This is a genomic window from Methylomonas sp. MED-D, assembly GCF_050276835.1.
Classification (GTDB): domain Bacteria; phylum Pseudomonadota; class Gammaproteobacteria; order Methylococcales; family Methylomonadaceae; genus Methylomonas; species Methylomonas koyamae_A.
In genome coordinates, this window is record NZ_CP189965.1 from 517,916 (window position 1) to 629,905 (window position 111,990).

The following is a 111,990-nucleotide window of genomic DNA, read 5'->3' on the forward strand; positions in this document are numbered from 1 at the left end:
ATTAGTCGGTATTAAAAAGCACGATTTTTGGGTGGAGCTGGAAATGAACAGCGAGTTGCTGTTTGCCAGCGGCAAGGCCGAATTGTCGGCGAAGGCGATCCCGGTGCTGCAAAAGGTCGCCGAGGCCATACGCGATGTGCCCAATGTCATCAATGTCGAGGGTTATACCGATAACGTGCCGATTTCGACCGGTTACTTTCCGTCCAACTGGGACCTGTCGTCGGCCAGGGCCACCAGCGTCGTCAAGGAATTGGTCAAGAACAACATACCGTCGACCCGTTTATCGGCGGTCGGCTATGGAGAATTTCATCCGATTGCCGATAACAATCACGAGGAAGGCCGCTTCAAGAATCGCCGCGTCGTATTGGTGTTGATGTCCCAGGCATTTGCCCGCTACGGTATGAGTGACGACGAACGCGCCAAGGCCTTGAATTTGGCGCCGCAGCCACCGGCGCCTCCCGAAGCGCCGGTCGCTCAACCGGCTCCATAAGCGGCGAATGTATGAAAATCTGGTCAGTATCCAATCAAAAAGGCGGGGTCGGTAAAACCACCACGGTCGTCACCTTGGGTGGATTGCTCAGCACTTGGGGCTTTCGCACGCTGTTGGTCGATCTCGATCCGCACGGCTCGTTGACCAGTTATTTCGGCATGAATCCGGAGGAAGTCGAACACGGCGTTTACAACTTGTTTCGGGATGCCAGCGAGAAAAAGAAGAATATCGATCCGGAGCTGTATGTCGCCCGCACCGATTTCGACGGAATCTCGGTGATGCCGGCTTCCACCGCGATTGCCACGCTGGATCGGCAGGTCGCGGCGATCGGCGGCATGGGCTTGGTGATTTCCACCGCGTTGCACAAACTTTCCGACCGTTACGATTACGTGATTATCGACAGCCCGCCAATGCTGGGTGTGTTGATGATCAACGCAATGGCGGCCTGCGAGCAACTGATCGTGCCGGTGTTGGCCGAGTTTTTGGCCCTGAAGGGGCTGGACCGTATGGTGCATACCATTCAAATGGTGTTTCATTCGCGCAAGACGCCGCCGCGTTTTACCATCGTGCCGACGATGTTCGACAAACGCACCAAGGCCGCCCGCGACGCGTTGGCGGCGCTGTATCGGCAATATCCCGACAACGTCTGGCCATCGGTGATTCCTGTCGATACTAAAGTCCGCGAAGCCAGCCGAGTCGGCGCTCCGCTGCCTTTGTTCGACAAAACCGCGCGGGCGGCCGAAGCCTATACCGAATTATTGGAATTGTTATTGCTTGAAAAAAGCGGCGACAACTCTTCGACACCGCATTCATGAAACAAGCAAAACCGCCTCCGCGCATCGTCCAGCAGCAACTTGCGCTGGACGCCTATCTGCAAACCTTATTGGAAGTCGTTCCGGAGGCGGACGAGGCCGATCTGGCTACCGTCGCGCCAGCAGAACAGCGGTCGGCGCAGACACTGGCGCCCGCTGTGGCGGTCCAAGCCGAGAAAGCGCTCATTCACCTGCCGGAGCCCGCGCTTGTCGCGCTAGAAAATCCGGCTAAACTTCAGGCATTGACGGTAATGCCCGATTGGGCGCTGACTGAATTCCAGGCTTTGTTTTTCAAGGTCGATCAATTGATATTGGCGGCGCCGCTGGTCGATTTGGCCAGAACCATCCGCCTTGAACGCAAACCCGGTAAAATTCCGGGCCAGCCCTCCTGGTTTCTGGGATTGCTCGACGATCAGGATAGCCGGATCGGCGTGCTCGACACCGGGCAATTGGTGTTCGGCAAGACGCGTGGTCAGCAACGCAATTTGGAGGAACGGCCGTTCAAGTGCGTGTTGGTGACTCAAGATAAAAAATGGGGTCTGGCTTGCGACGAAATTTTGTCGATAGGCAAACTGAAACCGGAAAAAGTTCGGTGGCGAACGGTCAGGCGCAAGCGCCCTTGGCTGATAGGCACCGTGATCGAAGAATTGACCGCGATCGTCGACGTCAAACAATTGGTGCCGCACCGCAAACCTCAGTAATCAATCCGGATGGAACAACATGAGCGAAGATAGAAAACAAAGCGATCCGATCATGCAATGGGTGACTTTTTGCCTGGGCGACGAAAAATACGGCATCAACGTGATGCAGGTTCAGGAAGTGCTGCGGGTAACCGAAATTGCTCCGGTGCCCGGCGCGCCGTCCTACGTGTTGGGTATCATCAATTTGCGCGGCAATGTCGTCACGGTTATCGACACCCGAAACCGGTTCGGTCTGCCGTCCAAGGAAACCGACGACGCCTCGCGGGTCGTCATCATCGAAACCGACCGACACATCATCGGTATCTTGGTGGATAGCGTTGCCGAAGTCGTCGAGATGCGGGCCTCCGAAATCGAGACCGCGCCGAATGTCGGTAACGAAGAGAGTTCCAAATACATCCAGGGCGTCACCAGCCGCGACAACCAGTTGTTGATCTTGGTCGATTTGAACAAATTCCTCAGCGACGACGAAAAAGCCGAATTGGACATGTTCTAGTTCGCCTAGTCGGTAAGGACCGGCGGCGATCGTTACCGAATAGCATTGCAGCCTCGGGAGGCTGGCCATGACTGAAATCACTCCGATTAGTCCCAACCCGCCGGTCATTGTCGTTCCTCGGGTCGAGCGCGACGAGCGCCAGCGTCGCGAGCAACGGCAACAACCGCCGACCAAGCCCAAATTGCCGCCAAACCGACAACCGGCCGAACACATAGACGAAAGAGTGTGATGAGCGAATATCTGCTTTGGGCTTTGACCGTAGCGGTCGTCGCGATGTTGTTGCTGATGCTCCGGTTGTTGCACGACCACCGCAAGCTCAGGCAAGCCTATGGTTTGCTGGAGGCGCAGATTCAGCGTAACCACGACGATTTGGCCGGATTGTGTTCGGCGGCGGTTGCGGTAGACCGGCGCTTGGCGAATGCCGACGCCAGACTGAATAGTATCGCCGAACGGGTTGCCGAGCGGCCGCGAGCCGCCCTGGACACGCCGGCGGTGGCCGAAGCCGTTGAGCGTCCCGCCCAAGGTTACGAAGATGTGATAGCGAAAATTCGCCGGGGTGTCGGCGTCGAGGATTTAGTGCGCGATTGCGGCTTGACGCGCGACGAAGCGGTGCTATTGACCCGCTTGCACGGCGGCCGGAGTCGTTTGTAATTCAAAGGTGTCGCCTACGCCGCGTTCGGCTCGAATCACAGCGGGGTCGGCGACTCGCGCCAACAGTCGTTGGTAGTTTTGGTCGTGGCGGCTCCGGTCGTTTTGGCGATGCCATAAATGCAGCACCGGTGCCGCGAAGCGGCCTTCCTTGCGGCGAATGCCGCAGTGCAGCAAACGGATCACCAAGTCCGAATCCTCGTACCCCCAGCCTTCGTAGATTTCATCGAAGCCGTTCACCCTGAAAAAGTCATCTTTCCAGACCGCCAGATTGCAAGTCATCGCGTTTTGCCAATGTTCGGCGCGCGCGTAGCGCCAAGCGGTCAATGGCAAATACAGCAAGGGCAGCCAGCGGTTGATCCGGCCGCACAGGCGTTGCACCAAGAAATACGCCTTGCTTCGACTGTGTAACGGCAAGCCTTGCCTTAACACCTGCTCGGTATAAGCCTGACTCAGCAGGCAGCGGTTCCCCGGCACGAAATAGCCGGTTTCGGCGAGTTGGCGGTGGCGGGCGACAAAGTCCGGCAAAGTCACACAGTCGCCGTCGACGAACAGCAGATAATCGCCCCGGCTGACCGCAACCGCCCGGTTACGTATCGTTCCGGCCCGGAAGCCGCGATCTTCGTGCCACACATGGCGGATCGGCCGGCTCGCAACGGCTTGCCATGCGGCAATCCGAGCGGCGGTTTCCGGTTGCGAGCCATCGTCGGCGACCAAGATTTCGAATTGACTGTCCGATTGCGCCAGTAAACCGGCCAAACAGGCATCCAGTGCCTCGGGCCAGTTGTAGGTGGCGACGATGACCGAAATCAGACCGTTCATCGATGTAAGCGGTGCAGTTCCCGCAATTTCAGATATTTGTAATACGCGCCCTCGGCATTGGAAATCGCCAGCATCAAGCCTTGCGGGCCGTCGAGAAAGCCGGCCTTGAGCACGTAGCCGCGGAAAAAAGTCCACAGCCCCTTGGCGATGGCCTTGCCAAGGCTGGCGCGCGCGCCGGCTTTGAACAGTTTCTCGGCACCCAGCGTCGAATAACTGTTGATTTTGTGCAGTACCTCTTCCGGATCGACGAAAGCCTCGTGTAACAACGGTTGGTTCAAACGGCCGATCGGGCCTTGCACTTCGACCCGTTCGTGAACTACCTCGTTGCTGAATCGGCCCGCGTCGCGCCGGAACAATCGCAAGACATAATCCGGCCACCAGCCGCTATGTTTAATCGGCCGGCCGCAGTAGCTGGACAGCCGGGGAATTTCGAAGCCTCGGATAGCATTTTGCCGGATGGCCTGTTGAATTTCCTCGGCCAAGGCCGGGCCGACTTCTTCGTCGGCGTCTAGCGATAACACCCAGTCGTGAGAGGCTTTATCCAAGGCCCGTTGCTTTTGCGGGCCGAAGCCGGGCCAGTCGGTCACGAACACTTGGTCGGTAAACTGCCGGGCTATCGCGACAGTGTCGTCGCTACTGCCCGAGTCGAGAACGACGATTTCGTCGGCCCAGGCCACCGAGGCCAGGCAGCGGCCGATATGGCCGGCTTCGTTTTTGGTGATGACGATGACGCTAAGCATCGTCAAGCTCGGCCGGTCGGCTCAGCAACGCGCCCAGAAAGAACGCCAACAGATAGCCCTCGGCGAACGTTTTGAAATGGGAATTGAACAGGCTGGAAGCACTGATCGCCACCAAAAAACTCGCGGCGATCGCGCCGTAAGGCCGATTCGCCAAGCCTTCCCGCAAGCCGACGCCGATGTAGGCTAAAAACAGCAGTACGCCGAAAATCCCGTTTTCGACCCAGATAAACAGATATTGGTTGTGCGGGTCGCCGGTACTCATCGCGTGCCAACCCTGACCGTTGAGTTTCGCCACTTGCTCGTAAGCCGGTTTGAAACCCGAGGTGCCATAGCCCAGCCAGGGATGCTCGCGGATCAATTGCCAGGTATTTCGGTAAAACACCACTCGCAGACCGATCGAGGTCTCGCTGGCGCTGGTTTGATAATGGGCTTGTTCGTCCAGCGTGACCTGTATCCGCTGTTGCACGGTGTCGGAGGTCGCGACGAACAGTGCAACCGCGACCGCCGCCGCACCGATGAAATACGGCAATTTCCGAAAACCGTACAGCGAGCCGAAAGCAAACACCGCCGCGACCGGCAGCGCCAGATAGCCGCTACGGGCGGTGCTGACGAAGAAAATATTGAACACGAACAGCGCGGCGGCGCTCCAGACCGCGATTTTCCAGCGCGGCGACAGTGGTTCGTGCAACACAAATATCGTACCCAGCAGCGCGGCCGTGAACGCCATGCTTTGCGTCGAATGATTGGTCATGAAGATGCCGGCGCCGCGGCCGCTACGCACCACCCAATCGGTCGCCCATAGTGGAATAGCGACGATAGCGGCGACGGCCATAACGCCGACGAAATAATAGACGAAGCTTTGTTGCCAGCGCCGCGATTGAAACAGGCCCAGCAGCATAAAGGCGTAAGCTAGTTTCTTCCAACTCGACAGGGTTTGCAGTTTGGCCGGCCAGTCCGTGTCGGCATAAAAGGTGCCGACGACCAGCCAGGCGTAAAACGCGACAATCATTTTGCCCAGCGGATGCCGCCACGATTGCCGCAGCGTGGCGAAGGCCTTTCCGGAAGCCAGCCAAGCCGCCAGCATGGCCACGCAAGCGATGCTGGTCGCGGCGGTGGACATCGGTACCGCGACGACCGCGAAAATCGCCAGTCCGCGGCTGACGTTCAGCGCGGTGTCGGAATAAGCGTGAGTCATGGAGTTAACGCCACAGTTGATAAATATATTTGCGTTTGAGTTTTTCCCAGCGGAATAGCCAACCTTTCAGCAACGGCGGCGGATCGCTTTCCAACGCGCTTCGAAACAAGCCGTTCTTGCTGCCTTGCTCGACGACCGGCTCTTCCAGCCATAGGATTTGAATGCCTAATTGCTTGTCGATGGTCTCGAACTGATTGTCGATCGGTTGCGCGATACGATTTTCGGTAATCCAATTCAGGCGTTTTTGCGCGGTGGCGGAGTCGATGATGTACGAATCGGCAAAGCGGCCGCGATGGCCGGGGTACAAATACTGGCCGGGGCGGCGCTGGCTTTTTGGCGTGAAAAAATTGCCGCCGGAACCGATGTAAATGACCTTGTGGCCTGGAAACCGCTCGCTTTGTTGCAGAGCCCGCGTTATGCCCAGCCGGAAGTCGGGACTGAACACCGCGTCGTCTTCCAATACCAGTGCGTGGCGGTCACCGGCGGCGGCGATGCGGCGTAGGGCTTCGACGTGCTTTAACGCGCACGATTGTTGGCCCGGCGTCAGGCCATCGGTGCTGAAGGTTTGACTTAGCATCTCGGTGGTCAATTCCTCGATATCCCAGTCCGTGACGAATTCGGCGCTCAAGCCGAATTCGGCCAATTGGCGTTCCATGAATTGGCGGCGCCCGGTGAAGGCTTTGACATTCAGTACCAGGATGCGGTCGAGCGTCGGCGATTCGGTCATGCAAAAGTCGAAAGTCATGGCTAAGGGACGATTATCGACGGTTTTACGTCAAAACACATCCGATTGTTCTCGTGATGCCGGACGATGGTCGCGGCTTCGCTGCTCCAGTCGGCGTCGATTGCGGCAATGACGCGCTCGGCCGGCAATTGTTCCAGGCAGTCGCTGCGGCTATCCCGGCGGCGCTCGCAACCTTCCAGTTGGCAGGGCAGGCAAGCGCGGGGCGCGGCGTCTTGAATCAGATGCACGTTGCCGACTTGGCCGGAGCCACACTTGGCAAACGGCGGCCTGTTTTCGGCGTAACCGGTCGGCCAGGGCGCCCATTTGCCGGGGTCGGTCGGCCCGAATAGCGCGAATACCGGCACGCCGGTCGCGGCGGCCAAATGGGTGATGCCGGTATCCGGGCCGACGAACAACGCAGCGTTGCCGATCAGCCGGCTCAGTTCGGCCAGGCTTGGACCGCCGCTCAAATCCAAGACATCGCAAGCCAGGCCGGATTTGAATTCCGCCAAGACCTGGCGCTCGGCCGGCTGGCCGCTGCCGGTTAATACGATGCGATAGCCGCGATCGGCTAAAAATTCAGCCAGTTGCCGCCACTGCGCCAGCGGCCAGGCCTTGTAGCGCCATTGCGGTTGAATGTGCAGTACCGCATAGGCTTGGTTCGCTAGATCCGTGGGTAAGTCGAACGATGACTCGGAATAGGGCGGCGTCAGCCGGAATACCGGCGGAATGCCGAGGGGCGCGCAAAATCTCAGGTTTTCCAGCACCGCATGGCCGTAATCGTCGCCGAACACCAGCCAGCGGGTCAGCAAGCATTGCTTCCACCAAGCCTTGCCGGTTTGCTCCGGTACGAAGCCCAAACGGACTTTGCCGGCCGCCCAGGCATACAGCGTCGGCCGGTCGCCGGTCTGAGTCGAGATCGCCAAGTCGTAGCGGCGACATAATCGAGCCAGAATCGCCAATAATTCGAAAACCTTGGGTTTGGCCGGCACCGGAATCAGTGCGCTCACGTCCGGGTTGCCTTCCAGCATGCCGACGTTGCCGCGCGACAGCAGCACGTCGATGGCCGCGTCCGGATATGCCTGCTTTAGCGCGCTGAGCAAGGGCGTGGTCAACAGCGTGTCGCCCAGATAGCGCAGCGTTATCACCAAAATGCGTTTAGGTTGTATATTGAGCGGTTCGGGCGCCGGCATGCATTGTTGTGTCGATAATAAAGCCGTTATTTTAAAGGTAAACCGCATTGAGCAAGTCACAGAAATCACGCCAGACCATGACCGACAGTCAAGTCTACCAGCGCTTGATGCGCTTTGTGTTGCCGTACTGGCGGATGTTTCTGGTCAGCGCGTTCGGCTTTGCGATTTACGCCGCGACCGAGCCGGCCCTGGCGATGATCGTGCAGCGCATCATCGACAGTTTCAATCGCGAAGACCGCACCGGTATCGAATACCTGCCGCTACTGTTCGTCGGCTTGTTTCTAGTGCGCGGCGTCGGCTCCTTCCTCGGCAACTATTATCTGGCGCGGATTTCCGGCAACTTGATACACCGGTTGCGCTGCGACATCTTCGATCATTACACCGGTTTGTCGGTGCAGTATTTCGACAGCCATAACAGCGGTTACATGATTTCGCGGATCACCAACAACATCGGCGAAGTCACCCGTGCTACCTCGGATTCGATCCGTTCCTTCGTGCGGGAAGGCTTTACCGCGATAGGCTTGTTGGCCTATCTGGCGCACACCAATCTGCAGTTGTCGTTGGTGTTCCTGGCGATAGCGCCGGTGGTCGCGACGATGGTGCGCTACGTCGGCAAACGCTTGAAGCGCCTGAGCCGCAACATGCAGGACACCGTCGGCGATATTACTCACATTACCTCGGAAGTGGTGTCCGGCAATCGCATCGTCAAGAGTTTCGGCGGCGAAGATTACGAGCGCCGCCGCTTTCGCGACGCCAGCCTGGAAAATCGCCGCCAATACCGTAAGTTGATCATGACGGTGTCGCTGAACAACCCGTTGATGCAGTTGTTGATTTCGATCGCGCTGGCCGGCATGGTTTATCTGGCCTTGATCGTAATGCGCGACTCGACGCCGGGCGAATTCGCCGGCTTTTTCATGGCGGCGATTTTGTTGCCCAAGCCGATCCGCCAACTCAGCGACGCCAATTCCGAGATTCTGCGCGGCATCGCCGCCGCCGAATCCTTGTTCGAAGTGTTGGACGAACCGTTGGAACGGGATGGCGGGGATTACCAAACCGAGCGAGTTCAAGGCCGCATCGAGTTCAAAAACTTGCGCTTCAGTTACCCCGGCGCCGAGGTGCCTGCGCTGGGCGGCATCGACCTGACCATAGAACCCGGCCAGACCGTAGCCTTGGTTGGCGCGTCCGGCGGCGGCAAGAGTACCTTGATTAATCTGCTGCCGCGCTTTTACGACTATAGCGAGGGCGAGATCCTGATCGACGGCGTGGAGTTGAAACGCTATCAACTGGGCTGTCTGCGCCGGCAAATTGCGCTGGTGACCCAGCATGTCACGCTGTTCAACGCCAGCGTCGCCAACAATATCGCCTACGGCGCGTTGCAGGGCGCCGACCGCGCGGCGATCGAGCGGGCCGCCCGCGATGCTTACGCCACCGATTTCATCGAGCGGATGCCGGAAGGTCTGGATACCGAGATCGGCGAAAACGGCGTCAAATTGTCCGGCGGCCAACGCCAGCGCCTGGCCTTGGCGCGGGCGCTGCTAAAGGATGCGCCGATTTTGATTTTGGACGAAGCCACCTCGGCGTTGGATACCGAGTCCGAACGTTACATTCAAGCCGCGTTGAGCCGGGTGATACAGGGTCGAACCACGCTGGTGGTCGCGCATCGGCTATCGACGATCGAGGCCGCCGACGTGATTTTGGTGATGGACAAGGGCCGGATTGTCGAACGCGGCAGTCACGCCGAGTTGCTGGCCCGCGACGGTGCCTACGCCAAACTGCACCGGATGCAGTTCCAGCACGCCGACGCCGAAGGCGCCGGATAAATCCCCAACCGGCCGAACCCACCGGGTTCGGCCGTTCGCCCTCAATCCGCGCTTGTGAAAATCCACCTCGCCGGCCGGGTATTAGTTAACAGCCGCGCCACTCTCCGCTCTCTATAGTCGTACCGGGTAGAATCGAGGCAGGGGTGCTCTCCGATACCGGACTTTCAGTTCGCCACAAAACGCCAATTCGTTGGCGCGCCGGCCGCCGTCGTTGTTGGTGGCCATCGGCCATTTTCTCCGCCTCGTTCACGCCGCGTTCCGGCCGGTTCGCCCAACGAACCCGGCCGCCGACCATGTTTACGACGAGGGTACGACAATGGCTAAGTCCAATGAAAAAATGCAATTGCAGGTCAATTTCGAAAAGGCGCCGTGCCAGGAAATCCCGCTGGTCGGCTTCCTGTTCTCGCGGGGCGGACGCTTGCTGGAAAAGGCACCGGTCCAAAAAGGCCAGCTCGAACTCAAAACGCCCGACAAGAATCCTCGGGAATTGCGGCTGTTGATCGCCCCGGCGGCGGACGGTCGCATCGACGCGGTGACCACGCTGGCGGCCTTGGAAAAATTCAAGCCCTACGAGGCGAGTCTGGTTGCCAATCCGCGCGGCGGTTGGCTGGCGCTGACGATTCCCGACTTCGTCGCGTCGTTCTGGCGCTTGCGCATGTGCCGGATACGCGGTCGGGTCATCAAACAGTTCAGCATCGGCGACCTGACTCAGGATCGCGGTATCTGCAACGCGCGGGTACACGTTTGCGAAGTGGACAGAGTTCGCTGGTGGATAGACCGGATTCCGGACTGGGTGATTTTGAAAATTCCGGAAATCATCGTCGAACCGCAGTGGCCTATCCCGGTGCCGGAACCCGGTCCGGACTGGAGCGCGGTCGCCTTGAATCCGCAGCCCTTGCCGCCGGTGGAAAAGCCCGCATTCGGCGCGGTATCGGAACTGCGCCGCGACTGGTCCAGCCGCATCACCTTGGCGCAATCGGAGCGTTTGGCGGCCGTCTTGGACAGTAATGTCAGCCAGCGGCTGTTGTCGGGCAATGCACAGGCAATCCGCGGCGTGCTGGTCGAGCAGTTTCCGGTCTTCCACCCTTATTTTTGCGGCATCCCCTGGTTGTGGCCGTATTTTTACCGTTGCGACGAAATTGCGCTGACCTACACCGACCTTAACGGCGGCTTCGAAACCCAATACTGGTATTGGGACGACGGCGATCAACCGGATATCTATTTGTGGGTGGAATATCTGATCGACGGCGTTTGGACTACGGTCTATAAACCGGCAATTCCGTGCCATACCTACTGGAATTACGCCTGCGGCAGCTCGCTGACGGTGCGGATCACCGACCCGCGCGTGCGTTGGGAATGCAATGACGTGGTCGACGGCGACATCGTCTGGATCAAAACCATTGGCAGCAGCGCCAGCGTCGTGCATATTCAGCAAACCGATCTGAATGTGCCGGTACAGGGCAAAAACTTCAATCGGATCGGCTTGAGCGACGTGTCGGTGTGGGCCAGTCCGAATCCGGTCGGCGAGTTCCGGCGGCCGTTCGGCGGCGGATTGAGTTTTGTCGTGCAGTTCGGTAGCGGCTTGCCGAGCAACGGCATGTATTACTACCGCTGGAACTATCGCAAATTGCGCAACGCCGATCTGTCGCCGGCCGCGCCGATGTTGCCGGCATCGCTGCACGGCGGTCAGGCGCTTTACAAATCCTATACCTACGAATTCTTCGATGCCGCGCTGCATAAACACATCGGTGTCAATAGCTTCAAATTGGGGCCGGTGACGAAAAACGGCCATGACGATTTGTTCGTGATTCCGCCGGCCTATCCCAGCGCGGCGCCGGTCAGCGCGCCGGAATTGAATCCGCTGTGGGATCAGAACACCGTCACGGTCAGCTTCGATTCGGCCAAATTTGCCGACGGTTTGTACGAATTCACGTTGGAATTGTTCGACGTTAACGGCAACAAACTGACCGCGATCCCGCGCCAGTTATTCCAAGTGCCGGACTATGCGAGTTTCGCGCCGTCGCTGGATGCGCCCGACGCTTATGTCCAACTCAGCGCGCCGGGCAGCGCGTCCGCTTATCGGATGAACGCGCGGATCGACAATCAACGTTGCGAGGCGCAAATTTACCAAATCAAGGTTAACGGCAGCGAAGTGGCCAGCAATTGTTGCGGATTCGTGCCGTATCCGCCGAATGCCAACATCGAAGTGGCATTCCGGGCCTACCATCCGCACAACTTCGCGACCTTCGATTTCGTCGTGCAGAAAGGGACTTGCGACGATCCGGTGCAATCGGCGTTAACCCACGCCGCCGGCCTGGTGATCGGCGATGTCGGCGTTTACGGCCGAGATGCCAGCAGCATTTACCGCCACGGTTTTACCCCGGCGCAATTGTTGGGAATCTGTAGCGCGGAAGGCAAGGCCGCGTTTGCCGAGCAACTCGGCGTTTCGGTGTTGACCACCGACGGCAGTTATCGGTTGTACACGCTGGATGCCTCGGCGCTGGCGGCGTTCGCACTGGAGCCGGTGTAAGCGCTTAACCGGGCGAGTTCGTCGAATCACGCTCGGACAACGCGATGCCGGACGACGCTTAGCCGATGTTTTACCGTTCGCACGGCGCGCCGCGCACGAACAGCAGCGCGCCGGACTCGGATTCGGCGTTGCCGTGCCGGCTGCCGGCCGGCGCCATCTGATAGTCGCCCGGCAGCAGCAAAATGTCGCCCAAATACAGGTCGCCGGATAGCAGGATGCACTCTTCATCGATCGGATGAGCATGACCGCTAATGCGGCTGCCGGGGGCGAAGCGGTAGTAACTGGATTCCAGTTCGCCGTCGCGATACAGCACCCATTGTTCTATGCCGGGCGCCAGTTCGCGCCAGTCCGCCGCCGAATTCAGGTAACAGCTTTGCGAGCGGTCCGCGCCCGGCAGCAGGCCGCCCAAGACTTCCCGGATCACGCCGGGCGTATCGCCGAGCGAGGTGCCGCGCAGAAAGGCCAGCGCTCCGGTTTCGGAATGGATGGCGCCGTGCCGGCTGCCGGCCGGCGACACATGGTAGTCGAATTGGCCCAATCGCAGGTCGTCCATCGTCAATTCGCCGTGCAGTACGATTCCTTCCTCCAGCCAGTTATGGCGGTGCGGCATCAGCGAGGCTCCCGCCGCGAAGTCAATCAACACCGATCCGCCTCGAGGCCCGTCCCACAGGGTTTTGTAACGCACGCCGGATTTCAAATCCCGCCAGACGCCGTGGCGGGTGCGTACCGTCAACAAACCGGCGTGACTCGCCAGACTGTCGGCGACTTTGGTCAGCAAACCTTGACGCATCGCTTCGCGTTGCGGCGCGGCGACCGGCAGCGGCGTCAGCGCGTCCAGCAGTTGCGCGGCAATCGGCTCGGCGGCGTCGGTGGGCTTGCGGGGTGGGTTGTCGGTCATTCGCGATAATCCTCGCCTAGGTTGATCGATAAAGACTGTTGCATGCCGAGCAAGGCTCGACGGATGTGCGACTTGACCGTGCCCAACGGCAAACCGCTGCACTGCGCGATTTCCTCGTGGCTCAGCCCGCGCAGAAATGCCAGCGACACCAATTGCCGGGGTATCGGGTCCAGGGCGGCGAGCGCGGCATGCACGCGATGGCCTTGTTGGGTGGCGGCCAACACGTCGATCGGTGCTTGCCCGCCTGGCCCTTCGATCGCCGCCCATGCTTCCGGTTCCAAGTCGGTCAGGTCCGAGTCGAATTGGCGCAGCAAGTCCAAGGCCCGACTGCGCGCGATGGTCAGGACCCAGGCCTTGACCGTGCCGCGTTCCGGATCGAAGCGCGGCGCTTGCCGCCAGACCTGCCAGAAGGTGTCCTGCACCACTTCTTCCGCGCTGGCCGGTTGTTTCAGAATACGCAAGGCCACACCGTAAACCTGCTCGACCATCGCGTCGTACAAGATTCCCAGCGCCGCCTGATCTTGATCGACGATGCCGGCCAACGCTTGCCGCAACGCGGTATCGGCGGCCATGTTGGCATCGAGGTCGGGAATCGGGTGGGTTTCGGTCATGTCGCCGTCGTGGTGGTTATAAGTGCTATACGCCATTCGTCCGAGTTTGGATGCAGCGGGGCCAAGTTGGCTTCGGCAGTCGCGATGAACTCATCGCATCGGCGTATCGCGCGGAGGGCGGCAAATGCCGGGAAATTTCGGCGTTTTTGTCTCCCGTACGGCCATAAGCCGGCGCTATCCAAAAATTTATCACCGCTGTTGCATCCAAATCAGCGGAGTCCCCGTAGTAGTCATTGCAGGCCAGGCACCGATGCGCGTTAGCGCGGTTGGTCGCCGAAGAGGCTTGCATTTTGACCCATGACGAGGACATTCCTATGAAAACACAACTCTACGCGGCGATCCTGAGCGGCTGCCTGATCGGCGGGCCGGCCGGGGCCGCCGATTTCGATTTTGCCGGCAATTTCAGCCGGGACAACTCGGTGGTCCGCTTCGATTTCAGTATCGCCAATCCCGGCAACGTCACGTTGTTTACGGCGTCGTGGCTGACGGGCGGTTTCGATCCGATTTTGACGCTTTGGGACGCCAGCGGTCAACTGCTGGCCGAACAGGACGACGGCAACGGCGGCGGAATCGCATTCTCGAACGGCGTGCCGCTGAGCTACGGCGAATTCGACAGCTATCTGACGACCAATTTGGTGGCCGGCGATTACATCGCCACGTTGACGCAATACGACAACTTGGCGGTTTCCAGCGCGCTGGCCGACGGATTTTTACGCGATGCCGATCCCTGGTTCACCCAGGTGTTCGGATGCGGTAACGCTCAGTTCTGCGAGGGTTCGCTAGTCGATGGCAACGGCGATTTGGTCGATGCCAATCGCACGTCGGCCTGGGACTTTCATATCGTCGGCGTCGATGCCGCGCAAGCCGCGACGGTTCCGGAGCCGCCGACCGCGATGCTTTTGCTGGCGTCGGCGATGTTTTTTGGCTTGGGCCGCTGGGCGCAACCGCGTAACCGGGGCGGCATGACCTCGGCCATTGTTTAAACGTTTGGGAGCATGACCATGAAATCGATAAATCGCTATAGCCTAAGTCTGATCGCCACGTTGCTCGCCTGCGGCGCATCGTCCACGCAAGCCGCCAACCACCGCGAAGCGCCGTTGACCGCGCTGGATGCCAAGGCCGACATCACCGATTGGTTTGCGTTCGTCAGTTACGACGATCCCAGCAAAGTCACGATGATTTTGAATGTCGATCCCTTGCTGGACCCGAGCAACGGCCCGAATTATTTTCCGTTCGATCCGGAAATCCTCTACGAAATGAAAGTGGACAACGATTTCGACGCCGACGAAGACCTAACCTTGCAATTCCGTTTTAAAACCGAATCCCGCTTGCCGGGCGTGTTTACCGGCTTCGTCGGCATCGGCGACGGTCTGAACACACCGTTCAATTCGCCGGTGCCGCTGCCGGCCGGCACGCCGCTGGTACCGGCGGCGATTTCCGCGTTGGATGGGCCGGGCTCGGAAGGCTTGGGCTTGCGGCAGAGCTACACGGTGACGCTGATCAAGGGTAAGGGTAAAAACCGTCAGGTGCTCGAGTTGAACGGCGGGCAAAAACTCTATGCGGTGCCGTCCAACGTCGGGCCGCGCACGATGCCGGATTATCCGGCGCTGGCCAAACAAGGTATTTACGACTTGGCTGGCGGTATTAAAGTGTTTGCCGGCACCGTCGACGATCCGTTTTACATCGATTTGGGTGCGGCCTTCGATACCTTGAATTTTCGGAGCGGCGCTTCCGGAGTCGGCGTGGCCGGCGTGTTGAGCGACGCGCAAAGCGCCGACGACGCGCGTAACTTCGCGCCCGACGACGTGGCCGGTTTCAACGTCAATGCTATCGCCATCGAACTGCCGATCGCAATGTTGACCCAGGACGGCAAATTGCACGGCGCCAACGAGGCTTTCGCGGTCGTCGGTACTTATGCCACCACATCGCGGCCGCGTACCAAATCCTATGCCGAAAAACCCGGCGGCCGGCCCAAATTGGCCAACGCTTATACGCAAATTCAGCGGATGGGCAATCCTTTGGTCAACGAATTGCTGATCGGTACCGGCGACAAGGACAAGTTCAGCATGAGCGAACCCAAGCAAGACGGCGATTACGCCGCCTACGTCGTTGATCCGTTGATCGCGCGGGTCCTTAATGCCGCGACGGCCGGCGTGCTGCCGGTGCCGGCGCCGCCGCGCGTCAATCCGGACCAACCGGCGTTCGATTTGGGCCCTTTGGTGTTTTACGCGGCGCCGATTTGTCCGGCCTGCACCAGCGAACAGCGCGGGCCGATCGCCGATTTGCTGCGCTTGAACACCGGAATCGGACCGACGACAACCGCCGCGCGTAAACGAATGGGTTTTTTGGCGGGCGATAGCGCGGGCTTTCCGAACGGTCGCCGGGTATCCGACGATGTCCTAGACATCACCGCGCAAGCCGCGGTCGGCGTGCTGCGCGCCGGTTTCGGCGCTTTCCCCAACAATCGGGTCGGTGATGGGGTTAACGCCAACGACCGAAATTATCAGGAGAGTTTTCCCTACGTGGCCTTCGCCAATAGCGGCCGGCAAAGCCGGCACGTCGATCCCGGCGAAGCCGGTTGCGCCGACAGTTTGAGCTCGGCGGCGGCCAATTGCCCGGAGCAATAGCCGTTGGTCGGTGGGGCGCCGAAGCTTGGCGCCCCATGATGCTAACCAATGATCATGAATCGTTTTTGGAAGCGGAATCTGAAAATCGCTTGCGTGGGTGGAGCTTTAGCCGCGATTGACAGCGTTCCGATCCTGAAATTTGTTCAGTGAATTCGGTAACTATTCAGAGGGCGTTTTGGGGGAAGGTGGTTACCAATGGCGTTAAGTTAAACGTTTGCAGTCAATGTAAGCTGCTGGCCGAGCAGAGCCGAATTAAGGTGTTGGCTGAGTGAAGCCGAAATAACGCGGTGGCTGAGCGGAGTCGAAATAAGGCGTTGGCCGAGCAGAGCCGAAATAAGGCGTCGGCTGAGCGGAGTCGAATTAAGGCGTTGCCTGAGTGAAGCCGAAATAAGGCGGTGGCTGAGCGGAGTCGAAATAAGGCGTCGGCTGAGCGGAGCCGAAGCCAGCGATTTCGCTTTGACTCCGCTCAGCGAACGGCATAGCTGGCATTGAGGTATTCATCCCCCGCTCCGTCGGGAGAGGCCGTTTTTACTTCGCGCTGAATAGCTACCGAATTTGAAACCTAACAGGAGCTATCGATGAGATATGTACTATTGACGGCGCTGCTGGTGTTCGGACCGGCAGCGCTAGGCCAAGCCTTCGTCCCGGCGGACGACGATCAGGTTTTGGAAGTACTGCCTGAGCGCGGCGGCGATGCGCAACTTCGCGCGTTGCGCGAACAACTGCGGGCGACGCCGGACGACCGGGCGCTGGCTTTGCAGTTAGTGGAGCGTTACATCGCGTTGGGACGGGCGGAGGCCGATCCGCGTTATTTCGGCCGTGCCGAGGCGGTGTTGGCACCGTTGGCTCGCGCTAACCCGTCTCCCGAGATCCTGACCTTGCGCGCCGTGCTGGCCCAGAATCGCCACGATTTTTCGGCGGCTCTGGCCGATTTGCGGCGAGCGCTGGCTTTAAGACCCAGGCTGATTGGGGCCTGGCTGACGCAGGCGGCAATTCATCAGGTGCAGGGACGTTATCCCGAGGCGCTGCAAAGCTGTTTGACCGTCAGCCGCCTGGCGGCCGGTTGGTCCGGGCGGGTGTGCGTCGAGTCCGTGTTGGCCGACAGCGGCCAGCTCGAACCGGCTTACCGGCGGTTGGCGGCGTTGTTGTCGGTTGCCGGCCCGGAGTCGGCCGACGAAAGGCAATGGGCCTGGACCGTGCTCGCTGAAATGGCGGAGCGGCTGGGCGATACCGGTGCGGCCGAACGCCACTACCGGCGGGCCTTGGCTATTGGCCGGCTGAGTGCGTACCCATTGGCCGGTTTTGCCGATTTTTTGCTGGATAGACAGCGCTATGCCGAAGTGCTTGAGTTGTTGACCGGCGAGCAGCGCGCCGACGGCTTGTTGTTGAGGTTGGCCTTGGCGGAGCGGCAGTTGGGGCATTCCGAAGCCGAAGGGCACCGGCGGACGCTGGCGGCGCGTTTTGCCGACAGTCGTCGCAGGGGCGATACCAGTCACCAGGGCGATGAAGCCCGGTTTGAATTGCAATTGAATAGCGAACCCGAACAGGCTTTGGCGCTGGCCGCCGCCAATTGGCAAGTGCAGCGCGAACCGCGCGATGCTCGTATCTTGCTGGAAGCGGCGATCGCGGCCGGCAAGTTCGACGCCGCTCGCGACGTATTGGCGTTTTTGGCGCGAACCGGCTTGGAAGATGTGCGTTTGCGGGACTTGGCGGCACGCGTCGCCGGGAGGCTGGCATGAGACGATGGCTCGTGTTTCTAATATTGATCGGTGCCAGTTGCGCCGCCTCGGCGCACAAGGCCAGCGATGCGTATCTGAGCTTGACCTGGGATGGGCAGCGCTGGGTCGGCCGCTGGGACATGGCGCTACGCGATTTGCAGGAAGCGGTCGGTCTGGATCAGGACGATGACGGCCGCATTACCTGGCGGGAGTTGCGCGAGCGCGGCGATGTCGTCGCGGCACATGCGCTAAGCCGTTTGGACATCAGCGGCGACGGCCGGGCCTGTCGCTTGGATGGCGAGGGTTTGCGGGTCGACGAGCACAGCGACGGCGGTTACGCGGTACTGGATTTTCGGGTGGATTGTCCGGCGACCGTGCGGCAATGGGTGGTCGATTACCGCTGGTTTTTCGAATTCGACGCGCGCCATCGCGGATTGTTTAGTTTGGTTGGGCCTAGCGGCGCGCGTAGTGCGGTGTTTAGTCCCGAGCAACCGACGCAGACCTTCGAGCTTGCCGGCAAAGGTGGCGTCTGGCCTGAGCTGGCGGCGTTTGTCCAAGAGGGGATGACGCACATCTGGGCCGGCTACGATCATCTGCTGTTTTTGTTGAGTTTGCTGTTGCCGGCGGCGTTGGCGCGCGACGGTTTGACCTGGCGGCGCAAGGCGAATCTCGCCGAAATTGGTACCGATGTGTTGGCGGTGGTGACGGCGTTTACGCTGGCCCACTCGCTGACGCTGGCGTTGACGGTTTGGCAATATTTGGTGCTGCCTAGTCGTTGGGTCGAAGCGGCGATTGCCGCTTCGGTGGCGGTCGCCGCGCTGAACAACATCTATGCCTGGTTTACCGAACGCCGGGTGTGGTTGGCCTTCGGTTTCGGTTTGGTTCACGGCATGGGCATTGCTGGCGTGCTGCTGGATCTGGCGTTGCCGAAATCCGGGCAAGCGTTGGCCTTGCTGGGGTTTAATCTCGGCGTCGAGTTGGGGCAATTGGCGATTATCGCGGTCTCGTTGCCGTTGATCTATTGGGGTAGCCGGCAAGGCTATTATCCGGTCTGGGTCTTGAAATACGGCTCGACCGGTATTGCAGGGCTAGCGCTGATTTGGTTGGTCGAGCGCGGTTTGGATGTGGCGATATTGCCGAGTTGACCAAGGCGCGATTGTCGTCGGCGGAACTGGGTATGTCGTTGGGAACCGGTTGAGGTCGGAAATCGATTCGTAATCTTGGCGTAAAGCAGCCGCGCAGGTTCGATTAGGTTTTAACTTCGATGACCAGATTTTTTTGCGGCGACTGCGGTGGGATGGGGTGGGTGGCATTGGGATACCACGCCAGGATTTGCTTCACATAGTTCTGAGTTTCGGCATAAGGCGGAATGCCCTTATAGCGCTCGACGGCTTTCTCGCCGGCATTGTACGCCGCCAGAACCAGATCGACCTTGCCTTCGAAATGGCGCAACAGCCAATGCAGATAAGCCGTGCCGCCCTTGATGTTTTGCACCGGATTCCATGCATCCTTGATGCCGAAGCGCTCCGCAGTTTCGGGTATCAATTGCATCAGACCCTGGGCGTTTTTGCCGGACAGCGCGGTCGGATTGAACGCCGATTCGGCTTTGATGACCGCCATCACCAATTGCGGGTCGATGCCGTAGACTGGCGCGATTTGATTGACCCAGGCCTCGACGATTTGCCGGTTGGGGTTGTTGTCGGTTACCGTCACCGTCACGACCGGTTCCGGGTGGCAGGCTGGGTCTTCGGTGGCCGGAGCGTCGCCGAAGCGGCTCAACATGGTTTGAGCGTGATGGTCGCCGCGGTCGGCGGCTTGTTTGAACCAGTGACTGGCCAGCGGCAGATCCCGTTTGACGCCGCGACCGTTGAAATACATAAAGCCCAGACCGTAAGCCGATTCGCTGTCGCCGGCCAACGCGGCCTTGCAATACATTTCGAAAGCTAATCCGTAATCTTGTTTGATGCCGCGGCCGTGCTCGAAATCGGCGGCGGTTTGGCGCAACTGCGCCAAGTTTAGCGGGGAGGTAACGTCGGCGGCGGATGGCGTAGCGGTGGCAAGCAGCAGGCCGATCAGCGGAAAATATTTCAGGTTCATCATGTTCTCGTTCTGTATTGCTGAGACTGGGCTTTCACAAACCCGGCCGGAAAAGAACGGTACCCGTTCTCCAAGCTTCCAGCTACCGTATACATGGCAAGTGCGTAATCGCCCGGACGGCTGCATCGCCTGCAATGGCCGATCTTACAAAATCGTAAGGTCGCGCTTGAAATGGCTATTGATCCGTCTAGTATTAATCTCAGCGTGAGAACCAGTTCAAGTTTTTCGTACTATATCGAGCGGCTATCTCGCTTGACATTGCCCAGATGGGCAGTTTTACGGTCGAAACTATACCACACGGCGATTCTCGACGGAATTGCGCGGCGATGACCCGGACCGGTGTAAACTAGCCTCGATTAGGCTAGTCGCGGCAGGCTGCACAAGGCTTAGGCAAGTGTTCGACTGAACGTTAGGGTTAGTTCGGCAGTCGTCGATATTGTCGATCGGCCAACAGTTTTTCAGGTTTTCCAGGATGCGTCCGTGATCGGAGCGTGGGCCTTAGGAGTGTCGCCGCCGCCAACCCACGTTCCCTTGCCGCTCGGCATGGAGCCTTGCGGCAAGGGATGTGATTTCTATAAGTTTTTCAACAGTCGCCGCACCAGGTTGCGAATCGGCATATTTTGTTGGCGGTAATCCTGGAATAAGCGTTCGATGTCGACCGGATTGAGGTACACGTAAGCTCCGTAACCGGTTTGAGCGATAAACTCGCCGCTCAAGTTGTCCATAAAGGTAGTCAGTGCAATGCTGTTGGGGTGGTTGATGGTGTTCATGGCGGTTCTCCCGATAGATGTTTTGTTTTTATATAAGCGGTTCACGTGCCATAAATAAATAGTTTTTATAAAACAAAGAGTTGTTTTTATTTTGCGGGTTGCGTCATTTTGTTGTCGGAGTGTTTTGTTAGAATTCGCGACGACATGACGTACATTTACGCTATATCGTGGCGACAACGAAGGGTGACATGGCAAATCCGAAAATTAAGAATCCGCGAGGCCAAGGCGGGGTTGGAGATCAGGGGCGGCCGGGACCGGTGTCGTTTTGCGCTTGGGACGGGGATGTCTTGGTGTTGAACGTACTTGGCACGCCGAGCGCCAAGCGCGATGTCATCGGCAAACCCAAGGGGGCTCAACTGAAAATCAGCGTTACCGCGACACCGGAGGACGGCAAGGCTACCGATCACATGGTTCGGTTTTTGGCCAGGGAGTTTGGCGTGACGATCAAGGATATCCAAGTCGTGTTCGGTCAGTATCACATCAACAAGCAACTGCGAATCCGGATGCCGAAGCGTTTGCCGCCGGTCGTCGAAGCGGAGTTGGCGGCTTCGGCAAGCCGCTAGTCATTCCGCTGCGAGCCGGGCTTGGAGAGCCGGCGTCATTTCGGGTCATTGCCGCCGAAAGGTCGGAAGCGCTGAGCCGGACAAAACCGCTTCGGTAAATGCCCGCTATCGACGGTTTTAATCCTTTAATTTGGCAACCAACATTTTATTCACTTCTGCGGGGTTGGCCTTGCCTTGGGTTTCTTTCATGATTTGGCCGACCAGCGCCATCAGCGCCTTGTCTTTGCCGGCCCGGTATTGTTCGACCGGTACCGGGTTGGCGGCGATGACCTTGTCGACGATGGCTTCGATGGCGCCGGTATCGGTGATTTGCTTCAAGCCTTCCTGTTCGATGATTTGATCCGCCGTTGCGCTGCCGTTCCAGAGTTTGTCGAACACCTGCTTGGCGGTCTTGCCGGAGATGGTGTTGTCGGCAATGCGTTTCAGCAAGCCCGCCAAACGTTCGGCGCTGACCGGGCAGGCGTCGATTTCCAAGCCGGCTTTGTTCAATGCGCCGAGCACGTCGCCGGTTAACCAATTCGCAGCCAACTTGGCTTCCCCGGATTCGGCCGCGACTTGTTCGAAGAAGTCGGCCAATTCGCGCGATGAGGTCAGCGTGGCGGCGCTTTCCGCATCCAACGCGTATTGCTCGATGAAACGGTACTTTTTGGCGCCTGGCAATTCCGGCAACGTGGCGCGAATTTCAGCCTTCAGGGCTTCCTCGACGATCACCGGCAACAAGTCCGGGTCTGGGAAGTAACGGTAATCGTTGGCTTCTTCCTTGCTACGCATCGAGCGGGTTTCGTCTTTGTTGGCGTCGTACAAGCGGGTTTCTTGGACCACTTTGCCGCCGGCTTCGATGATGTCGATTTGTCGCTCGATTTCGTGATTGATGGCTTTTTCGACAAACTTGAACGAATTGATGTTCTTGATTTCGGCACGGGTCCCGAATTCGGCTTGGCCTTTGGGGCGAACCGAAACGTTGGCGTCGCAGCGAAACGAGCCTTCCTGCATATTACCGTCGCAGATTTCCAGATAACGTACTAGCTCGTGTAGTTTGCGCATATAGGCCACCGCTTCCTTGGCGGAACGCATGTCCGGCTCGGAGACGATTTCCAGTAGCGGCGTGCCGGCGCGGTTCAGGTCGATGCCGGTCAGGCCGTGAAAATCTTCGTGCAGCGATTTGCCGGCGTCTTCTTCCAAGTGGGCCCGGGTGATGCCGATGCGTTTGGTTTCGCCGTCGACTTCGATATCCAGATGGCCGTTGCCGACAATCGGTCGTTCGAATTGGCTGATTTGATAGCCTTTCGGCAGGTCGGGGTAGAAATAGTTTTTGCGAGCGAAGATCGAGTGCGGTGCGATTTCGGCATCAATAGCCAGGCCGAAGGTTACCGCCTTGCGTACCGCGTCTTCGTTCAATACCGGCAATACGCCGGGTAGTCCCAAATCCACCGCGCAAGCCTGGGTGTTGGGTTCGGCGCCGTAGGCAGTCGCCGCGCCGGAAAAGATTTTCGATTTCGTAGAGAGTTGGGTGTGGATTTCCAAGCCGATGACGGCTTCCCATTGTGAGCTCATGTTGCTTTCCTTTAAAACTATTCGGCAAAAACGTCGTTCAGGTCGATTTGCAGGTCGGGGAATAAATAGGGGATGGCAATCTCGTCGCCGGCGTGCATGGCGTGCAGTTGGTATTTTTCGTTCTGATCGAGCACGAATTGATGGACTGCTTGCTCGTAAGGATAAACCGTCCAATATTCCGTCACGCCGTTTTCCTGATACAGCTGGTATTTCAGACGCAATTCCTTTTGGCTGTTGCCGGGCGATAAAATCTCGATGATCCAATCCGGCGCCCCATCGCAGCCTTGCTCGGTCAGTTTGTCTTTGTCGCAGATCACGCACAGGTCGGGCTGGATGACGCTGAAAACTTCGCGGTCTTGAAGCAAGGATTTACGGCGGTCGTAGAGCTTGACGTCGAACGGCGCAGGGTAGAGTTTGCAATCCTTGTGCTTAAAGTAGTTGCCAAGGCTGACGGCAAAATTTAGCGATACGCTTTGGTGCTTTCTGCTCGGCGCCGGCGACATGGCCATGATCTTGCCCTTGATCAGTTCGACCGACTCCTCGAGCTGCCAAGTCAGGTAATCGGCGTAACTATAGGTGCCGTTAGGATCCAATTGTGATAATTGCGTGATCGGCGCCATATTGCCCCCTGTTATTCGAAACCCTTCGGCACTTGATTGTGCCAGTCGGTGACCTGCTGGTAGCGGTGGCCGACGTTCAACAACTTGGCTTCGCCGAAATAGTTACCGATGATATGCAAGCCAACGGGCAGGCCGGCTATGAACCCGGCCGGAATCGACATCGCCGGCAGGCCGGCCAGGTTGATCGCTATCGTGTAAATGTCTTCCAGATACATCTGAATCGGGTCGTCGGTTTTTGAACCGATTTTGAATGCCGTGCTCGGCGTGACCGGTCCCATCAATACGTCGACTTCGCTAAGAGCGCGTTTGAAATCGTCGCTGATCAATCGGCGCACCTGTTGGGCTTTCAGATAATAGGCGTCGTAATAGCCTGCCGACAGTGCATAAGTGCCCATCAGAATCCGGCGTTTGACTTCCGCGCCGAAGGCTTCGCCGCGCGAGCGGATGTAGAGGTCGGTCAAATCGGCTGGGTTTTGGCAGCGGTAGCCGAAGCGCACGCCGTCGTAACGCGACAGGTTGGACGAGCATTCGGCCGAGGCGATCACGTAATAAGCCGGTATCGCCAGTTCCAGATTCGGCATGTCCACTTCTTGTACCGTCGCGCCGAGTTTCTGGTATTCGGCGATCGCGGACTGAATCGTCGCCGCGATTTGGCTGTCCAGTTCGGGGCTGAAAAATTGTTTCGGCAGGCCGATTTTCAAACCTTGCAGGCTGTCGTTCAGACCGGCGCTGTAATCCGGTACCGGCTGGTCGACGCTGGTGGAGTCCTTGCCGTCGAAACCGGCCATGACCTGCATCAACAAGGCCGCATCTTCGGCGCTACGCGCCATCGGTCCGCCCTGGTCAAGGCTCGAGGCGTAGGCAATCATGCCGTAGCGCGAAACCCGACCGTAGGTCGGTTTCAAGCCGGTGATGCCGCATAAGGCTGCAGGTTGCCTAATCGAGCCGCCGGTGTCGGTACCGGTCGCCGCCGGCGTCAGCCTCGCCGCAACGGCGACCGCCGAACCGCCGGACGAGCCGCCCGGCACCCGTTCGGTATCCCATGGATTGCGAGCCGGGCCGTAGAAACTGGTTTCGTTGGACGAACCCATCGCGAATTCGTCCATGTTCAACTTACCCAGCATCACCGCGCCAGCCTGATTGAAGCGTTCGACCGCCGTGGCGTCGTAAGGGGCGATGAAGTTGTCCAGCATTTTCGAGCCGCAACTGGTTTTAACGCCTTGCGTGCAAAAGATGTCTTTTTGGGCGATCGGGATGCCGGTCAGCGGCGCCGGCGTGCCGGCGGCCAAGCGCCGGTCGGCGGCTTCCGCCTGCTGCAAGGCCAGTTCTTCGCTGACCGTGACGAAGGCGTTCAGGGCTTGATGTCGTCCGATGCGAGCCAAAAAGACCTGGGTCAATTCGGTGCTGGAAAATTGCTTGCCGCGCAGTCCGGCGGCTAATTCGGTTAGCGATAGCGTGTGCATGGTTCGGAATTATTCGATGACTTTCGGGACCAGATAAAGTCCGGCTTCGGTTTGCGGGGCGATGGCTTGAAAATGCGCTCGTTGGTTGGTCTCGACGGCGGTATCGGCGCGCAGGCGTTGGGTTTGGTCGAGCGGATGCGCCATCGGAGCGATGCCGGCGGTGTCGGTTTGCCCCATCCGGGTCATTAAATCCAGCATGTTGGATAGGTCTTTGGCGTAATGTTCGACCTGCGATTCCTCGATTCCCAAGCGTGCCAGATAGGCGATTTTTTTAACGTCATTAGCCGTTAACGACATCTTCTAACTCCAAGTTTTATCGGTAAATCTATGATACTTTATATCTTGCCCTATCGCCCGCTTGATTGTTAAAGTAGCGGGATTTTCTGTGTGCATTTAGGATACCGTTTAATGTTCAAAAGAATTCGTGGCCTTTTTTCCAATGATCTGTCTATCGACTTGGGAACGGCAAATACGCTGATTTATGTTCCGGGCCAGGGAATCGTATTGAATGAGCCGTCCGTCGTCGCGATTAAGGAGGACAAGATCCGCGGCCAGAAAACCATCGCCGCGATCGGCGCCGACGCTAAAAATATGTTGGGCCGCACGCCCGGTAACATCACCGCGATCCGGCCCTTGAAAGACGGTGTGATCGCCGATTTTGCCGTAACCGAACGCATGTTGCGGTTTTTCATTAAAAAGGTGCATGAAAACAAACTGCTGCGGCCCAGTCCGCGCATTCTGATTTGCGTGCCCTGCGGTTCGACTCAGGTCGAGCGGCGGGCGATTCGCGAGTCGGCGGCGATGGCTGGCGCTCGCGAAGTGTATTTGATCGAGGAACCGATGTCCGCCGCGGTCGGGGCCGGTTTGCCGGTCGATGCGGCGCACGGGTCGATGGTGCTCGATATTGGCGGCGGCACTTCGGAAGTCGCGGTCATTTCATTGAACGGTATCGTCTATTCGGCGTCGGTGCGGATCGGCGGCGACCGTTTCGACGACGCGATCATCAGCTACGTGCGCCGCAACTACGGCACGCTGATCGGCGAAGCCACCGCCGAGAAAATCAAGCATGAAATCGGCGCGGCTTATCCCGGTAGCGAAGTTCGCGAAATGCAAGTCACCGGCCGCAATCTGGCCGAAGGCGTGCCGCGCAGTTTTTCATTGAACAGCAACGAAATTCTGGAAGCCTTGCAGGAGCCTTTGTCCGGTATCGTCAGCGCCGTCAAGGTCGCGCTGGAACAAACCCCGCCGGAATTGGGCGCCGACGTTGCCAGTCGAGGTATCGTCCTGACCGGCGGCGGTGCGCTGTTGAAAGACATCGATCGCTTGATTTCCGAGGAAACCGGCTTGCCGGTATACATTGCCGACGATCCGCTTACCTGCGTCGCTCGCGGCGGCGGCATGGTGTTGGAGATGCTGGACGCCCGAGGCGCCTCGGCATTTTCGCTGGAATAGTCCGCTCGGCGTTCGGTCGTTCGAGGGACGGCGTTAACCGGTGATGTCGGTTCCCGCCGTCTTTTTTGTTTCAGCGGGTACCATTCGGCGGTTGCGGATCGTTGGACTGGGCCTGTCGGCAATCCTTTATTTTCCGTCGGGATTGCCGCTTCAAAATCGCTAGAGGTTTTGCCATAAAACTGCTATTCGCCAAAGGCCCTTCGCTGAATACCCGTCTGTTGGTCGCGGTATTGCTTTCGGTTGCGCTGTTGGTGGTCGATTACCGCAGCCAACGCTTGAACATGCTGCGCTCGCTGTTGGCGATGGCGACCTACCCCTTGCAAATGCTGGCCAGCCTGCCCATCGACGCTTACCATGATTTGTCCGATTCGGTGATTTCCTATGTCGAACTACAAAAAGAGAATCGCCGGCTGAAGGAGCAGCAGTTCGTCAACGACGCCAAGTTGTTGAAACTCGCGGCCCTGGAGAAGGAAAACACCCGGCTACGCATGTTGCTTGAGAATTCGTTTCAACTTGGCGAGCAAGTGCTGGTGGCCGAATTGGTGTCGGTCAAACTGGCGCCCTACGAGCATACCGTCGTCGTCAACAAGGGCTCTCGCTTCGGCGTGCATCCCGAACAGCCGGTGCTGGATGCCAGCGGTATTGTCGGCCAAGTGGTCCGCACGATGCCGTCCAGCTCGGAAGTGATGTTGATCACCGATCCCGATCACGCGATCCCGGTGCAAGTCAATCGCAACGGCCTGAGGACGATAGCCTTCGGCACCGGGCAACCCAACCGGCTGCATCTGCCGTTTTTAGCGAATAACGCCGACATCGTACCCGGCGACCTGTTGGTCACGTCCGGTTTGGGCGGCGTGTTTCCGGCCGGTTATCCGGTCGCGGTAGTCGATAAATTCGAGGCTAGACCGGACAAATCGTTCGCCAATATCTATGCCACGCCGAAAGCGGAGTTGGATAAGAGTCGGGAGTTTTTGATCGTTTGGAGCGATTCGACGCCGGTCGTTCTGGGCGAGCCGGTCAAGCCGGACGTCGCCGAGCAAGCGGCGCCGGTCGCCGCGAAACCCAAGGATGCCAAACATGTCGGGCCATAACGCGCTGGCTTTGATTTATTTTGTCGTCACGGTAGCCGGTGCGATGGTGCTGCGGGTGATGGGGCTGTTTCCGGGGATGGAAGTGTTCAATCCGGATTGGGTGGTGTTGGTTTTGATCTATTGGTCGATCGCGCTGCCGGAACGCTTCGGCGTATTCAGCGCCTGGTGGATAGGGCTGTTGACCGACGTACTGACCGGGCGCTTGTTGGGGCAGTACGCGTTGATTTATCCGTTGATTTGCTACTTCAGCATCAACGAACACCGGCGGCTGCGACAGTTTCCGATGGTTCAGCAATGCCTGTTCGTACTGTTTTGCCTGCTCGGTTCGCAAAGCGTGATTTTCGCGATCGAAAGTATTAAGGCGGGTAATCGCTTGCCGTTGTCGTTTTGGTATCCGGCACTGAGCGGGGCGCTGGTCTGGCCGTTGGTGTTTTATCTGCTGCGCTTTATCCGGGTCATGGCGCGCCTCGACTGACCGGCGATGGACAGAAAATTCGCGATCAAGGACCCGCTGGCGGAAAGCCGTCTGTTTCTAAGTCGTATCGTCACGGCCTTTATCCTGATTATCGCGTTGATGATCGGGCTGGTGGTGCGGCTGGTTTACCTACAAGTGGTCGGTCACGAACATTACGCGATGCTGTCCAAGGACAATCGCATCAAGATCGCGCCGTTGCCGCCGACGCGCGGCGTCATTTATGATCGCAAGGGTCGGATGTTGGCCGAAAACGTGCCGACTTACAGCCTGGAGCTGATACCCGAACAAATTGCTAACCTCGACGACACTTTGAAGAGGCTGCAGCAACTGCTGAACATTCCCGACGAAAAAATCGAGGCGTTTCAAAAACTGCGTAAGCGCAACAAATCGTTTACCAGTACGGCCTTGCTGCAAAATCTGACCGACGAAGACGTCGCCAAATTCGCGGTCGTCCGACCGTATTTTCCCGGCGTCGACGTCTACGCTCGCTTGGTGCGCCACTATCCTTACGGCGACTTGACGTCCCACGTGGTCGGTTACGTCGGGCGGATCAATGAGCAGGAGTTGAAGACCCTGCCTTCCGTCATGTACCGCGGGACGGACCATATCGGCAAGACCGGCATCGAGAAGACCTACGAGGAACATCTGCTCGGTACCGCCGGTTACGAGGAAATCGAAACCAACGCTCAAGCCAGGGCGGTCAATACCGTGGCGACGGTCGAGCCGGTCGCAGGATCGAATATCTATCTGACACTGGATATCGACATACAAAAGATTGCCTACGACGCATTGGTCGAGTTCAACGGCGCGGCGGTGGCGATAGAAGTCAAAACCGGCGCGGTGTTGGCTTTTGTTAGCCGGCCGGGTTTCGATCCTAATCCCTTCGTTTCCGGCATCTCCGGCAAGGACTACAAGGCTTTGCAGGAATCGCCGGACCAGCCCTTGTACAACCGGGCGCTACGCGGACTATATCCGCCCGGTTCGACGGTCAAGCCGTTTTTGGGCTTGGCCGGGCTGGAGTACGGCGTCATCGATTTCGGCCACCGGCTGTTTTGTCCCGGCTACTACAAGTTGCCCAACGTCGACCATAAATACCGCGACTGGAAGAAGTGGGGACACGGGATGGTCGACATGAACGAAGCGATCACCCAATCCTGCGACGTGTATTTTTACGATCTGGCGCTGGCGCTGGGTATCGATAAGATGCATGAGTTCATGGACAAATTCGGTTTCGGTCGCAAGACCGGTATCGATCTGGTGGGCGAAATCGACGGCTTGATGCCGTCCAAGGCTTGGAAACGCCACTACCGCAATCAGGCCTGGTTTCCGGGCGAGACCCTGATTACCGGGATCGGTCAGGGCTACACCCAAGTTACGCCCTTGCAATTGGCTCACGCCACCGCGACGCTGGCCAACGGCGGCAAGGTCATTACGCCGCATTTGGTACATAGCATCATCAGCGCCGATTATGCCGATCGGATCGAAGGCAAGGCCGACCGGATCATTCCGCTGAAACCGCAAAATGTCGAGAACGTCATTCGGGCGATGACTAACGTGGTACATGGCGCGCGCGGTACCGCCGGCCGGCTGGCCAAGGCCATCAATTATCAGATCGCCGGCAAGACCGGTACCGCCCAGGTGTTTACCGTCAAACAGGAAGAGAAATATAACGAGGACGCGATCGACTTCAAAATGCGCGACCATGCCTTGTTCATCGCATTCGCCCCGGTGCACGATCCGCAGATCGCCGTCGCGGTGATCGCCGAACACGGCGGTCACGGCGGTTCGGTGGCGGCGCCGATCGCCGGTGAAATTATCGATGCTTATCTGAACCAGAAAAAGGACAGTTCGCCATGAGAAACGAAATGCGCAACGAACAATTTCAAGCGCCGTCCTTGCTTGGCAACCTGCTGCGCAAGCTGCATATCGACATCCCGCTGTTCATCGGTTTGTTGCTGATTCTGGCGCTCAGCTTCGTGATTTTGTACAGCGCCGGCGGGCAGGAAATGGCGATGTTGGTGCGTCATGCCAGCCGGATGGGCTTGGCCATTGTATTGATGATCGTGCTGGCTCACATCAACCCCCGGCAATTTCAGACTTTCTCGGTCGCTTTGTTTTCGGTGTGCGTGCTGTTGTTGCTGGCGGTGGCGGTGATCGGCCAAATTAGCATGGGCGCTCAGCGCTGGCTGGACTTGGGCTTTTTTCGCTTCCAGCCGTCGGAGTTTACCAAGATCAGCGCGCCGATGATGGTGGCCTGGTATTTGTCCGAGCACGCCTTGCCGCCTAAACCCAAGCATCTGTTGGCGGCCGGGATATTGTTGTTGGTGCCGGTGCTATTGATCGCTAAGCAGCCTGACTTGGGCACGGCTCTGCTGGTCGCCAGTTCCGGGGCCGCGGTGTTATTCTTCGCGGGCCTGTCGTGGTGGGTCATGTTGGGGGCCGTGGCGGTGTTGGGCGCGCTGACCCCGGTCATGTGGCACTTCATGCGCGAGTACCAGCGCAGCCGGGTCTTGACTTTCATCAATCCCGAGGCCGACCCGATGGGGGCCGGCTACCATATTATTCAGTCCAAAATCGCGATCGGTTCCGGCGGCGTGGACGGCAAGGGTTGGCTGGGCAGCAGTCAGGCCGAGCTGGATTTTTTGCCGGAAAGTTCCACCGACTTTATTTTCGCGGTTTTCGCCGAAGAATTCGGTCTGTTTGGCTGCGTCGGTTTGCTGTTGATGTATCTACTGGTCATCAGCCGCTGCTTTTACATTGCCGTGCAAGCCCAGGATACCTATTCCCGGTTGTTGGCCGGCAGTTTGTCCTTCACCTTCTTCGTTTACGTGTTCGTCAACATCGGCATGGTGATCGGCGTGTTGCCGGTGGTTGGAGTGCCGCTACCCTTGGTCAGTTATGGCGGCACCTCAATGGTGACGCTGATGGCCGGTTTCGGCATTCTGATGTCGATACACACTCATCGCAAGTTGTTGCCGGTTTGAGGCGATCGCCATAAACCAGCGGTCCGCTCGGGAAAAACCGCGTAATATTCCCCAATTATTCCTTTTTTCTGTCTGAGTTTATGAATTTTAAAGTCGCGTTTATGTTGTTGTTATTGTCGGCCGTCGGCCAGGCACTGGCTGAAGTTGCCACCACCGATTCCTTCAACGGCTTCATCAAGCAGATGGTCAAGCAACATCGTTTCAACGAAACGGAGTTACGGAGTTTGTTCAAGGCGGTCAACATCCAGCAGCCGATACTCGATGCCATGTCCAAGCCTGCGGAGGGCAAGCCCTGGTTTCAATACCGCGAAATTTTCATGACCGAGGCCCGCATCGCCGGTGGCGTGCAGTTTTGGAAGGATAACGAAGCCGCGTTGCGCCAAGCCGAACACCAATATGGGGTTCCGGCGGACATTATCGTCGCCATCATCGGCGTCGAAACCAAATACGGCGCGCACACCGGCAAATACCGGGTGATCGATGCGTTGGCGACATTGGGATTCGCCTATCCGCCGCGTAGCGAATTCTTTCTGAAGGAGTTGGAGCAATTTTTGGTTTTGGCGCGCGAGGAGGGCATGGACCCGTTGCAGCCGATGGGTTCCTACGCCGGTGCGATGGGCTTGCCGCAATTCATGCCGAGCAGTTTTCGAAGCTATGCCAAGGATTTGGATGGCGACGGTAAACGCAATATCTGGACGAATCCGGCCGATGCGATCGCCAGCGTCGCCAACTACTTTGCCAGCAACCAATGGAAACCCGGCGGTCCGATCGCGTACCCGGTCAACGCTGCGGGAGAGGCGTATAAAAAGGCCTTGAGCAAGGGTGTCAAGCCCGATACCAGTGCGGCCGAACTGCGCAAGTTGGGGGTCGAATTGCCGGCCGGTTTGCCCGCCGGCGAGGCGGTCAAGCTGCTGGCGTACCAACAGCAAATCGGCGAAGATTTATGGATAGGCTTGCACAATTTCTACGTCATCACCCGTTATAACCATAGCCCGCTCTATGCGATGGCGGTTTACCAGCTCAGCCAAGCGATCGCGGCACGCAAGCTCTAAACGGAAAGCGGCCGACAATATCCAAGTCCCGGTCGTTACGCTTCGATTCGCGAACAGAAAACTGAGTTTCCTTCGATGGGCGGCAAACCGATGTGTTTCGCTACGAAATGTAATTGAACAATGACAGATTTTGCACCTTGGTAAACGCGGCTTGCGCGGCTTGCAACGACGTTTGTTGCAGACTGAATTTACTCAATGCGTCGGCATAATCCAAGTCGCCTATCGCCGACGCGGTGGTTTTGTTGGCCAGGATGTAGTCGGTATTCAAATTTTGCTGATCGTCCAGTGCGTGCAAGCGCGCGCCGGTCGAGGCGCGGGTGGTTTCGAAGCGGACCATCGCTCTATCGATATCGTCCAATGATCCGCTGTTTGGCGTATTGGCTTTCAGATCCTGAGATAACCGGTTGATGGCTTGAAATGCATTGTCGATGCCGCCGGGCGTCAATGTTCCGGCCGAGTACACGCCGAAGACTGCTTCACCGGCGTCGCCATCGGTTATGGTCCGGCTGGGGCCGATGGCGATGCTGCGCTGGTTGGCGTCGCCCTGATAGGCGTAAGTGGTGGTATCGAACGGAATCGTGTCGCTCTTGTAGCCGGCAAACAAATACTCGCCGTTAGCGTTTTTGGTGTTCGCCATACCCAGAAACTGTTTGTTTAGTTCATCGATTTCTGCGGCAATTTCCTGACGATTGGTTGCGGTATTGCTGTCGTTCATACCTTGCACGGCCAATTCGCGGATGCGTTGCAACACGTTGGTCGCGTTTTCCAGGCTGGACTCTTGCAACTCCAAGCGTTGCCGGGCCGCTCCGATGTTGGTCTGAAACTGTTGGTTCTCTTTGATGTTTTGTTCCAAATTGATCAACGACACCGCCGCCGGAGCATTTTCGGACGGCGACAGATATTTCTTGCCGGACGACAATTTGAGTTGGGTGTCGCTGAGTTTGGACTGTTGTTCCAGCATCGCGTCGACGCCGAGCTGGTGGTTCCAGGTCGTGGAAATGCGCATGTGAATTCTCCTAACGGACCGCTCCAATGAGGGTGTCGAATAGCGTGCTAGCCACCGATACGGCCTTGGCGGCGGCTGCGTAAGCGTTTTGGAATTTGATCAGGTTGGCGGCTTCCTCGTCGAGATTCACGCCGGAAACGGTTTCCTTGGCGCTGGAGGCCTGTTTCAACAAGGTATCCTGCGCGGTCCGGTTGACCGATGCCGCGTGCGTTTGCGAGCCCACATCGGCCACCAACTGGCTGTAGACCTGGGTGAAACTGGCCTTGCCGTTTTGCATCAAGGTTTTCGTTTCCAGATCGGCCAGCGCCAGCGCGTTACTGTTGTCGCCCGGTACGCCGGCGCTGCTGCTGGCGGCCGCGATTTGTTTGGGATTGGTGATCGCGCTGTTCACCTTCAAGGTGCCGGCCGCGTTAAAGCTCGGGCTGAGGTCGAAGGTATCGCCGCTGGTCAGCGAACCGCCGCTGAACGTGATGCTGAAGCCTAAGGCTGCGGCGGCGGTGGCAAGCGTCGTGTCGTCCAGGCCGGTTTGGCTGGTGTTGCTGCTCAGATTGGTCAACGTATAGGCGTTGGGGCTGGTGCCGGTGACACTGATCCGGTAGCCGGTATCCAGGTTGGCCGACGAACTGGGGGCGACGAAGCTGGCGGTGGCCAGCAGGTTGTCGTCGGCGGCGTGCGGCGTGACCTGAACCACCGGCGAGCCGAGGTCGAAGAATGCCAGGCCGGGGTCGCCGTTCAAATCGAAACCGGCCTGATGGGTGCTGTTAAACTCGGTGGCCAGACCCATCGCCAGCGTGCCCAGTTGTTTTTGAGCCGGGTCCAGTACTTGGTCGCGGAAACGCAAATTGCCGTAAAGCTCGCCGCCGGAAATCAAACCGGAAATGTCCTGGCCGTTCAGCAGAATTTCCTTGTGAGTCGAGTCGGTGGCGGAGGACTGCAGAGAGAGTTGCGAGGCGGAATTACCCAATACTAGAGGTTGACCGTTGCCGATGAAGACATTGATCGATCCGTCGGTTTGGCTGGTGAAATTGACGTCGACTTTTTCGGCGATTTTGTTCAGTAGCAAGTCGCGTTGGTCCAGCAAATCGTTGGGCATTTCTCGACCGGAAGCCCTGCCGATGTCGGCGACGATTTTTACGTTGAGATCGGCCAGGGCCTTGGCATACCCGTTGATCTCGGTGAGATCGGTCTCCAGGTTGGTATTGACCTGATCGCGCAATTCGCCGAAGCGGGTATTCAAGGTGTTGAACTGTTGGGTCAACGAGCTGGCCTGCGTCAATAAGGTTTGGCGGGCCGGGATCGAGGTGGGGTCGTTGGCGACGGTGTCGACTGCGTCGAAGAACGATTTCATCGCCGGCGCCAGACCGGTGGTGTCGTCGGCGGTGATGTTGTCGATTTGGCTGGACAAGGTATAAAAACTATCGACGTCGTGGTAGGCCGAGGTACTGGAGCGGACCTGGCCGGTAATGAACTGATCGTAACTGCGGGTGATATTGACGACGCTGACGCCGCTGCCGACGTAGCCGGAGCCGGTATATTGCTCGCGACGGGTGGCGGTTTCGACGCGCTGCCGGCTGTAGCCTTCGGTGCTGACGTTGGAAATGTTGTTGCTGGTGGTTTCCAGCGAGCGCTGAAACGCCGTCAGTCCGGATAATGCGGTGTCCAATATGCCCAAGCCCATGATGGTCTCCTAACCGTTGGTGTCGCTCGCCGCGCTGTCGCCGGCATGGCTGCGATAGATAGACATGACTTTTTCCGCGTATTTGGGGTCGGTGGCATAGCCGGCTTTTTGCAAAGAGCGGATGTATTGCGCCGGGTTCTCGGCGTTTTTCAACGCTTGTTCATAACGCGGGTTGGATTTGATGAAGTCCACGTAATCGTTAAAGCTATCTTTGTACGAGTCGTAAGCGCGGAAACCGGCCACCTGTTTTTGGGCGACGCCGCCGTCGAACTCCAATGTCATTGCCTTGGCTTGCTTGCCTTGCCAGGCTCTATCCGCTTTGATGTTGAACAGGTTGTAGCTGTTATCGCCGCCGTTTTTGACCATCGCTTGTCCCCAGCCGGTTTCCAGCGCGGCTTGAGCCAGCAACAGTTTGGCGTCGACCCCCAAGCTTTGCGCGGCTTGCCGGGCATGCGGCATCAATTCGTTGAAAAAGGTTTGCTGGGCCGGCGTGGCGCCGTCATCGATTACGTCCGACGAGGCCGGTGCCGAGTCCAAGTCGCGCCAACGTCCGGCGGTGTTGGACTGGTCACGCTCCAGTCGAGCCAGGCTGCGTTCCAGGCTGCTCAGTCCCGAGGCGTCCAACGCGTTGGACGCGGCTTGCCCGCCGCGCGGCGGTTGCCGGTTGCCGTTGGCCGAGCCGCTGCCGGCGACGCGATCCAAGTAGTCGCTGGCTTGTAGTACACGGCCTGGCTCGTCTTCCTGCTTGTCTTGCCTGGGGCTCAGCTGCTTAGCGATGACTTCCGCCAGCCCGACGCCGGTGCCGGATAAATGCATGGCCATTTGCTGGTCGTACATGTCTTGGTACATCTTGCTCTGTTGACTGTCGGCAAAGCCGTCGGCCAGTTTGGCTTCGCGCATGCTTTTCATCACCATGCCCAGAAACAGCGACTCGAATTGTTTGGCGGCTTCCTTGATGGCGGCCGGCGACGATTCGCGCGCGCCTTGTTTTAATTTGGCCAATCCGGCGAAGTCGGTATAAACCGATGCGGTATCCGCGTTTAACATGGCAACCTCCCAAGCACTGTCAGACTTAAATGACGATCAATTCCGCCCGTAGCGCGCCCGCCGATTTCAGGGCTTCCAAAATCGCCACCAAGTCGCTGGGTCCGGCGCCGACGCCGTTGACCGCCTGGACGATTTCGTCCAACGAAACGCCGGGGTTGAAGACGAACATATGGTTTTTGTCCTCTTTGATCGACACCTGCGATTGCGGCGTGACCACGGTACTGCCGCCCGATAGCGGATTGGGCTGGCTGACTTGCGGGTTTTCGTTGATCGTCACGGTCAAGCTGCCGTGCGATACCGCCGCCGGCTGCACCCTGACCTTGCTATTGATGATTACGGTGCCGGTTCGGGAGTTGACGATGACCTTGGCCGGCGCGTCGTCCGGCGTGACGTCGAGGTTTTCCAGCATCGAAACAAAGCTGACCCGTTGCGAAGCTTCCACCGGCGCCCGCACGCTGACCGAGCCGGCATCGACGGCGCGGGCCGTGTCGGCGCCGAAGGCTTTGTTAATCGCTTGCACCACGTTGTTGGCGGTGGTGAAGTCGGTATTGTTCAGGTTAAAGACCAGATCGCCGCTTTGGTCGAACGAGGTCGGCACCACTTGTTCGACCGACGCGCCGTTGGGAATTCGGCCGACCAACGGATTGTTGACGGTGATTTTGGAGCCGTCCTGGCCGCCCGCGCTCAGGCCGCCGACGACCAGATTGCCTTGGGCAATCGCGTAAACCTTGCCGTCGGCGCCCTTCAGCGGGCTCATCAGCAAAGAGCCGCCGCGCAGGCTTTTGGCATCGCCGATGGACGACACGGTGACGTCGATTTTCTGACCCGGTTTGGCGAAGGCCGGCAGTTCCGCGTGAATACTGACGAACGCGGTATTTTTGGCTTTCGGATCGGTACCCGGCGGCAGGGTCAGGCCGAGCTGGCCCATCATATTGCGCAAGGTTTGCGGGGCGAACTTGGACGATTTGTCGCCGGATTTGTCCAGGCCCGTGACCAAGCCGTAGCCGACCAACTGGTTGGAGCGTACCCCGGCCACCGACGCCAAGTCTTTGATACGTTCGGCATGCGCCCAGCCGCCGCTCAGCAGCCAGAAGGCGATGACGATCAATGTGGTTCTGTTCATGATGGTATCCTCAAAAGAGCGCCGAAACGGTTTAGAACGGGAAAATCGGACTCAGGAAAAATCGGGCCAGCCAACCGATTTTGTTGGAATCCGCGATGCCGCCGTCGCCGGTGTACATAATCGTTGCATCGGCGACTTTGGAGGACGACACGGTGTTGGCGGCATCAATGTCGATGGGGCGAACAATGCCGGACAAGCGCACGTATTCGTTACCGTCGTTCAAGGCCACCCGTTTCTCGCCGCGCACCCGGACGTTGCCGTTCGGCAGTACTTCGACGACGGTGACGCTGATGTCGCCGGTCAGCGTATTGCTTTGGTCGGCCTTGCCCTTGCCGTCGAATTGCGTGGTCGCGGCCAAGCTGGTTTTCAAGTCGTGACCCAACAAGGCCTGGCTGGCGACGCCGAACAGCGTTGGCGCGGTCGCCGACACCGAGGTGTTTTTCGAGGTGTTGGTATTGGCTTGTTTTCTGGCTTGGGTGGCTTCGTCCAGTGTGACCGTCAAAATGTCGCCGACCCGGCGGGTCTTGATGTCTTCGAACAGGCGCATGTCGTAACCGGCCTGGTAAATCGAGCCGTTGTTCTGTTGCGGGGGCCTCAGGTCTGCCGGTTGGACCGGTGCGAAATCCGGATCGCGCTTGGGCAGAGTGTCGCAACCGGTCAGTGCCAGCAGCAATGCGGCCGCCAGCGGCAAGAGTTTGCCGGAGTACCGGCGCCGATGCGGAAAATAGGTGTTCATCGTCATGCCCCTGAATTAGAGTTGTTGGGTAACGAACGACAGCATTTGGTCGGTGGTGGAGATGGCCTTGGAGTTCATCTCGTATGCGCGTTGGGTTTCGATCATATTGACCAATTCCTCGACCACGTTGACGTTGGATGTCTCCAGCGAGCCTTGCACCAGATTGCCGAATTCGTTCTCGCCCGGCGTACCGACGATAGGCGCGCCGCTGGCGACGGTTTCGCGGTACAAGTTGTCGCCGATCGGCTCCAGGCCGGCGGTGTTGATAAAGTCGGCGGTTTGAATCTGGCCGATTTGGTTGGCCGCCGCCGAGCCGGGTTGGGTGACGGTGACGGTACCGTCTAGGCCGATCGTAATGCTGGTGACATCCTGCGGTACCGTGATGGCCGGCTCTAGCGGCATGCCGTTGGAGGTGACGATCTGGCCGGTCGAATCCAGCTTGAACGATCCGTCGCGGGTGTAATTGATCTCGCCGCTCGGCATCAGGATTTGCAGGAAGCCGCGGCCGCTGATGGCCATGTCCAGCGAGTTGCCGGTTTGCTGAACGTTGCCCTGGGTATGCAGCTTCTCGGTGGCGACGGTTCTGACGCCGGTGCCCAACTGCAAGCCGGTCGGCAACTGAGTGTTTTGGGTGGATTGGCCGCCGGCTTGACGGACGTTTTGGTACATCAAGTCGGCGAAAATCGGTCGGGCTTTCTTAAAGCCGGTGGTGTTGACGTTGGCCAGATTGTTGGAAATCACGGCCATTCGGGTTTGTTGGGCATCCAGTCCGGATTTTGCGACCCATAATGCTCGTTCTGTCATGTTCGTCTCCTGATCTGACAAATTTTTGTCTTATCAGGGATAAAGCAGCTTCTATGCCACTTGCATGATCTTGGCAGTGCTGTTGGCGGTTTCGTCGGCGGTTTTCATGACCTTGCTTTGCAGATCGAAGTTTCTGGACAGTTCGATCATCTCCACCATCGCCGCCATCGGATTGACGTTGCTGTTTTCCAGGGCTCCCTGGACCAATACGACGTTCGCGTCTGCCGTCTGAACCGCGCCGTCCTTGGTATGCATTAAGCCGTCCTCGCGTTTCTCCAGCGAAGCCGGATCGGGATTGACCAGCTTGATTCTGTCGACGATCACGGTGTTGGTCGAATTTTCGCCTTGCGGCACGATGTTGATGGTGCCGTCGTCGCCGATGTCGATTTTGCGAGCCGGCGGTATCGTGATGCCGAGCGCGGCTTCGCCGACGACAGCGAGTCCGGAACTGGTTTGCAGTTGACCTTCGGGCGTTATGCGCAGATCGCCGGCGCGGGTGTAGGCTTCCTTGCCGTCCGGCGTGGTAACCGAGATCCAGCCGGGGCCGTTGATGGCGACGTCGAGTTCGTTGCCGGTGGTTTGCAGCGCGCCGGACGAGAGATCGCTGCCGGGCCGTTCGGTCATCGCGTAAACGCGGGTCGGATAACCGGGTCCGAACGCCGGCATGGCTCGAAATTGCTCGAAGTCGGACTTGAAGCCTGGGGTCTGAGTGTTGGCGAGATTGTTGGCGTTGGCGGTTTGCGCGAGCAAGGTCTGCTTGGCGCCGTTCATCGCGATGTAAAGGCTGCGGTCCATGGGAAATCTCCGTAAAAGCAGGCGGGACCGGCGCCGCTTGCCGGCCTGGTCTCGCGCTAGCCGTGTTTACCTGATGTTGAGGACGGCCTGCATAATGGTGTTTTCGGTCGTGATGGTTTGGGCGTTGGCTTGATACGCTTGTTGGGCGACGATCAGATTGACCAATTGCGCCGATAGATCGACGTTGGAACTTTCCAGCGCGCCGGATTGAATCAAGCCGAAATTGTTGGAACCGGCTTCGCCGGCGATCGGGTCGCCGGAGGTGGCGCTTTGACCCCAGGCGGTATCGCCGAGTTTGGACAGGCCGTTGGTGTTGGCAAAACGGGTCAGAGCGACCTTGCCCATGGTTTGCGAGCCGCCGTTGCTGAAGCGGGCGAAAATCACGCCTTCATCGTCGATGTCGATGCCGGTCAGGCGTCCGGCAGGCAGACCGTTTTGGGTCATCGCGTTGACGCTGAATTTCTCTTGGACCTGGGTGGACCCGAAATAGTCCATCGTCGATACGGTGATGTCGGACGCGCCGGTGGCAGGCGTGATGGTGTAGGCGCTGAGCGCGAAGCGGCCGTTGGATGGGGTGGTCAATTTGCCCGAGGAGTCGAAGGTCATTGTCGCCGGCGTCGGCGGCACCGTTAGGTCGGATGGCGCGGACACCGTCGAACCGTAGGTGCCGGCATTGACCGGCGTCTTGGCGGTCGGCGTGGCCGGTTCGCTCATGTAGTGATAGACGTCCCAGTCGGTGGAACTGGCGGTTGACGTGCCCTTGACGAAATAGGTGGTCAGAATGTGCGGCGAACCGAGCGAGTCGTAAATCGTCACAGAGGTTTGCGAATTATAGGAATTGCTGTCGGTCGGGTCGAAGGTGGTGACGCTCGGGGTGGCCGCGTTGGCGTTCAGGTTGACGGTTAGCGAAGCGGTATCGGTGGCGCTGGGCAGGCCGGTCAGGGTGTTGATTTGCACGGATTGGGTGACGCCGGTACTGAAGCCGTCGGTCACCGAGGTACCGTTGGGCGCGTACACCATCAAGGCCTTGCCCTGGTTGTTGACCAGATAGCCGTCCTTGTCCAATTTGAATTCGCCGGCGCGGGTGTACGATAAATCGGTGGTTTCGGTAGGGCTTTTCGCTAACGTAAAAAAACCCTCGCCGCTGATGGCCAGGTCCAAATTGTTGTCGGTGAATGACAAGCTGCCCTGGTTGAATTGCTGGGCCACGTTGGTGACCTTGACGCCAGAGCCGGCCGTAGTGCTGCTGACGCCGCCGAGGCTGGCGGCATAGACGTCGGCGAATTCCGAGCGGGATTTCTTGAAACCCACCGTATTGGAGTTGGCGATGTTATTGCCGGTTACCGACAGATTGTTGGATGCGGCATTCAAACCGCTGAGTGCTGTTGTAAAAGCCATGACGCCTGCTCCTTAAAGAATTTGTTTGATTTTGCTGAATTTGATGTCGCCTAGACCTTCCAGATTCACGGACAGACCGCTACCGTTACTGCCGATGGCGACGCTTTTTACCTTGGAGTTGATGCTGGTATCCAGCGCGGTATTGGTGCCGTCCAGCCAGCCGAAGGCCTTGATTTTGTAGACGCCCGGATCGGCCGGAGTGCCGGCGCTGTCGTTGCCGTCCCATTCGAATTTCAGCGTTCCGGCCGATTGCGCGCCCAGATCGAGTTCCCGAACCACCGTGCCGGTCTCCGGGTCGACGATCTGCACGCCGACGCTGGTTGCTGTGCTGGGTATATCGAGTTCGCCGGATACGCTGCCGCCGGCGCTAAGCAAGGCTTGCGAGCCAGGTGCCACGACGGTATGGCCAACGATGCTGGCCGCCTGCAGGGCTTGGTCGGCATTTAACGAATCCGACAGGGTCTGGAATGAGGTTTGTAACTCCTGAATGCCGGAAACCGCGCTGATCTGCGCCATTTGGCTGACGAATTCGGCGTTGTCCATCGGTTTGGTCGGATCTTGATGGGTGAGCTGGGTCGTTAACAGTTTCAAGAATTCGCTTTGGCTTAACGACTGGCTTTTGCTGGTCGCGCTGCTGGCGCTTGAGGCCGAGCCGGTCGTGGCCAGTCCCAAACTGTTGAAGGTATCCGTTAGGGTCGTCATGGCTTAGTCCTCATTGCCCCATCTTCAGGGTCTGTAGAATTAGGTTTTTAGCGGTGTTAAGCACCTCAACGTTGTTTTCGTAGCCGCGCGAGGCCGACATCATGTTGGCCATTTCCTCGATGGTGTTGACGTTGGGTTTATAGATGTAGCCTAGTTCGTCGGCCATCGGATGATTCGGCGCGTATTCCATGATCGGTTGCGCCTGGCTTTCGACGACGCCGCGGACTTCGACACCGGTGGTGCCGGCTCGGCGGTCGAGCTGGTTTTGAAATTCGGCCGCGAACACCGGCTGCCGCGATTTGTAGACTTGGTCGATGCTGCTGCTGACGCTACTGGCGTTGGAAATGTTGCTGGCCACCAGATTCAGGCGCAGGTTTTGCGCATTCATGCCGCTGCCGGCAACGTCGAAGATTCGCAATGAGGACATGGTTATTCTCCCTTGATGGCTCTGACCAGCCCGGCAAAGTCGTCGCTGACGAAGCGCAGACTGGCTTGGTATTGCACGGCGTTTTCGGCGTATTTCGCCTGTTCGATATTGGTCTCGACGGTATTGCCGTCCAGAGAGGCTTGATACGGCGTCCGGTACAGCAGTTCGGCGCCGAGCAAGGCATTGGGGCCGGTCATGTGGCCCTGATGGGTGCGACGTAGGTCGCCGCTAGCGTCCGCCAGGGATTGCTGGAATACCGATTTGAAGTCCAGATCCCTGGCCTTGTAATCGGGGGTGTCCGCATTGGCGAGGTTCGCCGCCAAAATTTCGCTACGTTTTTCGCGTAGGGTTAGCGCTTGCGGATGAACGCCCAATGCTCGGTCGAAATTGATTGACATGGTTTGCCGCCTCTTCGAGTTGATACCCGTATTCAGCAGAAAATATGCCAGAAATAAAAAGTCCGAATAAATCAGTTGGATTGGCTGGAGTGGCGTCTGGACGAGCGTCAAAATTTGCCGTTTGCCGCGCGGCGGCAAAATTTTTCCGCATGACCGGTGCGCAATTTTGCGGGGTTGAGACCGGCGTTTAGGCGAGGTGCGTCAAGATTCCGGCGGAGGGGGCTGGCCGGGTTGCTTCGCGGGATTCAGTGGGCTGGCGGTGGGCTGTGGGGGCGTCCGGTTCGGGGAAGCCTATCAATCGACGCGAGAGCGCATGAAGGACGCGGCGACGACGAGAGCCGCCAGTCCGGCGCAAATCCACATGAAGGGCTGGAAGAAAGCGATGATTAATGCGCAGCCGACCAGAAAGAAGCCGAGTAGGCTGAACTGCCAGCCGATGTGATATCCGTCCAGCATCGTCGATTGGCCCAATATCAGCAGGATCAGCATATCGCTTGAGACGCCGACCATTTGGCCGGATTTGTTCAACATGGATGCGGCGGCCACGACGACTATCGTATGTAGCCAATGCATTGCCTGGGCTTTTACGATTTTGCCCAGATCCGCTTCGTTGCTTTTGGCGCGCAGGCGGGCCACGAAAATTGATAGCAGTCCGAACACGAAGACCATCGCCAGCCAATAACCGTAGCCGTCGTCGGGGTTGAAGTCGGTGATAAAAATGCCCACCAGCGACAGCAAGATCAGCAGGATGAATACGGTTTGTTCGATGCCGAAATGGCGCTTGGTGGGCTGGCTTTCGGTCGGGATTTCGTCGTCGGTCATGGTTCGGGTCCGGTGGTGTGGCGGAGAATAGGGTTTTGGGAGTAATACCGGTTGGCTTGAATCCGTCGAGCCTGGACGCTGGCCGCCGTTTGGCAACCTGCCCGTGCATCGAGTACTGCTCGATATCGGGGTCGGTTGTCAAAGCCCGGTTCAGCCGCGCTTTTTGAAATAGGTTGATTGACCGTTGCGAACCGGTTCGAATGCGCTGAGGCCGGTCGGCATGGATTCGGTGCTGCTCAGAAACAGATAGCCGCCGGTTTCCAAGTTCTCGGCCATGCGGCCGATAATGTCGCGCTTGACTGCGTCCGAAAAATAAATCAGTACGTTGCGGCAAAATACCACGTCGAAACGGCCCAGTGCCGCGAAGGACTTGAGTAGGTTGAATTGCTGAAAACGGACAAGCTGCCGAACGTCGTCGTTGAGCGTATAGCCTTCGTAACTCTTTTGAAAGTAGCGGGCTTGGGTGGTGCTGTCCACGCCGCGCGATAAAGCTAACTCGGAATAAACCGCGCGTTTGGCGTCCGCCAGCACGGTTTCGGAGATGTCGGTGCCGATGATCTGGATGTTGCGGTTTTTGCCCGCGCCGCGCAGGACTTCGAGCGCGCAAATACTCAGCGAGTAGGGCTCCTGACCGGTCGAACACGCCGCCGACCAAATCCGCAGGCTGCCGCTTTTTTGGTTCAGCAATTCCGGCAATACCCGGTCCTTGAAGTCGGAAAACTGTTTGTCGTCGCGAAACCAGTAGGTTTCGTTGGTGGTCATCGCGTCGATGACCGCGCTTTTTAGTTTGGCGGCGGAAAACGCGTTGGATTGCAGGGCTTGAGCGAGATCGTTGAAATCCGCCAATTCGAACTTCACCAGCAGCGGTAACAAGCGGCTTTTTGCGAGATATTGCTTGCTGTTGCCGAGAACGATGCCGCAGTTCTGGTCCAGGAACTCGCAGATGCTCTGATAGGCGGCGGCGCTCAAATTCGGCTCGCCGCCGGCCGAACCGATAGGATTGGACATGCCGGGACTCAAACTGGTTGCGCCGGGACTCGGCCGGCGTCAATGATGAGTGGCATGCTGATGTTTAAGTTGTTTTTGAATGGAGTCCAACAAGGCATCCGGGTCGAATTTCGCGAGGAATTCGTTGGCGCCGACTTTCTGTACCATTGAGGTATTGAAGACGCCGCTCAACGAGGTGTGCAGGATCAGATAGATGTGCTTCATGTTGGCATCGGCCTTGATTTTGGTGGCTAGCGTGTAGCCGTCCATGCGCGGCATTTCCACATCCGAAATAATCATCGCGTAACGATCCTCGATTTTGACGCCGTCGGCGATCAGATCGCTCAAATGGTCCCAAGCCTCCTGCCCGTCTTTCAGCAGGGTACACTCCAGGCCGATTTGCTGACACACTCGCTTGACCTGATTGCGGGCGACCGAGGAATCGTCGACGACCAGAATATGGTCGTTTTTGCTGGCGATGTCGACTTCAATGTTTTCGGCGGCGGCTTCTTCACGGCCGCCAATGACTTCCTTCATCACTTTTTCGACGTCTATCACTTCGATCAGCTCGCCGTCCACTTCGGTGACGGCGGTCAGGTAACTTTCCTTGCCGGTGCCGGTGGGTGGCGCTTTGACCTGCTCCCAGCCGATATTGATGATTCTATCGACCGATCCGACCAGAAAGCCTTGAATCGAGCGATTGTACTCGGTCACGATCACGTAGCAGCCCGCATCTCTGGTCAAAGGGCGCATGCCGATGGCCATCGAAAGATCGAGGACCGGAATAGTTTTGCCTCGTAAATGGGCGACGCCGCAAATCACGGAGTGGGAATTGGGAATTTGGGTCAACGGCGGGCATTGAATAACCTCTTGAACCTTGAAGACGTTGATCCCGAAGCGTTGCTGGCTGGTCAGCTTAAACAGCAGCAGTTCGAAACGGTTGTGCCCCGCCAATTTAGTGCGCTGATCGACGCCGTCTAAGACTCCGGCCATAAAATTCCCCTGGAATGACAGTGTTCCAAAATTATAGCGACTTTGCCTTGGTTTACTTTAAAAAATGCTGGCATGTTTAGTGCTAGATTGACGGCATAGTCAAAAAACCGACAAGCGAATATGAAAGCCTTAGCAATAGCAAGCCTGTTGGCGGCCGGGCAAGCGGCGGCCGCGTCAACCCAGCCGGTGCAAGAGATACGGGACAGCGTGACCCAGTTTGTCGGCGCCGCGTTGGAGCCTGGCGGCCGCTACGAAGTGGTCGTCGCCCAGATCGACCCGCGCTTGCAACTACCGATGTGTGCCCAGCCGCTGCAGGCCTTCGCCCAGTCAGGTGAGATCAAGCCGGGGCGCAATACCGTTGGTGTGCGTTGCCAGGCTGATAAAGGCTGGACGGTGTACAGCGTTGCTATGGTCAAGGCCTTCAAACAGGTCGCGATCCTCAACAAGTCGTTGCGCCGCAACGATGTGATTCGTGCCGAGTATCTAAATTTCGAAATCCGCGATGCCGGCATGATGCAGGCCGGTTATGTGACCGATGCCAGCCAAGTGGTCGACAAACAAGCGGTTCGCAATATCCCCGCCGGCAGCGTGCTGAATCGTCAACATTATGCCGAACCGACCTTGGTCCGACGCGGCGAGCGGGTCAACATACAGTCGGGCAAGTTCGGGATGTTGATTACCGCGATGGGGACTGCGTTGAACGATGGCACCGAAGGCCAGAGAATCAGTGTCAAAAACCTGTCGTCGCAACGGGTGATCCAGGCCGTCGTGGTCGGTTCCGGACAAGTGACGGTCAATTTTTGACCGATGCCTAAAGGAATTTATGATGATGCCGCTAACAGCTCCAGATAAAACTCTTTTAGGAATGTCGCCATGGCTATCGAATCCATCAATGGTAAAGCTTTCAGCACGGTGGTGCCCGCAAAAACGGCCGCGAAAGATCTGGTCGAAGCCAACAAAGACCAGTCGGCGAGCGCGCTGGACACGGATACCGTCAACATTACCGCGACGGCGCAAGGCTTGGCCGAGGCCGCCGCGACCAGTGCATCCTCGCCCGCCGTGAACGAAGACCGCGTCGCCGAAATTCGCGCGGCGCTGCAATCCGGCACTTACTCGTTCGACCCGGAGCGAATTGCTCGCAAAATGATGCAATTCGAGGATAAATTACCAGACAGTTCCTGACGCCATGATAGAGAAAACCTTCCCCATCGCCGAAAAACTTCTGATTCACGGCCATAAGGCTACCGGAAAATTGTTCGAGCTGTTAAAAGCGGAAGCCGAACAGCTCGGACGGGCCGCCGATCCCGATGTCATCTCCCGCATTGCCGCCGAGAAAAAAGAGATGGTGGCCGAACTCGATCAATTCACCCGCCAATTCGGCCAGGTGCTGGCCACCGAACAACTCGGCGTCGGCGGCGACGGCGTCAAAAACTACCTCGTAAAAGCGAAGGCCGCCGGTCTGAGCGTGCTGGAGGCGTGGAATCTTTGGCGGCAAATCGTGGCGGTTTCGCGGCAATGCAAAGCCATCAACGAGCAGAACGGCGCAAGCATCGCATTACTCAGTCGCCACACTCAACGATCCCTGCAAATTTTGCGCGGCAAATCGCCGTTGGCCGCCACTTACGGCCCGGACGGTTCGACGCGGAGCGAGCTGTTTTCTCATACCTTGATTTCGGTGTAGACTGAAATCCGCTTACAAGGTAGGGTCGTTTTACATGCTCAAAAAACTTAAGCAATGGTTTGCCAAATCCGATGAGCCGGTGCCGGAATCGGACGACAGCGATTTTTTCGCGTTCGAAAATCCGAATTTTTTGACGGACCCGGATCGCATCGCCAAATTGCTGGCCGAAATCGAGACCGGATCGCCATTGTGTACGATACAAATCGAAGGTTGTCAGGAAGACTTCAGTTCTTCGATACTCGGCGTCAAGCTCGATAAAAACGCCATTATTCTCGACGAGTTGGTGCCCAAACATGGCAATGATTTGTTACTGCGTAGCCGGTCGCTAAAGTTATCGACCTTTCATAAGGGCATTCATTTGTCATTCAATCTGAGCGCGATCGAAATCGGCCATATGCGCGGGATCAGCTATTACAAGGCACCGTTTCCGGATCGAATTTTTTATCCGCAACGCCGCCGCTCGCCGCGCTTGGAGATTGCTACTCTGGAAATTCCGTTCAACGGCATTGTCCAGCGCACCAGCATGTCGATCGGCGGATATTTGTTCGATTTGTCGCGCGGCGGTGCCGGCATTAACATTCCCGCCAATCGGGCGCGGGTCCAACGCGGCGACAAAATCAAGGGTTGCCAGATTCAGTTCGAGGATTACGCGATGGATTTCGACTTGATCGTCCGTTTCGTCAAGCCTATAGGGCAGAGTTCCAGCAAGGTTCAAATCGGTGGATTCTTCGAGAGTCTGTCATCCAAAAGTCAATCCAAGCTGTCGTATTTCATCACCTCCCTGGAGCGGGTGGAAATCCGAAAACAAAAGTCCTAATCAAAAGGGCTGTGTTAAAATTCGCGGTCTAAGTCCCGGTAGCTCAGCAGGATAGAGCGGTCCCCTCCTAAGGGACAGGTCGGACGTTCGAATCGTCTCCGGGACGCCATATATATCCTAATGTTGTGTGCTGATTATTCAAATCTTAAAACGCTCTGCGTCACACTTACGTCACGCTAAGAAATAAAAATCCTCAAAAACCTATCGAATTTCTCTACTTAATAAACGCTAACCAATTCGGTTAGATGGCTTGGCTTCAAACGCTCGCTTTCCCGCCGAAATTGCAAAGTTAAGGGTTTCAATCCAAATGGACAGGTCAGATACTTCCATTACCCTCTCCAGGAAATCTTAGCGCTCATCGACTAAGGGTAACTTTGCCGCTGTCTAGGAGCCTGTCGGACTTAAAAGCCAATAGTCCCTTCGGTAACTTGGTTAGATAAAATAGGTGGTATAGAAAGAACCAGCAACCGGGAGAGCCCTTGATGAGTCGATTCATTCCTGTCAACCGCCATCAAGTCTATCTATTACCCCCCTCGGTGGACGAATGGTTGCCGGAGGATCACTTGGCGCGTTTTGTGGTCGAAGTCATCGAGCAGTTGGATTTAAGCCGGTTGACGAGCCGCTATCAAGGTCGGGGTTCGGCGGCGCACCATCCGGCGATATTATTGGCACGGCTGGTCTATGGGTACGCCACCGGCGTGTTTTCCAGCCGGAAGATCGAACGGGCCACCTACGATTCGGTGGCGTTTCGTTTCTTGTCTGGTGATACCCATCCCGATCACGATACCCTGGCTCACTTCCGCAAGACGTTCCTGGTCGAGTTGGAAGACCTGTTCGTCCAAGTGCTGAGTCTGGCGCAAGCGATGAAGTTGGTGAAGCTGGGGCAAATCGCGTTGGACGGCACCAAGCTCAAAGCGAATGCCTCCAAGCACAAGGCCTTGTCCCACAGCCATATCGAAAAGCTCGAAGCACAGCTACGAGACGAAGTTCAGGCCTTACTGCAAAAGGCCGACGAAACCGACGCGGTGGACGACCGGGACGGCCTTGATCTGCCGGACGAATTGGCGCGGCGGGAAGACCGGCTGAAAGCCTTGCGTGAAGCGAAAGCCAAGATCGCCGAGCGGGCCAAACCGCGCGACGCGCAAGCCGAACAGGCATACGAGGACAAGGTGTCCCGCCGGGAAGCCCAGCGGCAAGCTGGCCAAAAGCCGCGAGGCCCGGAACCCAAGGCGCCGGTAGCCGGCCCCAAGCCCGACGATCAAATCAACCTGACCGACGAGGAATCGCGCATCCTGCCGAGTCACGAAGGCTTTGTGCAAGGCTACAACAGTCAGGCCGCCGTCGATGTCGATACGATGCTGATCGTGGCCACCACGGTCACGCAGCAGACCAACGACAAACAACAAGTTGAGCCGATGCTGGCCGAACTGAAAAAACTGCCCGACGCCTTGGGCCAAGCCGAAGCCCTACTGGCGGACACCGGCTACTTCAGTGCCGCCAACGTCCAGGCTTGCGAACGAAACCGGATCGAACCTTTAATCGCCATGGGCCGTGACAGTCATCATCGGCCGTTGGCGGAACGTTTAGCCCCGGATGCGCCGGAACCGACTGGCGACGATCCGCTGGAAAAGATGGCTTGGTACTTGAAAACCCGCGAAGGCAAAGCCCGTTATGCCAAGCGCAAATGCACGGTGGAACCCGTGTTCGGGATCATCAAACAGGTACTCGGCTTTCGCCAATTCTCCTTACGCGGTCTGGATGCGGTCACCGGTGAGTGGAAACTGGTGACCATGGCCTTCAACTTGAAACGGATGCATATCTTGGCGAGGGTCGTCTAATGGTCGAAACGATTGGCCAGCAAAAGGCTCGATTGGCGTTATCGGAATCCAACGCCAAAACGCTCGCCTAACCAGTGGCAAATCCTTCCTTCGACCGCCGTCTTCGCTGAGCTGGATGACAACAGATGTGCTGGTAAGTTAAGTCCGACAGGCTCCTAGGTAATGCCGATAGGCCGCTTCTGCGCGCTTGGTGTCTTGGCTATCTTCCAGGTGGTCGAGTAGTGTGGTTTTAACCGGTTGGGCAGGGCCTAGGTGCTATTGCTCGGCCAGTACGCCAGCGGTTTCGTCGTCGAGTTCTAATGTCATCGTGGCGAGTTCTCATAGCGTTAAATCAGGTGGGCGATTTTTAGCAATACGCCAATAATCAAACTGGTTTGCAGAAACCCCGCGCCAATAATCCAGCGGGTTAAATCGGCCTTGGTTTCGGCAATCCGTTGATTGGTTTCGGCAATCATGCGCCCGGTCTCGGCTCTTAACAACTCGGTTTCGTGACGTAATGCGGTTTCCATTTCTTTCAGGTCACGCTTGGTGGCTACGTCGTCAAGGTGATAATCGTGACGGGCCTGCTCAAGCGTGTTGTCGGTGGCGGTGCGTTGCAATTCGGTTAATACCTGTGCTTGTTCTTCGCTGAAACCTACCGATTTAAGACGATTGGCAAATTGCAGGGTATCAAATGGAATAGCGTTCATGGTTGTTCCAGTAGATTAAGGGTTAGCGCCGAATATCCGGCTGTTCATGCGTTCGACTACGCCGGCAATATGGGCGTCGGACAGGTGCGCGTAACGCTTCACCATGTCCAGGGTACGGTGACCAAGGACGGCGGCAATATCGACCATGGACGCGCCGCCCATTGCCAAATAAGATGCTGTGCAATGTCTCAAGTCGTGCCAGCGAAAATTATTCACCTCGGCGCGTTGTAAGGCTTTCAACCACGCCTTTTTTAGCTCGATGGGCTTGTGTGGGTGTGTGGGGGAGGGAAAGACTAGCGCTGTGTCCAATCGTCTAACCTTGCTCCGTTTTTGCAGCTCGGCCAACGCTTGATTGGCTAATGGTACGCGCCGCCGGTCGCCGTTTTTGGTTGCATGCAGAATGATGCAAGATTCGGAGAGATTGACCACGCCCCAAGCGGTTTCTGTTGGCGGGCTTTCCGGTTCCCGCCAGTACAGGTTCATGGTTTCCGATTGCCGCATGCCTGTAGAGATAGCCAACACAAAGGCGGGGTAAAGCAATTCGTTTGGCGACTCCTTACATGCCGCCGTTAGCCTGGATAGTTCGCCGTCATCCAAAAACCGAACGATACCGCGCGGCAGTTCCGGCATTTCAATGATGCCATCCTTGAGCGGGTTTTTCTCAATCCAGCGCCATTCTAAATGACATATTTTCAAAACGTGACCGATTGCGACAAAGTGGCGTTTGACGGTTGCAGCGGCTAGCGGCCTGCCTTTATTGCCGCCGTGGTTTACTAGCTTATCCCGGCAGGTAACAAAATCCGTTATGCTCAAATCGGACAGGCGAAGGTAGCCTATTTCAGATTTCCACCATTCGAGAATCGGGCCGCGTATGCGCAGCTCGTTAGGTTTGAATTTGTTGGGGGCTACGTCGGTTGCATACCGGTCTATCATATCCGCGACCGTGTGCTTTTTTGCTTCGGCTGTTTTGAAGTGCCGCCCCTCCTTGATTGCAGCTTCCGTTAATTGTGCCCACTTGCGCGCATCGGTCAGGCGGTTAAAACTTTCGTTTTGTGGTGGACAGCCTTTCAGCCTAATTTGCACCGTATAGTAAGTCTCGCCGGTTTTGGTGGTGCGCTTGCGTATGTTTGCCATGTTGCCGCCTATGGGACAGCAATCGGCGTTTTGGTATGATGCCCTCAGCCATTGCTTAACCCTGTCCGTTAAGTGTATCGGTTAGGGCTTGATGATGTTGGTAGCGTCATCAGGCCCGTTTTGTTTGCGGGTTTAAGTATACTGCAGCGTCACACTCACGTCACACTAAGCCACAAAATCCATAAGAAGTGACAAACGCTAGGCCAAGATGTTTGTGAGTAAGTGTTTGATTTTTATTGTTACGTTTTGTTGTGCTTTGTGGTGGCTTTTGATTTGAAGCGCACTCATAAGGGACAGGTCGGACGTTCGAACCGTCTCCGGGACGTCATATAAAACAATGGCTTGAAGTGTTTATAACCATTCGGGTATGTGGCGCCGCGAAAAATCGCGCCGATTTCGATTCGTCGCGACGCCAAAAAAGTTTGCAAAATCGGCGTCAATCCCGTTAGACGATATTGAAATCCGCCGCCGTCAAAGCCGGAATGCCGGTCAGCGACACAAACTCGACTCGGGCGCCGACGCCGTTGCCGTCGGCGTCGTAGTAAAGGCTGCCGTCGTTGGTGTCGTAGATCAGGTAGTCGTTGGCGTCCAGCGCGGTCGCGCCGGCGCCTGACCTGAATTGATCGGCCGCGATGTTACCGGTCGCGGTAAACGCCGCGAAAATCGCGTTGTCCAGCCGCAAGGTGTCGTCAACGACGCTGAAATCCGAGATTAAGTCGTTGTTGGTCAACGCGTTCAACGCGGTATCGAACACGAACAGATCGGTACCGGCGCCGCCGTTCAGAATGTCATTGCCCAGCCGCCATTAATGACATCGTTGCCGCTGCCGCCGCTGATCGAGTTGTTGCCGCCGTTTCCGGCTAAGGTGTCGTTGTAGCCGCTGCCGCTCAGATTCTCAAAGTTGCTCAGGGTATCGGTACCCGCTCCGCCGGTGTTTTGCGCGACGATCAGGCCCAGGTTGACGGTCACCGCGCTGGAGGCGCTGCTGTAGGAAACCGTATCGGTACCGGCGGCGCCATCCAGCGTGTCGTTGCCCGAACCGCCGGTCATCACGTTGTTACCACTGTTACCGATCAACGTGTCGTTGTAATTGCTGCCGGTCAAGTTCTCGAAGTTGCTCAAGGTATCGGTTCCCGCGCCGCCGGTATTTTGCGCGACAACCAGTCCCAGATTGACGGTCACCGCGCTGGAGGCGCTACTGTAAGACGCAGTGTCGGTACCGGCTGCGCCGTCCAGGATGTCGTTACCAGCGCCGCCTTCGATGATGTTGCCGCCGCCATTGCCGGTCAAGGTGTCGTTGAGGCTACTACCGGTCAGATTCTCGAAATTGCTCAGCGTATCGGTGCCGGCGCCGACGGTGTTTTGTGCTACCGTCAAGCCGAGATTGACAGTGACCGCCGTCGAATTTCCGGCATAGGACGCCGTATCGGTACCCGCGCCGCCGTCCATCACGTCGTCGCCGAGGCTGCCAATCATCACGTTGTTGCCGCTGTTACCGGTCAGCGTGTCGTTCAGGCTACTACCGGTCAGATTCTCGAAATTGCTCAAGGTGTCGGTGCCGGCGCCTATCGTGTTCTAAGCGGTTGTCAGACCCAGATTGACGGTCACCCCTGCGGACGATCCGCCGTAAGACGCGGTATCGGTGCCGGCACCGCCGTCCATCACGTCGTTGCCCAAGCCGCCGATTATCACGTTATTTCCGGCGTTGCCTGTCAGCGTGTCGTTAAGATTGCTACCGGTCAGATTCTCGAAATTGCTCAGCGTATCGATGCCGGCGCCGGCTCCGCCGTCCATGATGTCGTCGCCGACGTCGCCCAGGATAGTATTGGCACCGGCATTGCCGGTAATCGTATTGTTTAGCGCGTTGCCGATGCCGGTCACGGCATTGCCGGCTAGCCTTAAAATTTCCACGTTCGCGCCCAAGGTATGCGACGACAAATAACTGATGACGGTGTCGGTGCCGTTACCGCCGGATTCGCTATAACTGTCGCCGCTTTGTTCGATGATATAGGTGTCGTTACCGGCGCCGCCGGCGTAACTGTCGTTACCCAAGCCGCCGTCGAATCAATCGTCGCCGTTATTGCCGCTCAGCGAATCGGCGAATTCCGTCCCTTTCGAGACGTCATGCCCGCTGGTACCGTTGATTACAACTGGCGCGACCGGCGCGGGGCTTAATGGTAGCGGTCGCTAAAGGCGTGGCAATCGTGGCATTGACCGCGCCGTTGAGAGTTAGCGTAAAGTTTTCGAGCGTGGTTTCCGCGACGATGTCGTCGGCTAACGTGATTCGCACCGATTTGGTGATTTCGCCGGGCGCGAACACCAACGTGCCACTGGCGTTTGAAAAATCGCCGCCACTGGTGGCCGTGCTGCTGGCGGTCGAATAATTCACTTTAACCTGGGACGCGCTGGGCGCCGATAAGGAGACCAGAAAGTCGACCGTACCCTTGGTTTCCAACGCCACCGCTTCGGCGATTGTGATTGATGGCAACGCCGCCGGAGCGGCATCGCTGTTGGCGATCACGACATGCGAAATGGCATCGCCAATGGTGGCGCCGATCGGGCTGGACAACACGACATCGAAGGACTCGAAGCCTTCCGCCGCCGTGTCGTTCAAAATGCCGAACACGACTGTTTTGGCAACTTCGCCTGGCAAGAATGCCACTTTCCCGAACGGGAAGCTCCGGAAATCGCCGCCGTCCGTCGCTATCACGTTTTGCGAGCCGACATTCAGCGTCACGTTGCCGGTGGACGGTTTATCTAAAATCACGGTCACGCTGACGGTTTGCGCGCTTTCGTCGACTACCGCGTCGGTAATACGAGCAATGGGCGTGCCGGAGGCGGCGTCGTTGTCGATGATGTCGGCGATCGCGCGTTCGTCGGCGATGGTGGCGTTGGCGCTGGGCGAGTACAGGTCCTGGAAGAAGTTTTGCAGGGATTCGGGGCTGACGTCGTTGGTCAGTTTGACCCGCACTGTCTTTTCGGTTTCACCGGCCGCGAAGGTCAAAAAGCCGGACTGGCTATCGAAATCGCTACCGCTGCCGGCCGTGCCGCCGACGGTGGTGTAATTCACTTTCACCGTGCCGGTGTTGGGTTTGTCCAGCCGGACAATGAAGTCGGCGTAGGCTTGCGATTCGTCCACCACCAGATCGTCCACGTAAATATTCGAGTTGGTCACCGCCGCCGCGTCGTTTTCGAAGATGATCGCGGTGCCGGTGCCGTCCAGGGTGGTGGCGTTGCTTAGGCTGGACAGCACCAGATTGAAGGCTTCCGAGCTTTCCGCCGCCGTGTCGTTGATCAGGGTGACCTTGACGGTCTTGGCGGTTTCGCCGGGTGCGAACACCAGGCTGCCGCTGGCGGCCACGTAGTCGGAGCCGGCGCTGGCGCTGCCGTTTTGGGTGGCGTAGTTCATGGTCACCACGCTGGTGGACGGCCGGTCCAGGGTAATCACGAACACGGCTTCCCTGCCGGGTCGGAGCCGGCGCTGGCGCTGCCGTTTTGAGTGGCGTAGTTCATGGTCACCACGCTGGTGGATGGCCGGTCCAGGGTAATCACGAACACCGCCTCCTTGGTGGCCTCATCGACGATGAAGTCGTTGATGCCGACCACCGGCGTGCCGGAGGCGGCGTCGTTATCGACGATGCTGGCCATGCCCCATTCGTCGGCGACGGTGGCGTTGGCGCTGGGCGCGGTCAGCCGTAGGAAGAAGTTTTGCAGCGATTCCAGCGCCGTGTCGTTGATGATCGGCACGCTAACCGTTTTAGTCAACTCGCCGGCCAAAAAGCTCAGTGTCCCGTTTACGCCGGTAAAATCACTCCCGCTGGTCGCGGTACCGTTTGACGTTGAGTAATTCACCGTAACCGTTGTCGCGTTTGCGACATCGAGTCTCACGGTAAATACCGCATTGCCATTGGTTTCGTCTACAAACAGATCATCAACCGAAATCATACTAATCGCCACGGCGCTTCTCCTAGAAGATTGTTATTTTTAATTTTCACGCGAAATTAACCCGACGATTTGGCGACGAAATGGCGATTGACGCTGGCTCAAGGAAAAGTGCGCGCAAAAAACCGTTCTCGCCACCGATAAAATCGGCGAGTCGTGTTGGTTAACCGGGTAATGAGTGGGGATAGATGAGATGAGGCAATATATGGCCTAGGAGCCTGTCGGACTTAACTTACCAGCACATCTGTTGTCATCCAGCTCAGCGAAGACGGCGGTCGAAGGAAGGATTTGCCACTGGTTAGGCGAGCGTTTTGGCGTTGGATTCCGATAACGCCAATCGAGCCTTTTGCTGACCAATCGTTTCGACCATTAGACGCCCCTCGCCAAGATATGCATCCGTTTCAAGTTGAAGGCCATGGCCACCAGTTTCCACTCACCGGTGACCGCATCCAGACCGCGTAAGGAGAATTGGCGAAAGCCGAGTACCTGTTTGATGATCCCGAACACGGGTTCCACCGTGCATTTGCGCTTGGCATAACGGGCTTTGCCTTCGCGGGTTTTCAAGTACCAAGCCATCTTTTCCAGCGGATCGTCGCCAGTCGGTTCCGGCGCATCCGGGGCTAAACGTTCCGCCAACGGCCGATGATGACTGTCACGGCCCATGGCGATTAAAGGTTCGATCCGGTTTCGTTCGCAAGCCTGGACGTTGGCGGCACTGAAGTAGCCGGTGTCCGCCAGTAGGGCTTCGGCTTGGCCCAAGGCGTCGGGCAGTTTTTTCAGTTCGGCCAGCATCGGCTCAACTTGTTGTTTGTCGTTGGTCTGCTGCGTGACCGTGGTGGCCACGATCAGCATCGTATCGACATCGACGGCGGCCTGACTGTTGTAGCCTTGCACAAAGCCTTCGTGACTCGGCAGGATGCGCGATTCCTCGTCGGTCAGGTTGATTTGATCGTCGGGCTTGGGGCCGGCTACCGGCGCCTTGGGTTCCGGGCCTCGCGGCTTTTGGCCAGCTTGCCGCTGGGCTTCCCGGCGGGACACCTTGTCCTCGTATGCCTGTTCGGCTTGCGCGTCGCGCGGTTTGGCCCGCTCGGCGATCTTGGCTTTCGCTTCACGCAAGGTTTTCAGCCGGTCTTCCCGCCGCGCCAATTCGTCCGGCAGATCAAGGCCGTCCCGGTCGTCCACCGCGTCGGTTTCGTCGGCCTTTTGCAGTAAGGCCTGAACTTCGTCTCGTAGCTGTGCTTCGAGCTTTTCGATATGGCTGTGGGACAAGGCCTTGTGCTTGGAGGCATTCGCTTTGAGCTTGGTGCCGTCCAACGCGATTTGCCCCAGCTTCACCAACTTCATCGCTTGCGCCAGACTCAGCACTTGGACGAACAGGTCTTCCAACTCGACCAGGAACGTCTTGCGGAAGTGAGCCAGGGTATCGTGATCGGGATGGGTATCACCAGACAAGAAACGAAACGCCACCGAATCGTAGGTGGCCCGTTCGATCTTCCGGCTGGAAAACACGCCGGTGGCGTACCCATAGACCAGCAGTGCCAATAATATCGCCGGATGGTGCGCCGCCGAACCCCGACCTTGATAGCGGCTCGTCAACCGGCTTAAATCCAACTGCTCGATGACTTCGACGACAAAACGCGCCAAGTGATCCTCCGGCAACCATTCGTCCACCGAGGGGGGTAATAGATAGACTTGATGGCGGTTGACAGGAATGAATCGACTCATCAAGGGCTCTCCCGGTTGCTGGTTCTTTCTATACCACCTATTTTATCTAACCAAGTTACCGAAGGGACTATTGGCTTTTAAGTCCGACAGGCTCCTAGACTCGGAAAGCGCCCGCAACTGGTATCTTGTTAACTTGCCCTCAGGCAGTCCGGCTGTCCGATCTGGATCCGCGACTTTCCGCCCCTATTTTCCAATAGGTTTAGCTAATCTGAATGGGGTGATGTTAAGGACAGCGACGCGCTTTTGTCAACCACGAGTCGGCGCTAGATTTTCGAGCTGTTTTTTCTTGCGATGGCAATGATTTCATTAACTTGACTGCTAGCGGTTTCCTGGTTTTTCTGGAGCCGATTCTTCAAGTAGTTTGCCGATAAGCCCTTTTTGCTTGTGTTTGGCACTGGCGCGTTGTTGTCCATGGGCATTCGGATTTTATATCGGCACTAAGGCTAATCCCAGTCTCTCAAAATGCCGTTGACCCATGGCAATTAAAAGGTGTTAGAAGCCATGCTAAGGTGTCTAACACGATACGCCGTTGCGTCTTTCGGTTTCTGGGTCCAATTCAAGCTATCTATCCAGGAATGTGTTCCACTGCGGTTCTCCTCAACGCCTCGGCTTTGCGTTTCCGAGGGTTGCGTTCCGAACTTCCAGCAATTAGCTTGGGTTTGATAGCAGAACCGCGTTTGTAGCAGAGCCGACAAAACCACTGAATTTTATACGGTTGTTGCCAGCCGGCTGCCGGCAGCCGAATTCCGGATGCCTTGCCGTACATGGGCTGGCGAGGCGCCGGTAAAATTGGATTGAAATTTGCTTTACCCCGGTATCCTTCACCTTCTTTTACATGGGGCGCAATATGTCGAACAGTGTTTTTTCCGAAATCTTGAGCGGCTTGTACGACAATCAAGTCATACCTTATCTGGGACCTGGCGTGGTGTTCGACGCCCAGAACAAACTGACTCGCGAGCCCATGCCGGCCGATAGCGATAGCTTGATTCTGGCGATGAACGGTGGCAAACCGATGGCGCCGAAATTGATGTACGAATTTCCGCGCGCCGCGATGAACCAGGAACTGAAGCGCGGCCGCTCGTTTCTGACCCAGTTTCTGGACAAAACTTACGGCGATGCCCAATACACTCGGGCGGCGCTGCACGATTGGCTGGCCGAATGGCGGCCCAAATACGTCATCGATATCAACCGAGACACCCAGTTGCAGGATAGCTATTCCGACGAAGAGCATACCTTGGTCGTCGGTGTCGCTCGGATTACCGCTACCGCGTTCCGGTTTAGAATTTACCATTACGACGGCTCCAGCTATTTCGAAATCCCGCAAGAACAAGTCGACAAGAAGTTGCCGGTACTGTTTAAGCCGATGGGCACGCCACGCCCCGAAGCTAACTATGTCGTTTCCGATGCCGACTATGTCGATTACATCACGGAGCTAATGGGCGGCTTCGCGATTCCGGATTTCTTGAAGGATTACCGCAAAGGCAAGAAATATCTGCTGATCGGCTTGCCGCTGAACCGCGACTCCGAGCGCATGGTGATGAGCGACATCGTCTATTCCGCCGCCGAGCCGAAAGGTTGGTTTATGCGCAAGAATCCGACCCCCAAGGAAATACGCTTTAGCGAACGTCTGGGCTTTGAATTGATCGACGCCGATGTGCAAGAGTTCTTGCAGGCCGTGCAAGGCAGCGCGGTCGCCGCGGCGTAATCCTTGGCCGTAAGCAAACCCGGTTCGGTCGTCAGGCGCGGATTGGGTTTGCGCTTTCTGGCCGAACGAACCGTGGCAATAGTGGTTCGCCAGCGGCAAACCCCGATAACTCCCGTCGTTTGGCCAAAATCCAAGTTTCTAACACCGCAAGCGTAACGTAGTTTGTCTTGTCGATCGGGCTCTGGTCGAATCGTCGGCGCGATGAGTTATTGGCTCGGTCTGGCGGACGGAAGGACCGCTCGCGCTAAACACGGGCAATGTCGCGTCGTTCCATCCGCGCCGGCACAAACCGGCTGCCTCATTAACCTTTTACGATGTTATTGGTTTGGCTGTCCGCCTCGGCTTACGGGGATTGTCGTTCCGGATAGCGGTCCTGTCACATTCCTGTAACTTGTTGGGCTTACAGTCAGGCATTTCCGGCTTTGGGCCGTTTTACGAGTGGCGAACGATGACGACTTTGAGCGAGAGCGCGACTGGCGCGCACACTGTGCGGGCATTCGACGATGAATTGCAGCAGTTACACAGCTTGTTGCTGACGATGACCGAACTGCTGATGCGGCAGTTGGAACAGGCGATGCGGGCACTGGACGCCGGCGATATGGATTTGGCGGAGAAGGTACTGGCGCGTGCCAGCAAGGTCAAACATTGCGAAACTCGAATCGACAACGAGGTCTTGGCGCTGATCGCCAGACGCTGCCCGGTGGCTAACGATCTGCGCACGGCAATTTCCAGTTCGAAAATCGTTGTCGAGCTGGCGAAAATCGGCGAGGAGCTTGCGGACTTCACCCGATTGATCACGGTGCTATACGATCCGGATACCAGCGACCCGAATCCCAAGCTACTGGCCGACATTATCAAGATCGGCGATTTGATCAGGCTGATGTTGAGCAAGTTGATTCAGGCGTTGGAGCAGAGCGACACCGAACCGGCCTACGCCTTGTTGCGTCACGACAGGGATTACGAAATCGAGTTGCAGGAAGGTATACGCCACCAGTTGGCCCTGGTGCTGAAGGACGTCAGGATGACGCGCCGCGCGCTGGATGTGATGCAAATGATGAAAGCGCTAGAACGCTGCGGCGAGCATAGCCGTAATATTGCCCAGTACTTGATTTTCATGCTGGACGGTATCGACGTACGCCACGCTCGCGGTTAATCTCTTCACGCCATTTGGCGTTCAAATCCTACACGGCGTGGGGCATTCGGTCCGCTCTTCGTCGCTCCTGGCTGCAATTGCGGTTAAAATAGCCGGCTATCACTGACTTCGTTGTGGCTAATCGGCATGAAAAGACTATTGAACCAGAGCTTTCTAACCAACCTTATTTCGTTGTTGGTGATCGCCGCCGGCTACGTCAGTCCCTACTATCCCGAAACCTTGAAGGCTATCGGTTTTTTCGCGTTTTCCGGGGCGATTACCAACTGGCTGGCGATTCATATGTTGTTCGAGAAAGTGCCGCTTTTGTATGGCTCCGGCATCATTCCGGCGCGCTTTCAGGAGTTCAAGGCGTCGATCAAGGCCTTGATGATGGAACAGTTTTTTACCGTCGCGAATATCGAACAATTCATCGAGCGCGAGGAAGCCCAAGGCGGCCGGGTGTTGAACCTGGAGCCGTTGCTGAATGCGGTCGATTACGACAAGGTCTACGAAGGTTTAGTGGCGTCCATTATGAATTCGTCATTCGGCGGGATGCTGTTGATGATGGGCGGCGAGGACGCCCTGCAACCGTTGAAGCAACCGTTTACCGATAAGATGCGGCTGACCTTGGAGGAAATGGCCGAGTCTGACCGCTTCAAGCAAGCGCTACGGCAAGGCTTGAACGCGCACCGCATCGGCGAGGATTTGACCGGCAAGATCGAAGCCGTCATCGACAATCGCTTGGCGGAATTGACGCCGAAAATGGTCAAGGACATGGTGCAAGGCATCATCAAGCGGCATTTGGGTTGGTTGGTGGTTTGGGGCGGTGTATTCGGCGGGGTGCTCGGCGCCGTGTTCGGTTTTGCCTGAGACGCGCATGACGACGCTCGAACTGGCCTACGAGAGTTACGGCGAACCAGGCGATACGCCGCTTTTGTTGATTCATGGTTTCATGGCGTCCTCGCGCAATTGGCGGACCGTCGCCAAACAACTGGCGCGGCGTTACCATGTTTATGTATTGGACATGCGCAACCACGGCGCGTCGCCGCATGCGACGCTGCTAGACTATCCGAGCATGGCGGCCGATTTAGCGGCGTTTATCGACAATTTGGGATTGGATCGCGTGCATTTGCTGGGGCACAGCATGGGCGGTAAGGTGGCGATGTGGCTGGCGTTGAACCAACCGCAGCGGATCGATCGCTTGATCGTCGCCGATATCGCGCCAGTTGGCTACCGGCACAGTTTCGATGCGCTGATCGACGCGTTGCGGGCCGTGCCGGTGGAGAGCATCGTTAACCGCAAGCAGGCCGAGGAGGCTTTGGCGGACGGCATTCCCGATCAGGCCTATCGGCAATTTCTGCTGCAAAACCTGTTGCTGAAAGATGGCCGTTACCAGTGGCGCATCGATTTGGACATTATTCGGGATAACGCCCATCACATCGCCGGCTTCCCGGACGCGGCGGGCCGGGCGTATTCCCGGCCGGCGCTGTTTATCGGCGGCGGCAAGTCCCGCTACCTCGATCGCGCGGCGATTGGTCGATTGTTTCCGCTCGCCAGCGTCTCCGAAATTCCCGACACCGGGCATTGGCTGTATGTCGAGGCGCCGCATGCCTTCTGCGGTCTGGTGGACGACTGGCTTGCCGGGCCGGATTAGCTGCTCGGGCCGGTTTTGAACCTTGGTACACTTGCCGGAATTCGCTAGAACATTAAGCTTGCTTTCCCACTTGTTCCGACCATCGGGTCGAATCGACAAGCGGCGGAATTCTCAGTTTGAAACGCGCGGGGCAGCCCAAAATGACAGATCTTTTCTTCCGTAGGCGCCGGTTTCGGCGGATCGGCAAGTCGGCATTGACATTGGCCGAGTTGTTGGCGACCGGCCGGAACGCGCCGCTGAGCGATTATCTGTCGTTATCGCTCAGCGACTGCGGGCAGTACACCAAGATCAGTCTGACCACCACCGATGCCGAACCGGTCACTTATTCGGCCCTGCTGACCGACGCTTCTCAAGCCGATCTGCAATCCCTGGTCTTCGTCGCCCAAAACGGCCGGCAAGTTAACGACCCCCGCATCACTTCCTGATTCAGCTTCGGTCGGGGCCTGTGCTAAAATCGCCGGCCTAGCGGCGCGCGGGCCTAAGCACATCCAAACGCCGCGAATGCGGATTCCGCATCGAGTACCATCACTTTCTCAACCGATAACCATCAACACGCTCATGAACAAACCCAAAAAAGTCGCAATCCTTACGGCCGGCGGTTTGGCGCCATGCCTGAACTCCGCCATCGGCAGCCTGATCGAACGTTACACCGAAATCGATCCCAGCATCGAAATCATTTGCTACCGGGGCGGTTACAAAGGCCTGTTGTTGGGCGATTCGTATCCGGTGACCGCCGAAGTGCGCCAAAAAGCCGGTTTGCTACAACGTTTCGGCGGCTCGGTGATCGGCAACAGCCGGGTCAAGCTGACCAACGTCAAGGATTGCGTCAAACGCGGTTTGGTTAAGGAAGGCGAAGATCCGCAAAAAGTCGCGGCCGACCAATTGATCAAGGACGGCGTCGATATTCTGCACACCATCGGCGGCGACGATACCAATACCGCGGCGGCCGATCTGGCGGCGTTTTTGGCAAAGAACAACTACGGTCTGACCGTGATCGGTTTGCCGAAAACCGTCGACAACGACGTGTTTCCGATCAAGCAATCGCTGGGTGCCTGGACCGCCGCCGAGCAGGGCGCGCGTTATTTCATGAATGTGGTGGCCGAGAACAATGCCAACCCGCGCATGCTGATCGTCCATGAAGTGATGGGCCGCAACTGCGGCTGGCTGACCGCCGCGACCGCCCAGGAATACCGCAAATTGCTGGATAAAGCCGAGTGGTTGCCGGAGTTGGGCTTGAGCCGCGCGTCCTACGAAGTCCACGCAGTATTCGTTCCGGAAATGGCGATCGATCTGGAAGCCGAAGCCGCTCGCCTGCGCGAAGTCATGGACAAGGTCGATTGCGTCAACATCTTCGTATCCGAAGGTGCCGGCGTCGAGTCCATCGTCGCCGAAATGCAAGCTAAAGGTCAGGAAGTGCCGCGCGACGCGTTCGGCCACATCAAGCTGGATGCGGTCAACCCCGGCAAATGGTTCGGCGAGCAATTCTCGCAAATGGTCGGTGCCGAAAAAACCCTGGTGCAAAAATCCGGTTACTTCGCCCGTGCCGCCGCATCCAATATCGACGACATGCGCTTGATCAAGTCCTGCGCCGACTTGGCGGTCGAATGCGCGTTCCGCCGCGAATCCGGCGTGATCGGCCACGACGAAGACCAGGGCAATGTGTTGCGGGCGATCGAGTTCCCGCGCATCAAAGGCGGCAAGCCGTTCAACATCGACACCGACTGGTTCAACACCATGCTGGGCGAAATCGGTCAACCTAAAGGCGGCAAGGTCGACGTCAGCCATTAAGCCGCGTTCGGTTTTTGGTCTTTTAGGGGCGGATTGATCCGCCCCTTTTTATTGGCGCCGCCGCCATTTGCCGAGACCGGTCGGTTTCACAATCCCAATTCGGTTAAACCGGCATGGTCGTCCGGGCGCCGGCCCAGCGGCCAATGAAACAAGCGCTCGCCGTCGGCGATCGTTAAATCGTTGATGCTGGCGAAGCGGCGTTGCATCAATCCGTATTCGTTGAACTCCCAATTCTCATTGCCGTAACTGCGGAACCAGCGGCCGGTGTCGTCGTGCCACTCGTAGGCAAACCTTACCGCGATGCGGTGGTCGGTAAACGTCCACAACTCCTTGATCAGCCGGTAATCCAGTTCCCGGGCCCACTTGCGCTGTAAAAACTCCTTGATCTGTTGCCGACCGACCGGAAACTCGGCGCGGTTGCGCCAGCGGCTGTCCTCGGTATAAACCTGCACGACCCGGTCCGGATCGCGGCTGTTCCAGGCGTCTTCGGCCATCCGCACTTTTTGCGCGGCGGACTCGGCGGTAAAGGGGGGTAAAGGCGGTTTGGTTTCCATGATGTGCTCCGGATAAGGAAAATTGCCAGGGTAGACAGTTTTGTCTACAGGTTGATCGTATCAGGATGTAGACTGATTTGTCTACATGAGGCTCGGTATTCCAGAGTTAAGTGATCTTGAACGGCTTTCCCGCGAGCTCTTTATTCTGTTCGATTTAAGACCGCCGCCAAATCCGTCTCGTCTCCCGCCAAATGCGCATCGCGCGGCGGCAATACGTCGGCCACCGCGGCCAAGCGTTTCCAGGCCGGCGCCGGAGTTTTTCGTTCGGCTTTGGGCACGAAAGTCGATTCTTCGATCAGCGCCATTTTATGAATGTAGCGCGGGCAATTTGGGAACATTTCTCTAAGGCTTACCCGTACTACCAGTTCCGCTTCCGGCCATTCGCCGCGCAGAACATCGTCGACTTCGATGTAAGCGTCGCCGTTGAACCGCAAACGCGCTTGACGTTGAAAATCGACAAACAGCAAGCTGACATGCGGAATGATAGACACATTGCCGGCGGACAGATACATGCCGCTGCCGTCGTATAGCGGGAAGGCAATGGTCGTTTCGTCCAAGACCCTGACGAAGCCGGTGGCGCCGCCCTTGTAAGAACAGTTGGGTCGGCCGGCTTCGTCGACGGTTGCCAGGAAAAACATGTTTTGCGCTTCGATAAACTCCCGGTCTTCCGGGCCGATTTGCGTGTCCACAATCGCTTCCCGCAAGCGGTCGGCCAACGCGCGGGTTTCGAAACGATCTTGGAAGCGCCGGCTCCCCTCGTGATAAAAGTCGGTCATTCGTTAGTCCTGGTTTGATTGTGGTTGGCTGCCGCTGGTATGGCGGACGCCTGTTGGTAGGTGGCGATCAAAATTTCAGCCACTCGCTTGGCCTGCCGCGATGCGCCGGCATGGCGTTTCATTTGTTCCGAGACGATGGCGCCTTCGACCAGTAACGTGATTTGCGTTGCCAGACTATCGTGGCCAACGATGCCGCATGCCGCGGCGAGGCTGCTGATGAAGGCCGAGAATTTGTCGTAAAACTCGGCGGAAAGCTGGTGGACCGGATTGCCTTCTACCGGAAATTCGGCCGCGGCATTGATAAAGGCGCAGCCGCGAAAACTCGGAACCGACATCCAATCCTCGATCACATCGAAAATCGCCAATATCTTGTCCTTGGGATGCTCGGCTTTGTTGTTGAGTTGCTCGACGAACCAGTGCGTAAAGTCTTCATCGCGCTTGCGTAGAAAAGCCAGCACCAACTCGTCTTTCGACGAGAAATAGTTGTACAGCGTCATTTTGTTGGTGCCGGCCAATTTGACGATGGCGTCGATGCCGGTGGCCTTGATACCTTGGCTGTAAAACAGCTCGGTGGCCGCGTCGAGCAAGCGTTGTTGTAGGTTTTTTGCCATACGGATGTTATGTCGGTCCAATTTGCCAAGCGGTCAAGGGCGGCGGATACGATAAGGCCAATTTCTCGTTTGACAGCTTGCTTACCGTTCAATATACAATAAATTAACTTACCGGTAAGTAAGTTTTCGAGATTCGCGTCCGGGATAGGTCTTGAATCAGAACAGGGTATTTTTTCAAATCAGACAAAGAGGTTGTGATGAGTGTATTACTGTTGGGTGCGGCTGCCTGCATCTTGGCGTTGATATTGTCGGCGTGGTTGATGACGTTTGCTCGCTGGTTTCCGATCGAAGGCGTCGACGGCAAGTTTCTGGTGGATTACAAAACCATGATTCGGGCGCATGTGGATTACGCCTTGATGGCCTTGTTCAATTTGGGCTTTTACGGCATCGGCATCGATCTGCCGATAGTGGCTTGCTGGTGCGTCGCTATCGGCGGCTTCGCCAATCCGACCGTATTTACCATCGCCGCCTTCGATACCGATTTTTGGCGGAAGGCGCATTGGCGCGTTTATACCGCAGCTTCGTTCGTCGTTTCGACGATCGGTTTTTTGTGGATAGCCTGTGTGCTGGCCCAAGCCGCCTTGGCCGCGCTATAGATTTTGGGAAGAAACCGTCTGGAAAGAAACCGACCAAGAAGGCTGGTAGGTCGTCGTTAACAATCCATCGGCTGTCTCGGCGGAAGGTCCGTCGAAGTTAACCTGAATCTTCGAATAGTGCATCGCGAACCCTACGCGAAAGCGGGCGAACATAAGAGTTTGCTTGCCTGCGCCGGCTGGTTGAACGCCGGTATCGCGTGGCGGAGAAACGATTCGTTACGGAACCCATCGCAGTTGCCGTCGGGTTCCGGCTCAACGCGTTCTTTTGATCCGGCCGGACTGGCGCCGTGATTGGGTTCGGTGGGAGCGCCGGCTCGACAATCCGCGCTACAATCGCCAACATGAATGACAAGAGTCCATCGATAGCCGATAAACCGCCGCGCGAGCGTATTTTGCTGACCGCGCACGATCTGTTTTACCGTGACGGCATCCGCGCCACCGGCATCGACAAAGTCATCGCCGAATCCGGCGTGACCAAGGTGACGTTTTACCGGCAATTCCCTAGCAAGAACGATTTGATTCTGGCGTTCTTGAATTACCGCCACCAGCGTTGGATGGCGTGGTTCGAGGACGCGCTGGCCCGCCATGGCGGTCGGGACGGAGGCGGCCTGGCGCCGGTAAGCTTGGCGCTGGCGGAGTGGTTCGACAACCCGTTGTTTCGCGGTTGTGCGTTTATCAATAGCGTCGCCGAGTTAGGCGGGGCGATGCCGGAAGTGGTGGCGATCTGTCGAGACCATAAACAGGATATGGAGCGGGTCATAGCCCGCTTGCTGCCGGACGGCCCGATGCGCGGGCGTCTGGCCGAGGCGGCGGCGATTGCGGTGGACGGCGCCATCATCCGGGCGCAGGCCGAGCCTAATCGCCCAGATGACGAGGCCGCGCGGCGAGCCGCGCTACGCGGCTTGGAAACCTTGCTGGCGGCCTTGTCGGCCGCCAGCTTAGCCTGGGTTGAAGCGGCGCCAGATTAATTTTTCGAGCCCCACCATTGCATAAATAACCCAGCCGACCGCGACGATTAACAACCATTCCTCGCTGCCGATCGGCGCGCTGCCGAACAAGGCTTGCATGGTCGGCCAATAAGTGAATAGCAGTTGCAGTCCTATCATGCTTAATACGCCAAATATCACCCAGGGGTTGGAAAACACCCCGACCTTGAACATCGAGTAGCGCAACGAGCGGCAATTGAACAAATAAAACAATTCGCCGAATACAAAGACGTTGACCGCGACCGTGCGGGCCTTGGCGAGCGTTTCGCCGTGACTCAATTCCCACTCGAACAAACCGAACGCGCCGGCCAGCAACAGCACCCCGACCAGGCAAATTCGGAATGCCAAGTGCTTGGTGAGTATCGGTTGGTCGGGGCTGCGCGGCTTGCGCCGCATCAGGCCGGGTTCCTTGGGTTCGAAGGCCAGCATCAAGCCCAGCAACACGGCGGTGGTCATGTTGATCCACAAAATTTGCACCGGCGTGATCGGCAGGGCAACGTTGGCAAACACTGCGGCCGTTATCACCAAGCCTTCGCCGAGATTGGTCGGTAGGGTCCAGGCGATGAATTTGATCAGATTGTCGAACACGCCGCGGCCTTCCTCGATCGCGGCTTCGATGGTCGCGAAGTGGTCGTCCGTCAAAATCATCGCCGCGGCTTCCTTGGCGACTTCGGTGCCGCCCATGCCCATCGCCACGCCAATATTGGCTTGGCGTAGCGCGGGGGCGTCGTTGACGCCGTCGCCGGTCATCGCCACGACATGGCCGGCCGATTGTAGCGCTTCTACCAGTGCCAGCTTTTGCTCGGGGGCGATGCGGGCATAAACCGAGCAGGTCGCTAGCGTTGCAGGGTAATCGGCCGGCGCGAGCCGTTGCAACTCAACGCCACTGATCACCCGCTCGGCCTGGCGCATGCCGAGTTGCTTGGCGATGGCCAGCGCGGTGACCGGATGGTCGCCGGTAATCATTTTGACGGCGATGCCGGCCCGGTAGCAGGCGGCAATCGAGGCTACCGCTTCCGGCCGGGGCGGGTCCATCATTGCTTGCAGGCCGATCAGCGTGAGGCCGCCGGCGACTTCGGCGTGGGCAAGCGCGTCGTCTTGATGGTCGCGGCGGGCGAAGGCCAATACCCTCAGGCCCTGTTCGGCCATCTCTTCCAGTTGGCGAATCAGGCGCTCCTTGTTGAGCGCGACCGGCTGCATATGGGGGTCCAATGCGCTGTCGCAGCGGGCCAGCACGCTTTCCAAGGCGCCTTTTACATAGATCCGCCGGCTGTCGGTCGTCGGGTCATGGTTCAGCGTTGCCATGAATTGGTGTTGCGATTCGAACGGGATCGCGTCCAGGCGGGGATGGGCGGTGCTGACGGCGGCATGGCGCAGACCGGCCTTGCGTGCGGCCACCAGCAGCGCGCCTTCGGTGGGGTCGCCTTCGATGCGCCAGTGGTTGGATTCGGCGATCAGACGGGCGTCGTTGCACAATAAGCCGGCCTTCAGGCATTCCATTAGTGTCGGATAGCTTAGGTAGTCTATCGCTTGGCCGTTGTGGCGAAACTCGCCGTCCGGCGTGTAGCCGGAGCCGCCGACTTGGAAATAATCGCCGCCGGCGTATATCGCTTGTACCGTCATCTGGTTTTGGGTCAGCGTGCCGGTTTTGTCGGAACAGATGACGGTGGTGCTGCCCAAGGTTTCGACAGCCGGCAATTTGCGGACGATGGCGTTGCGCTTGGCCATCCGCGATACGCCGATCGCCAACGTGATCGTAATCGCGGCCGGCAAGCCTTCCGGTATCGCGCCGACCGCCAGCGCGACCGAGGCCATGAACATCTGCAGCATCGATTCGCCGCGCCAGACGCCGACCGCAAAGGTCAGCACCGCGCAGCCGACGATGACCCACAACAGCCATTGGCTGAATTCACTCATTTTTTGGGTCAGCGGCGTATCCAGCTCGGTGGCGCTGGCGATCATCCGGTTGATTCGGCCAATTTCGGTACGGTCGCCGGTTTCGACGACGACGCCGACGCCACTGCCGAACGTGACCAGCGTTGACGAATACGCCATGTTAGCGCGGTCGGCTAGCGCGGTTTCGTCGGCCAGCGTCATCTGGCGTTTTTCGATCGGCACCGATTCGCCGGTCAGGGCCGATTCGTCGATTTGCAGATCGCGGATGCGTAGTAGGCGCAGGTCGGCCGGCACCTTGTCGCCGGACTGCAACACGACGATGTCGCCGGGTACTAATTCCGGCGCGGCGACGGCGCGGCGCTGGCCGTCGCGCAACACCGTGGCGCCAACGCTTAACGCGCGCGCCAGGGCGTCGATGGCTCGGATCGCGTTGTATTCCTGAACAAAGCCGATCAGTGCGTTGACCACTACCACACCGAAGATGACGCTGCTGTCCACCCATTCTTCCAGGAATGCGGTAACCGCTCCGGACAGCAATAGGATGTAGACTAACGGTTGGTGAAATTGCGACAAAAATAGCTGGACCGGTCCCTTGCCGCGACGCGGCGTTAATCGGTTAGCCCCGTAATCGGCTAGGCGTTTTTCGACTTCCTCGGCCGCCAGGCCCTGACCGATGTTGACGCGCAATTCGCGGAGCAGTCGATCTTCGGCGACGGCGTGCCAAACGGTTTTTTCGGCGGAGGGTGAACCGGCTTTGGCGGGTCGTTTTCTAATGGGCATCGGCTTCCTTGAGGCTGGCGAAAATTTGCGCTTGTTCCCCGGTAATTATAGGGTTATAGTCCGAATCGAGGCCTAAGGCCTTATTTTAGAAAAATAAAAACAAAACAATCGGAGGTAGTTATGGGTGGAGTCATCGAGCTGATGGTGCTGATGTTGATCATTGCCGTGTTCGCATTCGCGCCGCTAGGGTACTTTATTTACATGTATACGATGAAAAACGGCGAGCCTTTCGGCGACATCGAGCCGCATGGCGATAGCGAGTCGGCGTTGTTGAACAACGTTGCCAGAATCATTGAAATGGTCAGGCATAAAATCGGCAAATAAGTGTTAGGCGCATCGAAAAAGCCGGGGCAACCCGGCTTTTTTGCGACTATCGGTGTGAAACGCTGCCGCAGGTTGGGCAAGCCGGGTTGCGTTTTAGGCGCATGCCATGCCATTCCATCGTTAAACCGTCCAATAGTAGTAATCGGCCCGTCAACGGCTTGCCGCAGCCGACTAGCAGCTTTATCGCTTCCAGCGCCTGCATGCTGCCAACGATGCCGGTGATTGGCGCTATCACGCCGTTTCTGGCGCAGTTTTGCAATTCCTCGCCGTCGTTTTGGTACAAACAGTTATAACACGGACTGTCGTCCCGGCCCGGTGTAAATACGCTGATTTGACCTTCGAAACGGATGGCCGCGCCGGACACCAGCGGTTTGCAGGCCGTTACGCAGGCGCGGTTGATCGCGAAACGGGTCGGAAAGTTATCGCTGCAATCCAGTACCAAGTCGGCTTCGGCAACTTCGCGCGTCAGAGTGTCTCCCGCCAGTTTTGCCTTGTGGGCCTCTACCGAGACCCCCGGATTGATCTTTTTCAAGGTCGCTCGGGTTGAAATCACTTTATCCAACCCTATATCGGCGGTGTCGTGAGCGATCTGGCGCTGTAAATTGCTCAAGTCCACTTGGTCGTCGTCGTAAACCACCAGTTTGCCGACGCCGGCGGCGGCCAGATACATCGCGGCCGGCGAGCCAAGCCCGCCCGCACCGACGATCAGCACCGAGGCGGACAGTAGTTTTTGTTGGCCGGCGATGTCGACCTGCGGCAGCATGATCTGACGGCTGTAGCGGAGTAATTGTTCGTCGTTCATATCTTGTAAGGCTGTCGGCAAGGACCAGATGATGCCAAAGAGCTTGACAGAGTGCAAAAGCGGGATATTATTAGCACTCGTCGATAGAGAGTGCTAATAACTCGGATGCGGTTTAAAAGCCGGTCCTTCGGATCGCCGGGGCTGAGTTTTAAAACGTTTCTTAACTTGTAACTTTAACTTTATCCATATTGAGGAGACCTTGATGAACATTCGTCCGTTACATGACCGTGTAGTCGTTAAACGCGTGGAAGAAGAAACCAAAACCGCCGGCGGCATCGTGTTGCCCGGTTCCGCGGCCGAAAAACCGAGCGAGGGTGAGGTGTTGGCGGTAGGTGCCGGCAAACCGCTCGATAACGGTCAAGTGCGCCCAATGGCGGTTAAAGTTGGCGATAAGGTGCTGTTCGGTAAATATTCCGGTACCGAAGTGAAAGTCGACGGCGAGCAATACATCGTCATGCGCGAAGAAGACATCATGGGTATCCTGGGTTAATCCCGGATTGCCTAACACACCACATTGATTTCAAACTCATTTTTAGGAATTAAGAAATGGCAGCAAAAGACGTAAAATTTGGTGGCGATGCCCGTGCATTGATGGTTGCGGGCGTTAATATTTTGGCCAACGCGGTAAAAGTCACCCTGGGTCCTAAAGGCCGTAACGCGGTTCTTGACAAAAGCTTCGGTGCCCCGACCATCACCAAGGACGGCGTATCAGTCGCGAAAGAAATCGAATTGAAAGACAAATTCGAAAACATGGGCGCGCAAATGGTCAAAGAAGTGGCGTCCAAAACCTCCGACGTCGCCGGCGACGGTACCACCACCGCCACCGTACTGGCGCAAGCCATCGTTAACGAAGGCCTGAAATCGGTTGCCGCCGGCATGAATCCGATGGATCTGAAACGCGGTATCGACAGCGCGGTAACCGCCGCCGTTGCTTCAATCGAGAAAGCGGCCATCCCTTGCAGCGACAGCAAAGCGATTGCACAAGTCGGCACCATCTCGGCCAACTCCGACGAGTCCGTCGGCGCGATCATCGCCGAAGCGATGGAAAAAGTCGGTAAGGAAGGCGTTATTACCGTCGAGGAAGGTACCGGTTTGAACAACGAACTGGATGTCGTCGAAGGCATGCAATTCGATCGCGGTTATTTGTCACCGTACTTCATCAACAAGCAAGAAAGCATGAGCGTCGAACTGGACGATCCTTTCGTGTTGTTGTACGACAAAAAAATCTCCAACATCCGCGAAATGTTGCCGATTCTGGAAGGCGTGGCCAAATCAGGCCGTTCCTTGCTGATCATCGCCGAAGACGTCGAAGGCGAAGCCTTGGCGACGTTGGTGGTCAACAACATGCGCGGTATCGTGAAAGTCGCGGCAGTGAAAGCCCCTGGCTTTGGCGACCGTCGTAAAGCCATGCTGGAAGACATCGCGGTTCTGACCGGTGGCGTCGTGATTTCGGAAGAAGTCGGTTTGTCTCTGGAAAAAGCCGACATCAGCCAATTGGGTACCGCGAAACGCGTCCAAATCAATAAAGAAAACACCACTATCATCGATGGTGCCGGTGACGAAAGCCAAATCAAAGGCCGCGTCGCGCAAATTCGCGCGCAAGCCGACGAAGCGACTTCCGATTATGATCGTGAAAAACTGCAAGAACGTCTGGCCAAACTGGCTGGCGGCGTAGCGGTCATTAAAGTCGGCGCCGCGACCGAAGTGGAAATGAAAGAGAAGAAAGCCCGCGTGGAGGATGCGTTGCATTCAACCCGCGCCGCGGTTGAAGAGGGCGTCGTGGCCGGTGGCGGTACCGCGTTGATCCGCGCCTTGTCCGCGTTGGACGGCCTGAAAGGTATCAACCACGATCAAGACGTAGGTATTAGCATCCTGCGCCGCGCGATGGAAGAACCTTTGCGCCAAATCGTCACCAACGCCGGCGATGAAGCGTCCGTGGTACTGAACGAAGTCAAAAAAGGCAGCGGTAACTTCGGTTACAACGCGGCAACCGGCGAATACGGCGACATGATCGCGATGGGTATTTTGGACCCCGCGAAAGTCACCCGCTCCGCGTTGCAAAACGCCGCATCCGTGGCTGGTCTGATGATTACCACCGAAGTAATGATCGCCGACGCGCCGGCCGACAACAAAGCTCCGGCAATGCCTGACATGGGCGGCATGGGCGGCATGGGCGGCATGATGTAATCGTGCCGTTTAGCTCACGCTAAATCAACCCCGGTCTTCGCAGGAAGCCGGGGTTTTTTATTGCCGGCGGAAAGATCGGCGCGAAGAAAAAAGGTGGCAGTGGTGGTGCAAAACTTCTCGGTGTTGATTGCCGACGACAACGACCTCAATCGCTGGTTGTTGCGCGAACAACTGGAAAATTGGACGGGCAATATCCACGAAGCCAGCGACGGTTTGCAAGCTTGGCACACGTTGCGACAGACCGAATTCCGCATCGTATTCCTGGATGTGAATATGCCGGGACTCGACGGTCTGGCGTTGATCGACAAATTGCGTACTAGCGAAGTGAGCTGGAGCGGTGTTCCGGCCGTAGCGGTGACCGCTCATGCCGGCGAGGACCAACGTCAGGCCGCGATGGCGGCCGGATTTGACGATTATTTGGTAAAACCTATCCGGCTGGAGCACTTGCGGCAAGTCCTGGACCGATGGTTGGAGCCCGAGAGGCCCGGTGAATACGGCGCTTGTCTGTTGCGTAAAACCGGCGACAACCGCCGCCTGACGTTTAATTTGTTGGAACAGTTTTTCGCGGAATTGCCCGGCCAAGTTGCCGGCATAGATGACGCGCTGCAGCAGGGGCGCGACGAAGAGGCCTGGAAGATCGTGCATAATTTGCACGGCACGTTTTGCTTTTTCGAGTTCGCCGATTGCCGGGCGCTAGTGGAGGCGTTGGAAACGGCTATCAAACGTGATTCACGGTTGGTTCCGGCGAGTTTTCGAGCATTTCAAGTCAGAATGACATGGCTAACGGCGAACAAAGCCGCCGTTATGCAAGGCTTGATTGCCGACTAAACCAAGACCCTTATTTCAGTTCGTCCAGTAGGGCTTGAGCGGCGGCTTGCTGTTGCTTGGAACCCTTTTCGAGGACATCGTTGGCGATGGATTTCGCGGTTTCGGTATCGCCCATGTCGATGTAGGCTTTGGCCAGATCGATCTTGGTCTCGAATTCGTCCATATCGGTCAGGTCGGCAACGCCTAAGTCGGGTGTGCCGTCCGCGCTGGTCGGTACGATCGGCGCGTCGAAGTCGAAATTGAAATCGAACTCATCGTCGCTGGTCGTCAAACCGGGCGATTCGCTGGTGCTGGTAGTTTTAGCGTTATCCTCAAAACCGGAAAAATCGAAACTATCCAGTTCTAGGGTTTCAATGGTTGGCGACGTGTCCTTGGGTTTCGGTTTGGCGGGTTCGGAAAAATCCAGTTCAAAGTCGAAATCGAAGCTGTCCGGCACCGTGGAACTTGCCGTCTGTTTCGGATCGGCGGCTTTGTCCGCGGGAATTTCCAGGCCCGAAAGGTCGAACGACTCTAGTTCCAGCTCCGTGCCGGCCGGCGTGGGTTCCGGTGTTCTGTGGGACTGTTTAGGGAGGGGCGCTTGCTCGACATCGAAGTTGAAGTCGAAACTTTCCAGATCGTCGGTATCGGTCGCGAGCTGCTTAGCGCTAGCCGGTTCGTCCTGGGGTAGCTCGGTCGGCGTTTCCGGAGCGGTCAAAGAGAACTCAAAGCTCTCGATTTCAGGTTCCGCGCGAGCCGTTGTCGGCGTGACCGCTTCGGTAACGGCTTTGCTGTCCGCGGCAAAGGCGGCCAGATCGAAGTCTAGAGAATCAGGCGTCGAAACGATGGCGTCGGACTTGCGGGCGGCCGATTGGACCGTGCCGATTTCGAAATCCAGACTTTCCAGGTCATCGTTAGTCGAGGATGATGCGGAGGTCAGATCGTTTAAGTCGAAATCCAGGCCGTCGCTTAAACTGGCGTTGAGATCCAAATCCAATTCGGCGAAGTCGTCGTCCAGCGAAAACTCGGTCTCGGCGCTTTGCACGGCGACCGGTGCCGGTTTGACGGTTTCGACCGGAGCGGGCGCCGCGACGCCGCTTCCACCGAATAGCGGCAGATCGGGAGCGATTTCCATCGCCATGTCGCTGACCTTGTTCCAAAAGGTCTTGTCGGCGGTTTTGCCGGCCGCGGCGAGCTCTTCGACAAATTGCACGAATCCGCTTCTGTTCTCGCTGGCGTAAAAAATTTCCAGCAGCTTCAGTTTACATTCATCGCGGTGCGGTTGTTCGCTGATCGCGGTGCGCATCAATTCTTCGGCTTGTTGGTAGCGGCCGTAAGCGAGATAGACATCGGCTTCCGAAATCGGGTCGATTTCGTTTTGATCGGTATCGAATGCGTCGAAATCGCTAGGCGTGAAGTCGCTGATAAACGAGCTTTCGCCAACGGTACCGACGTCGTAATCGTCGGTGCTGCTGATGTCCATGACCGGCACCGACAGGCTGCTTTCGGTGTCCGGCATCCGGATTTGGCTGGCCGATGCGAACATGCTTTCGGTGTTGGTACGTTCGTCGATTTTCCGCTTACGCCATAGCAGCCAGCCGAGCAGACCCAGCATGCCGGTGCCCAGGCCGCCGACGCCCCAGTAATATAAATCGGAGTCGAAGAAACTCGGTTCCTCGACGGGCGGCGGTACTACAACGGGCGGTGGCGGCCGTTTTCGCGGTTTGGCGGGCTCTGCTTGGGCCGGCGCCGGCTGCGCGACCTCGGCTACCGGCGCTGGCGTGGTCACGGCGGGCGCGGGAGGAGGCTCGGGAGCGGCGACCGGCGGCTGAGTCGGAGTCGCGGACGCTTGTTGGCTAGGCGCGGGTTGCGGTTGGGGCGGCGGCACGGCGGAATCCGCTGGCGTCTGGGCCGGTTTGTTGTTTTGCAAGGTGGCGAGTTGTTGATCCTTTAATGCCAACAACTGTTGCATCATGCCTAGTTGTTGTTCCAGCTTTTCAATTCGGGCCTGCAGTTCCAGCGCCTTGCCGTCGCCGGTCTGATCCGAAGTGCCGCCAATACCCGTTTGCGCGGTTTTTTCGGCGGTCTTGGCTTGGTTGGCGACTACCGCGTGTTCCGGAATTTTCGACTCGGCAGGTGCCACCAGTTCCAGCGGTTTGGCGGTCGTGGCTTCGGCCGGCTTGCGGGCGCTGGATTTCGCGGTTTCGGCGCGCGGCGGTTTCGCTTGGGCTTGCGCCATGCCGTCGGCCGCCGGAATTTTCAGAACCGCGCCTTCCTTCAGCGAATTGATATTGCCGTTGAAAGCGCCGGGGTTCGCTTTGTACAAAGCATTGAGCATCTGTTGCGCCGATACGCCGCGTTCTTCACTGAGTTGCGTCGCGATGCTCCACAAGGTGTCGGAACGTTGCACCGGGCCGAACTCGCCGTCGGTCGAGATGGGTTGAGTCGGTTCGGGGGGGGCGGCATTGCGGATCGCCTTTCGCGGCGCGCTACGTATTGGTCGTTGCACGGGTTCCAGCGGTTCGGCGCTGAAGGGCGTCGCATCGACTGCCGGAAGGACCGCTTGATTATAGCTGGTGGGCGGATCGATCAGCAGTGTGAACTCTCGCGTCATACTGCCTTGCGGCCAAGTGACTTCAAGCAGGAAATCCAGAAAAGGTTCGGTGACGACTTCTCGGGTTGTGACTTTGACCAGGATGCCGCCGTCGGCCTGTACCACCGGTTCTAAACGAAGCTTGGACAGGAAGTAATTCCAAGGTACGCCGGCCTGATCGAACTTTTCCGGCGGCGCCAATCTGACCGAGACGTCGCTAGGGTTCTCGCCGTCGGCGACGCTTAGGCGGATTTGCGCATTCAGGTTTTGGTTCAGCGAAGAGTGCAATTGTATGTCGCCAATGCCCAGCGATTGACCGCTGACGGGGGCCAGCAGGGAAACAACCGCTAAAGTCTTAGTAAAATGGCGCACATTGCTTTCCTTCACTGGTATATACCTCGGTACTGGCGGAATCGCAGGTTGGACATGGGCTAAGGTTAGCCTAGATGTAACTTTTTACCAGAACCTCGGCGATCTGCACACTGTTAAGCGCGGCACCTTTCCGGACATTGTCGCCGACCACCCACAGGTCGATTCCCGTCGGGTGGGAAATGTCCTCGCGGATGCGCCCGACGAACACATCGTCGTTGCCGGCCGACTCGGTTACCGCAGTCGGATAGCCGCCGTTCGCCCGTTCGTCCAACAGGGTCACGCCAGGAGCCTTGCTCAGCAGTTCGCGTACTTGCTCCGCGCTGATCTTTTGCTTGGTCTCGATGTGCACGGCTTCGGAATGGCCGAAGAACACCGGTACCCGCACCGCCGTCGGGTTGACCAGAATACTGTCGTCCCCCATGATTTTGCGGGTTTCCCAGACCATTTTCATTTCTTCCTTGGTGTAGCCGTTGTCCATGAACACGTCGATTTGCGGCAACACGTTGAAGGCAATTTGCTTGGGGTAAACCTTGGGTTCGATCGGCTTGGCGTTGAGCAGGTTAGCGGTTTGCGTTGCCAGCTCCTCGATCGCTTCCTTGCCGGTACCGGACACGGCCTGGTAGGTCGCGACGTTGATGCGGCTGATACCGACCGCGTCGTGGATCGGTTTCAAGGCCACCAGCATTTGTATCGTCGAACAGTTCGGATTGGCAATGATGCCGCGATTTTTGTAATCGGCGACTTTCTCCGGATTGACCTCGGGCACGACCAACGGAATGTCGTCGTCGTAGCGAAATTGCGAAGTGTTGTCGATGACCACGCAGCCCGCGGCGGCCGCCTTCGGCGCGTATTCCGCCGATATCGAGGCGCCCGGCGAGAACAGGCCGATTTGGACTTTGGAAAAATCGAAAGTCGCCAGATCTTCGACGACCAGCGAGCCGCCCTTGAACGGAATGCGCTTGCCGGCGGAGCGTTCGCTGGCCAGCGCATAGACTTTTCCGACCGGAAAATTGCGCTGTTCCAGGATTTCTATCATCGTCTCGCCGACCGCGCCGGTGGCGCCGACGACGGCAACATCATAGGTTTTTGCCATGGTCTTAAGCTCCTTTCAACGCGCCGAGGACGGCGTCGCCCATGCCGGAGGTACTGACCTTGGTCATGCCTTCCGAGTAGATGTCGGCGGTGCGGACGCCGCTGTCCAACGCACTATTGACCGCTCGCTCGATGCGCTCCGCGGCATCGTTGCGATTGAAGGTGTAGCGCAGCATCATCGCCACCGACAATATCGTCGCCAGCGGATTGGCGATGCCCTGGCCCGCGATGTCGGGCGCCGAGCCGTGGATCGGTTCGTACATGCCCTTGGCATTGGCGTCCAACGAGGCCGACGGCAGCATGCCGATCGAGCCGGTCAGCATCGCGGCGATATCGGACAGAATGTCGCCGAACATATTGGTGGTGACCAACACGTCGAACTGCTTGGGCGCGCGCACCAATTGCATGGCCGCGTTATCGACGTACATGTGGCTCAGCGCCACGTCCGGATAGTCCTTACCGACTTCGGTCATCACTCCGCGCCACAGTTCGGTGACTTCCAACACGTTGGCCTTATCCACCGAACACAACTTCTTGTTACGTTTTTGGGCGATCTTGAAGGCCGAATGGGCAATACGGCGGATTTCCGATTCGCTGTAGATTTTGGTATTGATGCCGACTTTCTCGCCGTTTTCGGCGACATGCACCCCGCGCGGCTGGCCGAAATAGATGCCGCCGGTCAGCTCGCGGACGATCATGATGTCCAGGCCGGACACCACTTCCGGCTTCAGCGTCGAGGCATCGACCAGTTGCGGATAGAGAATCGCCGGCCGCAAATTCGAGAACAGATTCAGTTCCGAACGAATGCCGAGCAGGCCGCGCTCCGGGCGCACCGCGTGAGCCAACGGCTCCCATTTCGGCCCGCCGACCGCTCCGAGCAGCACCGCATCGGCATTTTTGCACAGGTTCAGGGTTTGCTGGGGCAGCGGCGTGCCGAAGGCGTCGTAGGCGGCGCCACCGACTAGCGCATTTTCAAAACTCAAGCCCAAACCCATGTCGGCGTTCAGAAAGCTCAGCACTTTCACCGCTTCGGCAACAATTTCCGGGCCTATGCCGTCGCCGGGCAATACTGCGATTTTTTTAGTCATCTATCTACCTATCTAAACTGAAGCGTTCTGAAACAGCCACGGAGCGCGTTTGGCGCGTTCGACCTCGTAGGCTTTGATTTTGTCGGCATGCTGCAAGGTCAAACCAATATCGTCCAAGCCGTTCAACAAGCGGAAACGGCGGTTTTCATCCACGCTGAACGCGATCGTCGCGCCGCCGGGCGTGGTGATGGTTTGCTCGTGCAAATCAATGGTCAATCGGTAGCCGTCCGCAATTTCCTTGAACAAACGGTCAACCGTTTCCGCCGGCAATACGATGGGCAGGACGCCGTTCTTGAAGCAATTATTGAAGAAAATATCGGCAAAGCTGGGTGCGATGATGGCCCGGAAACCGTAATCTTCCAAGGCCCATGGCGCGTGTTCGCGCGATGAGCCGCAGCCGAAATTCTCGCGGGTCAGCAGGATTTGCGCGCCTTGATATTGCGGCTGGTTCAGTACGAAATCCGGATTCAGCGGACGCTGGCTGCAATCCATCTCCGGTTCGCCGCGATCCAGATAACGCCATTCGTCGAACAAGTAGGGGCCGAAGCCGGCGCGGCGGATCGATTTCAAAAATTGCTTGGGAATGATTGCGTCGGTATCGACGTTGGCCCTGTCCAGCGGCGCGACCAATGCTGTTAAGGTGGTAAAGGCCTGCATGATTAGCGTTCCTCCGCGATATTGACGAAATGGCCGGCGATCGCGGCAGCGGCAGCCATCGCCGGGCTGACCAAGTGGGTGCGGCCGCCGTAGCCTTGGCGGCCTTCGAAGTTGCGGTTCGAAGTCGAGGCGCAATGTTCGCCGGCTTCCAGGCGGTCGGCATTCATCGCCAGGCACATCGAGCAGCCGGGCTCGCGCCATTCGAAGCCGGCGGCGGTAAAGAGCTTGTCCAAGCCTTCGGCTTCGGCTTGCTGTTTGACCAGGCCGGAGCCGGGCACGATCAGCACTTGCTTGACCGAATCGGCCTTGCGGCGGCCGTTAATGACCGCGGCGGCGGCGCGCAGGTCTTCGATGCGCGAGTTGGTGCAGGAACCGATGAAGACCCGATCGACCGGGATGTCGGTAATTTTTTGATTGGCCCGCAAGCCCATGTATTGCAAGGCGCGCAACATGCCTTCGCGTTTGACCGGATCGCTCTCGGCGGCTGGGTCGGGTACGGCGGCATCGACCGCCACCACCATTTCCGGCGAGGTGCCCCAGGTGACTTGGGGTTTGATGTCGGCGACGTTCAATTCGACGATTTTGTCGAATTTGGCGTCGGCGTCGGAATGCAGGTTTTGCCAGTAGCGCACCGCCATGTGCCAGTCATCGCCTTGGGGCGAGTAGGGGCGACCGTGGTAATAGTCGATAGTCACATCGTCGACCGCCACCAGTCCGGCGCGGGCGCCGGCCTCGATCGCCATATTGCAGACTGTCATGCGGCCTTCCATACTCAGCGCGCGGATCGCATCGCCGCCGAATTCTATCGTGTAACCGGTGCCGCCGGCGGTGCCGATCCGACCGATAATGGCCAGCACGATGTCCTTGGCGGTGACGCCCGGACCGGCTTGGCCGTTCACTTTAATCAGCATGTTCTTGGCTTTCTTTTGCACCAGGCATTGGGTCGCCAGCGCGTGTTCGACTTCGGAGGTGCCGATGCCAAAGGCCAGCGCCGCCGAGGCGCCGTGGGTCGAGGTGTGCGAGTCGCCGCAAACCACGGTCATGCCGGGCAGCGTCGCGCCTTGCTCGGGGCCGATGACGTGGACGATGCCTTGACGCAAGTCGTTCATGTCGAATTCGGTGATGCCGAATTCGGCGCAGTTTCGGTCCAGGGTTTCGACCTGCAAGCGCGATACCGGATCGGCGATGCCATGGTGGCGGTCGCTGGTCGGCACGTTGTGGTCGGCGACCGCCAGGTTGCGGGCGATGCGCCAAGGCTTACGGCCGGACAGGCGCAAACCGTCGAAGGCTTGCGGCGAAGTCACTTCGTGCAGCAATTGCCGGTCTATATAGATCAGGCACGAGCCATCGTCTTCGGTGTGAACGACGTGATCGTCCCAGAGTTTGTCGTATAAGGTTTTACCTGCCATCGCGGGTTCTCTTTTATCTGTAGGGTACGCAATGCGTACCGAATTCAAGCTGGAAGGTACGCGGTGCGTACCCTACGCCAATGCAGCGAACAATTTGTCGGTGATGTCTTGCACCGAACCGACGCCGGCAATCGACGCGAATTTGGCGGATTGTCCCGGCGCAGAATAAAAGCCGACCAGCGGCTTGGTTTGTTCGTGGTAGACGCATAGGCGCTTGCGCACCGTGTCTTCCCGGTCGTCGTCGCGTTGGATCAGCGCTTCGCCGGTAAGGTCGTCGATGCCTTCGGCTTTCGGCGGATTGAACACGACGTGGTAACTGCGGCCCGAGGCCGGGTGCACGCGGCGGCCGCTCATGCGTTTGATGATTTCCTCGTCGTCGACGGCGATTTCGACCACGTAATCCAGCTCAACACCCATGTTCGCCAGCCCTTCGGCTTGAGCGATAGTGCGTGGGAAGCCGTCCAGCAGAAAGCCGTTGGCGCAGTCAGCTTGGGCGATGCGCTCCTTGATTAGTCCCAAAATGATGTCGTCGGAGACCAGACCGCCGGCGTCCATCACTTTTTTAGCTTCCAGACCTAGCGGCGTACCTTCGCGGACCGCGGCGCGCAACATGTCACCGGTCGAGATTTGCGGAATCGCATATTTCTCGGTGATGAACTGGGCCTGGGTGCCTTTACCTGAACCTGGACTACCTAACAGGATGATACGCATAGCTATGACTCCGGAGCATGAATCAGGCGGGTCTTGCCTGGGAAAAGATGGAAAGGATTGACGGTTTCGGCGTGGCGCGAGTCCGCCGTTAAAAAACCCGGCATTTTATCGCAATTGACTGGGCTTGCCGTTAAAAACTTGTCAAGGATTTTCTGCTTGGAAATCGGCATGGTTGGCCAGTCGCGCGAACTCGGCCAGCGAGATCGACTCGGCGCGTAAATTGGCGTCGATGCCCAGTCGCTCGAACAGTTCGGGGCCGACTAAGCCCTTCAACGAGTTGCGAATGGTTTTGCGACGTTGGGTAAAGGCCTGGCCGACCAGTTGCGAGAAATTGCGGAAGTTCGCGACGTCGACCGGAGCTTGTGCGTGCGGCGCCAGTCGGACGATGGCCGACATCACTTTGGGTGCCGGATCGAAACTTTCCGGCGGGACGTCGAATAACGCTTCGGTTTCGCAGAAATACTGCATCATCACGCTGAGGCGGCCGTATTGTTTTCCGCCCGGCTCGGCGCAGATCCGCTCGACGACTTCCTTCTGCAGCATGAAATGCATGTCTTCGATACAACGGGTGTTTTCCACTAAATGGAACATCAGCGGCGTCGAGATGTTGTAGGGCAGATTGCCGATGACGCGCAACTTCTCGCCGGGTTGGGCGAGCGCGGCGAAGTCGAAAGTCAGGGCGTCGGCGCTGTGTATCGTCAGTTCGGCGCGGCCGGCGTATTGTTTTTGCAGGCGGGCGACCAGATCGCGGTCCAGTTCGACGACGTCGAGCCGGATGCCGCTGTCCAGCAAGGGTTTGGTCAGCGCGCCCAAGCCGGGACCGATCTCGACCCAGTGCTCGCCGGCTGCCGGGTGGGCGTGCGCCAAGATATTGTTGATGATCGCGGAATCGTGCAAGAAGTTTTGGCCAAAGCGTTTACGGGGCTGGTGAGTCATGGGCGATGCGGAGTCGAGGGTGGCGGAGTGTGTCGGCCTCGCGGCCGCAAAGCCGGAGATTGTAGGGCATTTGCTTGGTCCGCGGGCAATGTAGAGAGTGGGCGGAAAGCCGTTGCGGGGCATTTGTAAGGTTTGCGACAAATTTCTCGCCGCCGGCCGGCTTGTCATGTCGGTGTTGCGCCAAGCGGCCGGGGAAGTCCGCAAAATCCCTGGATTTACGCACTTGGCAAGTGTTTTGCTTTAAGCCTAGCAAGGGTGAGGTTAAGCCCAAATCACCGAATTGTTGCTGATTTGTATCGAGGTTCCAGCATGACATTTCCCGCTCGTTCCATCGTAATCGACGATACCACGCTCCGCGACGGCGAACAGTCGGCCGGTGTCGTGTTCTCGCTGGACGAAAAGCTGAATATCGCCAAACAACTGGCCGAACTAGGCGTGCCCGAGTTGGAAATCGGCATTCCGGCGATGGGCGAGCAAGAGCGGGAAGAGATCAAAGCCATTGGCGCGTTGGGCTTGTCCAGTCATTTGCTGGTGTGGTCGAGGATGCGTCAGGAAGATTTACAACACTGTTTGGGCTTGGGTGTCGATACCGTCGATTTGTCGATTTCGGCTTCAGACCAGCACATTCAGCACAAACTGAAACAAAGCCGCGCCTGGGTGTTGGCAACGATAGATCGTTGCGTCAAGGCGGCGCTGGATGCCGGCATGCGAGTTTGCGTCGGTGCCGAGGATGCTTCCCGCGCCGATAGCGATTTCCTGGCGCAAATGGCCGAAACGGCGCAAGCCGCCGGTGCTTGCCGAATCCGGTTCGCCGATACCGTCGGCGTGATGGAGCCGTTCGGCGTTCACGACGCGATTCGCAAGCTGCGGGCCGTTACCGACATGGACATCGAAATGCATGCCCACGACGATCTGGGTTTGGCGACCGCCAACACCTTGGCCGCCGCGCTAGCCGGAGCGACTCACGTAAATACCACCGTCAACGGTTTGGGCGAACGCGCCGGCAATGCCGCGCTGGAGGAAGTCGTGGTCGGCTTGAAGCAACTGTATGGTATCGAGTCCGGCGTCGATTTACGCAATTTTCCGGCCTTGTCTCATCGAGTGGCGACCGCGTCGGGCGACACGATAGGCAGTCGCAAAAGCCTGATCGGTCGCGACGTGTTCAGTCACGAAGCCGGCATCCATGTCGATGGTTTGTTGAAAGATCCCGCGAACTATCAAGGTGTTGATCCGGCGCTGGTCGGCCGCAGTCATCAATTGGTGCTGGGCAAGCATTCCGGCAGCCAAGGCGTCGTCCACGCCTACCGGCAACTCGGTATCCAGATTAACCGCTGGCAGGCCGGCCGTCTGCTACCGATGATCCGGCAATTCGTCAGCGTCAACAAACGCGCGCCGCAATCGGCCGATCTGAATCAGTTTTTACATAGCCTATAAGCGAGGTGTCCGATGAGTAGCAAGCGTCAAAAATCAGCCGTGCCGGTCAACGGTAAAGTGGAAGCGCCGATTAGCAATTTGCCGCGGGACGAAGCGCCGGACGATCGTTATCCGGGGACCTTTTTCCGGGTGCCGGGCGTGCCAATGCCGGGTAAAACGACTTGGAGCTTAGCAAAATGATGTTCTTCTCGCCCTCCCGCATCGCTGCCACACCCGGCTTATGGCGGGATTGGCGGGAAGACGTGGCCTGCGTATTCGCTCGCGATCCCGCCGCCCGCGGTTGGTTGGAAGTCTTGTTGGCCTATCCCGGCGTGCACGCGGTATTGCTATACCGGGTCACTCACCGTTTATGGTTGGCCGACTGGAAGTTGACGGCCCGATTGTTGGCTGCGTTCGCCCGCTGGCTGACCAACGTCGATATCCATCCGGGCGCCACGATAGGTAAGCGCTTTTTCATCGATCATGGCGCTTGCGTCGTGATTGGCGAGACCGCCGAAATTGGTAACGACGTGACGATGTACCACGGCGTGACCTTGGGCGGTACCACTTGGAACAAGGAAAAACGCCACCCGACGCTCGGCGACAACGTACTAATTGGAGCCGGCGCCAAAATACTCGGCGCGATCACGCTCGGTAACAATGTCCGGGTGGGCGCCAACTCGGTGGTCATCAAGGACGTACCGGCCTGCTGTACCGTGATTGGGATTCCCGGCCGGATCATTCAGCAGAAAGGCGTCAAGATTCAAGATCCGCGCGGTATCGATCTGGATCACCACCTGGTCCCCGATCCGGTCGGTAAAGCGATCAATTGTCTGGTTGAGCGTTTGGACGAGCTGGAAAACAATCAGAAACGTTTCGTGGTGGCCGAGGAAACCTGCGGTAGTTGCGAGGCGGAAGGGGTTTGCCACGGCGAAGAATCGCCGGTCAAACTGCGAACCGCAGCGGGTGGCAAATAATGGATTTGTTACAGTTCGACGCTCAGGATTTGTATTACGAGCAGGATGACTCTCAGGAAGTGCAGGATTTGATCAAATATGCGTCCGAGCGCTATGCCAACGGCGATGCGGAGTTGCCGCTATTGCAAGCCTTCCTGAGGGCGCCCGAGTCATTGAACGTTTTGGTCTCGTTGAATCGTTTCTACTATTACCAGCACCGCTTGGCGGAAGCCTTGATCATTTCGGAGCGGGCGCTGGCCTTGATTCGGCCCGGCATCGATTTCCCGGAAGATTGGCGAGCACTGGAACGTAGCCATGTTACCGAAGCGCCTAAGGAATTATTGACCCGCGTTCGCTTCTACCTGTTTACGTTGAAGTCGATCGGATTTTTGAACATGCGCCTGGAAAATCTCGAGTTGAGCCGGGCCATATTCGAAAAACTGGTGGCCTTGGACGATAAGGACCGGATCGGCGCGCAAGGCTTGTTGGAATTGGTGGTGCGGCGCCAGGAAGCGGCCGAAGGTATTTTTCGGTTGCCGGACGTGTTCGGGTAAGCATAGCCCCCGCGACGGAAGTAAATAACCCTGGGCGATATTGTTTCGCTCACTCAACCTGAAGGTGAATGCCGTGATTAAACGAAAATCCGATCCGTTTTTAGCGCAGACCTCGACGATGTTATTGATTTTATTGGTCGTATACCTGACTGGCGCCAATGCGGCGCTGCCGGGTGTCGATTTCCCGTTATCGATGAGGTAATTCTGATGAGTTTTGAAGAAGAAATGGAAGAGATGGAAGCCGCCGAGGACTTCCTGGTGTATTTCGGGCTGGAATACGACGCGACCGTGGTTCACGTTAATCGGCTGCACATTTTGCAACGTTTCCACGATTATCTGAGCCAAGCCAAGAGCAGCATGCCGGAAGACGAAGACGCGATGCGGGAAGTGTATAAAAAACTATTGCAACGCGCTTATGGCGATTTCGTCGGCTCCGACGCGCAAACCGAGAAGGTTTTCAAAGTCTTCAAGATGATGGAACCGCAAACCGTATTCGTATCACTGGGCGATATAAAAACATGATAGAAGAACGCTTCGACGAAGAACGCTTCGAATTCGGCGAAGCCGTTCGGGTCACCCGTAACGTGCGCAACGATGGCACCTATCCCGGCATGGAAATCGGCGACTTGCTGATACGGCGGGGTAGTGTCGGCAACGTCATCGAAGTCGGCACTTTTTTGCAGGACCAGGTGATTTATACCGTGCATTTCCTGAACCACGGCCGCATGGTCGGTTGTCGGGCCGAAGAGTTGATCTCGGCAGACGCGGTTTGGAAGCCCAGTCGCTTCGAGTTTCGCGACAAGGTCAAATGCACGATAGACCTGGGCGTGCAAGGCAACGTCATCGCCGCCAAGGGTAGCGACGGCGAGATATTGAAGGTGCTGCGCGAAACCGAACCCTTGCAATACCACGTGCGCTTTCCCGGCCGAACCCTGCAAGTGCCGGAGAGCGTGTTGGAACCGGCCGATCCGAGCAAGTTCCGAGAACCGGAGGAGTAACGATGAACCAGACGGCGGACGTCAAAATAGAGCCCTATACTTTGCTGCGAGCGGCGTTGAACCTGTTCAAGAAAGCGCCGGCCGAACTTGAGCAACCACAGTTGAAGCAAGTCGAGATACAGGCCCGCAACGAATTCGAAATCGAGAACCGGGTGTTGAGCTCCGACGAGGCCACCGGGGTGGTGATTTCCGATATCGAACTGGAAAGGGCTTATCAGGACGTGCGTGGTCGTTTCGAGGACGAAGACGGTTTTATCGCGGCCTTGGAGGCCAATCATCTGGACGAACAGGCGTTGCGGAGCGCCTTACATCGGCAATGTCGGGTCAATACGGTACTTGAGCGCGTCGCGGCGCGGGCGCCGAAGGTTAACGAGGTCGAGATCGGTATTTTCTACCACTCGCATCCCGAGAAATTTCACAAACCCGAGCAACGCAAGGCTCGGCATATCGTGATCAGCATCAATCCGGATTTTCCGGAAAACACTCGGGAGAAAGCCCTGGAGCGGATGACCGAGGTACTCGAAACGCTGCATCGCAAGCCGCATAAATTCGCCGATCTGGCCTTGAAGCATTCGGAATGTCCGACCGCGATGCAAGGCGGAGAGCTGGGTACCGTGGCGGCCGGTGTGTTATATCCGGAACTCGACGCGGCCTTGTTCGCGCTTAAGGAAGGCGGCTTTAGCGATGTTGTCGAGACCGAAATGGGCTTTCACGTGATTCAATGCCTAAAAATCATCCCGGCGGAAACGCTGTCGTTGAAGAAAGCAACCCCAAAGATTCAGCAAATCATGCAGGATCGTTATCGCAGAAACTGCCAGCGCACTTGGTTGGCCAGTCTGCCCGCAATCAAGAGGAGTGTTTAACATGGTAAAAGAACCCAAGCATTGTTCGTTTTGCGGCATAGAAGCGTCAGCCTCGGTGCCTATGATCGCGGGCACCGAAGGTTACATCTGCGAAGCCTGTGTTACGTTGGCTAGCCAGGTGGTTTCCAGCTGGGGCAAGAAGAAGGAACTGGCCGACATGCAAGGCCCGTTGCCCAAGCCCAAAGAAATGAAAAAAATGCTCGATCAATACGTGATCGGGCAAGACTTGGCCAAGGAAATTCTGTCGGTCGCCGTTTACAACCACTACAAGCGCCTCAAGCACGAGACCAGCAAAACCGGCGGTTTGGGCGACGCTGATCCGAAAGTCGAAATCGGCAAGTCCAACATCTTGATGATAGGTCCGTCAGGCACCGGTAAAACCCTGTTGGCCAGTACCTTGGCGAAAATCGTCGGCGTGCCTTTCGCGGTGGCCGACGCGACGACGCTGACTCAGGCCGGTTATGTCGGCGACGACGTCGAAAACATCCTGGTACGTTTGCTGGACGTGGCCGACGGCCAGATCAGTAAGGCCGAGTGGGGTATCGTCTACATCGACGAAGTAGACAAGATCGCGCGCAGTCCCGAGCAAGCCTTCGGTACCCGCGACGTGTCCGGCGAAGGCGTGCAGCAAGCGCTGCTGCGTTTGGTGGAAGGCTCGCAAGTCAAGGTGCCGACCAAGGGCCGCCGTAAGGACCACAGCGGCAGCGATTCGGTGATGGTCGATACCAGCAATATTCTGTTCATCGCTGGCGGTGCGTTTCCCGGCTTGGAAAAGCACGTCGAAAAACGCTTGCAACCGCCGAAAACCGCGATCGGCTTCCACGCCGAAGTCAGCAATCCCGACGACAAGCCGACCCTGGAAGCGATGTTGAACGCCACCCAGCCGGACGATTTGAAACGTTTCGGTTTGATTCCGGAATTCATCGGCCGCTTCCCGGTTTTGGCGCCGCTGGAACCGCTGGACGTCGACGCGTTGATTCAGGTGTTGACCGAACCGAAAAACGCGCTGGTCAAGCAATATCAGCAATTGTTCGCCTTCGACGACGTCGAGTTGGAGCTGACCCAAGACGCCTTGGTGGAAATCGCCGAGAAAGCCATCGCCCGCAATACCGGGGCGCGCGGTTTACGCGGCATCATGGAACACGTCTTGCGTAAAACCATGTTCGAGTTGCCATCCAAGGATAACGTGACTCGCTGTATCGTCAATGCCGAAGTCATCCGCGGCGAAGCGGAAATTCAGGTGGTCGAGCGCGACAATCCGGACGAACCCGATTTGCAACGCTCGTCGGCGGGCTAACCGCCAAGGACGCCGGCCACTTGGCCGGCGTCCTTATTCCCAATTCAATCAGGCTTAATTTATGAGCACTCAAACCACCAAAGAAAAGATCTTGCAACAATTGGCCGAAAACCCGGTGATTATTTATATGAAAGGCGTGCCCAGCGCGCCCGAATGCGGTTTTTCGGCGAAAGCGGTCGGTATCTTGAATGAAACCAAGGTGCCGTTTACCTACGTTAACGTGATGAAAGCGCCGTTCATTCGCGAGCGTTTGCCTTCGGTCTCGAAATGGCCGACCTTTCCGCAGTTATTCATCAACGGCGAACTGATCGGTGGGGCCGACATCGTGGAATCGATGTACAACGACGGCAGCTTGCTACCGTTGCTGCAAGCGGCGGTGACACCGGCCGATCCGGTTGCCGCCAGCCAAACCATTACCCATTCCGAAGTCGAAGCCTTGATTCTGAGCGCCTATCCCGGCGCCAAAATCGAAATCGAGGGCCAGGGCTGCGACTTGGGTATCGTCGTCGTCAGCGAACTGTTTGCCGGGCAGACTATGATTAAGCAACATCAAGGCGTCATGGAAACCCTGAGCGAACCGTTGGCTTCCGGCCGTCTGCACGCGGTGACGCTGAAGACGTTTACGCCGGAACAACAAGCCGCGCAGCAACCGGCCGCCAATCCGGGCTTGCTGCAAATTCAACTCTAATTTCGTCAACAAGGAGTAAACCATATGGCAAAAGTAGGCATTTTCTTTGGAACCGATACCGGCAACACCCGCAAGTTTGCCAAGCAAATCTCCAGCAAGCTGGGCGACGTCGCGGACAAGCCGGTCAACATTAACAAAGCTTCGGTCGATGACCTGCTGGCTTACGATGTATTGATCCTGGGCTCGCCAACCTATGGCGAAGGCGAATTGCCGGGCATGAGCGCGGGTCACGACAACGAAAGCTGGGAAGAATTTCTACCGACCGTCACCGGCGCGGATTTCAGCGGCAAAACCGTTGCGCTGTACGGCTTGGGCGACCAGGAAGGCTATCCCGGCCACTTCGTCGATGCTCTGGGCTTTTTGTACGATGCGTTCGCCGACGCCGGCGCCAACATCGTAGGCTTTACCAGTACCGAAGGTTACGAGTTTAAAAAATCCAAAGCGTTGATGGGCGACCAGTTCGTCGGTTTGGCGCTGGACGAAGACAATCAAAAAGAGTTGAGCGAAGGTCGTCTGACCGCTTGGCTGGATTCGATTTCTTCCGCCTGGGCATAACGGCCCATGATCGAAGAACAGGCTGTGGTGACCCGAGTCGGCCTTGATGGACGGCCTTGGATCAAAAGCCTGCAAACCAGTGCCTGCGGCGCCTGTCTGCAAAAGCAGTCGTGCGGTACCGCAACGCTGGCAAAAGTATTACCCAAGCGTGAATTCGCCGTCGATTCCGAACTGGCCCTGCAAGCCGGAGATCGGGTCGTCGTCGCGATCGATGACAGTCATTTGGTGTTGACTTCGCTGTTACTGTATTTACTACCGCTATTGCTGATGTTCGGGGGGCTAGGGCTGGCGCAATGGCTAATACCGGCCGCGCTGATCGATGTTTGGTTACCGGAAATTGCCCTGTCCACGCTCTTGCTTGGTTTCTGGCTGATACACCGCGCGCAAAATCTGTTGTTGCTGCAACTCTGTTTTCGACCTCAAATTATCCGCAAATTGGCGGCCGAAGCCTGATCGTTGGCTTACCTCTCGATTTCCTACCCTCGCTCCGAAAATCTTGGCATTTTGCCTTTTCGGGTAAACGGCATGCCAACGGCCGGGCGCTCGAATATTAATCTGCGCGTCATCCTACTCCTTGAACTCGTTGGATTTAGATCAATTCAAGTTGGAATGATCGATAGTCGCCGGATTTATAAGGCGTTCTATCGTGCAAAGCCAAGTTGGCGAAGGCGTACCGCTCAAGATCGGTGAAAAGCGCTTTGCAAGCGCCTCGCGTTCATGTGCCGACTGTTGAAAATTGTCGCGGGCGCGACAAATCCATGGGCAAATTGTTGTGTTGTTGGACACCGCACTCGAATTCGACGCCGGATTTCTGGACGAAATCGGTTAAAACCCTGTATATAAGCGGGTTTTATCGTCTTGATTTTGATGGCACCTAAATTGCTTAACAGAGGCTTGAAAGTCCCGGATTTTCAGCGTTGCGGCGGACGAGGGACGCGGTTCGTCGTCGGTGTAAGCTCAGTTGTAGAGGTGATGAAATGATCGAAGTGTTGATGGTATCCCTGGTAATGCTGGTGGTGGCGGTTTGCGCGTTTGCGCCGCTGGGCTGCACGATATTCGCGCAATCCAAAACGGCGGTAGCGGCGAAAGCCAAGGTCAGCGAGTCCGTGACGGAGTTTTCCGGTATTTTGGTACCGGAAGATTCGGTTTTAAAACGCCATTTTCTGGCACAGTTGCAAGCCGAAATTGAAGCGACGCTGTTTCCGCGTCCAACCGATTCGATGCTGCAACGCCACTATGACGCTTTGGTCGCGTCGGAGTTGGAAAGCCGTTTGGCCGGTGGCCGTTAAACGCCACGGTTAGGCGGAGAAAAGGGTCGCCGGCTTTGCCGCGCGGCCCTTTTTTTGTGTGGATGGCTCGCTTTACCGGGGTGTTACCTAATGCTTTCTAAAGGTCTTTTAAGCATACGGTATGACGGAAAGCGGTTTTTAGTAGAGCTAACATAGTTTCGGTGAATTGTCGTTGCTCGGGGTCATGACCGTGAGTTACGGAAAACACTCTTCAATGGATCAACCCGTGTCGCATATCCAATCGCGCCGGGCGGGCTGGCGCGAGTCTCGCGGCTAGGATGCGTCCATCTTGTAACCGAAGCCGCGCACGGTCTTCAACAGTTTGGGTTCGTAGTCGTCGTCGATTTTTCGGCGCAATTGCCGGATATAGACGTCCACGACATTGGTTAGCGGGTCGGCGCTGTATCCCCAAACTTGTTCGAGAATCCGGGTACGGCTCAGTACCTTGCCCGGCATGCGCATAAAGCATTCCAACAATGCAAATTCCTTGGGCGTCAGCTCGATCGGGCTGTCGCCGCGGCGGACTTCGTGAGTCTCGCCGTTCAGCGTCAGATCGGCGATGCGCAATTCCTTGGCATCCACTTTCAATTCGCCGCCGCGTCGCCGCATCAAGGCCTCGATGCGGGCTAATAATTCTTCAAAAGCGAAGGGCTTGGTCATGTAATCGTCGGCGCCAGCGCGCAGGCCGGTGACTTTATCCTGTACGGTATCCTTGGCGGTTAGCATCAAAATCGGCGTTTCGACGCCGTTTTCGCGCAGCCGTTCGCAAACTTCGCGGCCGTTCATGTCGGGTAGGCCCAGGTCGAGAATAATGACTTGAAAGCCGCCTTCGGCGGCCAGCAATATCGCTTCCTGGCCGCCGCCGGCCCGCTCCACCGCATAGCCTTCCGCTTTCAAGCCGCGCTGCACGAAGTCGACGATGCGCTTGTCGTCTTCGACCAGTAGGATTCGCATATAGCCGTTTTCGGGGGAGGGGGTATATTGGTTTTTTTCGTTCATGGCTAGCCAGTTGGGGATTGCTTGGACAAGGGAAGAGCGATCGTAAACGTAGAACCGGCGCTCTCGGTACTGCTGACCGAGATCCGTCCGCCGTGGGCCTTCAATATCGACTTCGCCATCGGCAGGCCTAGGCCGGTGCCGTCGTCGCGGGAGTGTAACGCGTTTTCGCTACGAAAGTGGCGGTCGAAGATGCGCTCGAGGTCGCCGGCCGGAATGCCGATGCCTTGGTCGCTGAGACTAAACACCGCTTCGCCGTTTTCGACCACTAGCGCGGCGGCGATATGGCCGTCGGGATTGGAATAGCGGCAGGCGTTGTCGCCGAGGATGAACAACACCTGACGCAGGCGTTGTTTGTCGCCGCGGACCCATACGGGGTGATCGGGCAGGTGCAGGGATACCGACAAGGCATTCTCCTCGGCCATGACTTTAAAATCCTCGATGGCGCCGCCGATCAATTCGGCGAAGTCCAGCCCATCCCATTCGAACTGCATCATCGTGGTTTCGGCGCGCGCCATGAATAGCAAATCGTTGACGTATTTACCCAGTTGTTCGGACAGTTCGACGATGCGGTGCAGCGCGTCTTGGTACTCTTCGGGATCGCGTTCGCGGCCGCGCAGCGTGACTTCGGCCTCGCCGCGGATTACCGTGATCGGCGTGCGCAGTTCGTGGGAGATGTCGGCGAAGAATTCGCGGCGGGCGTTGTCCAGTCTTTGCAACTCTTCGTTCAGTTGGCGCAACTCTTGGGTTCGTTCGGCGACGCGGCGTTCCAGCACGGATCGGCCCTTGCGCAATTTTTCCTGCTGGCGTTCGAGTTCCTGGGCCATTTGGTTGAAATGCTTGGCCAGATAGGCAAATTCGTCGCCGCTGTCCAGCGCCAGCCGATAGCGCAGATTCCCGGAGGCAATTTCGTTGGTGCCGGCCATCAAGGCTTCCAACGGCTTGCGCAAACCGCGCATCAAGTAAAGGCCGGACGTCAGGCTGAAAGCGGCGGCCAGCAGGGCGCTGCCGATCGCCAGCCAGCGCGAGCGTTTGACCAGCGCTTCCAATTCCTCGCGGGCCTTGTCGGCCTTGGCGCGCTCCGCATTGATCGCGACATCTATCAAGGGTTGAAATTTGCCGTCGATTTCCTCTTCCGAAAATTTGGACAGCAACTGGGTGGCTTTTTCGCGTTTACCTTGTTGGCGCAAGCGCTCTACTTCGTCGAAACGGTATTTGCTGGCGTCCAAGAATGCGGTGAAATGGGCGACTCGCTCTAGCTCCGCGGATTTCCCGGACCAATCCGCCCGGTCCTCCGCCGAGGGTTGGACCGCCGTCGCGCGTAACGCGGAAACCGCGTCGTAAAGGTGCTGCTTGGAAGTGTCGACGCCGGCTTGGGCGGCCGGGCTGTCGGTAATCAGACGGTCCAGCCGTTCTTTAAAATGCCGGTAAGCTTCCAGCGATAGGCGCTGATAATGGTCGAAGGCTTCGTAAGCGCGCTGGCTGCGTTGGAAATAACCGGCGACCTGATTCGTTTCCCAGAACATCGTGCCGCCCATGGTTAGCACGAAGCCGAACGAGATGGCGATGACCAGCGTCAGGCGGCGGCGAAACATGGCGGTTTATTTGGCGTCGCCGCCGCTCTCGTCGAGTTGCTTTTCCATGGAGCGAATGGCTTCCAGTTTTTCCCTCAATAAACGGGTCTCGTCGGTTTTCGGCGTTCCGACATCGCTCCTTTCCTTCGCTTCCGCCGGTTGGGCGGTTCGTTGTTTGCGTTCCAGGTTGCCGAGTTTTTTCGAATAACCTTGAATTTGCTTCAACGTCGCGGTTTGGGTGGCTACGAATTGCTTCATCGCTTCGTCCGGCAAGGCCGCCGGCGGCAGGTTACCGACGTCGTCAAGGATTTTCGCAATATCGCCGCAGGTGTCGGAAAAGACCCGGCCAACCAGAATTTGCAGCCGGTTGGTCAAATTCGGCGCCTCCTTGTTTTGTTTGACCAGTGCTTTGCATTGCTCGGCGCGAGCCGCTGGGGTCAGTTCGGCGGTTTTCGCGGCGAACGCGAGCAGCCGGTCGAATTCGCTGGCTACTTTCGGCGGTGTGTAGCATTCTGGCGTAGGCGGGCTGGGCTGGGGTTCCATTTGGGCGCAGCCGGTTAAAAGCGCGACACTCAGAACGGCGAGTTTGGATTTCATCATCGGGTTGTTACACGGGTTAAACGGCGATTTTACCGGTTCTAGTCGAGCATCGGTAGCGATAGTCGAAAGCGGTTGCCGTGCAGGCCGGGTTCGCCGTCCACCCAGGCCAATTTGCCCTGGTGGTTGGCGATATAGGTTTTGACGGTTTCCAGATTCAGTTCGGCCATATCGCCGAAAGAGCCGGCCGGAAACCGGAAAAACGGTTCCAGGATCGCGCTGCGTAGCGCCGGATTGATGGCGGGGCCCTCGTCTTCGATTTCCAGCTCCAATTCGGTATCCTGGAGACGTAAGCGCAACGTGATTTCGCTGTCTTCCGGCGCGTGAGCCCAGGCTAGCAGCAACAACTGTTCGACGATCAGGTGCAGTTGGTCGGCAACGCCGGAAATGACCGCCGGTTGGGTCTGTTTCTTCAAATGCAGCGACTTGGCGCGTAACTTGGCGCGCAGTCCGCTGATTACTTCGTCGATCAAGTTTTCCAGGTCGATCAAGTCTTTTTCTTCCGGCTCCTGGCTGAATTGGCTGTCGTTTAGCTGTCGCAGGCAGTCGTCGTACAGTGCTTGCAGGTCGGCGACCGCGTCGTGCAGGTTACTCGGATCGCCGCCATGGCCGAGCGAGTGTAGGCCGATCTTTAACGCGGCCAGCGGGGTGGCGATCTGTCGGGTCATGCCGGCCATGGTTTGATGTTTGGCGTATTCCAGTTCGTGCAGGCGGTTTCTCAGCCATTCCAGGCGATTCCCGAGTTGTCGCCAATCTTCCAGGCCGTCCAGCAGTATCGGCTCGGCCAGACCGCCGCTCAGGCCGCGTACCGCGCGTTCCAATTGGCGGATGGCACGCATTTGCACATAGACCAATCCGATCACCAGCAAGGCGGAAATCGCCGCTAGCAAGCCGCCCTTGATCATGACATCCCGTTCCAGCGCGGCCGATTGGCGGTTCAATTGCCGAAAGCGCTGATCCACGTAGGTTTCAAAATCCCTGGACAGGGTGGCGGCCGATTCACGCAAGCTTTGAAAGGCTTCATCCAACGGAAGCTTGATATCGTCTTCGCTGGCCGAGCCGATGATTTGCTGATAAATCAAGACTTCTTTCTCGGCCAGTTCGTTGGCCAGCAGCGCGATACGATTGTCCACCCGCAGTTTCAATAGTTCGTTCAACGCTTGCTTAAACGTGGTTCGGGTGGCTTCGTAGGACTCGCGCTCGTAGGGTTGGCGCAGCGCCGGATCGGACAGCAAAACGAACAAGCGTGCCTTGCGCTCCACGTCCGAGGTCTTTTGCAGCACCAGCCGAATGTTTTGGGTTTGCTCGAATATTCGGGTATTCAATTCTCTGCCCAATGCCGAGGCCTCGCGCATCGTGGCCGCCGAATGAACAGCGGCAACGAACAGCGGGATTGCGGTCGCGACGAAGCCCAGCGCGGTCAGGGCCTTGAAAGAAATCAGTTTTTTAAAGTTCATCCTAACGTCGCCGCCTTGGTCATAATGCAATAGTAGTGGGAATTCCGGAATTCGGTAGGTTCGCGCCCGCCTGCTTGCCGCGAAATGGATGGGATAATGCCGGGTGGCCTTCATTTAATTTTAATCAAAACTTCAGGGTTAATCTCATCTGGATGGGCTAATCTCTGGTCCCGTATACGCTCGAAAAAGTACCAGCATAAGAGAAACAATGGCTTAGGCGTGGTATCTGGATTGTTTTTCATAAGCTCTCGAGTTCACTGGCAAGGGCGCTAACGAGGCAAGCCGCGAGGCAGGGTTCAGCCCCGCGATGATCGAAATCCTACACTGGCTCCCAAAGTAAACTGGGAGTGCGGTCACTGAAATTTAAAGGAGTATTCACTTGGTTTTCCAGCAGCACACCTTCGATAGTTGTTTCGAGGTCGTTTTGGCAGATACCCCCGAGAGCCAGCGTATTCATTACAATCTGAGGTACCAAGTCTATTGCGACGAAATGGGCTACGAAGATAAATCGCGTTTTCCGGACAAAATGGAGTACGACGAATGGGACCATCATTCGGTGCATTTTTTGGTGCGCGATAAACTCTCCAAGCAATGGTTGGGCGGATTGCGTTTGGTATACCCGCAGTGCTTCGAGTTTCCGTTCGAGCACAAATGCAACGATGTCGCGCCGATTTCGGAAGAGCAATATCTGCAGGCGGTGGAGATCTCCCGCTTATGCGTGATCAAGCAGGCCCGTCGCGTGGCTCAGCCGGGCAGCGAGGATTTGGGCGGCAACGTCACGATGTTGCGGGCTTACCGTCAACAGAGTAAAAGCCTGATGTGGGGTTTGTACCGGGCGGCCGTGCTGTATTGCGCCCGTAACGGCGTCAAGCATTGGTTTATTCTGGTGTCGCCATCCTTGGCTCACGCGGTAAAAAAAGAAGGCTTCCAGATGACGCAAGCCGGCAATCCTTGTGAGTTCCGCGGCCAGCGCATACCTTATATACTGGACGTCGATCAAATTCTGGCGAATCCGTTCTGGCTGACCGATTACCGAAACGAATATCTGCGGTTTTCCCAACTCGACCGCGTCGCGCCGGCGGCGCTCAAAGCGACGGCGTCAGGTCGCTCGCAGTTCGGATCAGTTCGCTGAGTTCGCGGATCAGCGCGTCCCTGGCGCTGGTCTTGCGCCAAACCAGGCCTATCGTTCGATTCGGTGCCGGCGGCTGAAACGGTAGATAGCGAAGCCCGGCCTCGGCGCGCGCCGCGATGCGCGGCACCAAGGTAATGCCGGTTCCGGCTCTGACCATCTGTCGCAAGGTTTCCAGGCTGGTGGCGCGTACGTCCTGCTCCTCGTCCGCGCCAACCGTCCGACAGACTTGCAGGGCGTGGCCGCGCAAGCAATGGCCTTCGTCCAGCAGCAACAAGTGTTCGCCGCTTAAATCGTCCGCCGCGACCGGCGCTTTATCGATCAACGGGTGGCTGTCGTGTACCGCCAATAAAAACTCGTCGTCGAACAAGGCCTGGCTATTCAGAAAATCCTCATAAATCGGCATTGCCAGCAACGCGCAGTCCAATTGCCCGCCACGCAGTTGTTGCAACAGCTGTTCGGATTTTTCCTCGACCAGTATCAAGCGTATGCGCGGTAACGCGTGTTTGATCAGCGGTACCAGTTGTGGAAACAAATAGCTGGCCAACGTCGGAAACGCGCCCAAGCGCAGATTGCCGGACAGCGGGTCTTGAGCGGTGGCGGCCAATTCCTTGATGTTGGCTTGTTCCTTCAGGATGCGTCGGGCCGAGGCGATGATTTGCTCGCCGAGTTCGGTCGGCAATACCTTTTTATTGGTGCGTTCGAAAATTTGTATACCCAATTCGTCTTCGAGCTTTTTGATTTGAGTGCTCAAGGTCGGTTGGCTGATGAAACAGCGTTCGGCGGCTTGGCCGAAACTGCGCAAATCGGCGACGGCAATCAGATATTGCAAGTCACGTAGATTCATCGCGTGCGATCGGAGGGGCGGGAGTTTTTAAACGGCATGGTGGTTACTATAACCTATCCCTTTGAATGGGTAGCTGCTCTCGGTAGCCCGCATGGTTTGTTGACCTCCTGATTGGATGCGGCGCATCTCATGCTGGCTTGTGCCATTCTTGATTGAATCGGAGATACCGATGAATTCTAAACTCATTCGTTTAGCCGGCATCGCGCTGGCCCTGGTCGCTGACCCCTTGCCGGCGGCGGACATCTACGAATTGTCTCGCGAAGGTAATCTGGCCGGAATTGCCGAGTACGTACAGCGCGGCGGCGCGGTGAATACGATCAACGCAGACGGCTATCCGCCATTGATTTTGGCCGCTTACCACGGCCATCTACCGGCCGTGCAAGCGCTGCACGCGGCCGGCGCCGACGCTTGCGCCGAAGATACCAAGGGTAACGATGCCTTGATGGGCGTGGCCTTCAAGGGCGACAGCGAGACCGCGCGCTGGCTGGTTGAAAGCGCCGGTTGCAACGTCAATCACCGTAATCGGCTCGGCCAGACCGCGTTGATGCTGACCGCGCTATTCGACCGCGAGACCATCGCCGAACTGCTGCTGCGACACGGCGCCGATCCCGAGCTGCGCGACGCGTTGGGCAACAGTGCAGCCAGCCTGGCGCGGAGCCAGGGCCAGGACCGGTTTGTCGCGAAATTGCGGCCGCTCGCGAGCTTGCGTTGAGCCTTCAGTCCCACGCCAACGCGCCGCCGCTTTGGTATTCGGTGACGCGAGTTTCGAAAAAGTTTTTCTCCTTGCGTAGATTGGCCTGTTCGTCCAGCCACGGTAAGACGTTTTTGGCGCCGGGGAAAGGCTCGATGAGGCCAAGCTGCCGGGCGCGGCGATTGGCGACAAAGCGGAATTGCTCGATATGCAAGCCGGCGTTGTAGCCCAGGATCGGTTCGCGTAGCAGGTAGCCGGCGTAATCTGCTTCCGCCGCTTCGGCTTCGTCCCACATTCGGCGGAGCGCATCGGCGTCGAGGACCAGGTTTTCTTCATCTAATAGTTGCCGCACTACGCGGATGCCGAACGCGCAGTGCAGCACTTCGTCGCGCATGATGTATTGAAGTTGCTCGGCGGCGCCGGTCATCAGGCCGCGCCGCTGCAACGCAAACACCGGGCTGAAGCCGTTGTAAAACCAACAACCCTCGAACACGGCGGCGAAAAACAGATAAGCCATCGCAAATTCGTGCAGCGCGTCGCGTTCGGTCAACGGCCGGCCGGATTGCAGCACGCCGTGCAAGCGGCGGTTGGCCAGCGCGATCTTGGCCTGAATTTCCGGCACCACCCGGTAGCGGTTATAGATTTCGCGCTGGTCCAGCCCCAGGGTTTCGATGCAATGCTGGTAGGTCCAAGTGTGCAGCGCTTCCTCGTAAACTTGCCGGGCCTGGTAGATTTGCAATTCCGGCGCGGTCATTTTTTCCATAACCGCCAGGCCGATGTTGCGCATCGCCAGAATGTCGGAAGTGGTTAAGTAAGCCAGCACGTTCTCGAACACATGGCGCTCGGCCGGCGTCAGTTTGTGCTGATAATCGTGTACGTCCCGCGCCATCGAGATTTCCAACGGCGTCCAATGGTTGCGGTTGGCATTCAGGAAAAACGACCAGGCCCACGGGTACTTGAACGGCGCCAATTGGTTGATGTCGGCCTGGCCGTTGACCACCCGTTTTTGTTCGGCATCGACCGGAGGTAAAGCCGATTCGCCTGGAAGCGCCTCGCGTCCTGCACCGGCTTCCGACAGGTCCGGCGCCGCTACTCCAGCTTTAAATGCTTCACCCTGGTCTACTGGCGCGACCGGCAAATCCCAATCGTCGAATGCTAAGCCGGCCTTCATTGGCAGGCCTCGCAATCCTGGTCGGCGATCGAGCAGACTTTTATATCGTTCCCACGCTCAGCGTGGGAATGCAGTTCTAACCGCTCTGCGGTTCCCGCCTCTGGAGCGTCCTCCACCGGGTTTCCACGCGAAGCATAGGAACCGTAATCGCTAGTGCCGCCGGCTTTTTCCATCGCCGTCGCCCCCAATCCGCGCAAATAGTAAGTGGTCTTCAAGCCGCGTTGCCAGGCTAGCCGGTACAAACGGTCCAGTTTGCTGCCGGTCGGCGCGGCGACGTAGAGATTTAACGATTGCGACTGGTCTATCCACTTCTGGCGGCGGGCGGCGGCTTCGATCAGCCATTCCGCATCGATTTCGAAGGCGGTGGCGTAACGCGCCTTGAGGTCGGCCGGCACCCGTTCGATGGCGGCCAGCGAGCCGTCGAAATATTTCAAATCGGCCACCATCACCGCGTCCCACAAACCCAGCGCCTTCAACTCGCGGACCAGTGCGGCGTTGACCACGGTGAATTCGCCGGACAGATTGGATTTGACGTACAGATTTTGATAAATCGGCTCGATGGTCGCCGACACGCCGACAATGTTGGCAATGGTCGCGGTCGGCGCAATCGCGATGCAGTTGGAATTACGCATGCCGACTTGGCCGATGCGCTCGCGCAAGGCTTGCCAATCCAACTGTCCACCGGCCGGTACGCCCAAGTCGCCGCGCGTTTCGCTTAAGCGGTCCAGCGTATCCGGCGGCAACAAACCTTGTTGCCACAAGCTGCCGCCAAAACTGCTGTAGCGGCCGCGTTGCTCGGCTAAATCAGCCGACGCTTGGTAGGCGTGATAGCACAGCATTTCCGCCGAGCGGTCGGCGAATATCAGTGCTTCCGGGCTGGCGTAACCGAGCCCCATCCGCTGCAGACAATCGGCGAAGCCCATCATGCCCAGCCCAACCGGACGGTGGCGCAGGTTGGCGTTACGGGCCTTGGCCGTCGCGTAATAGTTGATGTCGATGACGTTGTCCAGCATCCGCATCGCGGTGGCGACGGTGCGGCGCAGCTTGTCGTTGTCCAATTGCCAGACGCCGCCGCGTTCCACCAAATGCGCCGGCAGATTCACCGAACCCAAGTTGCAAACGGCGGTTTCGTCGACCGAGGTATTCAGCGTGATTTCGGTGCACAGATTGGAGCTATGAATGACCCCGGCGTGTTGCTGCGGCGAACGCAGATTGCAGGCGTCCTTGAAGGTGATCCACGGCTGGCCGGTTTCGAACAGCACGGTCAGCATCTTGCGCCAAAGTTGTACCGCGCCGATGCGTTTAAACAATTTAATCTCGCCACGCTCGGTCTTGGCCTCGTAGGCTCGGTAAGCTTCTGCGAAGGCCGCGCCGTAAAGCTCGTGCAAGTCCGGCGTATCCACCGGCGAAAACAAGGTCCAGTCGCCGTTATTTCTTACCCGCTGCATGAACAGGTCCGATACCCAGGCGGCGGTGTTCATGTCGTGGCAACGGCGCCGATCGTCGCCGGTGTTTTTGCGCAGCTCCAGAAATTCCTCGAAATCCAGATGCCAGTTTTCCAGGTAGGCACACACCGCGCCCTTGCGCTTGCCGCCCTGATTGACCGCGACGGCGGTATCGTTGACTACTTTCAAAAACGGAATCACGCCCTGGCTGTGGCCGTTGGTGCCCTTGATCCGGCTGCCCAGCGCCCGGACCGGCGTCCAGTCGTTGCCCAGGCCGCCGGCGTATTTTTGTAGCAGCGCGTTTTCCTTGATGGCTTGATAAATGCCGTCCAAGTCGTCGGAGACCGTGGTCAGGTAGCACGACGACAGTTGCGGGTGGCGGGTGCCGCTGTTGAACAAGGTCGGCGTCGAGCACATGAAATCGAAGCTGGACAGTAGACGGTAAAACTCGATCGCCCACGCCTCGCGGTCGATTTCGTTTAGCGCCAAGCCCATCGCCACCCGCATGAAAAACCACTGCGGCAATTCGATGCGGCGGCCGTCGACGTGTAGAAAATAGCGGTCGTACAGGGTTTGCAAGCCCAGATAGTCGAATTGCAGATCGCGTTCGGCCAGTAGAGCCTGACCCAGCTTTTCCAAGTCGAATTCGGCCAGACGTGGGTCCAGCAATTCGGCGGCGATGCCGGCCGCAATGAATGCCGCGAAATCGGCGGGGTAGCGTTCGCTCATCGCCGCTTGAGTCGCCGCCATGCCCAGTACTTCCTGGCGCAGATTGCTCAATAGCAAGCGCGCGGCGACCTTGCCGTAATCGGGTTCGGCTTCGATCAAGGTCCGCGCGGCCAGCACCAGGGCCTGGCGCACAGCCGCCAGCGGCATGCCGTCGTACAGATTGGGCTGGGTTTGCGTCCAGACCGTCTCGGCATCGACATCGCTCAGTCCGGCGCAGGCCTCGCGGCACAAGGCGATGAACCCGGCGCTGTCCAAGGGCAGGCGTTGGCCGTCGTCGTCCACGTGCAAAGCGGGAGCGGGTTTGTCGCCGGCTTGCCGGGCAGCGCGTTGCTCGGCGTGTTTCTCCCGGTACAGCACATAGGCGCGGGCTACGTCGTGGGCGCCTGAACGCATTAAAGCCAATTCCACCTGGTCCTGAATATCCTCGATAGGCACGGTGCCGCCGCTGGGCAGGCGCCGGGCTAGCGCTTCGACGACGTTGGCGGTCAACCCGGTCACCTGCTCGCGAATCCGCGCCGAATTCACGCCGTGTTGGCCTTCGACCGCCAAAAAGGCCTTGGTGATGGCGACGGCGATTTTTTCCGGCCGAAAGGCGACCACGGAGCTATCGCGGCGGATGACTTCCAAGCCGCTATCGCGCGCGGGTAGTGGGCTGTGATGAACGGCTTCGGTGCCGGAGGTGTTGGTGATAGGTCGGGCGGTGGCGGTGTCCATGCGATTCTCCACGAAGGCAGCGGGGAGGCGCAAAGCCGCAACGGTGGGCGCGCGACCGGGTAAGGCCCAATCCGCGACATCGACCATCGCCCTCGGAGACACCCCGCTCCCGGTTGATAAAGGTTTCGAGGGCAGGTCTCCTGGCTCTCGGGTCGTCGCCTGGGTTCGCCTTCCCGGACTCGCGTCCAGTGACATGCTTGAACCAAGACTCGCCGATTACAGTTGCGGGGGCAGCTCCGGCTTTCCGGCGATCATGCGAGAAACGCAAGCGCCGACCGGATTCCCTTTTAATCCCCTTCGGGGGGAACCGTCTTGGCGAGGGAGTTTAGGCGGGGCAAAACGATCTGTCAAGGCGATATTCACTATATATTGTGAATATTTTATTGTAATTTCCCGTATATAGTGCCTGGGAATCGATGCCGGCAGGCCGCCGCCCGCTTCGGTGACTGTCCTGCCGGATGGTTGGCGAACGCTGCGTTGGAATCTGTCGAGACACTCCGAAGGCTTGATTGACGTGATACGGACGCGGGGATATATTGCTTGTATATAGCATTCCGGAGGCGCCCATGACGACCAGTACCGTATTTACCAACAACCGCAGTCAGGCCGTGCGCCTGCCCGCCGACATGCGCTTTCCCGACAGCGTCAAAAAAGTTGAGGTTCGTGCCGTCGGGCAGGAGCGCATCATTGCCCCTGCGGACGCGGCCTGGGACAGTTTTTTTCTCGACGGTCCCAGCGTCAGCGACGATTTTCTAAACGAACGCCCTGGCCAGCAGCAAGGCGAGCGCGAGAGTTTTTAAGCGCATGCTGAAATATCTGCTCGACACCAACATCGTCATCTATGTGATTAAGCGGCGACCGATCGAGGTGTTGGCGACCTTCAACCGGCATCACGGCCGCATGGCGATTTCCGCCGTGACTCTGGCCGAATTAATCCACGGTGCCGAGAAAAGCCAATTTCCCGAGCGAAATCTTGCCACGGTAGAAGACTTTTGCAGCCGTTTACAGGTATTGCCTTACAACGACGGCGCCGCGATGCATTACGGCGGCATACGCGCCGCGTTGGAGAAGATCGGCCAGCCGATAGGCGTCAACGACCTGCATATCGCCGCTCATGCCCGCAGCCATGGCTTGATACTGGTCAGCAACAACTTGCGGGAGTTCGAACGCGTGCCGGGGTTATTGATGGAGAATTGGTTGGCGTGATTTTTTACTGAGTAGGGTTTGTTTAACGCATCCTACTGGATTGAAGGTCACAAACATCAGTTACAAATGTCCTAAATTGCGGTTTTTATGTCATTTAGGCACCAGGGTGAATTTGTCATCATGCGCATGGGCGGCGCTGCCCCAACATCCTTAACATTTTCGGAGATCAAACGATGATGCAAAAAAACCAATCGCAGCCACTTCCTTCCTATCAACGCTTCGCGCAAGCCATGTCTCCGTCCGGCACCCGGCCGTTTCGGGTCGGTATCGTGATCGGGCCGGGGTTCCTGCCGATGGATATGGTCGGGATACAGGCGGTTTTCGGCTTCTGTCCGGGGGCTGAAATCCATTTGCTGTGGAAATCGCTCGATTTGGTGGAAGGTTTCCCGGCTTGGTGGACCCAACCGACCACCACGTTTTCAGATTGTCCGGAAAAGCTGGATGTGCTGGCCGTGCCGATGCTGGCGCCGGAAACCACTAACGATCCAGAGGTCATCGCGTTTGTGGCCAAGCAAGGCCGCGAGGCTAAATATCTGATCGGCGTTTGCAATGGCGTGGTTTTACTGGGCGCGGCCGGTCTTTTGCAAGGCAAGCGCGTGACCACGAGCCTGAATTCGCTGTCGCTGCTGCATCAGTTGGGTGCGGCGGAAGTCGTAACTAGCGGCGGTAGTGTCGTGGTCGATGGTAATCTGTATACCGCAAGACCCAGCATTGGTAGTTTTGAAGCTGCGCTGATGGTGGTGGATGTTGCTTTTGGACGCGAATTCGCTGAATTGGCTAACCTGGTTCTCGAATACGACCCCCATCCGCCGCTTGGCCCTGGCACGCTTGAAAATGCCGGCAAGGCGATCGCCGGGAAATACTCGAATTTAATCGACGATATGATTCAGGCGTATAGCCAAGGGGCCGTCGCGGCTTATCAGAGACAGGTACAAGGCTGACACTAGCTAAAACGAACCGTGCCGTTCCACTAATATCCCGGGTGGTGCTGTTCTGCACATTTCGGCATGAACTCGATTCAGTAACAGGTAAGTTCCTAGCGGGCTAACTTAAATGAAGCGACAAATCACTTTCTTCGTCTATCCGGAATTCGAATTGCTCGATTTAAGCGGTCCGTGCTCGGCGTTTAATTTGGTCAACGAACTTTACGGCGGCCAATACCAATTTAGCGTGGTGTCCGTGACGGGTGGCGCGATTAAAGACCGCGCCGGATTAAGTATAGCGACGGAAAGATTGGCCGAAGTTGGCGACAATCAGACCATCGTGGCCGTTGGCGGCCCGACGGCACATGTCTACGGTTTGAACGCCTTAACCAAGGACTTCTTCTCGGAAAGCGCCCGTCAGGGTAATCGCGTCGTGAGCGTATGCACCGGGGCGTTTCTGCTTGCCGCCGCCGGATTGCTGGATGGCCGCAGAGCGACCACGCACTGGCGCTATGCGGGATTGTTGCAATCATGCTATCCCAAAGTGCTGGTCGATATAGACCGGATTTACATCAAAGAAGGCAATATTTGGACGGCGGCCGGATTGACCGCCGGCATAGATCTGGCTTTGATGCTGATCGAGGACGATTTCGGTTCCTCGGTCGCTAAAAGCGTTGCCAAGGATATGGTGGTCTACCACCGCCGCTTGGGCGGTCAATCGCAATTTTCGGCTATCCTGGATATCACACCAACATCCGGGCGGGTTAGGGACGTACTTTGTTATGCCCGCGACCATTTGCGCGAATCGTTATCGGTCGAGCGCCTTGCCGAAGTCGCTTGCATCAGTCCCCGCCAATTTAGCCGGACTTTTTTTAATGCGACCGGCATGACGCCGGCCAAAGCCATCGAGCGGCTTAGACTAGACGTCGCGCGGCCCAGAATCGAAGAAACGCTGGAGCCCCTCGAACAAATCGCCAAGGATGTGGGTTTTGGTTCCGTGGAAAAAATGTGCCGCAGTTGCTTGAATGTGTTCGGACGGACTTCGCAAGAATTGCGGCGCGCCGCGCGTAAATCGGGCGGTGGGCAGCCCGCTTAAGGTAGCGAAGCACAATCGGATGAATGTGGTGTTTTGCGATACAAACCAGCGCATCCAGGGTTCGTATCCGCGGAAGGCTTTCAACGTTTGGTCCGCCTCACCCCACCACTCCGCCGGCATGTTCCACCAGCCAGCGCAAATATTCCAATTCCGCATCCTCGTGTCGGCAAGCCAAGTACATGGTCTTGGCGATGGGTAGACCGGCAAAACTTAAACCGGTCAGGCCGAGTTTGGCGGATTTGTCGGCCAGCAGCCATTCCGGCAGCAGGCAAACGCCGCGGCCGGCGGCGGCCAGTTGCAGCATGATGTCGGTTTCCTCGACCTGGATGTGGGCGGCGGGTTCGATGCCGGCCGGTTGCAGCACTTTGCGGAACATGTCCAGCCGCTCGCGAGCGACCGGGTAGGTCAGCACGGTTTCGCCGCGCAGACCGGCAGGCGTTATTTCCGCGCGGCCGGCCAGCGGGTGGCTGTCGGCGACGATCAACACTAACTCGAAATCGAACAGCGGCTGGTAACTCAGCAGGCCGTTATCGATCGGGTCGGAGGTCAGCACCGCATCCAGTTTGTATTGGCGAATGGCGTCGAACGACTCGAAGCGGTAGCGCGAGGTGACTTCCACCGTCAAATCCGGCCAAGCCCGCAAATAGGGTTGCAGGATGTTGCGGAACCATTCGTAGCAGGCGTGGCATTCGATGCCGATGGTGAGTTTGCCGGTTTTGCCCCGGGCCAACTGGGCCAAGTGGTTTTCCGCCGAATCGACGGTGGCGATCACCGACTCGGCCACTTCCGACAAATAACGGCCGGCTTGACTCAACACCAGCGAACGGCCTTGCTTGTACCACAATGTCACGCCCAGGCGTTGCTCCAGGTTTTTGATTTGATGCGACAACGCCGACTGGGTCAGGAACAGCGTTTCGGCGGCCGCGCCGAGCGTGCCGTGGCGCTGCAAAGCCAGCAGGATGCGCAAGTGAATCAATTCCATAATTATGAATTTATCTCATGAGTTGGTGAGAAAGCATCGATTATCGTCACTCAAATGCCTGAATACAATGCCTGACTTGTAAAACATTCAACAATAGGCGTTTATCGATGATTAAAATTCACAATTTAGGTTTTCCCCGGATCGGCAAGAGCCGCGAACTGAAATTTGCGTTGGAGCGCTATTGGCGCGGCGAAATCAACGCCGACCAACTGCGCGCGGTCGGCGCCGATCTGCGCGTCAGACATTGGCATTTGCAAGCCGGTTGCGGATTGGACTATCTGCCGGTGGGCGACTTTTCCTACTATGACCACGTACTGGATACCAGCGCGATGCTGGGCGCGCTGCCGCAGCGCTTTGAATGGGCCGGCGGCGAGGTCGATTTCGACACCTATTTCCGGATGGCGCGCGGCCGAGGCGCCGACGGCGTCGGCTGCCGGGCGCTGGACATGACCAAGTGGTTCGACACCAATTACCACTATCTGGTACCGGAGTTGAGCCGGGATCAGGTTTTCGCATTGTCCAGCCGGCGCTTGTTAGACGAAACCCGCGAGTTGCAGGCCTTGGGTTACCGACCCAAACCGGTGTTGCTCGGGCCGCTTAGCTGGTTGTGGCTGGCGAAAAGCGTCGGCGATTTCGACAAACTGAGCCTGCTGGAGCGCGTGTTGCCGGTGTATCGGCAAATTCTGCAAGGATTGGCCGAGCAAGGGGTGGAATGGGTGCAGATCGACGAACCGATTTTGGTGCTGGACTTGCCGGAAGACTGGCGCGCCGCGTTAGCGACGGCCTATGCAGAGCTGCAAGCGCCGGCGCCGAAGCTGTTGCTGACGACCTACTTCGGCGGCTTGGGCGACAACGCGGCCCTGGCTTGCGCGTTGCCGGTGGCCGGCTTGCATCTGGATCTGACCCGCGGCGCCGGGCAACTCGACGCGCTGGCCGAGCTGGGCGGCGGCAAGGTGCTGTCACTGGGTTTGATAGACGGCCGCAACGTTTGGCGTTGCGATTTGGCGGCGGCGTTGGCGACTGTCGATCGGGCGCGGCGGGCGTTTCAGGGCGACGTGTGGCTGGCGCCGTCCTGCTCGCTGTTGCATGTGCCTATCGATCTGGAGCGCGAAACCGGGCTGGACCCAGCCGTCAAACCGTGGCTAGCTTTTGCCAAACAGAAATTGACCGAATTGGAGTTGCTGCGTTTGGCGTTGGCGGAAGGCGTGGATGCCGCTCAACCGGAATGGGACGCGGCGTTGGCGGCCGTGGCGGCGCGGCAGCGCGCGGCGAGCTTGGGTAGCGGCGCGGCGAGCCTCCCAAGCGGGCTGGCCGGCGATCTGGACCGGCGTGCCAGCCCGTTCCCGATCCGGCGGGCCGCGCAGCAGGCCGAACTGAATCTACCGCTGTTTCCTACCACGACGATAGGGTCTTTTCCGCAGACCCCTGAAATTCGCAAGGCCCGCTTGGACTTTAAGCGTGGCGAGCTGGCCGATGCCGATTACCGGGCTTTCATGGAGCGTCAAATCAAACAGTGCATCCGCGAACAAGTGGCGCTGGGCCTGGACGTGCTGGTGCACGGCGAGCCGGAGCGCAACGACATGGTCGAATATTTCGGCGAGCAATTGGACGGCTTCCTGTTTACCGGGCATGGCTGGGTGCAGTCCTACGGTTCCCGTTGCGTCAAGCCGCCGATCATTTACGCCGATGTTTCCAGGCCCAAGCCGATGACGGTAGCCTGGAGTCGATACGCTCAATATTTGACCGACAAGCCGGTCAAGGGCATGTTGACCGGGCCGGTCACATTGCTGAACTGGTCTTTCGTTCGCGACGACCAGCCCAGGGCGCAAACCGCCTATCAATTGGCGCTGGCCATTCGCGGCGAAGCGGTCGATTTGGAAAAGGCCGGCATTCGGGTGATTCAAATCGACGAACCGGCTTTTCGCGAAGGTTTGCCGCTACGCCGCGCCGATTGGCCGGACTATCTGGATTGGGCGGCGCGGGCGTTTCGAATCAGCGCCGGCGGCGTCGGCGATGCAACGCAAATTCACACCCACATGTGTTATTCGGAATTCAACGACATCATCGCCGCGATCGCCGAGCTGGATGCCGACGTGATTACCATCGAAACGTCGCGCTCGGATATGGCCTTGCTGGACGCTTTCGGCGAGTATCGCTATCCCAACGATATTGGGCCCGGCGTTTACGACATCCACAGCCCTAACATCCCCGACAGCGCGCAAATGTTGGAACTGTTGACGCTGGCCGCCCGCCATATTCCGGCCGAGCGGCTGTGGGTCAATCCCGATTGCGGTCTGAAAACCCGGCAATGGCATGAAGTAAGGCCGGCGCTGGCGGCGATGGTCGTCGCGGCGGCTCAGGCCCGCCGGGAAGTCGATACCGTGCCGCTGGCGAGTGCCGGCTGATCCGGCCGGCGCGGCATGGCACCGCGTTGGGACGGATAGTCGGCATAGTATGGAATCGATGATTTCCACATGACTAAGGACTTGTTCACAAAAGCTGTGGATAAGTCTGTTGGCAAGCCGTTACCGAGTCGGCTAAGTTGTTGTCGCGGCTACACTGATGTTAAATTGACTAAAAATTAGACAATCGAACGCCGATGTTCGCAACGTCGGCGCCGCCGGCCATACTTGGAAAACGACATGATAGATTGGAACAGAACTTATGCGGCAATCTGGCGTCAGCGCCAGGCTTATCTACGGCCGGTACGGGAGATCGATCCGATTCGGCTGGAGCAGTTGTTCGGCATTGACGAGCAAAAACGCCAATTGGTGTCGAACACCGAGCGCTTTTTGGCCGGCCAACCGGCCAACAACGCCTTGTTGTGGGGCGCGCGCGGTACCGGTAAGTCGTCGTTGGTCAAGGCTTTATTGAACGCGTACAAGGACCGCGAATTGCGGGTCATCGAAGTGGATAAACAAGATTTGCTGTATTTGCCGGAAATCGTCGACGAAATTCGCGAGCATCCGCAGCGCTTTATCGTCTACTGCGACGATTTGTCGTTCGAGGCCGGCGATACGCTCTACAAGCCGCTGAAAAGCGTGCTGGAAGGTTCTATCGAACTGCCGCCGGAGAACGTCAAGTTTTACGCGACCTCCAATCGCCGGCATTTGCTGCCCGAGCGGATGAGCGACAATCTGGATACGCTTTTGATCGACGGCGAAGTGCATTATTCGGACGCCATCGAGGAAAAAATTTCGCTGTCGGATCGCTTCGGTCTGCGCTTGGCGTTTTATCCGCAGCATACCCAGACCTATCTGGACATCGTCGACAGTTATTTTCCGGATTATCCCGGCGACCGAGCGATTTTGCACAAGGCCGCGCTGGATTTCGCCCATTTGCACGCCGCCAAGAACGGCCGCACCGCCAAGCAGTTTTACAATAGCCGGGCCGGGCGCGGACCCGTCGATTGAGCTTGGCCGGCATGACCGCTCCGGACATCGTCAGCAGTTTCTACGCGTATTTGTCGCGCCTGCGTTGGATCAAACGTTGGGGCTTGAAACGCAATGCCCATGCCGAAAACGTGATGGAACACAGCTGGGAAGTGGCGGTAATCGCGCATACGCTGGCCTTGATCAAAAACCGCTACTTCGGCGGCGACGTGGATGCCAATGCGGTCGCCGCCGCCGCGCTCTACCACGATGTCACCGAGGTCATTACCGGCGATTTGCCGACGCCGATCAAATATCATTCTCCGGAAATTCTCGGTGCCTATCGGCGCATCGAGCAGCAGGCCGAAACAGAGTTGTTGAACCTGTTGCCGGAAGCCTTGCGCGGCGACTTTCAAGCGCTGCTGTGCCAGGCGTTGTTGCCGGAAGCGCAGCGGCAGTTGGTCAAGGCGGCCGACAAGATTTCCGCCTATTTGAAATGTCAGGCGGAATTGAAGGCCGGCAATGCCGAGTTCGAGCTGGCCGCCAAGCAATTGGCGGTAGATATCGAGGCCTTGCAACAACCGGAAGTGGTGTTTTTCATGCGGGCCTTCGCGCCCAGTTGCGGGTTGACGTTGGACGGTCTGATGCAAACCCGGTGACGGCCTGGCTTATTGGAGTTGTTTCAAATCCAGTTTGCGTAATTTCGGCGCCAGGCCAGCCGTCGCGGTGACCACCAGCAGCGTCATCGTGCCGCCGAAGATCACCGACGGAATCAGCCCCAGCCAACGCGCGGCGAGGCCGGACTCGAACGCGCCTAGTTCGTTCGACGAGCCGATGAACAGGCCGTTGATCGCGGTGACCCGGCCGCGCATCGCATCCGGCGTTGCCAGTTGCATGATGGTGCTGCGCATCACCACCGACACGCCGTCGCAAACCCCGGACAACATCAGGGCCGCCGCGCCCAGCCAGAACAGCGGCGCCAGCGCGAAACCGATCATGCATAAGCCGAAGCCGGCCACCGCCGCCAACAGCCAGCGCCCGGCATTGCGCTCCAACGGGAAGCGGGCCAGGGCCAGGCCGGTCAATACCGCGCCGGCCGCCGGCGCGGCCCGCAAGATGCCCAAGCCTTCCGGACCGTAGTGAAACACGTCCTGGACAAAGGCCGGCAGCATCGCCATCGCGCCGCCGAACAACACCGCAAACATGTCCAGCGCCTGCGCGCCCAGTACGATTTGGTTGCCGAACACGAAGCGCAGGCCTTCGCCGATGCTGGCGAAGATCGGCGCCGCGGCGGCCGGCGGCCGTGCCTGGATGCGCAGCAGCAATAAAGCCAAGGCCGCGGCCAGTGCGAGTCCTGCCGCCACGCCGTAGGCGGCGATCTTGCCGGCCGCCGCGATCAACAAACCGCCCAGCGCCGGGCCGGCCACTAAACCGAACTGAAACACCGAGCTGCCCAGGCCGGCGGCTCGGGCGTAAAGCTCGCGCGGCAAAACCGCCGCGAACAAGGCGCCGTAAGTCGGGCCTATGAAGGCGCGGGCCACGCCGGTGCCGGCGATACCGGCGTAAATCCACGATTCCGCGCTACCCGGTATGCGGCCGGCCGCGACGGCGACCAGCAACAGGCCGTTCAGGCACAGCAGCAGACTGGCGGCCACGCCGAACCAGCGGCGCGAATAATGATCGACCGCATAGCCGGCGAACAACGCACAGCAAAAATACGGAATCACCTCCGCTAGACCGACTAGCCCCAGGGCCAGCGTGTCGTGGGTCAGTTCGTAAAGATGCCAGCCGACCACGGTGGCCGTGGTTTGATAGGCCAGTACCACCAGCAGGCGGAAGCCGAGCAGTTTTAAAAACGCGGAATTGCGCAACATCGGATCTCGCCGCCGCTCAGGCCGCCGCGCCGGCGATGTCCAGCGCCCGGTCGAGTTCGGTCAAGCTATTATAAAAATGCGCGGAAAAGCGTATCCCGCCGCCGCGCGGGGCGCAGACCACTTGATGGCGCTGCAAATGCCGGTACAGGGCGGCATTGTCGGCGCGGCGGTGTTGAAAGGTGACGATGCCCGATTGCAACGGCGTGGCGGGTGGGGCTAGCAACACCAAATTCGGAT

115 protein-coding genes, 1 tRNA gene and 2 riboswitches (2 of these 118 only partly in view) are annotated in these 111,990 nt (G+C 57.8%); of the genes, 59 read left to right on the forward strand and 57 right to left on the reverse strand.

The window, feature by feature from the left end:
- From motD to ACQE3E_RS02260, 6 genes are all read left to right on the forward strand, one after another.
- Positions 1-490: the 3' portion of a flagellar motor protein MotD gene (motD, locus tag ACQE3E_RS02235; RefSeq protein ID WP_064025055.1), read on the forward strand. Its footprint begins 374 nt before the window's first position; the window shows 490 of its 864 coding nt (coding positions 375-864); its start codon lies off the left edge, out of view; the stop codon is at positions 488-490.
- Between the two features lie 11 nt (positions 491-501).
- The gene (locus ACQE3E_RS02240; protein WP_064025053.1) at positions 502-1,305 is read left to right on the forward strand and encodes a ParA family protein; all 804 of its coding nucleotides are present in this window, start codon (positions 502-504) and stop codon (positions 1,303-1,305) included.
- Positions 1,302-2,003 carry a chemotaxis protein CheW gene (locus ACQE3E_RS02245; RefSeq protein WP_064025051.1) on the forward strand — a complete coding sequence of 234 codons (702 nt, stop codon included), beginning with the start codon at positions 1,302-1,304 and terminating at the stop codon, positions 2,001-2,003. Before ACQE3E_RS02240 ends, ACQE3E_RS02245 begins: the two co-directional genes overlap by 4 nt.
- Positions 2,004-2,022: 19 nt before the next feature.
- Positions 2,023-2,496 (forward strand): chemotaxis protein CheW, encoded by a 474-nt coding sequence (locus tag ACQE3E_RS02250; RefSeq protein ID WP_064025049.1) that lies wholly within the window; start codon positions 2,023-2,025, stop codon positions 2,494-2,496.
- 67 nt (positions 2,497-2,563) lie between these two features.
- The gene (locus ACQE3E_RS02255) at positions 2,564-2,725 is read left to right on the forward strand and encodes a hypothetical protein (protein ID WP_168033604.1); all 162 of its coding nucleotides are present in this window, start codon (positions 2,564-2,566) and stop codon (positions 2,723-2,725) included.
- Positions 2,725-3,147, forward strand: a complete 423-nt coding sequence (locus tag ACQE3E_RS02260; RefSeq protein WP_071154979.1) for a DUF2802 domain-containing protein — start codon at positions 2,725-2,727, stop codon at positions 3,145-3,147. Before ACQE3E_RS02255 ends, ACQE3E_RS02260 begins: the two co-directional genes overlap by 1 nt.
- Here the strand turns inward: ACQE3E_RS02260 and ACQE3E_RS02265 are convergent.
- From ACQE3E_RS02265 to ACQE3E_RS02285, 5 genes are read right to left on the reverse strand one after another with little or no spacing between them, the layout of a single operon-like run.
- Entirely contained in the window at positions 3,109-3,966 is an 858-nt protein-coding gene (locus ACQE3E_RS02265) for a glycosyltransferase family 2 protein (protein ID WP_071154978.1), read from the reverse strand. The genes ACQE3E_RS02260 and ACQE3E_RS02265 overlap by 39 nt on opposite strands.
- Positions 3,963-4,706, reverse strand: a complete 744-nt coding sequence (locus ACQE3E_RS02270) for a glycosyltransferase family 2 protein (RefSeq protein ID WP_071154977.1) — start codon at positions 4,704-4,706, stop codon at positions 3,963-3,965. The genes ACQE3E_RS02265 and ACQE3E_RS02270 overlap by 4 nt, the downstream gene beginning before the upstream one ends.
- Positions 4,699-5,901 carry an O-antigen ligase family protein gene (locus ACQE3E_RS02275; protein ID WP_313729212.1) on the reverse strand — a complete coding sequence of 401 codons (1,203 nt, stop codon included), beginning with the start codon at positions 5,899-5,901 and terminating at the stop codon, positions 4,699-4,701. Before ACQE3E_RS02275 ends, ACQE3E_RS02270 begins: the two co-directional genes overlap by 8 nt.
- A gap of 4 nt (positions 5,902-5,905) precedes the next feature.
- Positions 5,906-6,628, reverse strand: a complete 723-nt coding sequence (locus ACQE3E_RS02280; protein WP_313729211.1) for a glycosyltransferase family 25 protein — start codon at positions 6,626-6,628, stop codon at positions 5,906-5,908.
- A 20-nt stretch (positions 6,629-6,648) separates the two neighbouring features.
- Positions 6,649-7,818, reverse strand: a complete 1,170-nt coding sequence (locus ACQE3E_RS02285; protein ID WP_313729210.1) for a glycosyltransferase family 9 protein — start codon at positions 7,816-7,818, stop codon at positions 6,649-6,651.
- A gap of 77 nt (positions 7,819-7,895) precedes the next feature.
- On the opposite strand from ACQE3E_RS02285, the gene msbA reads away from it, so the two are divergent.
- A complete protein-coding gene (msbA, locus tag ACQE3E_RS02290; RefSeq protein WP_313729209.1) occupies positions 7,896-9,638 on the forward strand; it encodes a lipid A export permease/ATP-binding protein MsbA in 1,743 nt (580 codons plus the stop codon).
- A 316-nt stretch (positions 9,639-9,954) separates the two neighbouring features.
- Positions 9,955-12,168, forward strand: coding sequence for a hypothetical protein (locus ACQE3E_RS02295; RefSeq protein WP_313729208.1), 2,214 nt, complete (start codon positions 9,955-9,957; stop codon positions 12,166-12,168).
- A gap of 70 nt (positions 12,169-12,238) precedes the next feature.
- Here ACQE3E_RS02295 and ACQE3E_RS02300 read toward each other — a convergent pair whose 3' ends face one another.
- Complete coding sequence (locus ACQE3E_RS02300) at positions 12,239-13,066, reverse strand: cupin domain-containing protein (protein ID WP_313729207.1); 828 nt, start codon at positions 13,064-13,066, stop codon at positions 12,239-12,241.
- Entirely contained in the window at positions 13,063-13,713 is a 651-nt protein-coding gene (locus tag ACQE3E_RS02305; RefSeq protein WP_313729206.1) for a sigma-70 family RNA polymerase sigma factor, read from the reverse strand. Before ACQE3E_RS02305 ends, ACQE3E_RS02300 begins: the two co-directional genes overlap by 4 nt.
- Before the next feature lie 278 nt (positions 13,714-13,991).
- On the opposite strand from ACQE3E_RS02305, the gene ACQE3E_RS02310 reads away from it, so the two are divergent.
- The 4 genes from ACQE3E_RS02310 to ACQE3E_RS02325 all read left to right on the forward strand — a co-directional run bounded on the left by ACQE3E_RS02310 (position 13,992) and on the right by ACQE3E_RS02325 (position 19,167).
- A complete protein-coding gene (locus tag ACQE3E_RS02310) occupies positions 13,992-14,660 on the forward strand; it encodes a DVUA0089 family protein (protein ID WP_313729205.1) in 669 nt (222 codons plus the stop codon).
- 18 nt (positions 14,661-14,678) lie between these two features.
- The gene (locus tag ACQE3E_RS02315) at positions 14,679-16,304 is read left to right on the forward strand and encodes a DUF4331 domain-containing protein (protein WP_427501191.1); all 1,626 of its coding nucleotides are present in this window, start codon (positions 14,679-14,681) and stop codon (positions 16,302-16,304) included.
- A gap of 578 nt (positions 16,305-16,882) precedes the next feature.
- Positions 16,883-18,043: a hypothetical protein gene (locus tag ACQE3E_RS02320; RefSeq protein ID WP_427501192.1), complete on the forward strand. Its 1,161-nt coding sequence runs from the start codon at positions 16,883-16,885 to the stop codon at positions 18,041-18,043.
- Positions 18,040-19,167 carry a HupE/UreJ family protein gene (locus ACQE3E_RS02325; RefSeq protein WP_427501193.1) on the forward strand — a complete coding sequence of 376 codons (1,128 nt, stop codon included), beginning with the start codon at positions 18,040-18,042 and terminating at the stop codon, positions 19,165-19,167. The genes ACQE3E_RS02320 and ACQE3E_RS02325 overlap by 4 nt, the downstream gene beginning before the upstream one ends.
- Before the next feature lie 103 nt (positions 19,168-19,270).
- On the opposite strand, the gene ACQE3E_RS02330 is transcribed toward ACQE3E_RS02325, so the two are convergent.
- Positions 19,271-20,122, reverse strand: coding sequence for a transglycosylase SLT domain-containing protein (locus ACQE3E_RS02330; protein WP_427501194.1), 852 nt, complete (start codon positions 20,120-20,122; stop codon positions 19,271-19,273).
- 569 nt (positions 20,123-20,691) lie between these two features.
- Positions 20,692-20,889 (reverse strand): hypothetical protein, encoded by a 198-nt coding sequence (locus ACQE3E_RS02335; protein ID WP_168033578.1) that lies wholly within the window; start codon positions 20,887-20,889, stop codon positions 20,692-20,694.
- 188 nt (positions 20,890-21,077) lie between these two features.
- Between ACQE3E_RS02335 and ACQE3E_RS02340 the strand changes: the two genes are divergently transcribed.
- Complete coding sequence (locus tag ACQE3E_RS02340) at positions 21,078-21,452, forward strand: DUF167 domain-containing protein (protein WP_082885269.1); 375 nt, start codon at positions 21,078-21,080, stop codon at positions 21,450-21,452.
- A gap of 117 nt (positions 21,453-21,569) precedes the next feature.
- Here the strand turns inward: ACQE3E_RS02340 and gatB are convergent, their stop codons facing one another.
- Genes gatB through gatC form a run of 4 tightly spaced genes read right to left on the reverse strand, consistent with a single transcriptional unit; the run spans position 21,570 to position 25,386 of the window.
- A complete protein-coding gene (gene gatB / locus ACQE3E_RS02345) occupies positions 21,570-23,006 on the reverse strand; it encodes an Asp-tRNA(Asn)/Glu-tRNA(Gln) amidotransferase subunit GatB (protein ID WP_426991433.1) in 1,437 nt (478 codons plus the stop codon).
- 17 nt (positions 23,007-23,023) lie between these two features.
- A complete protein-coding gene (locus ACQE3E_RS02350) occupies positions 23,024-23,626 on the reverse strand; it encodes a Uma2 family endonuclease (protein ID WP_064023923.1) in 603 nt (200 codons plus the stop codon).
- A gap of 11 nt (positions 23,627-23,637) precedes the next feature.
- Positions 23,638-25,089 (reverse strand): Asp-tRNA(Asn)/Glu-tRNA(Gln) amidotransferase subunit GatA, encoded by a 1,452-nt coding sequence (gene gatA, locus ACQE3E_RS02355; protein ID WP_064023924.1) that lies wholly within the window; start codon positions 25,087-25,089, stop codon positions 23,638-23,640.
- A 9-nt stretch (positions 25,090-25,098) separates the two neighbouring features.
- A complete protein-coding gene (gene gatC / locus ACQE3E_RS02360; RefSeq protein ID WP_064023925.1) occupies positions 25,099-25,386 on the reverse strand; it encodes an Asp-tRNA(Asn)/Glu-tRNA(Gln) amidotransferase subunit GatC in 288 nt (95 codons plus the stop codon).
- Positions 25,387-25,497: 111 nt separating this feature from the next.
- On the opposite strand from gatC, the gene ACQE3E_RS02365 reads away from it, so the two are divergent.
- From ACQE3E_RS02365 to mltB, 6 genes are all read left to right on the forward strand, one after another.
- On the forward strand, positions 25,498-26,541 hold the full coding sequence (locus tag ACQE3E_RS02365; RefSeq protein ID WP_064023926.1) for a rod shape-determining protein: 1,044 nt from the start codon (positions 25,498-25,500) through the stop codon (positions 26,539-26,541).
- A gap of 65 nt (positions 26,542-26,606) precedes the next feature.
- Entirely contained in the window at positions 26,607-27,632 is a 1,026-nt protein-coding gene (gene mreC, locus ACQE3E_RS02370) for a rod shape-determining protein MreC (RefSeq protein ID WP_331710092.1), read from the forward strand.
- Entirely contained in the window at positions 27,619-28,107 is a 489-nt protein-coding gene (gene mreD / locus ACQE3E_RS02375) for a rod shape-determining protein MreD (RefSeq protein ID WP_064023927.1), read from the forward strand. Before mreC ends, mreD begins: the two co-directional genes overlap by 14 nt.
- A 6-nt stretch (positions 28,108-28,113) precedes the next feature.
- On the forward strand, positions 28,114-29,964 hold the full coding sequence (gene mrdA, locus ACQE3E_RS02380; protein WP_313729197.1) for a penicillin-binding protein 2: 1,851 nt from the start codon (positions 28,114-28,116) through the stop codon (positions 29,962-29,964).
- Positions 29,961-31,091, forward strand: a complete 1,131-nt coding sequence (gene rodA / locus ACQE3E_RS02385) for a rod shape-determining protein RodA (protein ID WP_064023929.1) — start codon at positions 29,961-29,963, stop codon at positions 31,089-31,091. Before mrdA ends, rodA begins: the two co-directional genes overlap by 4 nt.
- A gap of 80 nt (positions 31,092-31,171) precedes the next feature.
- Complete coding sequence (gene mltB / locus ACQE3E_RS02390; RefSeq protein ID WP_313729196.1) at positions 31,172-32,143, forward strand: lytic murein transglycosylase B; 972 nt, start codon at positions 31,172-31,174, stop codon at positions 32,141-32,143.
- A gap of 100 nt (positions 32,144-32,243) precedes the next feature.
- On the opposite strand, the gene flgL is transcribed toward mltB, so the two are convergent.
- The 14 genes from flgL to ACQE3E_RS02460 form a co-directional block, all read right to left on the reverse strand.
- Positions 32,244-33,149: a flagellar hook-associated protein FlgL gene (gene flgL, locus ACQE3E_RS02395; RefSeq protein ID WP_313729195.1), complete on the reverse strand. Its 906-nt coding sequence runs from the start codon at positions 33,147-33,149 to the stop codon at positions 32,244-32,246.
- 10 nt (positions 33,150-33,159) lie between these two features.
- Entirely contained in the window at positions 33,160-34,827 is a 1,668-nt protein-coding gene (gene flgK / locus ACQE3E_RS02400; protein ID WP_313729194.1) for a flagellar hook-associated protein FlgK, read from the reverse strand.
- Between the two features lie 9 nt (positions 34,828-34,836).
- Positions 34,837-35,874: a flagellar assembly peptidoglycan hydrolase FlgJ gene (gene flgJ, locus ACQE3E_RS02405; protein WP_313729193.1), complete on the reverse strand. Its 1,038-nt coding sequence runs from the start codon at positions 35,872-35,874 to the stop codon at positions 34,837-34,839.
- A gap of 25 nt (positions 35,875-35,899) precedes the next feature.
- Complete coding sequence (locus ACQE3E_RS02410; protein WP_064023934.1) at positions 35,900-36,997, reverse strand: flagellar basal body P-ring protein FlgI; 1,098 nt, start codon at positions 36,995-36,997, stop codon at positions 35,900-35,902.
- Between the two features lie 31 nt (positions 36,998-37,028).
- On the reverse strand, positions 37,029-37,733 hold the full coding sequence (gene flgH / locus ACQE3E_RS02415; RefSeq protein ID WP_064023935.1) for a flagellar basal body L-ring protein FlgH: 705 nt from the start codon (positions 37,731-37,733) through the stop codon (positions 37,029-37,031).
- Between the two features lie 15 nt (positions 37,734-37,748).
- Complete coding sequence (gene flgG / locus ACQE3E_RS02420) at positions 37,749-38,537, reverse strand: flagellar basal-body rod protein FlgG (protein ID WP_064023936.1); 789 nt, start codon at positions 38,535-38,537, stop codon at positions 37,749-37,751.
- A 51-nt stretch (positions 38,538-38,588) separates the two neighbouring features.
- Positions 38,589-39,332, reverse strand: a complete 744-nt coding sequence (flgF, locus tag ACQE3E_RS02425) for a flagellar basal-body rod protein FlgF (RefSeq protein WP_064023937.1) — start codon at positions 39,330-39,332, stop codon at positions 38,589-38,591.
- Between the two features lie 66 nt (positions 39,333-39,398).
- Positions 39,399-40,730, reverse strand: coding sequence for a flagellar hook protein FlgE (gene flgE / locus ACQE3E_RS02430; RefSeq protein ID WP_064023938.1), 1,332 nt, complete (start codon positions 40,728-40,730; stop codon positions 39,399-39,401).
- A 12-nt stretch (positions 40,731-40,742) separates the two neighbouring features.
- A complete protein-coding gene (locus ACQE3E_RS02435) occupies positions 40,743-41,432 on the reverse strand; it encodes a flagellar hook assembly protein FlgD (protein WP_064023939.1) in 690 nt (229 codons plus the stop codon).
- Between the two features lie 10 nt (positions 41,433-41,442).
- Entirely contained in the window at positions 41,443-41,859 is a 417-nt protein-coding gene (gene flgC / locus ACQE3E_RS02440) for a flagellar basal body rod protein FlgC (RefSeq protein WP_064023940.1), read from the reverse strand.
- A 2-nt stretch (positions 41,860-41,861) separates the two neighbouring features.
- The gene (flgB, locus tag ACQE3E_RS02445; RefSeq protein ID WP_064023947.1) at positions 41,862-42,257 is read right to left on the reverse strand and encodes a flagellar basal body rod protein FlgB; all 396 of its coding nucleotides are present in this window, start codon (positions 42,255-42,257) and stop codon (positions 41,862-41,864) included.
- Between the two features lie 294 nt (positions 42,258-42,551).
- Positions 42,552-43,079: a hypothetical protein gene (locus tag ACQE3E_RS02450; protein WP_064023948.1), complete on the reverse strand. Its 528-nt coding sequence runs from the start codon at positions 43,077-43,079 to the stop codon at positions 42,552-42,554.
- A 150-nt stretch (positions 43,080-43,229) separates the two neighbouring features.
- Positions 43,230-44,087, reverse strand: coding sequence for a CheR family methyltransferase (locus ACQE3E_RS02455; protein ID WP_427501195.1), 858 nt, complete (start codon positions 44,085-44,087; stop codon positions 43,230-43,232).
- A 39-nt stretch (positions 44,088-44,126) separates the two neighbouring features.
- Entirely contained in the window at positions 44,127-45,059 is a 933-nt protein-coding gene (locus tag ACQE3E_RS02460) for a chemotaxis protein (RefSeq protein WP_064023950.1), read from the reverse strand.
- 120 nt (positions 45,060-45,179) lie between these two features.
- Between ACQE3E_RS02460 and flgA the strand changes: the two genes are divergently transcribed.
- The 6 genes from flgA to ACQE3E_RS02490 all read left to right on the forward strand — a co-directional run bounded on the left by flgA (position 45,180) and on the right by ACQE3E_RS02490 (position 49,395).
- Complete coding sequence (gene flgA / locus ACQE3E_RS02465; RefSeq protein ID WP_313729192.1) at positions 45,180-45,863, forward strand: flagellar basal body P-ring formation chaperone FlgA; 684 nt, start codon at positions 45,180-45,182, stop codon at positions 45,861-45,863.
- A gap of 69 nt (positions 45,864-45,932) precedes the next feature.
- A complete protein-coding gene (gene flgM / locus ACQE3E_RS02470; RefSeq protein WP_064023952.1) occupies positions 45,933-46,241 on the forward strand; it encodes a flagellar biosynthesis anti-sigma factor FlgM in 309 nt (102 codons plus the stop codon).
- A 4-nt stretch (positions 46,242-46,245) separates the two neighbouring features.
- Positions 46,246-46,740 carry a flagella synthesis protein FlgN gene (locus ACQE3E_RS02475; RefSeq protein WP_071154959.1) on the forward strand — a complete coding sequence of 165 codons (495 nt, stop codon included), beginning with the start codon at positions 46,246-46,248 and terminating at the stop codon, positions 46,738-46,740.
- A 34-nt stretch (positions 46,741-46,774) separates the two neighbouring features.
- Positions 46,775-47,557: a flagellar brake protein gene (locus ACQE3E_RS02480; protein ID WP_313729191.1), complete on the forward strand. Its 783-nt coding sequence runs from the start codon at positions 46,775-46,777 to the stop codon at positions 47,555-47,557.
- Between the two features lie 32 nt (positions 47,558-47,589).
- Positions 47,590-47,666 (forward strand) — tRNA-Arg (locus ACQE3E_RS02485).
- 373 nt (positions 47,667-48,039) lie between these two features.
- Positions 48,040-49,395, forward strand: coding sequence for an IS1182 family transposase (locus ACQE3E_RS02490; protein WP_427501196.1), 1,356 nt, complete (start codon positions 48,040-48,042; stop codon positions 49,393-49,395).
- Between the two features lie 326 nt (positions 49,396-49,721).
- On the opposite strand, the gene ACQE3E_RS02495 is transcribed toward ACQE3E_RS02490, so the two are convergent.
- The 8 genes from ACQE3E_RS02495 to ACQE3E_RS02530 form a co-directional block, all read right to left on the reverse strand.
- On the reverse strand, positions 49,722-50,084 hold the full coding sequence (locus ACQE3E_RS02495) for a DUF1640 domain-containing protein (RefSeq protein ID WP_281022131.1): 363 nt from the start codon (positions 50,082-50,084) through the stop codon (positions 49,722-49,724).
- A gap of 15 nt (positions 50,085-50,099) precedes the next feature.
- Entirely contained in the window at positions 50,100-51,218 is a 1,119-nt protein-coding gene (locus ACQE3E_RS02500) for a tyrosine-type recombinase/integrase (protein ID WP_313729189.1), read from the reverse strand.
- Positions 51,219-51,663: 445 nt separating this feature from the next.
- Entirely contained in the window at positions 51,664-51,972 is a 309-nt protein-coding gene (locus tag ACQE3E_RS02505) for a hypothetical protein (protein WP_313729188.1), read from the reverse strand.
- A gap of 26 nt (positions 51,973-51,998) precedes the next feature.
- A complete protein-coding gene (locus tag ACQE3E_RS02510; protein ID WP_313729187.1) occupies positions 51,999-52,766 on the reverse strand; it encodes a calcium-binding protein in 768 nt (255 codons plus the stop codon).
- A gap of 27 nt (positions 52,767-52,793) precedes the next feature.
- Positions 52,794-53,270, reverse strand: coding sequence for a calcium-binding protein (locus ACQE3E_RS02515; protein WP_313729186.1), 477 nt, complete (start codon positions 53,268-53,270; stop codon positions 52,794-52,796).
- Positions 53,271-53,340: 70 nt separating this feature from the next.
- Positions 53,341-54,672, reverse strand: coding sequence for a Calx-beta domain-containing protein (locus ACQE3E_RS02520; protein ID WP_427501197.1), 1,332 nt, complete (start codon positions 54,670-54,672; stop codon positions 53,341-53,343).
- Positions 54,663-55,175, reverse strand: coding sequence for a Calx-beta domain-containing protein (locus ACQE3E_RS02525; RefSeq protein WP_313729184.1), 513 nt, complete (start codon positions 55,173-55,175; stop codon positions 54,663-54,665). The genes ACQE3E_RS02520 and ACQE3E_RS02525 overlap by 10 nt, the downstream gene beginning before the upstream one ends.
- Before the next feature lie 354 nt (positions 55,176-55,529).
- Positions 55,530-56,885 (reverse strand): IS1182 family transposase, encoded by a 1,356-nt coding sequence (locus tag ACQE3E_RS02530; protein WP_427501198.1) that lies wholly within the window; start codon positions 56,883-56,885, stop codon positions 55,530-55,532.
- 139 nt (positions 56,886-57,024) lie between these two features.
- Positions 57,025-57,099: riboswitch (cyclic di-GMP riboswitch) on the reverse strand.
- 633 nt (positions 57,100-57,732) lie between these two features.
- Here ACQE3E_RS02530 and ACQE3E_RS02535 point away from each other — a divergent pair.
- The 6 genes from ACQE3E_RS02535 to ACQE3E_RS02560 all read left to right on the forward strand — a co-directional run bounded on the left by ACQE3E_RS02535 (position 57,733) and on the right by ACQE3E_RS02560 (position 63,164).
- Positions 57,733-58,590: an SIR2 family protein gene (locus tag ACQE3E_RS02535; protein WP_313729183.1), complete on the forward strand. Its 858-nt coding sequence runs from the start codon at positions 57,733-57,735 to the stop codon at positions 58,588-58,590.
- A 448-nt stretch (positions 58,591-59,038) separates the two neighbouring features.
- Positions 59,039-59,743, forward strand: coding sequence for a phosphate signaling complex protein PhoU (gene phoU / locus ACQE3E_RS02540; protein ID WP_064023955.1), 705 nt, complete (start codon positions 59,039-59,041; stop codon positions 59,741-59,743).
- A 126-nt stretch (positions 59,744-59,869) separates the two neighbouring features.
- Complete coding sequence (locus tag ACQE3E_RS02545) at positions 59,870-60,592, forward strand: DUF445 domain-containing protein (RefSeq protein WP_313729182.1); 723 nt, start codon at positions 59,870-59,872, stop codon at positions 60,590-60,592.
- A 7-nt stretch (positions 60,593-60,599) separates the two neighbouring features.
- Positions 60,600-61,376, forward strand: a complete 777-nt coding sequence (locus tag ACQE3E_RS02550) for an alpha/beta fold hydrolase (protein ID WP_427501199.1) — start codon at positions 60,600-60,602, stop codon at positions 61,374-61,376.
- 140 nt (positions 61,377-61,516) lie between these two features.
- On the forward strand, positions 61,517-61,801 hold the full coding sequence (locus ACQE3E_RS02555; RefSeq protein WP_168029876.1) for a hypothetical protein: 285 nt from the start codon (positions 61,517-61,519) through the stop codon (positions 61,799-61,801).
- A gap of 133 nt (positions 61,802-61,934) precedes the next feature.
- Positions 61,935-63,164 (forward strand): pyrophosphate--fructose-6-phosphate 1-phosphotransferase, encoded by a 1,230-nt coding sequence (locus ACQE3E_RS02560; RefSeq protein ID WP_064023958.1) that lies wholly within the window; start codon positions 61,935-61,937, stop codon positions 63,162-63,164.
- An 86-nt stretch (positions 63,165-63,250) separates the two neighbouring features.
- Here ACQE3E_RS02560 and ACQE3E_RS02565 read toward each other — a convergent pair whose 3' ends face one another.
- From ACQE3E_RS02565 to ACQE3E_RS02575, 3 genes are all read right to left on the reverse strand, one after another.
- On the reverse strand, positions 63,251-63,718 hold the full coding sequence (locus tag ACQE3E_RS02565) for a DUF1348 family protein (protein WP_168029879.1): 468 nt from the start codon (positions 63,716-63,718) through the stop codon (positions 63,251-63,253).
- A gap of 140 nt (positions 63,719-63,858) precedes the next feature.
- A complete protein-coding gene (locus ACQE3E_RS02570; RefSeq protein ID WP_168029881.1) occupies positions 63,859-64,494 on the reverse strand; it encodes a pyridoxamine 5'-phosphate oxidase family protein in 636 nt (211 codons plus the stop codon).
- A complete protein-coding gene (locus ACQE3E_RS02575) occupies positions 64,491-65,105 on the reverse strand; it encodes a TetR/AcrR family transcriptional regulator (protein ID WP_168029883.1) in 615 nt (204 codons plus the stop codon). The genes ACQE3E_RS02570 and ACQE3E_RS02575 overlap by 4 nt, the downstream gene beginning before the upstream one ends.
- A 197-nt stretch (positions 65,106-65,302) precedes the next feature.
- Here ACQE3E_RS02575 and ACQE3E_RS02580 point away from each other — a divergent pair, with 197 nt between their 5' ends.
- Both ACQE3E_RS02580 and ACQE3E_RS02585 read left to right on the forward strand, forming a co-directional pair.
- Positions 65,303-65,701: a hypothetical protein gene (locus ACQE3E_RS02580; protein ID WP_064023962.1), complete on the forward strand. Its 399-nt coding sequence runs from the start codon at positions 65,303-65,305 to the stop codon at positions 65,699-65,701.
- A 341-nt stretch (positions 65,702-66,042) separates the two neighbouring features.
- Positions 66,043-66,669 carry a TetR/AcrR family transcriptional regulator gene (locus ACQE3E_RS02585; RefSeq protein ID WP_168029885.1) on the forward strand — a complete coding sequence of 209 codons (627 nt, stop codon included), beginning with the start codon at positions 66,043-66,045 and terminating at the stop codon, positions 66,667-66,669.
- On the opposite strand, the gene ACQE3E_RS02590 is transcribed toward ACQE3E_RS02585, so the two are convergent.
- The gene (locus tag ACQE3E_RS02590; protein WP_313729180.1) at positions 66,640-69,363 is read right to left on the reverse strand and encodes a cation-transporting P-type ATPase; all 2,724 of its coding nucleotides are present in this window, start codon (positions 69,361-69,363) and stop codon (positions 66,640-66,642) included. The two genes, ACQE3E_RS02585 and ACQE3E_RS02590, sit on opposite strands and share 30 nt — an antisense overlap.
- Before the next feature lie 120 nt (positions 69,364-69,483).
- Between ACQE3E_RS02590 and ACQE3E_RS02595 the strand changes: the two genes are divergently transcribed.
- Complete coding sequence (locus ACQE3E_RS02595; protein WP_064023965.1) at positions 69,484-69,687, forward strand: hypothetical protein; 204 nt, start codon at positions 69,484-69,486, stop codon at positions 69,685-69,687.
- A gap of 46 nt (positions 69,688-69,733) precedes the next feature.
- On the opposite strand, the gene ACQE3E_RS02600 is transcribed toward ACQE3E_RS02595, so the two are convergent.
- Complete coding sequence (locus ACQE3E_RS02600; RefSeq protein ID WP_313729179.1) at positions 69,734-70,489, reverse strand: HesA/MoeB/ThiF family protein; 756 nt, start codon at positions 70,487-70,489, stop codon at positions 69,734-69,736.
- Positions 70,490-70,691: 202 nt separating this feature from the next.
- On the opposite strand from ACQE3E_RS02600, the gene groES reads away from it, so the two are divergent.
- The 3 genes from groES to ACQE3E_RS02615 all read left to right on the forward strand — a co-directional run bounded on the left by groES (position 70,692) and on the right by ACQE3E_RS02615 (position 73,504).
- Positions 70,692-70,979 carry a co-chaperone GroES gene (groES, locus tag ACQE3E_RS02605; RefSeq protein WP_064023967.1) on the forward strand — a complete coding sequence of 96 codons (288 nt, stop codon included), beginning with the start codon at positions 70,692-70,694 and terminating at the stop codon, positions 70,977-70,979.
- A 56-nt stretch (positions 70,980-71,035) separates the two neighbouring features.
- The gene (groL, locus tag ACQE3E_RS02610; RefSeq protein WP_064023968.1) at positions 71,036-72,676 is read left to right on the forward strand and encodes a chaperonin GroEL; all 1,641 of its coding nucleotides are present in this window, start codon (positions 71,036-71,038) and stop codon (positions 72,674-72,676) included.
- Between the two features lie 93 nt (positions 72,677-72,769).
- Positions 72,770-73,504, forward strand: coding sequence for an Hpt domain-containing response regulator (locus ACQE3E_RS02615; RefSeq protein ID WP_313729178.1), 735 nt, complete (start codon positions 72,770-72,772; stop codon positions 73,502-73,504).
- Positions 73,505-73,514: 10 nt separating this feature from the next.
- On the opposite strand, the gene ACQE3E_RS02620 is transcribed toward ACQE3E_RS02615, so the two are convergent.
- The 7 genes from ACQE3E_RS02620 to rsmA all read right to left on the reverse strand — a co-directional run bounded on the left by ACQE3E_RS02620 (position 73,515) and on the right by rsmA (position 82,338).
- Positions 73,515-76,445: a FimV/HubP family polar landmark protein gene (locus tag ACQE3E_RS02620; protein WP_313729177.1), complete on the reverse strand. Its 2,931-nt coding sequence runs from the start codon at positions 76,443-76,445 to the stop codon at positions 73,515-73,517.
- Positions 76,446-76,515: 70 nt separating this feature from the next.
- Complete coding sequence (locus tag ACQE3E_RS02625) at positions 76,516-77,538, reverse strand: aspartate-semialdehyde dehydrogenase (RefSeq protein WP_313729176.1); 1,023 nt, start codon at positions 77,536-77,538, stop codon at positions 76,516-76,518.
- A gap of 4 nt (positions 77,539-77,542) precedes the next feature.
- Positions 77,543-78,625, reverse strand: coding sequence for a 3-isopropylmalate dehydrogenase (gene leuB, locus ACQE3E_RS02630; RefSeq protein ID WP_313729175.1), 1,083 nt, complete (start codon positions 78,623-78,625; stop codon positions 77,543-77,545).
- A 12-nt stretch (positions 78,626-78,637) separates the two neighbouring features.
- On the reverse strand, positions 78,638-79,282 hold the full coding sequence (leuD, locus tag ACQE3E_RS02635; RefSeq protein WP_064031300.1) for a 3-isopropylmalate dehydratase small subunit: 645 nt from the start codon (positions 79,280-79,282) through the stop codon (positions 78,638-78,640).
- A 2-nt stretch (positions 79,283-79,284) separates the two neighbouring features.
- A complete protein-coding gene (gene leuC / locus ACQE3E_RS02640; protein ID WP_313729174.1) occupies positions 79,285-80,691 on the reverse strand; it encodes a 3-isopropylmalate dehydratase large subunit in 1,407 nt (468 codons plus the stop codon).
- A 72-nt stretch (positions 80,692-80,763) separates the two neighbouring features.
- A complete protein-coding gene (adk, locus tag ACQE3E_RS02645; RefSeq protein ID WP_064031298.1) occupies positions 80,764-81,402 on the reverse strand; it encodes an adenylate kinase in 639 nt (212 codons plus the stop codon).
- A gap of 141 nt (positions 81,403-81,543) precedes the next feature.
- Positions 81,544-82,338: a 16S rRNA (adenine(1518)-N(6)/adenine(1519)-N(6))-dimethyltransferase RsmA gene (rsmA, locus tag ACQE3E_RS02650; protein WP_168029900.1), complete on the reverse strand. Its 795-nt coding sequence runs from the start codon at positions 82,336-82,338 to the stop codon at positions 81,544-81,546.
- 309 nt (positions 82,339-82,647) lie between these two features.
- On the opposite strand from rsmA, the gene nifV reads away from it, so the two are divergent.
- From nifV to ACQE3E_RS02715, 13 genes are all read left to right on the forward strand, one after another.
- On the forward strand, positions 82,648-83,772 hold the full coding sequence (nifV, locus tag ACQE3E_RS02655) for a homocitrate synthase (RefSeq protein WP_313729173.1): 1,125 nt from the start codon (positions 82,648-82,650) through the stop codon (positions 83,770-83,772).
- A gap of 12 nt (positions 83,773-83,784) precedes the next feature.
- A complete protein-coding gene (locus ACQE3E_RS02660; protein WP_168029904.1) occupies positions 83,785-83,952 on the forward strand; it encodes a hypothetical protein in 168 nt (55 codons plus the stop codon).
- Positions 83,949-84,728: a serine O-acetyltransferase gene (cysE, locus tag ACQE3E_RS02665; protein ID WP_064031295.1), complete on the forward strand. Its 780-nt coding sequence runs from the start codon at positions 83,949-83,951 to the stop codon at positions 84,726-84,728. The genes ACQE3E_RS02660 and cysE overlap by 4 nt, the downstream gene beginning before the upstream one ends.
- On the forward strand, positions 84,728-85,261 hold the full coding sequence (locus ACQE3E_RS02670; protein WP_064031294.1) for a hypothetical protein: 534 nt from the start codon (positions 84,728-84,730) through the stop codon (positions 85,259-85,261). The genes cysE and ACQE3E_RS02670 overlap by 1 nt, the downstream gene beginning before the upstream one ends.
- Before the next feature lie 73 nt (positions 85,262-85,334).
- Positions 85,335-85,463 carry a hypothetical protein gene (locus ACQE3E_RS02675; RefSeq protein WP_269454770.1) on the forward strand — a complete coding sequence of 43 codons (129 nt, stop codon included), beginning with the start codon at positions 85,335-85,337 and terminating at the stop codon, positions 85,461-85,463.
- Between the two features lie 5 nt (positions 85,464-85,468).
- Positions 85,469-85,783 carry a nitrogenase-stabilizing/protective protein NifW gene (gene nifW / locus ACQE3E_RS02680; RefSeq protein WP_064031293.1) on the forward strand — a complete coding sequence of 105 codons (315 nt, stop codon included), beginning with the start codon at positions 85,469-85,471 and terminating at the stop codon, positions 85,781-85,783.
- Positions 85,780-86,259, forward strand: coding sequence for a nitrogen fixation protein NifZ (locus ACQE3E_RS02685; protein ID WP_064031292.1), 480 nt, complete (start codon positions 85,780-85,782; stop codon positions 86,257-86,259). Before nifW ends, ACQE3E_RS02685 begins: the two co-directional genes overlap by 4 nt.
- Positions 86,260-86,261: 2 nt before the next feature.
- Positions 86,262-87,122, forward strand: a complete 861-nt coding sequence (gene nifM / locus ACQE3E_RS02690) for a nitrogen fixation protein NifM (protein ID WP_313729172.1) — start codon at positions 86,262-86,264, stop codon at positions 87,120-87,122.
- A 1-nt stretch (position 87,123) separates the two neighbouring features.
- The gene (clpX, locus tag ACQE3E_RS02695) at positions 87,124-88,419 is read left to right on the forward strand and encodes an ATP-dependent Clp protease ATP-binding subunit ClpX (protein ID WP_064031290.1); all 1,296 of its coding nucleotides are present in this window, start codon (positions 87,124-87,126) and stop codon (positions 88,417-88,419) included.
- Positions 88,420-88,480: 61 nt separating this feature from the next.
- A complete protein-coding gene (gene grxD, locus ACQE3E_RS02700; protein ID WP_064031289.1) occupies positions 88,481-89,107 on the forward strand; it encodes a Grx4 family monothiol glutaredoxin in 627 nt (208 codons plus the stop codon).
- Between the two features lie 24 nt (positions 89,108-89,131).
- A complete protein-coding gene (locus tag ACQE3E_RS02705) occupies positions 89,132-89,662 on the forward strand; it encodes a flavodoxin (RefSeq protein ID WP_064031288.1) in 531 nt (176 codons plus the stop codon).
- A 6-nt stretch (positions 89,663-89,668) separates the two neighbouring features.
- A complete protein-coding gene (locus tag ACQE3E_RS02710; protein ID WP_168029906.1) occupies positions 89,669-90,115 on the forward strand; it encodes a SoxR reducing system RseC family protein in 447 nt (148 codons plus the stop codon).
- A 524-nt stretch (positions 90,116-90,639) separates the two neighbouring features.
- Positions 90,640-90,951 carry a hypothetical protein gene (locus ACQE3E_RS02715; protein ID WP_064031286.1) on the forward strand — a complete coding sequence of 104 codons (312 nt, stop codon included), beginning with the start codon at positions 90,640-90,642 and terminating at the stop codon, positions 90,949-90,951.
- A gap of 273 nt (positions 90,952-91,224) precedes the next feature.
- Here ACQE3E_RS02715 and ACQE3E_RS02720 read toward each other — a convergent pair whose 3' ends face one another.
- The 4 genes from ACQE3E_RS02720 to ACQE3E_RS02735 are packed head-to-tail and all read right to left on the reverse strand — an operon-like array spanning position 91,225 to position 95,575.
- Complete coding sequence (locus ACQE3E_RS02720) at positions 91,225-91,905, reverse strand: response regulator transcription factor (protein WP_168029910.1); 681 nt, start codon at positions 91,903-91,905, stop codon at positions 91,225-91,227.
- A gap of 47 nt (positions 91,906-91,952) precedes the next feature.
- Positions 91,953-93,542, reverse strand: coding sequence for a sensor histidine kinase (locus tag ACQE3E_RS02725; RefSeq protein ID WP_313729168.1), 1,590 nt, complete (start codon positions 93,540-93,542; stop codon positions 91,953-91,955).
- A gap of 6 nt (positions 93,543-93,548) precedes the next feature.
- A complete protein-coding gene (locus ACQE3E_RS02730; RefSeq protein WP_313729167.1) occupies positions 93,549-94,121 on the reverse strand; it encodes a hypothetical protein in 573 nt (190 codons plus the stop codon).
- 38 nt (positions 94,122-94,159) lie between these two features.
- Positions 94,160-95,575 (reverse strand): sensor histidine kinase, encoded by a 1,416-nt coding sequence (locus ACQE3E_RS02735; RefSeq protein ID WP_313729166.1) that lies wholly within the window; start codon positions 95,573-95,575, stop codon positions 94,160-94,162.
- Between the two features lie 379 nt (positions 95,576-95,954).
- Between ACQE3E_RS02735 and ACQE3E_RS02740 the strand changes: the two genes are divergently transcribed.
- Positions 95,955-96,707 (forward strand): PEP-CTERM/exosortase system-associated acyltransferase, encoded by a 753-nt coding sequence (locus tag ACQE3E_RS02740; protein ID WP_064031284.1) that lies wholly within the window; start codon positions 95,955-95,957, stop codon positions 96,705-96,707.
- Here ACQE3E_RS02740 and ACQE3E_RS02745 read toward each other — a convergent pair.
- On the reverse strand, positions 96,661-97,551 hold the full coding sequence (locus ACQE3E_RS02745) for a LysR substrate-binding domain-containing protein (RefSeq protein WP_313729165.1): 891 nt from the start codon (positions 97,549-97,551) through the stop codon (positions 96,661-96,663). The genes ACQE3E_RS02740 and ACQE3E_RS02745 overlap by 47 nt on opposite strands.
- Before the next feature lie 169 nt (positions 97,552-97,720).
- Here ACQE3E_RS02745 and ACQE3E_RS02750 point away from each other — a divergent pair, with 169 nt between their 5' ends.
- A complete protein-coding gene (locus ACQE3E_RS02750) occupies positions 97,721-98,263 on the forward strand; it encodes an ankyrin repeat domain-containing protein (RefSeq protein ID WP_313729164.1) in 543 nt (180 codons plus the stop codon).
- A 4-nt stretch (positions 98,264-98,267) separates the two neighbouring features.
- On the opposite strand, the gene ACQE3E_RS02755 is transcribed toward ACQE3E_RS02750, so the two are convergent.
- Together ACQE3E_RS02755 and ACQE3E_RS02760 are read right to left on the reverse strand one after the other, a co-directional pair.
- A complete protein-coding gene (locus ACQE3E_RS02755; protein WP_313729163.1) occupies positions 98,268-99,413 on the reverse strand; it encodes a ribonucleotide-diphosphate reductase subunit beta in 1,146 nt (381 codons plus the stop codon).
- A complete protein-coding gene (locus ACQE3E_RS02760; RefSeq protein ID WP_313729162.1) occupies positions 99,410-102,301 on the reverse strand; it encodes a ribonucleoside-diphosphate reductase subunit alpha in 2,892 nt (963 codons plus the stop codon). Before ACQE3E_RS02760 ends, ACQE3E_RS02755 begins: the two co-directional genes overlap by 4 nt.
- A 113-nt stretch (positions 102,302-102,414) precedes the next feature.
- Positions 102,415-102,628, reverse strand: a riboswitch (cobalamin riboswitch).
- 239 nt (positions 102,629-102,867) lie between these two features.
- Between ACQE3E_RS02760 and vapB the strand changes: the two genes are divergently transcribed.
- The 4 genes from vapB to ACQE3E_RS02780 all read left to right on the forward strand — a co-directional run bounded on the left by vapB (position 102,868) and on the right by ACQE3E_RS02780 (position 105,526).
- The gene (vapB, locus tag ACQE3E_RS02765; protein ID WP_064031281.1) at positions 102,868-103,101 is read left to right on the forward strand and encodes a type II toxin-antitoxin system VapB family antitoxin; all 234 of its coding nucleotides are present in this window, start codon (positions 102,868-102,870) and stop codon (positions 103,099-103,101) included.
- Positions 103,102-103,105: 4 nt separating this feature from the next.
- Entirely contained in the window at positions 103,106-103,507 is a 402-nt protein-coding gene (gene vapC / locus ACQE3E_RS02770) for a type II toxin-antitoxin system tRNA(fMet)-specific endonuclease VapC (protein ID WP_313729161.1), read from the forward strand.
- 173 nt (positions 103,508-103,680) lie between these two features.
- Positions 103,681-104,448 (forward strand): DJ-1/PfpI family protein, encoded by a 768-nt coding sequence (locus ACQE3E_RS02775; protein ID WP_313729160.1) that lies wholly within the window; start codon positions 103,681-103,683, stop codon positions 104,446-104,448.
- 112 nt (positions 104,449-104,560) lie between these two features.
- Complete coding sequence (locus ACQE3E_RS02780) at positions 104,561-105,526, forward strand: GlxA family transcriptional regulator (protein ID WP_313729159.1); 966 nt, start codon at positions 104,561-104,563, stop codon at positions 105,524-105,526.
- A 97-nt stretch (positions 105,527-105,623) separates the two neighbouring features.
- On the opposite strand, the gene ACQE3E_RS02785 is transcribed toward ACQE3E_RS02780, so the two are convergent.
- Complete coding sequence (locus ACQE3E_RS02785; RefSeq protein WP_313729158.1) at positions 105,624-106,508, reverse strand: LysR family transcriptional regulator; 885 nt, start codon at positions 106,506-106,508, stop codon at positions 105,624-105,626.
- Positions 106,509-106,615: 107 nt separating this feature from the next.
- Between ACQE3E_RS02785 and metE the strand changes: the two genes are divergently transcribed.
- The 3 genes from metE to yfbR all read left to right on the forward strand — a co-directional run bounded on the left by metE (position 106,616) and on the right by yfbR (position 110,538).
- Positions 106,616-108,913, forward strand: a complete 2,298-nt coding sequence (metE, locus tag ACQE3E_RS02790) for a 5-methyltetrahydropteroyltriglutamate--homocysteine S-methyltransferase (RefSeq protein ID WP_313729157.1) — start codon at positions 106,616-106,618, stop codon at positions 108,911-108,913.
- Between the two features lie 237 nt (positions 108,914-109,150).
- Positions 109,151-109,921, forward strand: a complete 771-nt coding sequence (locus tag ACQE3E_RS02795) for an ATP-binding protein (protein WP_427501200.1) — start codon at positions 109,151-109,153, stop codon at positions 109,919-109,921.
- A gap of 11 nt (positions 109,922-109,932) precedes the next feature.
- Positions 109,933-110,538 (forward strand): 5'-deoxynucleotidase, encoded by a 606-nt coding sequence (yfbR, locus tag ACQE3E_RS02800; protein ID WP_427501201.1) that lies wholly within the window; start codon positions 109,933-109,935, stop codon positions 110,536-110,538.
- Between the two features lie 9 nt (positions 110,539-110,547).
- On the opposite strand, the gene ACQE3E_RS02805 is transcribed toward yfbR, so the two are convergent.
- Both ACQE3E_RS02805 and ACQE3E_RS02810 read right to left on the reverse strand, forming a co-directional pair.
- Entirely contained in the window at positions 110,548-111,753 is a 1,206-nt protein-coding gene (locus ACQE3E_RS02805; RefSeq protein ID WP_427501202.1) for an MFS transporter, read from the reverse strand.
- Between the two features lie 16 nt (positions 111,754-111,769).
- Positions 111,770-111,990, reverse strand: partial view of an aminotransferase class V-fold PLP-dependent enzyme gene (locus ACQE3E_RS02810; RefSeq protein WP_427501203.1) — the 3' end only. It continues 904 nt past the right edge of the window; only the last 221 of its 1,125 coding nucleotides appear in the window; the start codon falls outside the window, past its right edge; it ends in the stop codon at positions 111,770-111,772.

Coding starts and splice junctions, on each gene's coding strand:
- ACQE3E_RS02660 (WP_168029904.1), top strand. CDS start 83,785: ATGAGTAGCAAGCGTCAAAAATCAGCCGTGCCGGTCAACGGTAAAGTG.
- ACQE3E_RS02300 (WP_313729207.1), bottom strand. CDS start 13,066: ATGACCGACAACCCACCCCGCAAGCCCACCGACGCCGCCGAGCCGATT.
- msbA (WP_313729209.1), top strand. CDS start 7,896: ATGACCGACAGTCAAGTCTACCAGCGCTTGATGCGCTTTGTGTTGCCG.
- ACQE3E_RS02725 (WP_313729168.1), bottom strand. CDS start 93,542: ATGTTTCGCCGCCGCCTGACGCTGGTCATCGCCATCTCGTTCGGCTTC.
- nifW (WP_064031293.1), top strand. CDS start 85,469: ATGAGTTTTGAAGAAGAAATGGAAGAGATGGAAGCCGCCGAGGACTTC.
- ACQE3E_RS02745 (WP_313729165.1), bottom strand. CDS start 97,551: ATGAATCTACGTGACTTGCAATATCTGATTGCCGTCGCCGATTTGCGC.
- ACQE3E_RS02555 (WP_168029876.1), top strand. CDS start 61,517: ATGACAGATCTTTTCTTCCGTAGGCGCCGGTTTCGGCGGATCGGCAAG.
- leuC (WP_313729174.1), bottom strand. CDS start 80,691: ATGGCAGGTAAAACCTTATACGACAAACTCTGGGACGATCACGTCGTT.
- ACQE3E_RS02285 (WP_313729210.1), bottom strand. CDS start 7,818: ATGCCGGCGCCCGAACCGCTCAATATACAACCTAAACGCATTTTGGTG.
- flgH (WP_064023935.1), bottom strand. CDS start 37,733: ATGAACACCTATTTTCCGCATCGGCGCCGGTACTCCGGCAAACTCTTG.
- phoU (WP_064023955.1), top strand. CDS start 59,039: ATGACGACTTTGAGCGAGAGCGCGACTGGCGCGCACACTGTGCGGGCA.
- ACQE3E_RS02530 (WP_427501198.1), bottom strand. CDS start 56,885: ATGAGTCGATTCATTCCTGTCAACCGCCATCAAGTCTATCTATTACCC.
- ACQE3E_RS02295 (WP_313729208.1), top strand. CDS start 9,955: ATGGCTAAGTCCAATGAAAAAATGCAATTGCAGGTCAATTTCGAAAAG.
- ACQE3E_RS02365 (WP_064023926.1), top strand. CDS start 25,498: ATGTTCAAAAGAATTCGTGGCCTTTTTTCCAATGATCTGTCTATCGAC.
- clpX (WP_064031290.1), top strand. CDS start 87,124: ATGGTAAAAGAACCCAAGCATTGTTCGTTTTGCGGCATAGAAGCGTCA.
- ACQE3E_RS02735 (WP_313729166.1), bottom strand. CDS start 95,575: ATGAACTTTAAAAAACTGATTTCTTTCAAGGCCCTGACCGCGCTGGGC.
- ACQE3E_RS02545 (WP_313729182.1), top strand. CDS start 59,870: ATGAAAAGACTATTGAACCAGAGCTTTCTAACCAACCTTATTTCGTTG.
- vapB (WP_064031281.1), top strand. CDS start 102,868: ATGACGACCAGTACCGTATTTACCAACAACCGCAGTCAGGCCGTGCGC.
- ACQE3E_RS02320 (WP_427501192.1), top strand. CDS start 16,883: ATGAGATATGTACTATTGACGGCGCTGCTGGTGTTCGGACCGGCAGCG.
- ACQE3E_RS02705 (WP_064031288.1), top strand. CDS start 89,132: ATGGCAAAAGTAGGCATTTTCTTTGGAACCGATACCGGCAACACCCGC.
- ACQE3E_RS02570 (WP_168029881.1), bottom strand. CDS start 64,494: ATGACCGACTTTTATCACGAGGGGAGCCGGCGCTTCCAAGATCGTTTC.
- ACQE3E_RS02585 (WP_168029885.1), top strand. CDS start 66,043: ATGAATGACAAGAGTCCATCGATAGCCGATAAACCGCCGCGCGAGCGT.
- mltB (WP_313729196.1), top strand. CDS start 31,172: ATGAATTTTAAAGTCGCGTTTATGTTGTTGTTATTGTCGGCCGTCGGC.
- ACQE3E_RS02625 (WP_313729176.1), bottom strand. CDS start 77,538: ATGGCAAAAACCTATGATGTTGCCGTCGTCGGCGCCACCGGCGCGGTC.
- ACQE3E_RS02315 (WP_427501191.1), top strand. CDS start 14,679: ATGAAATCGATAAATCGCTATAGCCTAAGTCTGATCGCCACGTTGCTC.
- ACQE3E_RS02270 (WP_071154977.1), bottom strand. CDS start 4,706: ATGCTTAGCGTCATCGTCATCACCAAAAACGAAGCCGGCCATATCGGC.
- gatB (WP_426991433.1), bottom strand. CDS start 23,006: ATGAGCTCACAATGGGAAGCCGTCATCGGCTTGGAAATCCACACCCAA.
- grxD (WP_064031289.1), top strand. CDS start 88,481: ATGAGCACTCAAACCACCAAAGAAAAGATCTTGCAACAATTGGCCGAA.
- ACQE3E_RS02575 (WP_168029883.1), bottom strand. CDS start 65,105: ATGGCAAAAAACCTACAACAACGCTTGCTCGACGCGGCCACCGAGCTG.
- ACQE3E_RS02715 (WP_064031286.1), top strand. CDS start 90,640: ATGATCGAAGTGTTGATGGTATCCCTGGTAATGCTGGTGGTGGCGGTT.
- ACQE3E_RS02590 (WP_313729180.1), bottom strand. CDS start 69,363: ATGCCCATTAGAAAACGACCCGCCAAAGCCGGTTCACCCTCCGCCGAA.
- ACQE3E_RS02490 (WP_427501196.1), top strand. CDS start 48,040: ATGAGTCGATTCATTCCTGTCAACCGCCATCAAGTCTATCTATTACCC.
- ACQE3E_RS02750 (WP_313729164.1), top strand. CDS start 97,721: ATGAATTCTAAACTCATTCGTTTAGCCGGCATCGCGCTGGCCCTGGTC.
- ACQE3E_RS02785 (WP_313729158.1), bottom strand. CDS start 106,508: ATGGAATTGATTCACTTGCGCATCCTGCTGGCTTTGCAGCGCCACGGC.
- ACQE3E_RS02565 (WP_168029879.1), bottom strand. CDS start 63,718: ATGGAAACCAAACCGCCTTTACCCCCCTTTACCGCCGAGTCCGCCGCG.
- mrdA (WP_313729197.1), top strand. CDS start 28,114: ATGGACAGAAAATTCGCGATCAAGGACCCGCTGGCGGAAAGCCGTCTG.
- yfbR (WP_427501201.1), top strand. CDS start 109,933: ATGACCGCTCCGGACATCGTCAGCAGTTTCTACGCGTATTTGTCGCGC.
- rsmA (WP_168029900.1), bottom strand. CDS start 82,338: ATGACTCACCAGCCCCGTAAACGCTTTGGCCAAAACTTCTTGCACGAT.
- ACQE3E_RS02500 (WP_313729189.1), bottom strand. CDS start 51,218: ATGGCAAACATACGCAAGCGCACCACCAAAACCGGCGAGACTTACTAT.
- ACQE3E_RS02455 (WP_427501195.1), bottom strand. CDS start 44,087: ATGTCCAATCCTATCGGTTCGGCCGGCGGCGAGCCGAATTTGAGCGCC.
- nifV (WP_313729173.1), top strand. CDS start 82,648: ATGACATTTCCCGCTCGTTCCATCGTAATCGACGATACCACGCTCCGC.
- ACQE3E_RS02805 (WP_427501202.1), bottom strand. CDS start 111,753: ATGTTGCGCAATTCCGCGTTTTTAAAACTGCTCGGCTTCCGCCTGCTG.
- ACQE3E_RS02260 (WP_071154979.1), top strand. CDS start 2,725: ATGAGCGAATATCTGCTTTGGGCTTTGACCGTAGCGGTCGTCGCGATG.
- ACQE3E_RS02580 (WP_064023962.1), top strand. CDS start 65,303: ATGAGTGTATTACTGTTGGGTGCGGCTGCCTGCATCTTGGCGTTGATA.
- ACQE3E_RS02325 (WP_427501193.1), top strand. CDS start 18,040: ATGAGACGATGGCTCGTGTTTCTAATATTGATCGGTGCCAGTTGCGCC.
- ACQE3E_RS02775 (WP_313729160.1), top strand. CDS start 103,681: ATGATGCAAAAAAACCAATCGCAGCCACTTCCTTCCTATCAACGCTTC.
- ACQE3E_RS02255 (WP_168033604.1), top strand. CDS start 2,564: ATGACTGAAATCACTCCGATTAGTCCCAACCCGCCGGTCATTGTCGTT.
- flgJ (WP_313729193.1), bottom strand. CDS start 35,874: ATGTTAAACGCGGATACCGCATCGGTTTATACCGACTTCGCCGGATTG.
- metE (WP_313729157.1), top strand. CDS start 106,616: ATGATTAAAATTCACAATTTAGGTTTTCCCCGGATCGGCAAGAGCCGC.
- ACQE3E_RS02450 (WP_064023948.1), bottom strand. CDS start 43,079: ATGACCGACGACGAAATCCCGACCGAAAGCCAGCCCACCAAGCGCCAT.
- ACQE3E_RS02460 (WP_064023950.1), bottom strand. CDS start 45,059: ATGGCCGGAGTCTTAGACGGCGTCGATCAGCGCACTAAATTGGCGGGG.
- flgM (WP_064023952.1), top strand. CDS start 45,933: ATGGCTATCGAATCCATCAATGGTAAAGCTTTCAGCACGGTGGTGCCC.
- rodA (WP_064023929.1), top strand. CDS start 29,961: ATGAGAAACGAAATGCGCAACGAACAATTTCAAGCGCCGTCCTTGCTT.
- ACQE3E_RS02685 (WP_064031292.1), top strand. CDS start 85,780: ATGATAGAAGAACGCTTCGACGAAGAACGCTTCGAATTCGGCGAAGCC.
- ACQE3E_RS02310 (WP_313729205.1), top strand. CDS start 13,992: ATGAAAACACAACTCTACGCGGCGATCCTGAGCGGCTGCCTGATCGGC.
- adk (WP_064031298.1), bottom strand. CDS start 81,402: ATGCGTATCATCCTGTTAGGTAGTCCAGGTTCAGGTAAAGGCACCCAG.
- groES (WP_064023967.1), top strand. CDS start 70,692: ATGAACATTCGTCCGTTACATGACCGTGTAGTCGTTAAACGCGTGGAA.
- ACQE3E_RS02600 (WP_313729179.1), bottom strand. CDS start 70,489: ATGAACGACGAACAATTACTCCGCTACAGCCGTCAGATCATGCTGCCG.
- nifM (WP_313729172.1), top strand. CDS start 86,262: ATGAACCAGACGGCGGACGTCAAAATAGAGCCCTATACTTTGCTGCGA.
- ACQE3E_RS02760 (WP_313729162.1), bottom strand. CDS start 102,301: ATGGACACCGCCACCGCCCGACCTATCACCAACACCTCCGGCACCGAA.
- ACQE3E_RS02795 (WP_427501200.1), top strand. CDS start 109,151: ATGATAGATTGGAACAGAACTTATGCGGCAATCTGGCGTCAGCGCCAG.
- mreD (WP_064023927.1), top strand. CDS start 27,619: ATGTCGGGCCATAACGCGCTGGCTTTGATTTATTTTGTCGTCACGGTA.
- ACQE3E_RS02730 (WP_313729167.1), bottom strand. CDS start 94,121: ATGATGAAATCCAAACTCGCCGTTCTGAGTGTCGCGCTTTTAACCGGC.
- ACQE3E_RS02240 (WP_064025053.1), top strand. CDS start 502: ATGAAAATCTGGTCAGTATCCAATCAAAAAGGCGGGGTCGGTAAAACC.
- flgC (WP_064023940.1), bottom strand. CDS start 41,859: ATGTCCTCATTGCGAATCTTCGACGTTGCCGGCAGCGGCATGAATGCG.
- flgE (WP_064023938.1), bottom strand. CDS start 40,730: ATGGCTTTTACAACAGCACTCAGCGGTTTGAATGCCGCATCCAACAAT.
- ACQE3E_RS02535 (WP_313729183.1), top strand. CDS start 57,733: ATGTCGAACAGTGTTTTTTCCGAAATCTTGAGCGGCTTGTACGACAAT.
- ACQE3E_RS02275 (WP_313729212.1), bottom strand. CDS start 5,901: ATGACTCACGCTTATTCCGACACCGCGCTGAACGTCAGCCGCGGACTG.
- ACQE3E_RS02435 (WP_064023939.1), bottom strand. CDS start 41,432: ATGACGACCCTAACGGATACCTTCAACAGTTTGGGACTGGCCACGACC.
- ACQE3E_RS02550 (WP_427501199.1), top strand. CDS start 60,600: ATGACGACGCTCGAACTGGCCTACGAGAGTTACGGCGAACCAGGCGAT.
- gatC (WP_064023925.1), bottom strand. CDS start 25,386: ATGTCGTTAACGGCTAATGACGTTAAAAAAATCGCCTATCTGGCACGC.
- ACQE3E_RS02410 (WP_064023934.1), bottom strand. CDS start 36,997: ATGAACAGAACCACATTGATCGTCATCGCCTTCTGGCTGCTGAGCGGC.
- ACQE3E_RS02340 (WP_082885269.1), top strand. CDS start 21,078: ATGGCAAATCCGAAAATTAAGAATCCGCGAGGCCAAGGCGGGGTTGGA.
- ACQE3E_RS02475 (WP_071154959.1), top strand. CDS start 46,246: ATGATAGAGAAAACCTTCCCCATCGCCGAAAAACTTCTGATTCACGGC.
- ACQE3E_RS02710 (WP_168029906.1), top strand. CDS start 89,669: ATGATCGAAGAACAGGCTGTGGTGACCCGAGTCGGCCTTGATGGACGG.
- flgB (WP_064023947.1), bottom strand. CDS start 42,257: ATGTCAATCAATTTCGACCGAGCATTGGGCGTTCATCCGCAAGCGCTA.
- ACQE3E_RS02305 (WP_313729206.1), bottom strand. CDS start 13,713: ATGGCGTATAGCACTTATAACCACCACGACGGCGACATGACCGAAACC.
- ACQE3E_RS02265 (WP_071154978.1), bottom strand. CDS start 3,966: ATGAACGGTCTGATTTCGGTCATCGTCGCCACCTACAACTGGCCCGAG.
- vapC (WP_313729161.1), top strand. CDS start 103,106: ATGCTGAAATATCTGCTCGACACCAACATCGTCATCTATGTGATTAAG.
- ACQE3E_RS02755 (WP_313729163.1), bottom strand. CDS start 99,413: ATGAAGGCCGGCTTAGCATTCGACGATTGGGATTTGCCGGTCGCGCCA.
- flgL (WP_313729195.1), bottom strand. CDS start 33,149: ATGCGCATTTCCACGACCTGGAACCACCAGCTCGGCGTCGACGCGATG.
- ACQE3E_RS02560 (WP_064023958.1), top strand. CDS start 61,935: ATGAACAAACCCAAAAAAGTCGCAATCCTTACGGCCGGCGGTTTGGCG.
- ACQE3E_RS02250 (WP_064025049.1), top strand. CDS start 2,023: ATGAGCGAAGATAGAAAACAAAGCGATCCGATCATGCAATGGGTGACT.
- flgG (WP_064023936.1), bottom strand. CDS start 38,537: ATGACAGAACGAGCATTATGGGTCGCAAAATCCGGACTGGATGCCCAA.
- ACQE3E_RS02280 (WP_313729211.1), bottom strand. CDS start 6,628: ATGACCGAATCGCCGACGCTCGACCGCATCCTGGTACTGAATGTCAAA.
- ACQE3E_RS02245 (WP_064025051.1), top strand. CDS start 1,302: ATGAAACAAGCAAAACCGCCTCCGCGCATCGTCCAGCAGCAACTTGCG.
- gatA (WP_064023924.1), bottom strand. CDS start 25,089: ATGCACACGCTATCGCTAACCGAATTAGCCGCCGGACTGCGCGGCAAG.
- ACQE3E_RS02480 (WP_313729191.1), top strand. CDS start 46,775: ATGCTCAAAAAACTTAAGCAATGGTTTGCCAAATCCGATGAGCCGGTG.
- flgF (WP_064023937.1), bottom strand. CDS start 39,332: ATGGACCGCAGCCTTTACATCGCGATGAACGGCGCCAAGCAGACCTTG.
- flgA (WP_313729192.1), top strand. CDS start 45,180: ATGAAAGCCTTAGCAATAGCAAGCCTGTTGGCGGCCGGGCAAGCGGCG.
- ACQE3E_RS02330 (WP_427501194.1), bottom strand. CDS start 20,122: ATGATGAACCTGAAATATTTTCCGCTGATCGGCCTGCTGCTTGCCACC.
- ACQE3E_RS02350 (WP_064023923.1), bottom strand. CDS start 23,626: ATGGCGCCGATCACGCAATTATCACAATTGGATCCTAACGGCACCTAT.
- ACQE3E_RS02720 (WP_168029910.1), bottom strand. CDS start 91,905: ATGCGAATCCTACTGGTCGAAGACGACAAGCGCATCGTCGACTTCGTG.
- ACQE3E_RS02595 (WP_064023965.1), top strand. CDS start 69,484: ATGGGTGGAGTCATCGAGCTGATGGTGCTGATGTTGATCATTGCCGTG.
- leuD (WP_064031300.1), bottom strand. CDS start 79,282: ATGCAGGCCTTTACCACCTTAACAGCATTGGTCGCGCCGCTGGACAGG.
- leuB (WP_313729175.1), bottom strand. CDS start 78,625: ATGACTAAAAAAATCGCAGTATTGCCCGGCGACGGCATAGGCCCGGAA.
- groL (WP_064023968.1), top strand. CDS start 71,036: ATGGCAGCAAAAGACGTAAAATTTGGTGGCGATGCCCGTGCATTGATG.
- ACQE3E_RS02495 (WP_281022131.1), bottom strand. CDS start 50,084: ATGAACGCTATTCCATTTGATACCCTGCAATTTGCCAATCGTCTTAAA.
- ACQE3E_RS02780 (WP_313729159.1), top strand. CDS start 104,561: ATGAAGCGACAAATCACTTTCTTCGTCTATCCGGAATTCGAATTGCTC.
- ACQE3E_RS02335 (WP_168033578.1), bottom strand. CDS start 20,889: ATGAACACCATCAACCACCCCAACAGCATTGCACTGACTACCTTTATG.
- ACQE3E_RS02670 (WP_064031294.1), top strand. CDS start 84,728: ATGGATTTGTTACAGTTCGACGCTCAGGATTTGTATTACGAGCAGGAT.
- flgK (WP_313729194.1), bottom strand. CDS start 34,827: ATGGGCTTGGGCATATTGGACACCGCATTATCCGGACTGACGGCGTTT.
- cysE (WP_064031295.1), top strand. CDS start 83,949: ATGATGTTCTTCTCGCCCTCCCGCATCGCTGCCACACCCGGCTTATGG.